The sequence below is a fragment of the Streptomyces sp. NPDC047974 genome, from assembly GCF_040653375.1.
Lineage (GTDB): Bacteria > Actinomycetota > Actinomycetes > Streptomycetales > Streptomycetaceae > Streptomyces.
The window spans coordinates 56,383-170,147 of record NZ_JBEZNU010000002.1 but is presented as its reverse complement, the minus strand read 5'-3'; the positions used below and the strand labels follow the sequence as shown (position 1 = coordinate 170,147).

The 113,765-nt window shown below is 74.0% G+C and carries 98 protein-coding genes and 4 pseudogenes (2 of these 102 only partly in view); 55 read left to right on the top strand and 47 right to left on the bottom strand.

What is annotated here, in order from left to right:
- Both AB0E19_RS03895 and AB0E19_RS03890 read left to right on the top strand, forming a co-directional pair.
- On the top strand, positions 1-703 hold the 3' portion of the coding sequence (locus AB0E19_RS03895; protein ID WP_362172784.1) for a SpoIIE family protein phosphatase. Its footprint begins 509 nt before the window's first position; the window shows 703 of its 1,212 coding nt (coding positions 510-1,212); its start codon lies off the left edge, out of view; its stop codon occupies positions 701-703.
- A 113-nt stretch (positions 704-816) separates the two neighbouring features.
- Positions 817-1,263 carry an ATP-binding protein gene (locus AB0E19_RS03890; protein ID WP_362172781.1) on the top strand — a complete coding sequence of 149 codons (447 nt, stop codon included), beginning with the start codon at positions 817-819 and terminating at the stop codon, positions 1,261-1,263.
- Between the two features lie 24 nt (positions 1,264-1,287).
- On the opposite strand, the gene AB0E19_RS03885 is transcribed toward AB0E19_RS03890, so the two are convergent.
- The gene (locus AB0E19_RS03885) at positions 1,288-1,545 is read right to left on the bottom strand and encodes a WhiB family transcriptional regulator (protein WP_362172779.1); all 258 of its coding nucleotides are present in this window, start codon (positions 1,543-1,545) and stop codon (positions 1,288-1,290) included.
- Positions 1,546-1,817: 272 nt separating this feature from the next.
- Here AB0E19_RS03885 and AB0E19_RS03880 point away from each other — a divergent pair, with 272 nt between their 5' ends.
- The 4 genes from AB0E19_RS03880 (at position 1,818) to AB0E19_RS03865 (ending at position 5,478) form a co-directional block, all read left to right on the top strand.
- Entirely contained in the window at positions 1,818-3,497 is a 1,680-nt protein-coding gene (locus AB0E19_RS03880; RefSeq protein WP_362172776.1) for a PP2C family protein-serine/threonine phosphatase, read from the top strand.
- A complete protein-coding gene (locus tag AB0E19_RS03875) occupies positions 3,494-4,600 on the top strand; it encodes a cobalamin B12-binding domain-containing protein (RefSeq protein WP_362172773.1) in 1,107 nt (368 codons plus the stop codon). The genes AB0E19_RS03880 and AB0E19_RS03875 overlap by 4 nt, the downstream gene beginning before the upstream one ends.
- Positions 4,597-4,986, top strand: a complete 390-nt coding sequence (locus AB0E19_RS03870) for an STAS domain-containing protein (protein ID WP_362172770.1) — start codon at positions 4,597-4,599, stop codon at positions 4,984-4,986. Before AB0E19_RS03875 ends, AB0E19_RS03870 begins: the two co-directional genes overlap by 4 nt.
- 66 nt (positions 4,987-5,052) lie before the next feature.
- The gene (locus tag AB0E19_RS03865; protein ID WP_362172767.1) at positions 5,053-5,478 is read left to right on the top strand and encodes an SsgA family sporulation/cell division regulator; all 426 of its coding nucleotides are present in this window, start codon (positions 5,053-5,055) and stop codon (positions 5,476-5,478) included.
- Positions 5,479-5,496: 18 nt separating this feature from the next.
- Here AB0E19_RS03865 and AB0E19_RS03860 read toward each other — a convergent pair whose 3' ends face one another.
- Positions 5,497-5,919 (bottom strand): ATP-binding protein, encoded by a 423-nt coding sequence (locus AB0E19_RS03860; RefSeq protein ID WP_362172764.1) that lies wholly within the window; start codon positions 5,917-5,919, stop codon positions 5,497-5,499.
- A gap of 184 nt (positions 5,920-6,103) precedes the next feature.
- On the opposite strand from AB0E19_RS03860, the gene AB0E19_RS03855 reads away from it, so the two are divergent.
- Together AB0E19_RS03855 and AB0E19_RS03850 are read left to right on the top strand one after the other, a co-directional pair.
- Positions 6,104-6,946 carry an RNA polymerase sigma factor SigF gene (locus tag AB0E19_RS03855; protein ID WP_362172761.1) on the top strand — a complete coding sequence of 281 codons (843 nt, stop codon included), beginning with the start codon at positions 6,104-6,106 and terminating at the stop codon, positions 6,944-6,946.
- A gap of 195 nt (positions 6,947-7,141) precedes the next feature.
- Positions 7,142-7,384 (top strand): annotated as a pseudogene (locus AB0E19_RS03850) (YhjD/YihY/BrkB family envelope integrity protein); the annotation flags it as partial.
- 124 nt (positions 7,385-7,508) lie between these two features.
- On the opposite strand, the gene AB0E19_RS03845 reads toward AB0E19_RS03850, so the two are convergent.
- The 3 genes from AB0E19_RS03845 to AB0E19_RS03835 all read right to left on the bottom strand — a co-directional run bounded on the left by AB0E19_RS03845 (position 7,509) and on the right by AB0E19_RS03835 (position 16,766).
- Positions 7,509-10,895: an AAA family ATPase gene (locus tag AB0E19_RS03845; protein WP_362172758.1), complete on the bottom strand. Its 3,387-nt coding sequence runs from the start codon at positions 10,893-10,895 to the stop codon at positions 7,509-7,511.
- A 328-nt stretch (positions 10,896-11,223) separates the two neighbouring features.
- A complete protein-coding gene (locus AB0E19_RS03840) occupies positions 11,224-14,190 on the bottom strand; it encodes a hypothetical protein (RefSeq protein WP_362172755.1) in 2,967 nt (988 codons plus the stop codon).
- Entirely contained in the window at positions 14,190-16,766 is a 2,577-nt protein-coding gene (locus tag AB0E19_RS03835; protein ID WP_362172752.1) for a S8 family serine peptidase, read from the bottom strand. Before AB0E19_RS03835 ends, AB0E19_RS03840 begins: the two co-directional genes overlap by 1 nt.
- 544 nt (positions 16,767-17,310) lie before the next feature.
- Between AB0E19_RS03835 and AB0E19_RS03830 the strand changes: the two genes are divergently transcribed.
- Positions 17,311-19,149, top strand: a complete 1,839-nt coding sequence (locus tag AB0E19_RS03830; RefSeq protein WP_362172749.1) for an APC family permease — start codon at positions 17,311-17,313, stop codon at positions 19,147-19,149.
- 96 nt (positions 19,150-19,245) lie between these two features.
- Here the strand turns inward: AB0E19_RS03830 and AB0E19_RS03825 are convergent, their stop codons facing one another.
- Positions 19,246-20,766 (bottom strand): alpha/beta fold hydrolase, encoded by a 1,521-nt coding sequence (locus tag AB0E19_RS03825; RefSeq protein ID WP_362172745.1) that lies wholly within the window; start codon positions 20,764-20,766, stop codon positions 19,246-19,248.
- Positions 20,767-20,782: 16 nt separating this feature from the next.
- Positions 20,783-21,481, bottom strand: coding sequence for a hypothetical protein (locus AB0E19_RS03820; protein WP_362172742.1), 699 nt, complete (start codon positions 21,479-21,481; stop codon positions 20,783-20,785).
- Positions 21,482-21,968: 487 nt separating this feature from the next.
- Here AB0E19_RS03820 and AB0E19_RS03815 point away from each other — a divergent pair, with 487 nt between their 5' ends.
- Positions 21,969-22,661 carry a bacterial transcriptional activator domain-containing protein gene (locus AB0E19_RS03815; protein ID WP_362172739.1) on the top strand — a complete coding sequence of 231 codons (693 nt, stop codon included), beginning with the start codon at positions 21,969-21,971 and terminating at the stop codon, positions 22,659-22,661.
- Positions 22,662-22,916: 255 nt separating this feature from the next.
- Positions 22,917-23,300 (top strand): hypothetical protein, encoded by a 384-nt coding sequence (locus tag AB0E19_RS03810; protein ID WP_362172736.1) that lies wholly within the window; start codon positions 22,917-22,919, stop codon positions 23,298-23,300.
- Between the two features lie 14 nt (positions 23,301-23,314).
- On the opposite strand, the gene AB0E19_RS03805 is transcribed toward AB0E19_RS03810, so the two are convergent.
- From AB0E19_RS03805 to AB0E19_RS03745, 13 genes are all read right to left on the bottom strand, one after another.
- Positions 23,315-24,679, bottom strand: a complete 1,365-nt coding sequence (locus tag AB0E19_RS03805) for a DUF6519 domain-containing protein (RefSeq protein WP_362172733.1) — start codon at positions 24,677-24,679, stop codon at positions 23,315-23,317.
- Between the two features lie 88 nt (positions 24,680-24,767).
- Entirely contained in the window at positions 24,768-26,909 is a 2,142-nt protein-coding gene (locus AB0E19_RS03800) for a hypothetical protein (RefSeq protein WP_362172730.1), read from the bottom strand.
- On the bottom strand, positions 26,906-30,124 hold the full coding sequence (locus AB0E19_RS03795; RefSeq protein WP_362172727.1) for a putative baseplate assembly protein: 3,219 nt from the start codon (positions 30,122-30,124) through the stop codon (positions 26,906-26,908). Before AB0E19_RS03795 ends, AB0E19_RS03800 begins: the two co-directional genes overlap by 4 nt.
- Positions 30,121-32,913: a putative baseplate assembly protein gene (locus tag AB0E19_RS03790; RefSeq protein WP_362172724.1), complete on the bottom strand. Its 2,793-nt coding sequence runs from the start codon at positions 32,911-32,913 to the stop codon at positions 30,121-30,123. Before AB0E19_RS03790 ends, AB0E19_RS03795 begins: the two co-directional genes overlap by 4 nt.
- Entirely contained in the window at positions 32,910-33,272 is a 363-nt protein-coding gene (locus AB0E19_RS03785) for a GPW/gp25 family protein (protein ID WP_362172722.1), read from the bottom strand. The genes AB0E19_RS03790 and AB0E19_RS03785 overlap by 4 nt, the downstream gene beginning before the upstream one ends.
- 5 nt (positions 33,273-33,277) lie before the next feature.
- The gene (locus tag AB0E19_RS03780) at positions 33,278-33,628 is read right to left on the bottom strand and encodes a hypothetical protein (protein ID WP_362172719.1); all 351 of its coding nucleotides are present in this window, start codon (positions 33,626-33,628) and stop codon (positions 33,278-33,280) included.
- A gap of 7 nt (positions 33,629-33,635) precedes the next feature.
- A complete protein-coding gene (locus AB0E19_RS03775; RefSeq protein ID WP_362172716.1) occupies positions 33,636-34,184 on the bottom strand; it encodes a phage baseplate assembly protein V in 549 nt (182 codons plus the stop codon).
- A complete protein-coding gene (locus AB0E19_RS03770; RefSeq protein ID WP_362172713.1) occupies positions 34,181-35,302 on the bottom strand; it encodes a hypothetical protein in 1,122 nt (373 codons plus the stop codon). The genes AB0E19_RS03775 and AB0E19_RS03770 overlap by 4 nt, the downstream gene beginning before the upstream one ends.
- Positions 35,299-35,625, bottom strand: coding sequence for a LysM domain-containing protein (locus AB0E19_RS03765; protein WP_362172710.1), 327 nt, complete (start codon positions 35,623-35,625; stop codon positions 35,299-35,301). Before AB0E19_RS03765 ends, AB0E19_RS03770 begins: the two co-directional genes overlap by 4 nt.
- 32 nt (positions 35,626-35,657) lie before the next feature.
- Positions 35,658-36,290: a hypothetical protein gene (locus AB0E19_RS03760; RefSeq protein ID WP_362172707.1), complete on the bottom strand. Its 633-nt coding sequence runs from the start codon at positions 36,288-36,290 to the stop codon at positions 35,658-35,660.
- Positions 36,287-36,562 (bottom strand): hypothetical protein, encoded by a 276-nt coding sequence (locus AB0E19_RS03755; RefSeq protein WP_362172704.1) that lies wholly within the window; start codon positions 36,560-36,562, stop codon positions 36,287-36,289. The genes AB0E19_RS03760 and AB0E19_RS03755 overlap by 4 nt, the downstream gene beginning before the upstream one ends.
- Positions 36,559-37,758 carry a DUF4255 domain-containing protein gene (locus AB0E19_RS03750; RefSeq protein ID WP_362172701.1) on the bottom strand — a complete coding sequence of 400 codons (1,200 nt, stop codon included), beginning with the start codon at positions 37,756-37,758 and terminating at the stop codon, positions 36,559-36,561. Before AB0E19_RS03750 ends, AB0E19_RS03755 begins: the two co-directional genes overlap by 4 nt.
- Complete coding sequence (locus AB0E19_RS03745) at positions 37,755-38,207, bottom strand: hypothetical protein (RefSeq protein WP_362172698.1); 453 nt, start codon at positions 38,205-38,207, stop codon at positions 37,755-37,757. The genes AB0E19_RS03750 and AB0E19_RS03745 overlap by 4 nt, the downstream gene beginning before the upstream one ends.
- A 1,378-nt stretch (positions 38,208-39,585) precedes the next feature.
- Between AB0E19_RS03745 and AB0E19_RS03740 the strand changes: the two genes are divergently transcribed.
- Complete coding sequence (locus AB0E19_RS03740) at positions 39,586-39,738, top strand: hypothetical protein (protein ID WP_362172695.1); 153 nt, start codon at positions 39,586-39,588, stop codon at positions 39,736-39,738.
- An 82-nt stretch (positions 39,739-39,820) separates the two neighbouring features.
- Here the strand turns inward: AB0E19_RS03740 and AB0E19_RS03735 are convergent, their stop codons facing one another.
- Genes AB0E19_RS03735 through AB0E19_RS03725 form a run of 3 tightly spaced genes read right to left on the bottom strand, consistent with a single transcriptional unit; the run spans position 39,821 to position 43,036 of the window.
- Positions 39,821-40,558 carry a hypothetical protein gene (locus AB0E19_RS03735; protein ID WP_362172692.1) on the bottom strand — a complete coding sequence of 246 codons (738 nt, stop codon included), beginning with the start codon at positions 40,556-40,558 and terminating at the stop codon, positions 39,821-39,823.
- A gap of 4 nt (positions 40,559-40,562) precedes the next feature.
- A complete protein-coding gene (locus AB0E19_RS03730; protein WP_362172689.1) occupies positions 40,563-41,084 on the bottom strand; it encodes a phage tail protein in 522 nt (173 codons plus the stop codon).
- An 11-nt stretch (positions 41,085-41,095) separates the two neighbouring features.
- The gene (locus tag AB0E19_RS03725) at positions 41,096-43,036 is read right to left on the bottom strand and encodes a phage tail sheath C-terminal domain-containing protein (protein WP_362172686.1); all 1,941 of its coding nucleotides are present in this window, start codon (positions 43,034-43,036) and stop codon (positions 41,096-41,098) included.
- A 674-nt stretch (positions 43,037-43,710) separates the two neighbouring features.
- Here AB0E19_RS03725 and AB0E19_RS03720 point away from each other — a divergent pair.
- Positions 43,711-44,109: a TOBE domain-containing protein gene (locus tag AB0E19_RS03720; RefSeq protein ID WP_362172683.1), complete on the top strand. Its 399-nt coding sequence runs from the start codon at positions 43,711-43,713 to the stop codon at positions 44,107-44,109.
- A gap of 13 nt (positions 44,110-44,122) precedes the next feature.
- Here AB0E19_RS03720 and AB0E19_RS03715 read toward each other — a convergent pair whose 3' ends face one another.
- Positions 44,123-45,646, bottom strand: a complete 1,524-nt coding sequence (locus AB0E19_RS03715) for a PucR family transcriptional regulator (protein ID WP_362172680.1) — start codon at positions 45,644-45,646, stop codon at positions 44,123-44,125.
- Positions 45,647-45,873: 227 nt separating this feature from the next.
- On the opposite strand from AB0E19_RS03715, the gene AB0E19_RS03710 reads away from it, so the two are divergent.
- The 6 genes from AB0E19_RS03710 (at position 45,874) to AB0E19_RS03685 (ending at position 52,726) form a co-directional block, all read left to right on the top strand.
- A complete protein-coding gene (locus tag AB0E19_RS03710; RefSeq protein WP_362172677.1) occupies positions 45,874-46,710 on the top strand; it encodes an FAD binding domain-containing protein in 837 nt (278 codons plus the stop codon).
- Positions 46,707-49,490, top strand: coding sequence for a molybdopterin-dependent oxidoreductase (locus tag AB0E19_RS03705; RefSeq protein ID WP_362172674.1), 2,784 nt, complete (start codon positions 46,707-46,709; stop codon positions 49,488-49,490). Before AB0E19_RS03710 ends, AB0E19_RS03705 begins: the two co-directional genes overlap by 4 nt.
- 148 nt (positions 49,491-49,638) lie before the next feature.
- On the top strand, positions 49,639-50,154 hold the full coding sequence (locus AB0E19_RS03700) for a molybdopterin-dependent oxidoreductase (protein ID WP_362172671.1): 516 nt from the start codon (positions 49,639-49,641) through the stop codon (positions 50,152-50,154).
- A gap of 109 nt (positions 50,155-50,263) precedes the next feature.
- Positions 50,264-50,653, top strand: coding sequence for a helix-turn-helix transcriptional regulator (locus AB0E19_RS03695; protein ID WP_362172668.1), 390 nt, complete (start codon positions 50,264-50,266; stop codon positions 50,651-50,653).
- A 96-nt stretch (positions 50,654-50,749) separates the two neighbouring features.
- Positions 50,750-51,559: a molybdate ABC transporter substrate-binding protein gene (modA, locus tag AB0E19_RS03690; protein WP_362172665.1), complete on the top strand. Its 810-nt coding sequence runs from the start codon at positions 50,750-50,752 to the stop codon at positions 51,557-51,559.
- 456 nt (positions 51,560-52,015) lie between these two features.
- On the top strand, positions 52,016-52,726 hold the full coding sequence (locus AB0E19_RS03685; RefSeq protein WP_362172662.1) for a methyltransferase domain-containing protein: 711 nt from the start codon (positions 52,016-52,018) through the stop codon (positions 52,724-52,726).
- 210 nt (positions 52,727-52,936) lie between these two features.
- Here the strand turns inward: AB0E19_RS03685 and AB0E19_RS03680 are convergent, their stop codons facing one another.
- A complete protein-coding gene (locus tag AB0E19_RS03680) occupies positions 52,937-54,892 on the bottom strand; it encodes an amino acid transporter (RefSeq protein ID WP_362172659.1) in 1,956 nt (651 codons plus the stop codon).
- Here AB0E19_RS03680 and AB0E19_RS03675 point away from each other — a divergent pair.
- From AB0E19_RS03675 to AB0E19_RS03640, 8 genes and pseudogenes are all read left to right on the top strand, one after another.
- Positions 54,773-55,699: a DUF4118 domain-containing protein gene (locus tag AB0E19_RS03675; protein WP_362172656.1), complete on the top strand. Its 927-nt coding sequence runs from the start codon at positions 54,773-54,775 to the stop codon at positions 55,697-55,699. The genes AB0E19_RS03680 and AB0E19_RS03675 overlap by 120 nt on opposite strands.
- 185 nt (positions 55,700-55,884) lie before the next feature.
- Positions 55,885-56,019, top strand: a complete 135-nt coding sequence (locus AB0E19_RS03670; RefSeq protein WP_362172653.1) for a hypothetical protein — start codon at positions 55,885-55,887, stop codon at positions 56,017-56,019.
- Positions 56,016-56,105: a K(+)-transporting ATPase subunit F gene (kdpF, locus tag AB0E19_RS03665; RefSeq protein WP_033204243.1), complete on the top strand. Its 90-nt coding sequence runs from the start codon at positions 56,016-56,018 to the stop codon at positions 56,103-56,105. Before AB0E19_RS03670 ends, kdpF begins: the two co-directional genes overlap by 4 nt.
- 8 nt (positions 56,106-56,113) lie before the next feature.
- Positions 56,114-57,778 (top strand): potassium-transporting ATPase subunit KdpA, encoded by a 1,665-nt coding sequence (gene kdpA, locus AB0E19_RS03660; protein WP_362172649.1) that lies wholly within the window; start codon positions 56,114-56,116, stop codon positions 57,776-57,778.
- Positions 57,775-59,886, top strand: a complete 2,112-nt coding sequence (gene kdpB / locus AB0E19_RS03655) for a potassium-transporting ATPase subunit KdpB (protein WP_362172646.1) — start codon at positions 57,775-57,777, stop codon at positions 59,884-59,886. The genes kdpA and kdpB overlap by 4 nt, the downstream gene beginning before the upstream one ends.
- Before the next feature lie 5 nt (positions 59,887-59,891).
- Positions 59,892-60,566, top strand: a complete 675-nt coding sequence (locus AB0E19_RS03650) for a potassium-transporting ATPase subunit C (RefSeq protein ID WP_362172643.1) — start codon at positions 59,892-59,894, stop codon at positions 60,564-60,566.
- A 103-nt stretch (positions 60,567-60,669) separates the two neighbouring features.
- On the top strand, positions 60,670-61,371 hold the full coding sequence (locus AB0E19_RS03645; RefSeq protein WP_362172640.1) for a response regulator: 702 nt from the start codon (positions 60,670-60,672) through the stop codon (positions 61,369-61,371).
- A gap of 66 nt (positions 61,372-61,437) precedes the next feature.
- Positions 61,438-62,106, top strand: a pseudogene (locus AB0E19_RS03640) (histidine kinase); the annotation flags it as partial.
- 111 nt (positions 62,107-62,217) lie between these two features.
- On the opposite strand, the gene AB0E19_RS03635 reads toward AB0E19_RS03640, so the two are convergent.
- Complete coding sequence (locus tag AB0E19_RS03635) at positions 62,218-63,189, bottom strand: bile acid:sodium symporter (protein WP_362172637.1); 972 nt, start codon at positions 63,187-63,189, stop codon at positions 62,218-62,220.
- 547 nt (positions 63,190-63,736) lie between these two features.
- A pseudogene (locus AB0E19_RS03630) lies at positions 63,737-63,922 on the bottom strand (MerR family DNA-binding protein); the annotation flags it as partial.
- Positions 63,923-64,142: 220 nt separating this feature from the next.
- On the opposite strand from AB0E19_RS03630, the gene panD reads away from it, so the two are divergent.
- From panD to AB0E19_RS03615, 3 genes are all read left to right on the top strand, one after another.
- Positions 64,143-64,568: an aspartate 1-decarboxylase gene (panD, locus tag AB0E19_RS03625; protein WP_362172634.1), complete on the top strand. Its 426-nt coding sequence runs from the start codon at positions 64,143-64,145 to the stop codon at positions 64,566-64,568.
- 18 nt (positions 64,569-64,586) lie between these two features.
- Positions 64,587-64,946 carry a GNAT family N-acetyltransferase gene (locus AB0E19_RS03620; RefSeq protein WP_362172631.1) on the top strand — a complete coding sequence of 120 codons (360 nt, stop codon included), beginning with the start codon at positions 64,587-64,589 and terminating at the stop codon, positions 64,944-64,946.
- Positions 64,947-65,326: 380 nt separating this feature from the next.
- Positions 65,327-66,766 carry a transglycosylase family protein gene (locus AB0E19_RS03615; RefSeq protein ID WP_362172628.1) on the top strand — a complete coding sequence of 480 codons (1,440 nt, stop codon included), beginning with the start codon at positions 65,327-65,329 and terminating at the stop codon, positions 66,764-66,766.
- Here the strand turns inward: AB0E19_RS03615 and AB0E19_RS03610 are convergent.
- A complete protein-coding gene (locus tag AB0E19_RS03610) occupies positions 66,647-67,615 on the bottom strand; it encodes a DMT family transporter (RefSeq protein WP_362172625.1) in 969 nt (322 codons plus the stop codon). The two genes, AB0E19_RS03615 and AB0E19_RS03610, sit on opposite strands and share 120 nt — an antisense overlap.
- A 314-nt stretch (positions 67,616-67,929) precedes the next feature.
- Between AB0E19_RS03610 and AB0E19_RS03605 the strand changes: the two genes are divergently transcribed.
- The 3 genes from AB0E19_RS03605 (at position 67,930) to AB0E19_RS03595 (ending at position 70,648) form a co-directional block, all read left to right on the top strand.
- Positions 67,930-68,655 carry an IucA/IucC family C-terminal-domain containing protein gene (locus tag AB0E19_RS03605; protein WP_362172622.1) on the top strand — a complete coding sequence of 242 codons (726 nt, stop codon included), beginning with the start codon at positions 67,930-67,932 and terminating at the stop codon, positions 68,653-68,655.
- A gap of 62 nt (positions 68,656-68,717) precedes the next feature.
- Positions 68,718-70,193: an SDR family NAD(P)-dependent oxidoreductase gene (locus tag AB0E19_RS03600; RefSeq protein WP_362172618.1), complete on the top strand. Its 1,476-nt coding sequence runs from the start codon at positions 68,718-68,720 to the stop codon at positions 70,191-70,193.
- A 284-nt stretch (positions 70,194-70,477) separates the two neighbouring features.
- Positions 70,478-70,648 (top strand): hypothetical protein, encoded by a 171-nt coding sequence (locus AB0E19_RS03595; RefSeq protein ID WP_360609701.1) that lies wholly within the window; start codon positions 70,478-70,480, stop codon positions 70,646-70,648.
- Positions 70,649-70,757: 109 nt separating this feature from the next.
- On the opposite strand, the gene AB0E19_RS03590 is transcribed toward AB0E19_RS03595, so the two are convergent.
- From AB0E19_RS03590 to AB0E19_RS03580, 3 genes are read right to left on the bottom strand one after another with little or no spacing between them, the layout of a single operon-like run.
- Complete coding sequence (locus AB0E19_RS03590) at positions 70,758-72,167, bottom strand: lipase maturation factor family protein (protein ID WP_362172614.1); 1,410 nt, start codon at positions 72,165-72,167, stop codon at positions 70,758-70,760.
- Positions 72,168-72,178: 11 nt separating this feature from the next.
- The gene (locus AB0E19_RS03585; protein WP_362172611.1) at positions 72,179-72,721 is read right to left on the bottom strand and encodes a DUF1990 domain-containing protein; all 543 of its coding nucleotides are present in this window, start codon (positions 72,719-72,721) and stop codon (positions 72,179-72,181) included.
- Complete coding sequence (locus AB0E19_RS03580; protein WP_362172608.1) at positions 72,718-73,626, bottom strand: YndJ family protein; 909 nt, start codon at positions 73,624-73,626, stop codon at positions 72,718-72,720. The genes AB0E19_RS03585 and AB0E19_RS03580 overlap by 4 nt, the downstream gene beginning before the upstream one ends.
- A gap of 163 nt (positions 73,627-73,789) precedes the next feature.
- Between AB0E19_RS03580 and AB0E19_RS03575 the strand changes: the two genes are divergently transcribed.
- The 7 genes from AB0E19_RS03575 (at position 73,790) to AB0E19_RS03545 (ending at position 82,649) form a co-directional block, all read left to right on the top strand.
- Positions 73,790-75,100, top strand: a complete 1,311-nt coding sequence (locus tag AB0E19_RS03575; RefSeq protein WP_362172605.1) for a DUF6777 domain-containing protein — start codon at positions 73,790-73,792, stop codon at positions 75,098-75,100.
- Between the two features lie 141 nt (positions 75,101-75,241).
- Entirely contained in the window at positions 75,242-77,218 is a 1,977-nt protein-coding gene (locus AB0E19_RS03570) for a SpoIIE family protein phosphatase (protein WP_362173763.1), read from the top strand.
- Between the two features lie 375 nt (positions 77,219-77,593).
- Entirely contained in the window at positions 77,594-78,466 is an 873-nt protein-coding gene (locus tag AB0E19_RS03565) for a DNA-formamidopyrimidine glycosylase family protein (protein WP_362172602.1), read from the top strand.
- Positions 78,467-78,476: 10 nt separating this feature from the next.
- Positions 78,477-79,229, top strand: a complete 753-nt coding sequence (locus AB0E19_RS03560) for a LytTR family DNA-binding domain-containing protein (RefSeq protein WP_362172599.1) — start codon at positions 78,477-78,479, stop codon at positions 79,227-79,229.
- 75 nt (positions 79,230-79,304) lie between these two features.
- Entirely contained in the window at positions 79,305-79,688 is a 384-nt protein-coding gene (locus tag AB0E19_RS03555; RefSeq protein WP_360609708.1) for a hypothetical protein, read from the top strand.
- Positions 79,689-79,707: 19 nt separating this feature from the next.
- Positions 79,708-81,441, top strand: a complete 1,734-nt coding sequence (locus AB0E19_RS03550; protein WP_362172596.1) for a cation acetate symporter — start codon at positions 79,708-79,710, stop codon at positions 81,439-81,441.
- The gene (locus AB0E19_RS03545; RefSeq protein ID WP_362172592.1) at positions 81,438-82,649 is read left to right on the top strand and encodes a histidine kinase; all 1,212 of its coding nucleotides are present in this window, start codon (positions 81,438-81,440) and stop codon (positions 82,647-82,649) included. The genes AB0E19_RS03550 and AB0E19_RS03545 overlap by 4 nt, the downstream gene beginning before the upstream one ends.
- Before the next feature lie 5 nt (positions 82,650-82,654).
- Here AB0E19_RS03545 and AB0E19_RS03540 read toward each other — a convergent pair whose 3' ends face one another.
- From AB0E19_RS03540 to AB0E19_RS03530, 3 genes are all read right to left on the bottom strand, one after another.
- Complete coding sequence (locus AB0E19_RS03540) at positions 82,655-83,128, bottom strand: hypothetical protein (protein ID WP_362172589.1); 474 nt, start codon at positions 83,126-83,128, stop codon at positions 82,655-82,657.
- 184 nt (positions 83,129-83,312) lie between these two features.
- A complete protein-coding gene (locus AB0E19_RS03535) occupies positions 83,313-83,762 on the bottom strand; it encodes a PaaI family thioesterase (RefSeq protein ID WP_362172586.1) in 450 nt (149 codons plus the stop codon).
- Positions 83,763-83,766: 4 nt separating this feature from the next.
- Entirely contained in the window at positions 83,767-84,348 is a 582-nt protein-coding gene (locus tag AB0E19_RS03530; protein ID WP_362172583.1) for a sigma-70 family RNA polymerase sigma factor, read from the bottom strand.
- A gap of 279 nt (positions 84,349-84,627) precedes the next feature.
- On the opposite strand from AB0E19_RS03530, the gene AB0E19_RS03525 reads away from it, so the two are divergent.
- Both AB0E19_RS03525 and AB0E19_RS03520 read left to right on the top strand, forming a co-directional pair.
- Positions 84,628-85,860 (top strand): CapA family protein, encoded by a 1,233-nt coding sequence (locus AB0E19_RS03525; protein WP_362172580.1) that lies wholly within the window; start codon positions 84,628-84,630, stop codon positions 85,858-85,860.
- A 150-nt stretch (positions 85,861-86,010) separates the two neighbouring features.
- Positions 86,011-86,874, top strand: coding sequence for a polysaccharide deacetylase family protein (locus AB0E19_RS03520; protein ID WP_362172577.1), 864 nt, complete (start codon positions 86,011-86,013; stop codon positions 86,872-86,874).
- A 63-nt stretch (positions 86,875-86,937) separates the two neighbouring features.
- On the opposite strand, the gene AB0E19_RS03515 is transcribed toward AB0E19_RS03520, so the two are convergent.
- The gene (locus tag AB0E19_RS03515; protein ID WP_362172574.1) at positions 86,938-87,600 is read right to left on the bottom strand and encodes a class F sortase; all 663 of its coding nucleotides are present in this window, start codon (positions 87,598-87,600) and stop codon (positions 86,938-86,940) included.
- A gap of 416 nt (positions 87,601-88,016) precedes the next feature.
- Between AB0E19_RS03515 and AB0E19_RS03510 the strand changes: the two genes are divergently transcribed.
- Positions 88,017-88,502 carry a hypothetical protein gene (locus AB0E19_RS03510; protein WP_362172571.1) on the top strand — a complete coding sequence of 162 codons (486 nt, stop codon included), beginning with the start codon at positions 88,017-88,019 and terminating at the stop codon, positions 88,500-88,502.
- Positions 88,503-88,621: 119 nt separating this feature from the next.
- Here AB0E19_RS03510 and AB0E19_RS03505 read toward each other — a convergent pair whose 3' ends face one another.
- The 3 genes from AB0E19_RS03505 to AB0E19_RS03495 form a co-directional block, all read right to left on the bottom strand.
- Positions 88,622-89,182, bottom strand: coding sequence for a hypothetical protein (locus AB0E19_RS03505; protein ID WP_362172568.1), 561 nt, complete (start codon positions 89,180-89,182; stop codon positions 88,622-88,624).
- Between the two features lie 164 nt (positions 89,183-89,346).
- Positions 89,347-90,111 (bottom strand): hypothetical protein, encoded by a 765-nt coding sequence (locus AB0E19_RS03500; RefSeq protein ID WP_362172565.1) that lies wholly within the window; start codon positions 90,109-90,111, stop codon positions 89,347-89,349.
- Between the two features lie 70 nt (positions 90,112-90,181).
- The gene (locus tag AB0E19_RS03495) at positions 90,182-90,829 is read right to left on the bottom strand and encodes a hypothetical protein (RefSeq protein WP_362172562.1); all 648 of its coding nucleotides are present in this window, start codon (positions 90,827-90,829) and stop codon (positions 90,182-90,184) included.
- A gap of 556 nt (positions 90,830-91,385) precedes the next feature.
- Between AB0E19_RS03495 and AB0E19_RS03490 the strand changes: the two genes are divergently transcribed.
- Positions 91,386-92,198 (top strand): SAM-dependent methyltransferase, encoded by an 813-nt coding sequence (locus AB0E19_RS03490; RefSeq protein ID WP_362172559.1) that lies wholly within the window; start codon positions 91,386-91,388, stop codon positions 92,196-92,198.
- Positions 92,195-94,372 carry an EAL domain-containing protein gene (locus AB0E19_RS03485; RefSeq protein WP_362172556.1) on the top strand — a complete coding sequence of 726 codons (2,178 nt, stop codon included), beginning with the start codon at positions 92,195-92,197 and terminating at the stop codon, positions 94,370-94,372. The genes AB0E19_RS03490 and AB0E19_RS03485 overlap by 4 nt, the downstream gene beginning before the upstream one ends.
- Positions 94,373-94,518: 146 nt before the next feature.
- Here AB0E19_RS03485 and AB0E19_RS03480 read toward each other — a convergent pair whose 3' ends face one another.
- From AB0E19_RS03480 to AB0E19_RS03460, 5 genes and pseudogenes are all read right to left on the bottom strand, one after another.
- The gene (locus AB0E19_RS03480; protein WP_362172553.1) at positions 94,519-96,696 is read right to left on the bottom strand and encodes a hypothetical protein; all 2,178 of its coding nucleotides are present in this window, start codon (positions 96,694-96,696) and stop codon (positions 94,519-94,521) included.
- A 62-nt stretch (positions 96,697-96,758) separates the two neighbouring features.
- Positions 96,759-97,007, bottom strand: a pseudogene (locus AB0E19_RS03475) (potassium transporter TrkA); the annotation flags it as partial.
- A complete protein-coding gene (locus AB0E19_RS03470) occupies positions 97,004-97,213 on the bottom strand; it encodes a hypothetical protein (protein WP_362173826.1) in 210 nt (69 codons plus the stop codon). The pseudogene AB0E19_RS03475 and the gene AB0E19_RS03470, both read right to left, overlap by 4 nt.
- A 191-nt stretch (positions 97,214-97,404) precedes the next feature.
- Positions 97,405-98,637: a cation:proton antiporter gene (locus tag AB0E19_RS03465; protein WP_362172550.1), complete on the bottom strand. Its 1,233-nt coding sequence runs from the start codon at positions 98,635-98,637 to the stop codon at positions 97,405-97,407.
- A gap of 3 nt (positions 98,638-98,640) precedes the next feature.
- Positions 98,641-99,111: a TrkA C-terminal domain-containing protein gene (locus AB0E19_RS03460; protein ID WP_360609818.1), complete on the bottom strand. Its 471-nt coding sequence runs from the start codon at positions 99,109-99,111 to the stop codon at positions 98,641-98,643.
- Between the two features lie 345 nt (positions 99,112-99,456).
- Here AB0E19_RS03460 and AB0E19_RS03455 point away from each other — a divergent pair, with 345 nt between their 5' ends.
- Together AB0E19_RS03455 and AB0E19_RS03450 are read left to right on the top strand one after the other, a co-directional pair.
- A complete protein-coding gene (locus tag AB0E19_RS03455; RefSeq protein ID WP_362172547.1) occupies positions 99,457-100,644 on the top strand; it encodes a HAMP domain-containing sensor histidine kinase in 1,188 nt (395 codons plus the stop codon).
- Positions 100,641-101,309 (top strand): response regulator transcription factor, encoded by a 669-nt coding sequence (locus tag AB0E19_RS03450; RefSeq protein ID WP_362172544.1) that lies wholly within the window; start codon positions 100,641-100,643, stop codon positions 101,307-101,309. The genes AB0E19_RS03455 and AB0E19_RS03450 overlap by 4 nt, the downstream gene beginning before the upstream one ends.
- A gap of 7 nt (positions 101,310-101,316) precedes the next feature.
- On the opposite strand, the gene AB0E19_RS03445 is transcribed toward AB0E19_RS03450, so the two are convergent.
- The gene (locus tag AB0E19_RS03445; protein ID WP_362172541.1) at positions 101,317-102,222 is read right to left on the bottom strand and encodes a LysR substrate-binding domain-containing protein; all 906 of its coding nucleotides are present in this window, start codon (positions 102,220-102,222) and stop codon (positions 101,317-101,319) included.
- 97 nt (positions 102,223-102,319) lie between these two features.
- On the opposite strand from AB0E19_RS03445, the gene AB0E19_RS03440 reads away from it, so the two are divergent.
- The 4 genes from AB0E19_RS03440 (at position 102,320) to AB0E19_RS03425 (ending at position 106,595) form a co-directional block, all read left to right on the top strand.
- On the top strand, positions 102,320-103,117 hold the full coding sequence (locus AB0E19_RS03440) for a succinate dehydrogenase (protein ID WP_362172538.1): 798 nt from the start codon (positions 102,320-102,322) through the stop codon (positions 103,115-103,117).
- A 2-nt stretch (positions 103,118-103,119) separates the two neighbouring features.
- On the top strand, positions 103,120-105,060 hold the full coding sequence (locus tag AB0E19_RS03435) for a fumarate reductase/succinate dehydrogenase flavoprotein subunit (protein WP_362172535.1): 1,941 nt from the start codon (positions 103,120-103,122) through the stop codon (positions 105,058-105,060).
- The gene (locus AB0E19_RS03430) at positions 105,057-105,800 is read left to right on the top strand and encodes a succinate dehydrogenase/fumarate reductase iron-sulfur subunit (protein ID WP_362172533.1); all 744 of its coding nucleotides are present in this window, start codon (positions 105,057-105,059) and stop codon (positions 105,798-105,800) included. Before AB0E19_RS03435 ends, AB0E19_RS03430 begins: the two co-directional genes overlap by 4 nt.
- Before the next feature lie 114 nt (positions 105,801-105,914).
- Positions 105,915-106,595 carry a DUF5701 family protein gene (locus AB0E19_RS03425; protein ID WP_362172530.1) on the top strand — a complete coding sequence of 227 codons (681 nt, stop codon included), beginning with the start codon at positions 105,915-105,917 and terminating at the stop codon, positions 106,593-106,595.
- On the opposite strand, the gene AB0E19_RS03420 is transcribed toward AB0E19_RS03425, so the two are convergent.
- Together AB0E19_RS03420 and AB0E19_RS03415 are read right to left on the bottom strand one after the other, a co-directional pair.
- Entirely contained in the window at positions 106,592-109,027 is a 2,436-nt protein-coding gene (locus AB0E19_RS03420) for an excinuclease ABC subunit UvrA (RefSeq protein ID WP_362172527.1), read from the bottom strand. The two genes, AB0E19_RS03425 and AB0E19_RS03420, sit on opposite strands and share 4 nt — an antisense overlap.
- Before the next feature lie 9 nt (positions 109,028-109,036).
- Positions 109,037-110,092 carry an LLM class flavin-dependent oxidoreductase gene (locus AB0E19_RS03415; RefSeq protein ID WP_362172524.1) on the bottom strand — a complete coding sequence of 352 codons (1,056 nt, stop codon included), beginning with the start codon at positions 110,090-110,092 and terminating at the stop codon, positions 109,037-109,039.
- Between the two features lie 90 nt (positions 110,093-110,182).
- Here AB0E19_RS03415 and AB0E19_RS03410 point away from each other — a divergent pair, with 90 nt between their 5' ends.
- Positions 110,183-110,671 (top strand): hypothetical protein, encoded by a 489-nt coding sequence (locus AB0E19_RS03410; RefSeq protein ID WP_362172521.1) that lies wholly within the window; start codon positions 110,183-110,185, stop codon positions 110,669-110,671.
- 30 nt (positions 110,672-110,701) lie between these two features.
- On the opposite strand, the gene AB0E19_RS03405 is transcribed toward AB0E19_RS03410, so the two are convergent.
- Positions 110,702-110,917: a dodecin gene (locus AB0E19_RS03405; RefSeq protein WP_362172518.1), complete on the bottom strand. Its 216-nt coding sequence runs from the start codon at positions 110,915-110,917 to the stop codon at positions 110,702-110,704.
- Between the two features lie 291 nt (positions 110,918-111,208).
- Here AB0E19_RS03405 and AB0E19_RS03400 point away from each other — a divergent pair, with 291 nt between their 5' ends.
- From AB0E19_RS03400 to AB0E19_RS03390, 3 genes are all read left to right on the top strand, one after another.
- A complete protein-coding gene (locus tag AB0E19_RS03400; protein ID WP_362172515.1) occupies positions 111,209-112,459 on the top strand; it encodes an extracellular solute-binding protein in 1,251 nt (416 codons plus the stop codon).
- A 398-nt stretch (positions 112,460-112,857) separates the two neighbouring features.
- Complete coding sequence (locus AB0E19_RS03395) at positions 112,858-113,709, top strand: GNAT family N-acyltransferase (protein WP_362172512.1); 852 nt, start codon at positions 112,858-112,860, stop codon at positions 113,707-113,709.
- Positions 113,706-113,765, top strand: partial view of a lysophospholipid acyltransferase family protein gene (locus tag AB0E19_RS03390; protein WP_362172509.1) — the start only. Its footprint extends 876 nt past the window's final position; 60 of the gene's 936 nt are visible here — the first part of the coding sequence; its start codon is at positions 113,706-113,708; the stop codon falls past the right edge of the window. Before AB0E19_RS03395 ends, AB0E19_RS03390 begins: the two co-directional genes overlap by 4 nt.

The window sequence follows — 113,765 nt, the reverse complement described above, 5'->3', positions numbered from 1 at the left end:
CCTCCACGCGCACTGGGAGCCCGCCTACACCTCCGGAGGGCACCTGATGGACTGGAGCGCCACCGAGCGGGACCTGGTGATCGTCGTCGCCGACGGCGTCGGCCCCGGCACCCCCGCCGCCCTGGCGAGCACCCTCGCCCTCACGGCGCTCCGCAACGCCCGGCGCGCGGGGCTCGACCTGGTGACCCAGGCCAGCCTCACCGACCAGGCGCTCTACGGCCAGTACGGCGGCGAGCAGCCCCTCTCCGCCCTGCTGCTCCGGCTCGACCTGACCACCGGAGAGGCCGAGGTGGTGGACGCCGGATCGCCGACGCTCTGGCGCGTCCGTCCCACCGCGACCGAACGCTTCGACCTCGACCGCCAACTGCCCCTGGGCATGTTCGAGGACACCGTCTACACGCCCCAGCGGCTGCGCCTCCTGCGCGGCGACCGGCTGGTCTTCGTCGCCCACGGCGCCGGCGGGCCGACGGCCCACCACGGACACGGTGCGCCGGACGGCGCCGTGGCGCGCGCCCTCGCCGGCGCGCGCCGCCGGAAGGGAGCGGACGTCCCCCGGGCCGTCGTACGGGCGCTGCGCGGAACATCCCGTGGCGCGCCGGAGAGCGTCCTCGTACTCTGTCTCGACTGGCGCGGCCACGAGGCCGGGACCCCGGGGGAAGGGCACCCCGGCGGGCCCGCGCCGACCGTGGCGGGGTCCCCGTGACGTCCCGCCGGCGGGTGGGGTCGGCGTCGCGGGCGGTGTGGGGCCCATGAAGAGGGGAAAGGCGGGTACGAGGAGCCCAGCCGAAGGCCCAGGAAGAGGGGAGTACCAGCGCCATGACGGACGCGATCACCGCGGAGCGCGCGGTCCCGGAACCCCTGCTGTCCGCGGGCGCGGTGTACGCCGACGGCGCCCGCGGCGGGGCGATCGCCTCCGCCCGGGCCTTCACCGCCGACTTCCTCGCGGCCGCCCCGGCGGTGCTTCCCGGACCGGTCGGTGAGGAACGCGTCGAGCTGGCGCAGCTGGTGGTCAGCGAACTCGTCACCAACGCGATCCGGCACACGGCAGGGCCCTGCCGCCTCCTCCTCGAACTGGGCCGCGACGTCCTGGAGATCTCGGTCTTCGACCAGGAGGACGCCGCCCCCGTGCCGCGCGGACACGACCCGCACCGCATCGGGCAGCACGGTGTCGAGATCGTCGTCGCCGTCTGCCGGAGCCTGACCGTGGAGCCCGCGCCGGAGGGGAAGCGGGTCCGCGCCCGCCTCTCCCTCCTGCCGGAGTAGGCCGGCACCGCGGGCCCGCGCCCGTCACCGGCGGTCGGCCGTCCGGCGCAGGGCCCGGTGCTCAGGCGAGCGCCGCTCGGCCTCGGTCAGCCCTCCCCACACGCCGGACGGCGGGTGAGGCTGCGCCAGGGCCGAACGCAGGCACGGTTCTCGTACCGGGCACCGGCGGCAGACCCGCTTGGCCTCCTCCGCCTGGGCGAGGGCGGAGGAGCCGGTCCCCACCGGGAAGAAGAGATCGGGATCGACCTCGTGGCAGGCCGCCTCGGCACGTCGGCCGTCCATGTGAGCCTCCGGTGTGTGCGTCAGGGAGGGGTGTTCGCTGTCCGCCTGACCGTTCGTCCGTCCGTGAAACCCCGGGCGGGACCGCCCCGGGGGGCGCGGCGCGCGTTCGGTGAAGGGTTCGTGCCGGAGGCGTGAGGACCGTGCGGGGAAGGGCGGGGCACGTACCGGAGGAGTGGCGTTCGCTTGATGTGCGGCCCCCCACTGCGCGAGGGTGGACGGACGAGCCGTCGTCGACTGGGAAGGTGGCGGGCCACGACGCGCGGGCCACGCTTATGACTGTTTTCGAGGACGAGTCCGGCCGCCCCCGGGAGGGCGCGGGAGCGGGAAGCACCTCCTGGATCGGTTCGCCGCATCCGGCGGTGGTGGCCGACCGCGAGGGCGGCGTCGTGGAGTTCAACGCCGCCGCGGCCGACCTCTTCCCGCGGATGGGGGTCGGCAAGGGACTGGACGAGGTCGTCCCGGGATGGCTCGCCGAGGCCCACCGGCGGCTCGCCCGCCCGGCCCGCACCCCCGCCGCCGCGCCGGCGCGGGCGGTACCCGCCCCGCTGCGCGGCAGCCACGACGGCCGGCTCCTGAGGGCCCACCCCACCGAGTCCGGCCACGGCGACGTGGCCTGGTGGCTGGTCGACGACTCCGAGCTGACGGCCGCGCAGGACGCCCTGCGCACCGAGCGGGAGCGCCACGCCATCCTGGCCGAGGCGTCCACCCAGCTGCTGGCCTCGCTCAACCCCGACCGCTGCCTGGAGAAGGCGGCCCTGCTCGCCGCGGACCACCTCGGCGACGCCGCCCTCGTGGTCTGCCCGCCCGTGCGGAACCGCTCCACCGTGGTCACCGCCACGGGCGGGGGGTTCCGGCGGACCCAGCTCACCCTGGATCCCGCCGGCGTCCCCGGCCTCGCCGAGGCGCTCCAGGGTTTCCCGCCCGTGCCCGCCCGCTGGATCGACCCGGGCGAACTGCCCTCCTGGGCCGTGCCCGAGGACTTCGGAGGGACCCCCGGGTCGGTCGCCATCACCCCCCTGCCCGGCCACGGAGTGCCCGCCGGCGCCCTGATCCTGCTGCGACGGGGCGGGCAGCGGGCCTTCGACGCCTCGGAGGAGCTCTTCGCCCGGCTGTTCGCCGCCCGCGCCGGCGCCGCCCTCTCGGCCGCGCGCCTCTACGCGGAACAGGCCCGCGTCACACGCGCGCTGATCGCCGAACTCCTCCCGCCCCAGCTCCACCACGTCGGCGGGGTCGACTTCGCCGGCGGCTACCGCACCTCCCAGGACACCGAGCGGATCGGCGGCGACTTCTACGACGTGCACCCCGGCACCGACGACGGCCAGGAGACGCTCGCCGTCCTCGGCGACGTGTGCGGCAAGGGGCTGGACGCCGCCGTGCTCACGGGTCGCATCCGCAGCACCGTGCACGCCCTGCTGCCCCTCGCCGGCGACCACCAGGACGTCCTGCGGCTGCTCAACGGCGCCCTGCTGACCGCCCGGCACACCCGCTTCGCCACCCTCGTCCTGGCCTCGGTGCGGCGCACGGGCGACCGGGTGCGGCTCCGCCTCACCAGCGCCGGCCACCCCCGCCCGCTGGTCCTGCGCACCACGGGAGAGGTGGAGGAGGCGGACACCGGCGGCACCCTGGTGGGTGCCCTCCCCGTCGTCACCGGCCGGTCCGCGACCGTGGTCCTGTCGCCCGGCGAGACCTGCCTGCTCTACACGGACGGCATCACCGAGGCCCGCGGCGGGCCGCTCGGCTCGGCCATGTTCGGGGAGGAGCGGCTGCGCTCCGTGCTCGCCGACTGCGTGGGACTCCCCGCCGAGGCCGTCGTCGAGCGCGTGCAGATGATCGCCGGGGACTGGGTGGGCCGGGGTCCTCACGACGACATGGCCGTCGTCGCCATCACCGCGCCGAACGCCCCCCGGCCGGCCGCGGTGGACGGCCGCACCCCGGACGGGTACCCCGCATGAGCACGCGGACCGGCACCCCGGACGCCACCCGGGCCGATGGCCTCGCCGCCACCCGCCGACAGCTGTGGGAGGCCCTGGAGGCGAGGGACGAACCGGCGGCCACCGCCGCCGTCCTCGACGCCCACGACGCGGGGATCCCGGCCGAGGACCTCCTCCTCGACGTGATCGGCCCCGTCCAGGCCAGGGTCGGCGCCGCATGGGCCGCCGGCCGCGTCGGGGTCGCCCAGGAGCACGCCGCCACAGCCATCCAGGAGCGTGCCGTCGCCGCCCTCGCGCACCGCACGGCGCACGGCGCCGGCCCCCGGCCGGAGACCGGCGGGGCGCCCCGGCGCGTCACGGTCGCCTGCGTCGACGGCGAGTGGCACGCCCTGCCCGCCCGCCTCCTCGCCGAGGTCCTGCGCGGCCGGGGCTTCCTCGTCGACTACCTCGGGGCCCACGTCCCCACCCCCCACCTCATCGCGCACCTGCACCAGACCGGCACGGACGTCGTCGCCCTCTCGGCCTCGCTGCCCGTCCGGCTGCCGACGGCCCACGCCGCCGTCACCGCCGTCCAGGCCATCGGGCTCCCCGTCCTCGTCGGCGGCGCCGCGTTCGGCCCGGACGGCCGCCACGCCCGCCTGCTGGGCGCCGACGGATGGGCGCCGGACGCCCGGGCCGCCGCCCGCCTCCTCGCCGCCGGCCTGCCGCGCCCGGACGAGGACCGGGCCGCCGCCGGAGGCCTGCCCCATCTCGCCGACCAGGAGTACACCCTGGTCACGCGCGCCAGGACCCAGCTGGTCCGCCAGGTCCTCCAGGGCCTCGGGGAAGCCGTCCCGGCGACGGCCTCGTACACCGAACGGCAGTGGGAGCGGACCGCCGAGGACCTCGCCCACATCGTCGACTTCCTCGGCGCTTCCCTCTACACCGACGACGCCGGGCTGTTCACCGGCTTCGTCACCTGGACCGCCGGGATCCTCCGCGCCCGCGGCGTCCCGGGCGACGCCCTGGCCGCCGCCCTCGACCTGCTCGCCGACGCCCAGCACGACTTCCCCCGCGCGCGGGCGCACCTCGCCGCCGGACGCCGCGCCCTCGTCCGCGTACCCGCCCCGGGACCCCGTTCGTGACCAGCCCCGACCACACCTTCGACGTCCGGGCCGTCGCGGCGCCCGACCGGATCCTGTACCTGACGCTCACCGGCGACCTGGCCTGGGACAGCGCCGACGAACTGCTGGACGCGGCCCGGGCCCACCTCGGCCCGGCGGCCGACCGGGCGGGCCTCCACGTCGACTGCGCCGGGCTCACCCTGTGCGACTCGATGGGACTCTCCGCCCTGCTGGCCCTCCACCGGCTCGCCGAGGCCGCGGGCGTCCCGCTGCGCCTCGACCACCGGCCGCCCTTCCTCGACCGGCTGCTCCGACTCACCGGCACGTACGAGCACCTGACGGGCCTTCACGACCTTCACCGCATCGCGACACCATCGGCGCATCCGCCACGGCGGCACGAGGTGTAACGGGGACGGGACGGGTCAAGCGGACACCGCACCCGTTCGCTGACAGCCCTTCAGCCGGAGGACCCCATGCCCCAGCACCCCGTCGCGCCGCTCCCCGCACCGCGCGTCCTCACCCGGTCCCTGTCCATGGAACTGGTCACCCCGGACGCGGAGATCCGGATCGACACCACCGTCGGCTACGACTCCCGCGACCCCCACGCCCTGAGCCTCGCCTTCCACCTCCTCGGCGAGGACCCGGTGGTGTGGCGCGTCGACCGCGAGATGGTCCTCACCGGTGCGCTCCGGCCCACCGGCGACGGAGAGGTCCGGCTCGGCCCCGCCCCCGACGGCGGACTCCTCCTGCGGCTCGGGCCGGTGGGACAGCGCGCCCTCGTCAGGTGCGACCAGGACGCCCTCGGCCGCTTCGTGCGCGACACCTTCGTCCTGGTGCCGCAGGGCACGGAGGAACGACACATCGACTGGGGGCCGCTGCTCGCCGCCCTGAGGCGCTGAAGCGCGGCGCGCGGCCCCTCAGCCCCGCGGGCCGGGGCGCGTCGGGCGGAAACAGGCGGTGACGTCCTTGCCGCGCGGGCAGGGGCGGGTCCGCACGTCGTCGGCGAGCGCGTCGACCAGGAACAGTCCGCGTCCGCCCAGGGCGTCGCCGTCAGGGCCGCGCTGCTCGGGAACCAGCGGCGAGGAGTCGTGCACGGTGACGTGCAGGCACTCCTCGTCCCAGGTGAGGATCAGCTGCGCGTCGCTGTGGGCGTGCACATGGGCGTTGGTGACGAGTTCGGAGACCGTCAGCACGACGGAGTCCGCCACCCCGGGGGCGGTACGGTCCCAGCCGATCGTGGCCAGGTGCCCGCGCGTCCAGTCCCTGGCCGTCCTGACGCTGCTGCCCAGCGGCAGCGTCCGCGCCCAGCCGACGGCCCTCATCGAGGGATCCCGTGTCATGACTCTCCTCCTGACGATGGGTCGGAGGTTCCGTCTGCCCGCCGAGTGGGGAAAGGGAACCGGCCGGGACGAGTCCGCATCCGATCCGTGTGGACGGGAGAAGTGCGGGTATGCGGGCAACCTCAGGGCCACGCATCCCGACGGGGATGACACGTGAGAGGGGAACGGTGTGACGGTCACCACGATGTCGACCACGGGAATCGAGTCCGCAGCGGGGGCACTGCCGCTGATCCCGGACACGTCGGCGGTCGCGCCCAAGGACGCGAGGACCCTGTCGAAGGTCTTCTTCCAGGAACTCGCGACGCTGGAGGAGGGCACGCACGAGTACCAGTACGCGCGCAACACCCTCATCGAGATGAACATGAGCCTGGTCCGCTACGCCGCCGGGCGGTTCCGCCACCGCGCCGACGAGATGGAGGACATCGTCCAGGTCGGCATGATCGGCCTGATCAAGGCGATCGACCGGTTCGAGCTGGCGCGCGAGGTCGAGTTCACCACCTTCGCGGTCCCTTACATCGTCGGCGAGATCAAGCGGTTCTTCCGGGACACCTCCTGGGCGGTGCACGTACCCCGCCGGCTCCAGGAGGCGCGGGTCGAGCTGGCCAAGGCGACCGAGGAGCTCGGCAGCCGCCTCGGCCGGATGCCGACGGTCAAGGAGCTGGCCGAGCTGATGAGCCTCACCGAGGAGGAGGTCACCGAGGCGCGGCTGGCCTCCAACGGCTACAACTCCTCCTCCCTGGACGCCGCCCTCGGCGGCGAGGACGAGGACGGCGACGCCTCGCTGGCCGACTTCATCGGCAGCGAGGACCCGGCCATGGCGCTGGTGGAGGACTTCCACTCGCTGGCCCCGCTCATCGCCGACCTCGACGAACGCGACCGCCGCATCATCCACCTGCGGTTCGTCGAGGAACTGACCCAGGCTCAGATCGGTGAGGAGCTGGGCTGCTCGCAGATGCACGTCTCGCGGCTGCTCGCGCGCACGGTGAAGCGCCTGCGCGAGGGCCTGCTCGGCTGCGGCGCCGGCTGATCCTGCCCTGGCGGGCATGGTGGCCTTCGCCGTGGTCCTGGCCCGGCTGACGCTGGAGGCCTCGCCGGACTCCGTGCCGCTCACGCACAGCAACCTGACGCCCGGGCGCTCGACCGAGGCGCACCTCGACAGGCCCGCGTTCGTGGACACCGCCAAGCAGCTCGGCGGCAACGTCCTCCTCGGCGTCCCCTTGCGTACCACCGGGTCTACGGCACCATGGCCGGCGTCGTCGTCTTCCTCGTCTGGCTGTGGATCAGCAACCTTGCGGTGCTGCTCGGCCTGGAGTTCGACGCCGAGCTGCTGCGCCGGCGCGCGGTGGCCGGTGGCATGCGGCCGGACCGGGAACCGTACGTCAGGCCCCGCTCCACGCGGGCGTGGAGCGACGAGGAACGGCGCGCGGCGGGCCTGCCGGAGAAGCCGCGCCGCCAGGACGGATGAGCGCGCCACGGGCGGGGGACGGCGGTTCGGCAGCTGCCGGCCGGACGCGCGCGGGTCGCGAGGCGTGTCGTGCCGGTCGTGCCGTCGAGCCAGAGGACGCGCCCGTCGCTGTCGGCGGCCGGGGTCAGCGGCCGGCCGACGCGCGGAACTCCTCGATCCTGCGCAGCGCCGCCGGGCAGGGGAGCAGCCCGGCCAGACGCGACGCCTCCGAGAACGCCTCGGCGGCCTCCCCGGCGCTGCCCCGTGCGGCGAGCGCCGCGGCGTGGACGGTGCGGGCCGCGACCTCCGCGATCCGTTCCCCCGTCAGGGCCGCGCGCTCGGCCTCCGCACGGGCCAGCGCGGCCGCCCGGTCCGGCCGGCCGGCCGCCAGGTGCGCCCACGCGGTGACGTGGGTGTGGCCCGTCACCCGGTCGAGCACGGCGAGCGCCTCGTCGGGGCGGCCGGAGCGGATCAGCCACTCGGCGTGCGCCGTGCGCGCCTCGTTCTGCGCCTGCCGGTCGGCGTTGTCCCGCGCCACGTCGAGGGCGGAGCGGAGCAGTGCCTCGGGGTCGCCCTCCCCGCCGCGCATCAGCACCCGGGCCAGGGCGAGCCGGGCGTACGGCGTCGACCAGCCGAGCGGAGCGTCCTCCGCCGCCCGGGCGAGGCCGGCGGCCTCGGCGGTCTCCTCCAGCAGGAGGTGCAGTTCGGCGAGGTTGGCCTGTTCGAAGGCGACGGCCGAGCGGTCGCCGGTCCGTTCGGAGAGGGCCAGCGCGCGCCGCCCGGTGGCGACGGCCTCGCGCAGCCGGCCCGACCGGCGGGCCTGTTCGCGCCGCACGGACAGGACCGTTCCCAGCAGCCAGGGTTCGCCGAACGCCTCGGCGTGCGGGAGCGCTTCCTCGGCGACGGGTCCCGCCTCGGCGAACCGTCCCGCCAGCGCGAGCGAGGTCGCCCGCAGGGACAGGCTGCGGGCCAGCAGGGCCCGGCGCTCGGAGCCCTCGACCCGCTGCGCGCACGCGGTCGCGGCCTCGGCGGCGTCGATCGCCTCCTCGTAGCGGCCCAGCACCAGACTGGTCAGGGCCCGGCTCCCGTGGTGCGCGGCGGCCGACTGGGGCCTGACGCCGGCGGTGGGCGGCAGCGCGTCGAGCAGGTCCAGGCCCTCCCGGGCGTTCCGCATGCCGACGAGCACTTCCGCGAGGCGCCCGGTGGCGAGGACCAGGCCGTCCTCGTCACCGCGCCGGCGCAGTTCGGCCAAGGCCTCGCGCAGCACGCCGGCCGCTTCCTCGTAGCGGCCCATCCGCCGCAGCACCGCCCCGCGGTCGATGCGCGCCCACGCGGCCTCGGCCGCCAGGGAGTCCAGGCGGTCGGTCAGCTCGGCGTAGTACCGGTCCGCGGTGTCGTTGGCGCAGAGCGCCGCGGCGCGTTCGGCGGCCTGCCGCAGATAGGCGGTGGCGCGCGGGTCGTCGGCCCGGGAGAGGTGCGCGGCGAGCGTGTCGACGGCGTCGGGACGGCGACTGCGCACGGCGTCCGCGTAGGCGGCGTGCAGCACCCGGCGGCGGGCGGCGGAGAGCCGCTCGTAGCAGGTCAGCCGGATGAGGGGGTGCCGGAAGGCGAGTCCGTCGACGGTACGGCCGTCGACAACGATGTCGCGCTCGGTGAGGACCGCCGCGGAGACCGCGGCCTCCGCCCCGTCGGCGGCCTCGACGGCGGTGAGCCCGACCCCGGAGGCCGGACCCCCGACGGAGGAAGCGGCAGGCGGGAGGGAGAGGGAGGGGACGGAGAGGGACGAGACCACGTCCAGGACCTCGGACAGCGCCGCGTGTCCTCCGGCGATGGCGACCGCCTCGACGACGCCGCGCGCGACGGGCGCGAGCCGGGACAGGCGACCCGCGACGAGCTCCCGCACGCCCCGGGGCGCCTCGCTCCCGCCGCCCTCCCGCAGCTCGCCGGCCAGCTCCAGCGCGAAGAGCGGGTTGCCCAGCGACAGGTCCCAGACCCGTTCCGGCACCGGTGAACCCGGCGGCAGACCGAGTGCGTCGGCCGCGAGGGCGAGGCAGTCCTCCCGTACGAGACGTTCGAGGCCGACGTGCCGGGCCAGCCCCGCGCGCCGCAGCGCGGCGAGCACGGCCCGGCGGGGATCGTCCTCGGGAAGCTCCTCCGGGCGGTAGGTCACCGCGAAGCGCCACGCGCCGGCCGAGCGGCGGGCCAGGTGGCCGAGCAGCTGGAAGGAGCCCGTGTCGGCGGCGTGCAGGTCGTCGAGGACGACGAGCACCGGCGCCGTCGCGGCGAGGTCGCGCAGCAGGGCGGCGGTGGCGGCGAAGAGACGGTCGCGCTCCTCCTCGGGGCTGCGGGCGGCGTCCGACCCGGTGCGGCCGAGGGACGGCAGGAGCGCGGCGAGCTCCGGGTAGTCGGTGCCGGCGCGGGCGCGTTCGGCGGCAGGCCGGTCCGCGAGCCAGCCGTCGAGCGCCTCGACGAACGCCCCGTACGGGGTGTGCCCCTCGGCGTCGTGGCCGGCGCCCCACAGCACCACGGCTCCGTCGTCGGCGGCGCGCCGCGCGGCCTCCGTGACCAGGCGGGTCTTGCCGAGGCCCGCCTCCCCGCCGAGGAGCTGCACGGGGCACGCCTCGGGGGCGAGCAGCTCCGCGAGCGCGTGGGCCCGCCCGTGCAGCGGATGGGGCGGGGGCGTGCGGAGCGCGGGGGGCAGGCAGACGCGGGACGGCCGGTGGGACGGCGCCCCGCCGCCCGGGCCGTCGAGCGCGAGGAGATGCAGGCGTTCGGTCGCCGGACCGGGCCGGACGCCCAGTTCCGCGTCGAGGACCTCCCGGCAGGCGTGGAACTGGGATATGGCCTGGCGCCGCAGGCCCTGGCGCAGGTAGGCGCTGATCAGCAGCTGGTGGGCGCGCTCCTCCGCGGGACTGGCGGCGAGGATCTCCCGGGCCGCGTCGGCCGCGTCCTCGGCGGCCCCCTCGTCCAGCAGCGCGTCCCCGTGCGCCAGGCGCAACCGGTCGCGGAGTTCACCGACCCGCTTCCGGTGCTCGCCGGCCCAGTCCGCGTACCGGTCCTCCGGCAGCAGTTCACCGGTGAACGCGGCCAGGGCCTCGGCGAGCGCGCGGACACCGCGCTGCTCCAGGGCTCCGGCGGCGAGCCGTTCGGCGTGGTCGACGTCGACCCAGACGGTGTCCGGCTCCAGCCGGAGCATGGCGCCCTCGCCGGTGAGGTACGAGGAGGCGGCGCGCGGCGCGAGCTCCGGCTCCAGCGCCCGCCGGGCGGCGTGCAGCGCCACCCGCAGGCTCCCCAGCGCCGCCTTCCGGTCCGCGCCGGGCCAGCACGCCTCCACCGCCTGGTCGCGGTGGAGCCGGTGCTCGGGCGCGACGGCCAGCAGCTTGACCAGGGCCTGCGCGCTGGGCCGGGGCCAGCGGTCGGCGAGCGGCGGGCCGCCGTCCCGCGTCACCCGGAACCCGCCGAGCAGGTGCAGGCGGAGCAGCGGGGGCGGGGCGGCCGGGCCGGTGGTACGAGGTGAGTGAGCCGTGCGCATGAGGCGACACAGACTAACCGGCGCTCCTGTGCGCGCCGACGCGGGCCCGCCGGGGGCCGGCGGCGCGCCTCGGGCACGGGCCCGTACGCGGCTCCCGCGGCGGAGCGACGTCCGTGACGGGGCGACGTCGGGGCGGCGCCGGCGTGGGGCGGCGGAGCGACGTCCGTGGCGGCGCCGGCGTGGGGCGCGCGGTGCGTGCGTCGCCCTTCCGCCGCGGCCGCCCGGAACGCCGGGGCGAAGGAGGAGCCCCCAGGGCGGGTCCGCGATCGAAGGCCGCCCCCGTCGCGCTCGCGCGACGGGGGCGGCCTTCGTCCGTGGGCCCGGGGGATCAGGCCTTGTCGATGGTCAGGGTGATCATCGAGCGGAGCGCGGTGTACGAGCCGCTCACCGAGTTGCCGACGAGCGCGGCGGTGCGGTCCGCGCCGTAGCCGTCCCAGTTCAGCAGGACGACCTCCTCGCGGCCGTCGCCGTCGAGGTCGGCGGCGAAGAACTCCCGGGCGCCGAGTGCGTTGTAGGAGGTCGTGGCCATCGGGTAGTTGACTCCCGAGGTGAGGATCGACGCGTCGTACAGCGACGCGAAGGTCTCGCCTCCGGCCACGATGAGACGCCGGCCGTCCGGCCCCGTCACCAGGGCGCTGCTGCGGATCTCGCCGAGCGTGTTGACCTGCCGGTAGGCCGTCGGGTCGCCCGTGTACGTCCGCAGGGCGACCAGGCTGCTGCCGATCAGGCCCTCGGGGGCCGTGTACCAGTGGGCGAGGGTGGCGTAGCCGCCCGCCTGGGACTCGTGCAGCAGCTCGCCGGTGCGGCTGTCGCGGATCTGGACCATGTTGGCCAGCTGGTTCGGCGGGAGCCGGCCGGCGTCCCCGCGGACCACGTAGGTGTAGACCACCGCGTGGCCGTCGGCGTACGGGATGCCGGGGCCCGCGAACGTGCCGGCGCGCAGCGGGATGCCGAGGACGGTGCCGGTGGTGCCGGTGGCGGGCGCCTTCTGGGTGAACGACCAGGCGGTGGAACCGTCCGTGCCCTTCAGCGCCGCGCCGCCGACCGGCACCCCGGCCGTGTTCCCGGGGTTGAGGCCGCGGGTCTGGTACTGGGCGTAGACCCGGCCCTCGGAGGCCGACAGGTCGGAGAAGGCGGGAGTGCCGATCTCCGCGGGGGCGGACCATTCCCACTTCAGGGCGCCGGTGCCCTCGTACGCCCGGACCTTGTCGGTGGCCACGGCCACCTCGGCGGCGCCGTCGCCGTCGAGGTCGGAGGCGACGACGTTGCGGACGTACTCGCCGCCGCCGTCGATGGTGGTGAGCACCTTGCCGGTGGCGGAGTCCACGATCGCGGCCGCCGTGTCGGCGGCGACGACCAGCTCGTCCCGGCCGTCGCCGGTGGTGTCGGCCTTGACGATCTGGTTGACCTGACCCGGCAGGGTCGCCGTCCACAGCGGCTTCGGCGCGCCCGCGGCCATCGACGGGCCGTCGTAGGCGAACAGGCCCCGGGAGACGCCGCCGACGACGACGTCCTGCTTCTCGTCACCGGTGATGTCGAGGGCCACGCCCGAGGAGACCGGGCCCTGGAGCGGGGTGAGCCGCTCCTCCTTGCCGCTGCCGAGGTTGTAGACGTGGATGTTCTGGTGGGTGTCGACGGTCCGCAGCCGCCAGCCGCCGTCCTTCACGTACGGCTGCGCGCCGATCTGCGAGCCGACGATCCCGCGCTTCTCCCACTTCACGGCGCCGTTGCTGCCGGCGAGGACGGCGAGGCGGGCGTGGTGGGCGCTGCCCAGGTTGGCGGCGACGGTGGAGTCGCGGTCGTCCAGGTAGGAGACGACGATCCTGCCGTCGACGGCCTCCAGGCTCCACGGGGTGCTCGCGTCCCCACCGCCGTTCTCGGACGGCTTGACCGTGCGGGCCCACAGCAGGGACGCGTCGTCGCCGTTCAGCGCGCGCACGCTGCTGGAGTTGAGGAAGGGGCCCGTGCCGGGGAGCGTGGCCTCGGCGACGGTGTACTCGGGCTTGGCGTCGCCCTGGATGTCGCCGATCTCCAGCGCCGTGGCCAGCGCGTTGACGCGGGTGCCGAGCGTGGTGCGGGTGCCGTCGGCGGGGGCGTACGAGGTGAGCTCGTACGCCATGCCCTCGTTGTAGTCCGACTGCTCCAGGGCCACGATCCGGCCGCGGGCGGGGTCGAGGCGGAGCTGGCGGACGTAGTTCCGGCCGGACTTCTCCCAGCGGAGGCTGCCGTCCTCGGTGTCGATGACCAGGGTGTGGCCGCTGGGGGTGCGGTCGGGGGAGTACCGCAGGGCCTGGTTCCAGGAGGCGGCGAGGAGTCCGTCGCCGATCGGCTCCAGGGAGCCCCAGGAGACGCCGGTGTACGTGCCCGCGTCGTACGTCCAGGTGTCGGACGGAGTGAGCCGGCCGTCGGCGTACGAGAAGCGGATGCCGTTGAGCGTGGTCTTCGAACCGGCCGGCGAGTTGAGGTTGTAGTACGCCGAGTCCGCGACGACGAGGGTCCTGCCGACCAGCTTGACGTTGTACGCCCCGGCGTAGAGCTTCGACCACAGGGTCTTGCCGGTGGTGCCGTCGAGCACCGTGACGAAGGTGCCGTTGGGCAGGGTCGAGCCCGGCGAGGTGAAGGGCCGGTAGGGCTGCACGCCGACCTTGGCGGTGAAGACGAGGTCGTCGACGCCGTCGCCGGTCAGGTCGCCGGTCGCGTAGCCGTCGTCGGAGGCCGCGCTGAAGGGGCTGACCGCGTTGAATCCCATGACGACGGCCGCCGGGTACGGCTCCTTCGCCGCCCGGGGCGTCGGGGTGACCTGCCAGTCGGTGTGCAGCGAGCCCGAGTCCCGCTTCCACAGCGGCTTGCCGTCGGCGCTCATCCGCTGGACGACGCCCAGCGCGTGGACGGTGAAGTAGTCGCCGGCCGTACCGCCGACCGCGATCGTCCGGGCGGCGCCCTGGACGCCCTCGACGGCCGAACGCCTCGTCATCGTGAGGCCGCCGGAGGCGGCGGTGCTCTGCGTACCGCTCTCCGCGCCGGTGGCCGCGTCGCTCTCCGCGCCGTCGGCCGTGGCGGCGCTCTCGGCGGCCTCCTGCGCGGCCCGGGCGGTGTCCAGCGCGTCGAGGCCGGTGGCCCCGTCTCCGTAGACGTCGGGCTGGAAGCGTCCGGCCAGCGTCTCGGCCTGGGCGTCGGTGAGGGCCAGGAGTCCGCTGTCGTCGGCCTGGGCGGCGACCGGGGCGGCGCTGAGGGCCAGTCCGGCGGCGACCAGGGCGGAGGCGAGGCGCAGGCCCCGTCGGTTGATGCTGCTCATCACGCGCCCTTCGGGGTGAAGCGGATTGCGGTGGCGTCGCCGAGGACGGCGGAGTCGAAGGAGTGGCCGAGGCCGTCCGTACCGGCCTGGTTCTCGATGCCGGTGGTGGCCGACGCGCCCTGCTGGAGCGGGTGCGAGCCGATGCCCTTGTACTGGAGGGTGATCGCGCCGGTCGCCTCGTCGAAGACGGCCTCGAAGGAGATCCGGACCGACGGGGCGGCGACGAAGGCCGCGTTGTTCCAGACGATCGCGAAGCGGCGGGCGCCGGGGGCGCCCGTGGTGGCGGTCTGGACGCCGGACTTCTTGTCCAGGACCAGGTCGTCCCAGAAGGCGGCGACGACACCGTTGGGCCGTGCGGCGGCCGGCAGCGCGGTGTTGGCGTAGTCACCCAGGTGCGGGGCCAGGAAGTTGACCAGGCCGTTGGTGGTGACCGAGGCGCTGGTGTAGGTGACGCCGTAGTGCTTCACCGGGAAGGGCAGCGCCACGGTGGTCGCGTCCTCGTCGCCGGTGAGGGAGACCTTGGTGCTGCCCGCGATCCAGGAGGAGGCGACCGGGGCGCAGCTGTACGTGCCGGCGGCGTCGGTGCGGTTCGGCAGGCGCACGGTGGCGGCCTCGTCGCCGTCGACGGTGAGGGGCTGGGCTGCGGAGCCGTTGCAGAGGACCGGGGCGGCGGGGGCGGTGGTGAGGGTGAAGGCGCCCTCGGCGACGTCCGGGACGGTGAAGCGGCCGGCGGCGTCGGTGGTGACGGCCGGGACCGGGGCGCCCGCGACCTGCACGGTGGCGCCGGGCAGCGGCCTGCCGGTGACGTCGAGGACGGTGCCGGAGACGGCGTGGTGCGGTACGGCGTCGAGCGCGAAGTCCTTCGTGGTGTCGCCGCCCGCGACGACCTCGTACCCGGACTCGCTCGCGCCGTTGTAGCCGTAGCCGCCGAGGGTCAGGGTGTAGGAGCCGGCGGGCAGGGTCAGCCGGTACGAACCGTCGGCGGCGGTGGTGACGGTACGGGAGACGGAGCCGCCCGCGGCCTTGACGCTGACGCCGCCGATGCCCGCGCCGGTGGCCCCGTCGGTGACGCGGCCGGTGACGACGGCCGCGGTGTGCGGGGCCGCGTCGACGGCGCCGAGGATGTCGAGCTTGCCCTCGCCCCAGACGTTGTTCCTTCCGGCGGTGCCGCCGCAGTGGGTGTCGTCCACGTCGCGCGCGGAGCCGTTCAGCAGCGCCCGGGTGGCATCGATGTCACCGATCAGCGAGGGGGCCTCGGACCACAGCAGGGCGACGGCGCCCGCCACGTGCGGCGTGGCCATCGACGTACCGCTGATCGCCTTGTACGCCGAGCCGGGCCAGGTGGAGCGGATGCCGACGCCCGGGGCGGAGATGTTCGGCTTCGCCGAGCCGTCGACGAGGGACGGGCCGAAGCCGGAGAAGGAGGCGATCTTCCCGGTGGAGTCGTAGGCGCCGACACCGTACGAGGGGGCCTGGGAGCCGGGGGCGTGGGAGGTGGAGCAGGTCACGCCGTCGCCGTCGTTGCCGGCGGCGAACGCCTCGAAGATGCCCGCGGAGTTCCAGGCCTCGACGATCTCCTGGTAGAAGGTGGTGTCGCCGCCACCCCAGGAGTTGTTGACGATGTCGGGGGCGAGGTCCGGGCGCGGGTTCCGGCCGTTGCGGTCGGTCGGCGCGAGGATCCACTGGCCGGCGGCGAGCAGCGAGGCGTCCGAACAGGAGGAGGACTCGCACCCCTTGGCCGCGATCCAGGTGGCGCCGGGCGCGACACCGACGCCGCCGGCACCCGCCATGGTGCCCATCACATGGGTGCCGTGGCCGTTGTTGTCGCACGGCGTGCCGCCGGTGCCGCACTGGCCGGTCGGGTCGTACCAGTTGTAGTCGTGGCTGAAGGAGCCGTCGCCCAGGTTGCCCCGGTAGGCGCCGACCAGCGCCGGGTGGTCGTACTGCACGCCCGAGTCGATGTCGGCGATGACGATGCCCTCGCCGCGGTCGCCGTACTGGTCCCACACCTGGTCGGCCTTGATGTCCGCGACGCCCCACTCCGGGGTGACGTCGGCCGCCGCGTCGGCGTCGGTGCCGGCTTCGGTGGGTGCGGCGGCCTGGGAGGCCGCCTCGACGCCGTCGAGGCGGTACGTCTGCTCCTCGACGATGCTCGCCACGTCCGCGCGGGCGGCGAGCTCCTCGACGAGGCTCTGGTCGGCGGTGGTCACCAGCAGCGTGTTGGCGATCCAGTAGGACTCGTATCCGACCTTCCTGCGGTCCAGGAACGCCCGGAGCGGCCGCTGGCTGTCCGCCGCCTCCGTCCTGAGCGCCTCGAAGGCGGCCTTCGTCCGGGCACCGTGCCCCTTCGCGCGCCGGGCGCCGGAGAGGTCGGCCCGGTCCTTCAGGACGACGAAGAACCGCGACTCCTCACCGGCCGCGACGGCGTCGAGGACGGCGGAGTCGACGCTCGCCTGGCGGGGGGAGGTGGCGGCGGCGGACTGGGGGAGCACGACGGCCGAACCGCCGAGTACGGCGGCGAGGGTGACCGCCGCCCACGCGCTGCCCCGGCGCCGGGGCGTGCGGGAGACATTCATCAGGGGAACTCGCTTCTCCGAGACGGGGGGATCGCCGGTCCGGCCAGGTGGTTCCCACCGGCACGGACCAGGCGGGTCCACACGCTAGGAGGGGCGCGTTACCCGGGCATTACCGGGATTCCCGCCCGCCCGGAGCCGGGGCGCGCGCCGGCCCGAACCGGCACAGGAGCGGCGCCGAGTCGTCGTCGGGGGCGGCACGGGTGTGCCGGCGGACGTCGGCCCGCCGTCGAGGGCGGAGACGGGACACGGGTCGGCGAGCAGGGCGGGGGCGTGGGCGCGCAGGGGGTGGAAGGCGCCGGAGGGGTCCCGGGCCTCCGACAGGCCGTCGGTGGAGAACAGCGGGCGGTCGCCCTCGGCGAGGGACGGGCCGAGGCAGGTGGCGTCCGCTGCCCAGGGGCTTTGGACCGGCTCCGTAGGGCGCGGCCGGCGTCAAGGAGTTGTCAGGGGACGGGCGGGCGGCGCCAAGAACGCGCCAGGAAGGGCAGACATGCTCCGGGCGGGAGGCCGACGCTGAGCGGAGCCCGATCCGAAGGAGTTCGTCCCCATGACCACCCTGACCACCGCGAAGGACGCCGTACCCGGTGCCGAGGAGCCCCCTGATACCGGTGCACGGCACAAGCTGACCGCCGTCACCGGCCTCGCCGCCCTCTCACTGGACGCGATGGCGTCGGTGGCGTACGGCCCCGAGGCCATCGTGCTGGTCCTGGCCGCCGCCGGCGGGTACGGGCTCGGGTTCACGCTCCCCGTCACGCTGGCCATCGCGGGCCTGCTGGCCGTCCTGGTCGCCTCGTACCGGCAGGTCATCGCCGCGTTCCCGGACGGCGGCGGCTCCTACGCCGTCGCCAAGGCGCGTCTCGGCCGTCGCACGAGCCTGGTCGCGGCGGGCTCGCTGGTCCTGGACTACGTGCTGAACGTCGCCGTCGCCGTCACCGCCGGCGTCGCCGCCCTGACGTCCGCCTTCCCGGGCCTTTATGCCGACCGGCTGGTGATCTGCCTCGGTGTCCTGCTGCTCGTCACGGCCGTGAACCTGCGGGGGATCGTCGATTCGGCACGGGCGTTCCTCGTCCCCACCGCCGTCTTCGTCGGCGCGATCCTCGTCATGATCGCCGTCGGCCTGTTCCGCGACGCCCCCGTCTCCACCGCCACCTCCGACGGCCACGCCTCCGTCCTCGCCGACGACGCCACCACCGTCGGCGCCCTGCTGCTCCTGAAGGCGTTCGCCTCCGGCTGCTCGGCGCTCACCGGCGTCGAGGCGATAGCGAACGCGGTGCCCGCCTTCCGCGCCCCGGCCGCCCGCCGGGCGATGCGCGCCGAGGTCGCGCTCGGCGCGCTGCTCGGCGTGATGCTGATCGGCCTGTCCGTACTGATCTCCCGCTTCGGCCTCCAGCCGGTGGAGGGCGTCACCGTCCTGGCCCAGCTCGCCGACGCCTCCCTCGGCCACAACGGCGCCTTCTACGTGGTCCAGTTCGCGACCATGGTGCTGCTGGCGCTGTCGGCGAACACCTCCTTCGGCGGGCTGCCCGTGCTGCTGAAGCTGCTCGCCCGCGACAACTACGTGCCGCACGTCTTCGGCCTGAAGGCGGACCGGCAGGTGCACCGGCACGGCGTCGTGTGGCTCGCCGTGGTGTCGGCCGCGCTGCTGGTCTTCTCCGGCGGCGACACGAACACCCTGGTGCCGCTCTTCGCCATCGGCGTCTTCGTCGGCTTCACGATCGCCCAGACCGGCATGGTCCTGCACTGGCGGGCCACCCGGCAGTGGGGCAGGGCCCTCCTCAACGGCCTCGGCGCCGTCCTGACCGGCGTCTCCGCGATCGTCGTCACCGCCACCAAGTTCCACGACGGGGCCTGGCTGATCGTGATCGCCCTGCCGCTGCTCGTCCTCGCCTTCGAGGCCGTCCATCGCGCCTACGGGCGGATCGGCGAGCGCCTCGGCGTCGGCCGCGTCCCCGAACCGCCGCACCGCGAGCGCTCCCTCGTCCTCGTGCCCGTCTCCTCCCTCACCCGGCTCACCAGCGAGGCCCTCACCGCCGCCGTCTCCCTCGGCGACGAGGTCCGCGCGGTCACCGTCTGCCACCCCGACGCCGAGGACCTGGCGGCCACCGAGGCCCTGGAGCGGGACTGGGCCCTGTGGAACCCGGGCGTCGCCCTCGTCCGGCTTCCCGCCGAGCGCCGCTCCCTCGGACGTCCCGTCAGCGCCTACGTCCGCGCGCTGCGCACCGCCGATCCGGGCACCCGCGTCACCGTCCTGATTCCCGAGGCCGAGCCGGAACACCTGTGGCAGCGGCTGCTGCAGAACCAGCGGGGCGCCGTCGTCGCCCACGCCGTCCGCCGGGACACCGACGCCGTGATCTGCCGGCTGAGGTTCCGCCTCGGCGCTCGCTAGCCCCTCCCTCCCCATCCCGGGACGGCGACCGCGAGCCGGTCGGTGCGCACGGTCCTGGTGACCCGCAGCCCCCTGGCCGTCAGCGGGCCCCGCGCGTCAGTTCCATGCGGTCACGGCGAGGCGGACCCGCGCGTCCTCGCCGAGGATCGCCGCGGTCGAGCGGGGCAGGGGGATGTGGCTGATCCATCTGCCGCTCACCGGATCCTCGTCGGCCAGCACCAGGCTGGTCGGTATGAAGTCGCTGATGGGACCGGCGATGTCGGAGTTCCAGGTGGCGCGCAGCGCCGGAACCCCGGCGTCGCTGCCGACGTCGACGATCAGGATGTCGTCGAAGTCGGCCGTCTGCTCGATGTGGTCACGGAAGTCCAGGAAACCGTTGTCCCGTTCGCGCAGGGAGAGGACGCGCAGGTGGAGCGCGTACCGCAGGGCGCCGGCGCCGTTCGGGCTGGCCAGGTTCTCGCACAGGAAGGTGCTCACCAGCGGCACCGCTCCGTCGCCGTCCACGTCGGGCTGCGCGTCGCCGCCGAGTTGGATCGGGCACCACTGGGCGGCGGTCCGCTCGTGCATCACGATCTTCAGGCCGCGGATGGACAAGCCGACCTCCGCCTGCCACGCCGTGTTCTTCTCCTCCGGCAGTCGGAAGCGGACGAGGGCGGACTCCACCTTCAGGCCGCCGAACAGGAACCGCCGCAGGTTCTGGTAGCCCTCCTCGGAGTTGACGAGGCCGTAGCGCCCGCTGTGACTGCGGTGGACGTAGGCGCTGAAGGCCCCCGGCACGTACGCGTTGTCGATCTGCACGAGGCCGTCGCTGCGGGCCCCGACCACCGCGGACGACAGGCCGTGCGCCACGTCGTAGTCGCCCGGGTTGGTGCCCACCAGGCAGAAGACCTGCCGGAGCGGGAAGGCGAAGGGCTCCCCGTCGGCGGGCATGGCCCGCGGGTCCCAGTGCTCGGGCGGCTCGTCGGCCGCGGTGGCGTGCGGGGTCAGGTACTGGTACATCCGCTCGCGCCCGAAGATGTCGGCGCCGTTGATCCCGATGGCGTCCCGCAGCCGCTCCAGCATCCCGAACCCGAAGTCGAAGGAGATGCCGCCGTGCGGCGTGCCATAGGTGAACAACTTGGCGACACGGGTGGTCGGTTCGATGCCGCGTTCCGGGAGGATCTTCTGGATCAGGCACCGGCAGATGAGGCCGCCCATGGAGTGGGCGACCAGATGGACCCGGTCGACGTGGGCCTTCGTCCTCAGCTCGTCGATGAGTTCGAGCAGGTCCTGCGCGGCGTCCTCGACGCGGAACTCCTTGGGCGTGCCGCCCCAGGTGCTCGCGGACGGGTCGTAGAAGCGGTGGATCCAGAGGCTGTCGGCGGGGATCTCCGCGTGGGTGTCCAGATACGTCTCCTGGCTGCCCTGGACGAGGAGTTGATAGCCCTCGTCCACCATCAGCCGCAGCAGGGGGCTTTCGAACTGGTAGAAGTTCGGCTTGTCGTCCGGTCCGATCCGGATGTGCGTGGAGCCGGCGTTGAACCCGAGGAACGGGTCCGCCACCGCGCTGTCGATGCCGGACTGACCGCCGGCGAAGCCCCGGACGTAGATGACGGGGATCTTCTGGGCCTGCGACATACGGGCCGCCTAGGTGTCAGCATTCACCGACGCCCGGGAGCCAGGCAGCCGGATCGTCGATGAAGATGTTGGAGAGGTATCCGCCGAGGGCGGGGACGAACGACCACGCGTCGTTGACGTGACCGGCGGCGCTGACCGTGTCGCCCCTGGCCTGACACGAGACCGTCACCCGCGTGGGCCCGGGCAGCACCGCCACGACGGCGGCGCCGAGGGAGGGTGCCGCCCGCACGTTGACGTCGGTCCCCCAGGTCGTGAAGGCGCCCGGTTCGACCGTGCCGCCCCCGCCGCCCCCGCCGTCCGGCACCTCGCCGAAGAGCGGGAGTCTCCAGTTCTGGGAGTCGTCGCAGAGGGGATCGGCCACCACGGACAGATGGAAGTGCGCCTCGTGCGGATTGGCACCCGAGTACGGCCCCCACTGCCAGCTGCGGTGGGAGGCGATCCGACGGTTGGCGATGACGTACTTGATGCGCGGATCGCGGCTGTCGAGCAGCTGGTCGGCGACCTGCTGGATGTCGAGGCCGTGCGCCGGATCGTGGGTGAAGTCGCGCGCGGTGACGATTCCCGGCCCGTACCACGGGTTGTGATCACTGTTGTCGCCCCGTGCCTGGTGGGCTGCGTCGCCGATGCCGCCGTCGGCCGCGAGGCTGCGTCCGGGGAAGCGTGCGTCGAGCTGATGCCGCAGGGTTTCCAGGCTGTTCGCGACCCTCCAGGTCATCACGGCCTCCCAGGGGATGTCCTTCGCTCGTCACGGTCTCCGAGAGGGACTCGGCCACCGTGACCGAAGCTACGGAACCGCCGTCAGCCCGGCGTCACACCGCCGTCATCACCGCCGCTTCCGAGGCGTGCCGACGGGCTGCGAGCACCCCGGTGACCAGCGGCCGGCCGTCCTCGGCGCGGTCGGGCACACCGAGTTGCAGAGGGGGAGGGAGCGGAAGAGACTGAGGGGGAGGCCTCGTCCGAGGTCGTGGACCCCGAAGCCGAGCCGGCGGATCTCAGCGGGCCCGGAGGCGGTGCCGACGAGACGGTACGGCTTCCGAGAGGCGCGCTCACGCGAGTTCCCCGTGCGCGAGGCGATCATGAACGTGACTCCCTCCGCTCAGCTGCGGTTGCTCGGCCGTTTCCGACTGGAATGCGGAAGGCAGAGCATCGAGCTGTGTCGCAATGGTCAACGGCTCCTGGCCTTCCTGAGCCTGCGCGAGAGCGTGCCCCGCACCGTCCTCGCCGGCACGCTGTGGCCCGAGGTCACCGAGGAGCACGCCAGGGGCAGCCTGCGGACCACGCTGTGGAAGCTTCCGCGGGGTGAACTCCCGCTCGTCCGCTGCTGCGGGGACGTCCTGATGGTCGCTCCGGCGCTGCGCGTGGACGTCCACGTCCTCACCCGCACGGCCCTCGGCGTCGTGGCGGGCGGTGCCCCGCCGCCGTACCGCCATCCCCCGCTCGGGCTCCTCACCGGAGAGGACCTCCTGCCGGGCTGGGACGAGGACTGGGTGCTGCTGGAGCGCGAGCGTCTGCGGCAACTGCGGCTGCACGCCCTCGACTCGCTGGCGCACACCCTGATCGAGCAGGGCAGGACCGCACTGGCGATGGAAGCGGCGTGGGCCGGCATCCGTGCCGAGCCACTGCGCGAGAGCGCGCACCGGGTCGTCGTGTCCGTGCATCTCGCGGAGGGCAACGTGGGCGAAGCGCTCGGTCACTACGCGATGTTCCGCACCCTGTTGAACGAGGAACTGGGTATCGAGCCCTCGCTTCGGTTCACCCGCCTGCTCGGCGAGCGGCTGCCGTACCCCACAGCCCCACAGCACCACGACAGGAGAAGCACCATGCCGGCCACCGTGCAGAACCTCTCCTCTTCCCTCGGGGGACCCGTCTCCCACGTCACCCACCGGGTCGACTAGATGGTGGAGGGCAGCTGGGCCTGCGAGATGTGCGGCACCGATGTGCCGCACGGCGCGCAGCGGTGCCCTGTGTGCCATGCCTACGTCCCGTTGTACGACGACGGCGAGGTGCGCGGACCGCGGCCGGCACGGCGGAGGATCCTCCGGCCGCAGCCACCCCCGGAGCCACCGCCCCGACCGGACCCACCACCCCCGGACCGACCGCCTCCGCTCCGGACCGATCCGCCACGCCGACCCTCCGTCCCGCCGCTCCCGGTGGGCACCCTCGCCGGCAGCGGCCTGGTCTACGGAGTGGCGCGGAACGTGCAGCTCCGCACCGAAGTGCTGGGCGACGACTCCGGCACCAGCTCGACCGTGGTCTGCAACTTCCGCGTGGAGGTGCATGACCGGCAGGGCCGTCCCCTGCGGCTCGTCCCCGTGGAGATGCGCGGCTACTCCTTCGAGGGCGCCGTCAACGAGGGCGACCGGATCCGTGCCCACGGCCAGGTGAAACGCGGCACGCTGCGGGTCAAGCGCCTGCAGAACCTGACGACGGGCGCGGAGGTCTCCGCCCGCACCACGCCCGTGGTCATGATCGTCGTGGCGGTCGTGCTCGTCGTAGCCTGGGCCGTCTTCCTGTTCGGGTTCGTGGTCCGCTGACCCCGCTGCGGAACCTACCGCCGCGGGGGGAACGGCACCCGCAGATCCACCAGCCGGAAGTCGTGGCCGTCCCGCGGCTCCAGGAGCGCGAGGGGGGCGTAGTGGTAGCGGACCCCGTGCGGGCGGCGCTTGAGGGGCTGCCCCTGGCGACCGCGGGCCCAGTCGACGTCACCGGTGAGCACCCTGGCGGCGAACTGCCAGTAGTCGCCCCGGCGGAAGACGCGCGGCCCGTCCCGGCCGGGCTCGAACCGGATCTCGACCCCGTCCTCCAGCGGCAGCCACTCTCCCTCGCGCAGGGGAATGCCCATCGCTTCCGTGACTCCGCCCTCCCACCCGCTCGTTCCGTGGTCCCAGCGGCGGAGCAGCGGATGACGCGTCGGCACCTCACCGACGGACCGGTGGAACGGGTCGTCCCCGACCTCGTCGTCCAGGGTGACCCGGTGATCGTCGTAGTCGACCCGCTGGACGGTGTAGAGCCGTCCGCAGCCCGCGTCGGGCCGGTCCGACGCGCCGCGGCAGACCACGGCGTCGTCGATGATCTCCACCACGTCACCGACGTCCACGCCGAGCTTGTCGTCCCGGCCCAGCGTCTCCAGCTCGACCACGGCTCCGGACACGCCCCGGACCGGCAGGACCACGGAGCCGTTCTCCCGCGACCACTTGAAGGTCGCCGTGCCCTCACTGCCGCCCCGGTGCACCTCCACCCGGTACAGCTGGTTCTCCGGGCCGCGGTAGCCGGACGCGGGGGCCGCCCCGTTCGCCGGGTCGGCCGCGTCCTCGGGGCGCCGGGTCCGCGCGGCGAGCACGCCGCGCGGCTCGAAGCGGCTGTCGATGCGCTCCCGCAGGAAGGACGTGGCATTGCGCATGTCGGGCGTGGCCGACCCCGGCTCCAACGGGAGCACGCACACCTGCCAGACGACCCGGGTGCGCGCCGTGGTGTCCGGGCCGTTCGGACCGAGGGCCTTCTCCCGGATCCACGGCGCTTCCAGGGCGGTGACGAACCGCTCCCACACCCGCAGGTACACCAGGAAGGGACCGGCGGGCAGTTGGTCGTGCTCGGGGTCCAGGTGCCCGTCGGGCTGGTCCCAGTAGTCGGTCCCGTCGCACTCGCACAGGACGCCGTCGACGTACATGCGCCCCGGGGACACGGTGAAGGTGTCCCCGTCGTAGCCGTCGATCCCGAACCCGCCGAGGCCGTCCGGATCGGGCGGGTACGCCGCGGGACCGAGGAGGTCGGAGGCCAGGGTGCGCATGTAGTGCAGGAGGATCGCCGTCTGCTCGTTGAGGTCGGCGTCGAGCTGGACCCGGCCCTGCTGGGACAGGACGGAGGAGAAGCGCCGAGCGGGATCGAAGATGACGCGGGAGAAGTCGCCGTGCATGCGTGTGCTTCCTGCCTGGGCCGAAGGCGGACGGTACGGGGTCGTCGGGGGGCGGTTCCGGATGGTTCCGGACGGTTCCGGTCGGGACTCAGGTGGCGAAGAAGAGCCCGGCGTCGCAGCCGGCGGGCGTGTACTCGGCGAGCCTGGTGCGCAGGTTCTCCTCCCGCTGCGGCTGGTAGAGGTGGTGCAGCGCGCCGGGCTCCGAGCCGTTGTCGCCGCCCCGGCGGATCTCCTGGGCGCAGGTGTCGGCGAGCCGCACGTAGTCGGGCGAGCCGTACCGGGTGTCGGCGAAACGCAGCACCACCCGCTGCGGATCGCCGGTGTGGTCGGGTTCGCAGTGGAAGCGGGGCGGCGTCACCGAGCCCGGCGGAAGCCAGCAGAACCGTACGGAGCCCTGGTCGCGCCGGTCGATCCGCACCTCGCCGTCCAGGAGGCAGTTCTCCAGCACGTCCACGGCCCGCGCGCGCACCGACCCGATGACGGTGGTGCGCCGGGCCGTGAGGACGACGTCCGCCGTGCCGCCGTCCGGGGAGCCGACCGCCGCCGCCTCGCGCAGCGTCGCGTCCAGCACGCTGTCGCACACGTCGACCCGGTTGGGTTCCCGCCCGTCGCGGCCCGACACCGTGACGGCGCCGAGGACGCTGTGCCGGATCTCGGTGCGGACCGGGCTCCTGGCGATGTCCAGGCTGGGCGCTCCGGGAGCCAACGGCCTGCCCTGATCCGGTTCCCAGCCCGGTACGAAGGTGCAGTGCCGGACCACGAGACGGTCCACGCCGCCTCGTACGCGCACGTAGCCGCCCGCCACCAGCAGCCCGTCGAGGACGATGCGCGCCGTGGCCTCGGACGGGAGCCCGTTCTCGGGACCGGTGATCGTCAGCGCGCGCGGACTGTCGTCGCCGCGCCGGCCGTGCAGCCGGATGACGGGACGGACCCCGTCGGCCGCGCGCAGGGTGAGCCGGTCTCCCGGGTCGAGGCGGATGTCGCCCGGCTCCGTCCAGACGTCGTTGGAGGTGAGCTCCACGATCGCCTCCGCCTTGTGCGGGTGCCCCCGCTTCGCCGCCTGCCAGTGGTCGAGCGCGTCGGCGATGCTGCGGTGGTGGTTCTCGCCGGTACCCACCAGGTAGCGCTCGACGCTGTCGGAGGGCACGGCCTCGGGGCGGGGGTACTCGCCGCCGCCGATGTCGCCCGAGAACGCGTGGTGGTAGGTCACCCGGACACCGTGGGCGGGAGCCGTGCCCGGCGGCAGCATCAGACGGCCGAGGACGGGGTCGACGGCGACCTGCCCGGCACGGGGCCGGTACCGCCAGTCGGACAGGTCGGCGGCGACGATCCGTCCGAGGGAAACGACGTCGTCCACGGCGTCGGGGCCGGTCCACACGCACAGGCTCTTGCCGGGCCCGTAGTAGTCGTAGAGCCGGTCGGCGAGTGCCCTGCGGCCGATGGGCTCCGGGACGTTCGTCCGGTCCGCGACGTGACAGCTCGACGGCTCCGGCACGGGGGCGGTGAACAGGGGCGTGTCGATGGCGAGCACGTTGAAGGTGTAGCAGGCCCGGTCGCGATCCAGGCAGTAGGCGGGGGCGCGTGTCACGGAGTAGGGGCGCAGCCGCCACAGGTGCAGCCCGACCGACTGGATGCCGTAGCGGCCGGGGCGGCGGGCGGAGCCGGCGCGCGGCACCTCCACGGTGCGGGCGAACGAGTCGAAGGCGCCTCCGAGTTCGTCCAGGTCGGCCGGGCGGCGCACGTCGACGAGTCCGCCGCGCGCCGGTCCGCGGCTCACGGACCCGGTCTCGGAGGTCCAGCGCCGTACGGGCTGCGTGACGCAGAGCAGACGACGGTGCTCGACGACGCGCGCGGGCCACCCCGCCACGGCCGACGCGAGGTCCTCGAGCAGCGCCAGGGTGCCCTTGCGGCGGCGGTTGACGACGGTGTCGGCGACATCGCGGCGGGGTACCGCGGCGGCCGGCAGACCGGTCCCCCGGGAGGTGTCGTCGGAGAGGGCGGAGACGATCCCGGGCAGCAGCTCGTACCCGACGAGGTCCCCGACGTAGGGCACCACCCAGTCGTCGCAGGTCTCGATGAACCAGTTGTCGTAGAGCCGTTCGATGTCGTCCTGGAGGACGGTGGCCTGCTCGGCGACGATCGTCAGCAGGGCGCGCAGCGGCCCGCCTTCCTCCGCGTCACGCCGGCGGTGCACCGCCGGCAGCAGCGCGTACAGCTCGTCGGGGGTCATGGCATCCTCCGCAGGATCAGCGTGCCGGGCACGGCCGGGTCGAGCAGGACCAGCTGGGCGGGGCGCATCCTCGTGCGCGGCGGCGCCCCGGCGGTCCGGCGGTCGGCCGGGGGTGCGGCAAGCGGCTGGTGCATCAGCACCGTCGGGGCCTGCGCGGCGTCGACGGCGGCGGCCGGATCCGGCGCGCCGCCCTGCCCGCCGCGGCCGGAGGGCACCGGGGGGAGGACCGGGCGCGGGCCGGCGGGCAGGGCGGGAACGCACGGGACGACGGAGGGGTGCGCCGCGAACCGCACGACGGAGGCCGCGTCCGCGCCCTCGGGTACGCCCCCGAAGGCGTCGACGTCCACGAAGTCGACGCCGGGAACCGCGTGCGCGGCGGCGACGACGGCGCTCAGGTACACGGGATGGCCCAGGTGCGCCCCCGCGAATCCCAGGCGCTCGGCCAGCGCCTCGCGCACCCGCCGCTCGACCTTCTCCGGGAGGTGATCGGGGGCCGTGCGCACGCCCATCACCACCACGAGGCGTACGCGCTCGCACGGTTCGACCCGGACCGGCAGGGCGGGGTCGCCGTACCGGCGCAGCGCCGTGCGCAGCGCGGCGAGCAGGGGGGAGGAGGTGTCCAGCGGGGCGTCGTCGGCGGCGGCCACGGTGACGTGCAGGAAGGGGCGGCCGTCGTCCACGCAGCGGCGTGCCACGGCCTTGCCGACGCCCGCGAACGCGCGGGCGAAGGACTGGAAGTCACGCACCGACACCAGCCGGTCCAGGGCGCCCTGCCGCAGGGGGATGGCCCGGCGCAGCTCCGCCGGGCCGTCGGCGTCGGCCCCTCCGGTCGCGGGCAGCGGATTGGTGACGCCGCTGACGCCGAGGGGCCTGCTCACGACCTGGTTGATCCGGCCGGCCGCGGCATTGCCGACGCGTCCGCCGCCGATGCGGTAGCGGGCGGTGACGTTCTCCGTGCCGGAGGGCAGCCGGGCGCCCTGCCGGCCGTCCCCGAACTCCACGGCGGCCCGCCCGCCGGGGCCTGCCCGCAGGCTGAACACCCGCGCCGTGGGACCCGCCTCGCTCAGGTCGGCGGTCCGCCGCCACGCCACGTCGTCGACGCGCACCGTCAGGGCCTCCTCGCCGCCGTCGGCGCTGGTCGACGGCAGCCAGACGAGCGGGCCCCGGCGCAGGGGCAGCACCTGCCCGGCCCGGGTGGCGTCACCGCTGCCGAGCACTTCGGTGACGGTCTCGCCCGCGGTCGCCGGGACGACGTTGCCGTGCACGACGACCGTGTCCCGGCGGTAGCGGTGCGCGAGCGGCGCCGTCAGCAGCAGCGTGGTGCGCACCCGGTCGTCGCAGGACGCGCCGTCGAAGGCATGACGCACACCGGCGAGGACGGCGAGTTCGGAGCCCGGAACGCCCGCACGGGGACCGGTGGCCGTACCGCCCTCCGGCACGACGTCCGTGCGCTCGCCCGAGACGACGAGCAGCCTCCCGGGGGCCAGCCCCTCGAAGACCCCGTCCAGCGGCACCGTCCCGCCCGCCAGATCGGTGGTGTCGGTCGAAGGAGCGAGGACCAGCGGCTCACCGGCCGCCCACACGGTGGTGGCCCGCCGGACCGGGATGTCCTCGCAGTCCTCGGTCCACGGCTCGGCCAGCCGCAGCCGCGTCACCCGCAGGGCGTCCTGGTCGTTGGCGACGGACAGCCGGCTCACCTCGACGACCCGGAGGACGCGGATGCGGACGCGGCCCGCCACCTGCACGGCGATCCAACTGCCCGGCTGGATCGCCTCGTGCACCGCGTCCAGCAGCAGGACGTCGTTGGCGAGCGGTCCGTCGTCCTCGGACCGGGACGGCGTCGCCGCGCGCAGCAGCCGCCTCACCCGGCCGTCGTCCGGGATCGAGGCGCCCAACGGGGCGGCGGTGACGCGGAAGTGCTGCACGCCCGGCGGTGCCGTGGCCGGAACGGAGACGGCGGACAGCGCCCGGTACAGGGACTCCGTGATCCCGGGCCGGTTGCCGGCGAGCAGCCGGGGCAGCGCGTCGGATCCGGGGCCCAGGGCATCGGCGACCGCGGGCGCCGGCCGGGGCGGCGGTGCGCCCGGCCCGAGCGCGTGCAGCAGCGGGTCCACCGCGTGCACGACCCGCCCGCCGGGGCTGCCGAGGTCCCGCAGCAGTGCCTCCCCGCCGGCCGGGGCCGCCGGTGCGGGCTCCTCGGTCAGGCGCCGGACCGCGTCCTGGACGGTCGCGAGCCGTACGGCGGCCCGCTCGGCCAGCGCGTCCGCGTCCACGCCGTCGCCGAGCTCGGAAAGACGCTCGCGCAGCCGGCGCAGCCCGCGGTCCAGCCGGGCCGCGAGCGTGTCCGGGTCGCGCAGTTCCTCGGCGCGCTGCCGCACGTCCCGCAGCATCTCCAGCAGATCCTCGAACGGCCCCCGGGACGGCGCGCGCTCCGCGGCCTCCTCCACGTCCTCCCGCAGCGCCTCCACCGCGTTGTCCAGCTGCCGCGGGGGGTCGGGGACCCGCAGCCGTACCGTGGTCCGCCCCAGCGCGGGGTCCGGTTCGACGCCCGTCACGAGCCGTGTGAGGTTCAGGCGCGCGTCGGGATAGGTGAACAGCAGGCGGTCACCGGGGCGCAGGGCGTGCTGCACCCCGTCCACGTCGACGGAGGCGATGCCGGTGACGACGTCGGGCGTGAGCGTGGTCGGGAGCGTGGTGCGCACGGGCAGCGCGCTCCACTCCGCCCGGGCGGCGAGGTCGCTCGTGGTCTCGAACACCGCGGGCAGCCCGCCGGGTTCGGGCTCGCTCTTGACCTGCGAGCCGGCCGGGACGACGCAGGACGTTCCGGCGTCCAGGGTGTAGGCGAGATGGGCGGTGGCCGCGAGTGCCGGGCGCGGCCGGTGACCGACCAGCCGGCCGAGCCGGGTCAGGGACTCCTGCTCGGTGGCCGTGCGCAGGAACCCCTCGTTCGCGATGCGCTCCTGATAGAACGTCAGCACGTCGGCGACGACGGCCCAGGCGTCGAGCAGGGCGACCGAGGGATCGTCGGGTTCCCGGGTGGTCAGCGCGGCCAGCGGCGTCCGGCCGCCGGCCGGGGACAGCCGCGCCAGCATCGCGTCGAGGAACTCCCGGTGGGTGCCCACGCGGTAGGACAGCTCGGGCAGTCCGGGCCGGTTCCACACCCGGGCCGGGTCGCGACCGCCGGTGCCCTGCCCGCCGGAGGGAGTGCCGGTCATCGTCCGCCTCTCATACGCAGGGTCAGACGCCCGTTCTCCGGGCGGGTGACGTCACCGTCCAGCCGCGGGATCTCCAGGGGCCGCATGCGCAGCTCCCCGGAGGCCGGTACGTCCGGCCCCGCGGCCTCCGCTCCGGCGAACCGGAACCTGCGCAGTAGCGTCACCTCGGCGTGCCGGACCCCGGGCACGCCCATGCAGAGCGCCACCAGGGCACTGGCCCGCACCGGCGTGCCGAAGGTCAGCGCCGACGGGTCGAAGAGCCCGAGCGTGCCGTCGGGCCGGTGCCCCGGGAGGAAGGCCCGCTGCAGCGCCTCGCGCACATGGGCGGTGACGTAGTGCGGGTCGACGAGGACGTACAGCGCGACGTCGAGCGGGACCAGCAGGGCGGGGCGGGTGACGACGTCGTGACCGATGCGCCGGTAGGGGTGCAGGGCGGCGCGCACGTCCGCCAGCAGCGACGGCGACGGCACGGCGGTGCCGGCCGGGTCGAGGGCGACGTCGGCCTCGTACCAGCTGCCGGTCCAGCGCAGGGTGGCGGCGGCGCGCTGCACCTCGGGATGGGCCGCCGCGAGCGTGGCGTAGTCCTCGGCGGTGACGGCGCGCAGCAGCGTGCGGAAGGCGGAGCGGGGGGCGGCGAGCCGTGCCTCGGCCACCGGCTCGGGATCGGTGCCGCCGGTCACCGGCACCGGGTTGCGCACCCGCGTGACGGACGGCAGCGCGCTCTCGCGGTGGGTGATCCGGTTGACGACCTCACTGCCCGCGTTGCCCGACCGGCCGTTGCCCACCCGGTAGGTGAGGCGCAGCCGGGTTCCCGGGCGGGGCGCCCGGCCGCACCGGCCGTCTCCGAAGCGGAGGGTGAGCACACCCTCGTCGTCGGTCTCGCCCACGAAGTGGCGGTCGAGGGGGCCGCTCCCCAGGAGGTCCCGGCGGGGGGTCCACACGGCCCCGGCACCGTCCGCCCCGTCGGTCTCCGTCACGTGCAGGACCGGCAGCGCCTCACGGGGATCGGGCCGCAGCGCGGTGCGGGCCGGGCCGTGGAGGGCGGGGTTGTCGCGGTGCAGCGCGTCCGCGGCCGCGTGCCCCCAGGTCTTCCGGAGTTCCCAGTCCGAGTCCGCGGGATCGAGGACGTAACCGGACCGGGCCCGGCGCACGAGTGTGTCCAGGCGGCGCAGCTTGGGTTCGAGCAGCTCGTGGAAGCGGGACAGCAGCCGGGCGAAGGTGTCGTGGCGGACGGTGGCGTCGGAGAGGTCGCCGACCAGGGACGCGCCGAACCACGTCCGCAGGAAGTCGCGCTCGTCCTCGTCGAGGCCCGCCGCCTCGTGGTGCAGGTCGCGCAGCCGGTCGCGCGCCCCGCCGGGGAGGGCGAGCAGCCGGCGGGCCTGCGCGGCGGCGACGTCGGCCGGTCGCGGGTACGGCGGCGACCAGGTGACGGGCGCGCCGCGCACCGTCGCGGTGAAGGGCCGCGTGGGCGCGGCGCCGTCCGGTGCCTCCGGCACCTTGACGGTCTCCTCGGCGTCCTCGCCCGGCAGCCAGGTGTGGTCCAGGCCGTGTTCGACGAGGAGGGCGTTGCCGCACGCCACGACGGACGCGCCGGGCCGTCCGTCGGGCCCGGGCGGGTTGCGCACCGCCAGGGGGAAGGCGAGGGCGTCCTCGTCCGCCCAGGCGATCTTCACGACCGGGGTGCCGGAACGGGCGTCGACGTCGCACGTGGCGCGGGTGAGGCGGACGGCCTGCCGGTGGCCGGGGTCGGGTGCGCCGCCTCCGGGACCGTGCCTCTCCTCCAGGACGAGAAGGTCACCGGCCTTCAGACGGAGCGCGCGCTGTCCGTCGTGCCCGTCGAGGAGGGCGGCCCGCGTGGTGCCCTCGGGCAGCAGGAAGGTGTCCTGCCCCCACGCCCACAGCGGTACGGCGTTGTGCTCGGGGCGCAGTTCCACCGTGCGCCGCTCCAGCGGCTGGTACACCGGATGCGGGCCGGCGGTGAGTGCCTCCCGGGACATCGTCGGGCCGCCCGGCCCGGCGCTCGCGTCCTCCGGCAGCGCGGTGAACGCCAGGTCCTCGGTCTCCACGGTCCGCTTCGCGGACGTCTCGACACACACGACGGTGCGGGCCGCGCAGCCGTCGTGCAGGGAGTAGCCGACGAGGCGGGCGTGCCGCCGCACCGAGGTGCGCAGCCGGGCGGTGTCCAGGTAGGCCTCGGTGGCCACGGCGTCCTGCTGGTAGCTGAGCCCGTCGCCGACGTGGGCCAGGAGCTCGACCAGGGTGACCCAGAGGTCGGGCACGTGCCGCTCGCTCCACCGCGGCAGGGTGAGCGACAGCCGTTCCAGGAGCAGGCGCCGGAAGCTGGCGTAGTCCTTGGCCAGATAGTCGATCACCGGCGCCGGACCGACGGGGGGCCCGCCCGCGGTGACGGTGTGCGGCGTGCCGCGCGGGGGGCGGCGCACGCCGGGATCGAAGGTGAAGTCCGCCTGGTCGTGGGCGCCGTGGAAGCCCCGCCCGAGCAGCCGCAGCCGGTACGTCGAGTCGTCGCCGGGCCGGTCCAGGTCCAGCCGGAGCCGGATCACGCCGTCGCCGTCCGGTTCCGGCCCGGCCTCGTGGGTGACCCGTACGACGCGGACACCGCCGACGCGCCGTCCGCCCTCGATCAGGAAGCTGTTGCGGTTCAGGCGCTGCGGAAGGGCCCCGAAGAAGGCGACGGTCAGCGTGCGCCGGTCCGGGTGCGCCCGTACCTCGGCGATACCGGCCGGCCCCCGCGCGCGCAGGTCGTCGTCCGGGCCGTCGAGCACGGTCATGGGAGGGTCCCTCCGCTCACAGTGACGGTGCGGTGCTCCCCGGTCGCGGTGAGGACGTACGCGACGTGGACGTGCAGCGTCGCCTCCTCCGAGGTCACGGTGAGGGACTCCACGGTGAGCAGGTCGCCGAGCCAGCGCTGCAGCGCCGCCTGCGCGGCCACCTCCAGGGTCGCGGCCAGCTCGGGGCTGTTGCCGACGAAGACCAGGTCGAGGTGGTTGCACCCGAAGTCCGGCCGGTTGACGCGCTCTCCCGGAGTCGTGAACAGGACCAGCTCGACCATGTCCCGCACGTGGTCGGCGTGGCCGGCCGTCGCCGTGCGCCCGCGGGCGTCGAACCGGTAGGGGAACTCGACGTCCATGCCGGTCACATCCCCCGGACCCTGGGCTGCATGGCCAGCACCATCGGCGGGTTGGGCGGCGGTGTGCCCACGCCGACGGCCGGGGCGACGCCGACCGGGGACGGCTGGAGCAGGACCGGCAGGCCGTTCACGAACACCCGGGTCGAGGTGTGCAGCCAGACGACGCTCGTGCAGGGCGGCGCGCCGAGCGTGGCGGCCGGGAAGCTGCACCCGGCCACGAGGAACGTGTCGGCGGCGGTCGCGACCGGTTGGGAGCCCACCAGGACGCGCTGCTGGACCGGTGCGGGGCTCGTCACGAGGCCGGGCGGGTGGGCGCACATCATCAGAGCGCCGTAGTGGAGCAGCAGTCCGGGCATGGATTCCTCACAGCACCGTCAACGCGCCGTTGTTCACATTGACCTGGGGACCGGCCAGTTGCAGGGTGGCCCCTCCGGGCCCGCACGAGAGCTCGATCCCCATCTCGGTGATCTTGATGAACGGACCGTTCTCTCCGCGCAGCTGGAGCTTGATCCCCCCGCCGGGGCCCGGCATGTCGCTGATCACCAGGGCGCTCCCGGAGGGCGTGGCCAGGACGATCTGCGGGACGCCCGGCGGCGCGGACTTGGCGGCCGGCGGGACGTCCCCGGACCCGCCGCGCCGGAATCCGACGCACACCGCCCGCTCCGGGTCACCGTCCAGGAACCGCACCCACACCCCGGAGTCCGGTGGCGGCACCACGTACATGCCGCAGTCCGGGCCGGCCAGCGGGGGCATCGGCGCGGCCCACACGGCCGCCTCGGTGCCCAGCACCTCGGGGACGCGCACCAGGAGCCGGCCGACCCCGGTCGGGTCCACGGCCGACTCGACGACACCCTCGTACATCCCCGGCCACTGCCCCGTCCGGGCCGTCGTCCCTGTTGCCGCCGTTGTCATGGGGTCACCGTCCGGGTGTCGGCGCCGAGTCCGTCGCGGACCAGCGTGAAGTGCTGCCTGAAGGTATCGCGGGTGAGGTCGTGGGTGACGCCCGCCACGAAATAGCGCCCGTCATACGCCCGTCCGGCTCCGCGCACGCCCACCAGACCGTGGGCGGTCAGGACGTGGCCGTAGCGCAGCACGTCGAGCGTGCCGTGGCCGGTGACGGCGTCGGTGGCGAGCCGGCGGCCGAGTCCGGCCAGCAGCGCCCTGGTCGCGGAGCGGCCGGTCTGGCCGTCGAGCGTTCCGGTGCGCAGGACCTGTACGGGGCTCTCGGCGAGGCTCCGGCGCAGCAGCCCGGGTTCGGGCGCGGTGAGCTCGGAGGCGGTCGTGGACGGCGGTTCGAGGCGGTGGGTCCGCAGGCCGGACTCGGCGAGGGCGTCGAGGGCGAAGGTCAGGTCCTCCACGTTGTCGGCGGCGCCGCAGCCGGTGGTGAGGGCCGGCTGCAGGGCCCCGTCGCGGTTCTGCGGGCCCCAGTAGGCGGTGCTGACGCCCGGCGAGGGGCCGGGTTCGAGGTGGAAGACGTGCCCGACCTCCGCGGCCATCGACCGCAGATAGGCGAGATCGGTCGACGACTGGACCGGAATGTCGATCAGCGGGTTCGGCTGGTCGGCCAGCACCGGAGCCACGGTCCGCGGCGTGATGCCGTACTGCGCGTACGCGGCGCAGACCGCGGCCGCCCGCAGGTGCGGCGGCAGCCCGGGATACGCGCGCCGGACGTGTTCCAGGTCCATGAGGGTCGACAGGTCCTCGCCGGTGACGACGAGGAACGACCGGCCCGGCTCCCGCGCGGCGTGCATCTCCTGATGGGTGATCACCCCGTCCACGAGGACGTGGCACCGGCCCGCCAGGACCACGGCGACCACGACGCGCTTCTTCGGGTGCAGCGCCCCGCCCGGCATGACGGCCTGCGCCGGCACGGACCCGGCACTGACGGCGAAGGTCAGCTGGAAGCCGCCGGTACGGCCGCTGGCGCAGGTGATCCGCGCCCCGTGCAGGGCGTCGACGAGCGCCGCCGGGGCCGGGGCGGGCACGGCGTCCCCGACGAGCAGCATGAGGTGCAGGGCGTGGGCCGTCACGGTGCCGTCCCGTTGCCGGCGCCCGGCGCGGAGGCCTCGGCGGGCAGGGTGATCCGCAGCCGCCGACCGGGCACGGCGGTCAGCTCGTCCGGACGCGTCGCCCTGTTCGCGTCGGCGATCCGCCACGACTGCTCGGGATCGCCGTACCTCCGGGCCGCGATCCGGTCCAGCCGGTCCCCGGCGACGACGACGTGCTCACCCACGGCCGTGAGTTCCTCCGGCCGGGGCAGGAAGCGGCGGCGCAGGTGGGCGACGGTCCCGCCGCCCGGCAAGGTGTAGGTGGTGGTGGGCACCGCGTGGTACCTGCTGTTGGGCTCGATCACGCCCGACCTCCTCCGGCCTGGTGGTGCACGGTTCAGCCCCCCGCGTAGCCGACGGATCCGGGGCCGTATCCGACGAGTCCCGCGAAGCGTTCCCTGCTCTGCTGGTACTGCAGGTGGAGACCGCCCGCCCGGTGGCTGAAGCCGACGTCGTCGACGGTGAGGATCCGCACCGTCAGCGTCACCCGCGCCCGGATCGGGTTCAGGTCCCCGTCGTACGCCTCCTCCGTCACGTCGATGTCCAGCATCCGGACGGGCAGCACCCGCCGCGGGCCGAGCACCAGCACCGGCAGCGGGGCCTGCACGGGGGCGATCTCCAGGATTCCCCTGGCGGCCAGATCGTTCTGCCGGGTCAGCTGCTCGGCCGTGGGACTGACGGCCGTCTCCAGCGCGGACAGCATCCCGAACAGCCCGGATTCCGCGGGACCGCCCGCCGCCGCCGGCTGGTCGGTGGCGTCGAGCTCCGCGTCGATGCGGAAGGTCTCGCGGGGCGGTCCCTGCAGCCGCAGCGCCTCCAGCCGGTCCCCCGCGTCCGCGCCGATGCCCCGCGGGCGGAGCGTACGGGTGATGCTGTCGGGGTTGTACTGGAACGGCACGACGCGCAGCACGCGTCCCTGCTCGGGATCGAGGAAGACGATGCCGCCCCTCCGGGGCGCGGGTGAGCTCATGGCCTGCGCTCACCTGCCCGCGGCCCCGGCCGCACCGGCTCGCGGGCGCCCAGCTCCCGCAGCACGGCCAGGGCGACCTGCCGGCCGAGGGCGGCGATCGCGGCATCCGCCGGTGCGGCGCCGCGGCCGCCCCCGCCCCGGTCGGCGGGGGCGAGGCCGAGCCGCGCCGCGAGTTCCGCCTCCACGGCAGCGCACAGCGCGGCCCGGGACGGCGCGGCGGGCGCATCGAGCTCCAGCCGGCGGATGCGCAGTTCGACACGGCCGGCCGTCATGTGATCACCACCGCCGCGTCGGCGTCGAACATCCCGTTGTCCCCGTCGACCAGCGGGCTGTCCACGCCGTCCACGCGAAGGCGCAGCGGATACCGCCCCGGCGCGCCCGAGGCCAGCCGGAACCGCAGGGTGCCGGTGGCCCGCGTGAAGGGTTCGGCCGCCACCGGCAGGCTGTCCACGAGCAGTTCCACCCGCTGTCCCGGGTGAACGGCGGGTGCGCACGTCACCTCCAGCACCGCGGCTCCGTCCGGGTCCCGTACGACGGTCAGCGGCAGGGGGCTCGTGACACGCGGCGCGACGCGCAGTGTCCGGGGCCGGGTGGTCCGTTCGGCGCCGTCGGCGTCGGTGAGCACGACGACCACCGACCAGCAGCCCGCGCCGAGGTCCTCGCCCAGCGTGGCGCGCACCGCGTCGGCCGTGTCGGCGCGGGCCGGCAGCACGACCGGCGGCCCACCGAGCAGCATGTGCGTCAGGCGCACGCTCGATGCTCCCGCGGCCAGCCCGGTGCCGCTGAGCACGACGTCCGATCCCGGTGCGGCGACCGAGGGCCTGACGGCCTCCAGCACCGGCCACGGCGCCACCGCCGTCGGCGCCGCCGCCGGACCGGCCCCGGCCTCCCCGCGACGCAGCACCGGCAGCGGCGTGCGCCCGGGAGCGGAGCTGTCGATGAGCACGACGCGGGCCTCGTAGGCCACCGACAGCCGGTAGCCGCCGCCCAGGGACGACCACAGGTGGCACATCTCGTCGGCCGTCAGCGCCGACGGCGTGAGCTTCACCGGCTCCTGTTGCAGGTGCAGGTCGCTGAAGTCCGCGGCGGCCCTGAGGTCGTCCGCGCGCAGCTCCGGGCGGTCGTGCAGCGCGGACATCGCCGCTCCGATCAGCCGCTCCGGAAGGGTGGAGTCGTCACCCGGCGACCCGTACGCGGAGAACAAGTAGTGCAGGGCGAGCGCGAGCGCCGGGCGGCGGGTCTCACCGGGGTGCGTGCCGACGGGATCGGTGTTCCGCCAGGCGGCGTCGACGTCGGTTCTGTACAGGAAGACGTTCAGCGCCGGTCCGGCCTGCGCGGCGTCGGCGTCGCCCGCGCCGTAGGGGTGACGGACCGTCACCCGTGCGCCCGGCACCGCACGCTGGACGGCGTCGCCCAGTACGGCCCGCAGGGTCTCCGTCACCGCGGCGATGGCGAGCGCGTCGCTCACGGCCGCCTCCCGAGGTACTCGTCGAGGCTCAGCCGCGACAGCCGCTGCGGAGCCGGGGCGTCGACGACGGCTTCGGCGGGTGCGGCGCGCACGACCAGACGGTCGATGGTGACGCGGACGACCGTCTCCGTGGACTCCGCCGCCGGGGAGTCGGAGGGCGCCCGGCGCGTCTCGGAGGCGGAACGGCGGGTCACGGGCGTCGCGGTACGGGCGGGCGCGGAAGGCGGACCCGGAGGTGAGGACGTCCGGGGCTCGTCGACGACGGGGTGGGCGGCGGACGCCTGCGGGGACGGCGCGCTTCCGGTGACGGGGGGTGCGGCGGGGTGGTCGGGTGACACCGCGGTGCCTGCGGCGGCCTCACCGATCTCAGTGGGCTCGGTGACCGCGGCGGGCTTGGTGACCGCGGCGGTGTCGGTGACCGCGGCGGTGTCGGCGGACGCCGGTGCCACGGGCGGCTTGGGGGAGGTCGACGTGGGGTGTGACGGCGCGGGGTGTGCCGGCACGAGGTGTGAGGGCGCGGAGGGGGGCCCGGCGGCGCCACCGACGTGGGCACGGCGCACCGAGGGGCCGGGCTCACGTCGCACGGCGGATCCTTGTCCCGGAGCGGGCGAGACCTCGGGAGCCCCGCCGGGCTGTGGCTGAGGCTGCGGCTGTGCTTGTGGCTGCGGACGCGGTTCCGGTTCCCGCGCCGCCTCGGGGCCGGGCGTCGGTTCCTGCGAGGACGCGACCGGGTAGGCGCGGATCCCATGTGAGCGCAGGCGCGGCGGGGGAGAGGCCGACACGGAATGCGCTGCCCGTGGCGGCGGGGACGGCGATGTGTGCGGTTCGCCGGCGGATGGCGTGGTGGTGGGACCCGTGGGCTCGGTCGGGTCGTTCCGGTCGTGTCGGGTGGGTGTTTCGGCGGCGGATGGAGGCGCGTCGGTGGGCGGTGGGGAGGCGAACGGGGGGTGTCCCGGAGCGAGGGAACGCGTTGCCCGTGGCGGCGCGGTCGGCGATGTGTGCGGGTCGCCGGCGGACGGCGTGGTGGTGGGACCCGTGGGCTCGGTCGGGTCGTTCCGGTCGTGTCGGGTGGGTGTTTCGGCGGCGGATGGAGGCGCGTCGGTGGGCGGTGGGGAGGCGAACGGGGGGTGTCCCGGAGCGAGGGAACGCGTTGCCCGTGGCGGCGCGGTCGGCGATGTGTGCGGGTCGCCGGCGGACGGCGTGGTGGTGGGACCCGTGGGCTCGGTCGGGTCGTTCCGGTCGTGTCGGGTGGGCGTTTCGACGGCGGACGGAGGCGCGTCGGCCGACGGCGAGGACGCGAACGAGGGATGCCCCGGACCGAGGGTGAGCCCCTGCTGAGGGGCGCGGCGGTCGGGGCGGTCGGGGTGCGTGGGCCGGTCGGGGAACGCGGGGTGCGCGGGGTGCGCCGGGCGGTCGGGGCGTGCGGGACTGCGTCCGGGTTCCCGGTCGGCGGCGCGGGGGCGGTCGGGGTGTGCGGGACGGTGCCGCAGCTGCCCGTCGGCGGCGCGGGTGCGGTCCTCGTCCGTCGGTGGGGGAGCGGACGGCGTCGTGCGGTCACCGGTCACGGCTCCGGTACGGGAAGGCTGCGGGTTGCCGGCGTACGAGGGCGCGGACGCGCGCCGCTCACCGGGAGCCATCCCCGGGTCCGTGTCGTGAGCGTCGCCATCGCCATCGCCATCGCCGTCGCCCTCGTCGCTGTCACCGGCTTCGGCGGTGGCAACGGGCCGGGACGGCGGCTCCGGCGAGGTGGGCGCAGCCGAACCGACCGCGTCAGCCGCCGTACCGGGCGCCGTGCCAACGGCCGTTCCTGACGCTACGTCAGCCGTCGTGCGGGGCGCCGTGCCGACCGTCGTACGGGGCACCGCGTCGGCCGTCCTGTCGGGCGCCGTGTCCACCGCCGTCGCCGCCCTCGCCGCCGCCGGCTCCTCGACCTCCTCCACGAGGTCTGCGTCCGCCCGGTCCGCGCCGCCCGGCAGGTAGGGCGCCCGTCGGCCGGAGGCGTGGGGTGCCAGGGGGCGGAGGCGAGGGCCCGGTGCGCCGAGCAGACGGTCCACGAAGTCGGTCATCCGGAACTCACCTCCAGATAGAACTGCCGCCGCGCCGGGCTGACCGACAGCACGTCGGCCTCCGACCAGCCGTAGGCCCGCGCCAGGGCGTGGACGTCGTGCAGGATCCCGCGCGCGTAACCGGACACGTCGCTCCACACGTGGTCGGCGATGTCGAGGGCGGCCTCCCAACGGTGCTCGCACTGGGGGCAGTCCAGCGTGAGCACGGTGTCGGCCCCCGGGTCGAGCTCCGCCAACCGCGGGGCCAGGGCGTCGAGTACGTCGTCGGGCAGGTCGTCGACGGGCGGGCTGACGCTCAGTACGCATCGGCGCACCAGAGTCCGGCGTGCCCCGGGTGCCGTGGGGTCGACGGACCGGAGGTCCCTGCCGGTGAGGGCGCGGTAGGAGAGCGTGAAGCCACCGGTCGTCAACGTGGCCGTGGCCGGCGCGGCGACCGCCTCTCCGGTCCGGCCGCCCGTCGCGGCCGGCCGCAGTTCGTCCGCCGCCACGGTGACGTCGAGGCTGTCGCCGCACGCCGGGCAGTCGGTCGTGCAGGGAAACGCGTCGCCGAACGCGCCGCACCGCAGTTCCAGGAGGAGGGAGTTCACGGCGCTCAACGGCAGGTCGGCGACGTCCTGTCCGCCGGGGGAGGGCATCGCCTTCGAGGCGATCAGGAGGGCCCGGGCCGCCGGCGCGCTGTCGCATCCGCCCTCCCAGACGTCCAGGACGTTCGCTTCGGTCAGTCGACGCGGCACGCGGTCACCCGGCGGTGTCGGTGAACTGCGACTCCTGCGGCTGCTCGGTGTGTTCCCGTACCCAGCCGTGGTGTTCGACCTTGATCCGCTCGAAGGCGACGCCGCTGGATCCGGCGTCGAGTTCGTGCAGACCGTGGTACTCGGAGACCCAGCAGTCGTGGACGGAGTAGGAGATCACCTGCTGGCCGCCCTCGTCGAAGACGTCGATGATGAGGTCGCGCCGGAAGTCCTTGAGGGAGGTCTCCAGACCGCCCGCCGAGTTCTTCAGGCTCCAGACCCTGTTGGCCCATTCCTCGAAGGCCGTGTCGATGGTGCATCCCCGTTCCAGGGTGATGGCCTCGTACTCGGTCCGGCCGGGGAGCTTGCGGCTGGTTCCGGGGTCTCCGCCGTCGCGGTGCCGGATGACCTCGGTCGTCCGTCTGAGCCCGCTGACCTTGCTGATTCCGGCGATGTAGGCCGTCTCCCCGCTGAACTTCACCCGGAACCGGAAGTTCTTGTAGGGATCGCGACGTGTGACTTCCGGCATCGGTCGTCCTCCTAGACCTGGATCTGACCGGCGAGTTGCTGGATGTGGACGATCACGAACTCCGCGGGTTTCAGTGGGGCGAAGCCCACGTGGATGTTCACGATTCCGCGATCGATGTCGTTCTGTGGGGTGGTGTCCTTGTCGCACTTGACCAGGTAGGCCTCCTGGGGAGTCCGCCCCTGGAAGGCGCCGGCGCGGAACAGGGAGTTCATGAAGGCGCCGACGTTGAGCCGGACGGACGCCCACAGCGGTTCGTCGTTCGGCTCGAACACGACCCACTGCGTGCCCCGGAACAGGCTCTCCTCGATGAAGAGGGCCAGGCGGCGGACCGGCAGGTACTTCCATTCGTCGGCGAGCCGGTCGGAGCCGCGCAGGGTGCGGGCTCCCCAGGCGACCGGACCGGCCGCCGGCAGTCGTCGCAGGCAGTTGATGCCGACCGGGTTGAGGCGCCCCATCTCCAGGTCGGTCAGCGGCACTTCGAGGTCGCTGACACCGCTCAGCGAGGCGTCCGTACCGGCCGGGGCCTTCCACACCCCCCGCTGGACGTCGGTGCGGGCCAGGACGCCGGCCATCACCCCGCAGGGCGGGAAGGCCCGGACCGCGCCGCCGAGCAGCGGGTCGGGCGCGAGGACACGGGGATAGTAGACCGCGGCGTTCTTGCCGTCGTCGCCCGCTTCGACGTCCTTGGCGTTCTCCAGGACGGCGGCCACGACACCGGCGTTGGAATCTGCGCTCGGTGCCGGGCTCGTCCACGACTTGGGCGGGTCGACGATGAGGACGGCCCGTCGTAGCATGCACAGTCGCAGCGCCTCGGTCCGCAGGGACTTGGCCGCGCCGTTCTCGCGCTCGTCGAGACCGTGGGAGTCCGGCAGGCAGAGGATGTTGAAGATGTCCGTCTTCAACAGCTGGTGCAGGCCTGTCTTCTTGGACGCGTTGCCCAGGTAGGCCTCCAGGGGCGGGAGCGGGTCCTCGTCGGCGCCGCTCGCGTCGGCGTCGGCCGGCGCGTAGTAGTACGGCGGCTTCCCCGCGGGTGCCTCCGGCGTCTTGGCCGCGAAGGGGTCTGTCCCGTCCTCCGGATCGGAGTTGGCCGGTGGCACCGTGGTGAGGGAGGCGCCGGGGGCGAGGCGGACGAGCTGGGAGGACTCCAGGAGCTGGGCGAGGCCGCGCGGGCTGCCCGGCTTGACACTGACGTTGAGGTACCGCTCCTCGACGCCGGTCGCCATGTCGCGCACCGTCAGGTTGAACAGCTCGTGCGGCGGGTTGGGGCGGTCCTTCAGCGCGGAGGGTTCGAGCTCGGAGGTGTCGTAGTCGACACGGGCGCGCAGCTTCCGCGCCCACCGTCCCGGCGCGGCGGCGACGAGGCCCGGCGTCCGGGCCGTGTCCCCGCCCGTCCCGGCGGGTTCCCCGCCCGAACGATCCGAGGCATGCTTGCCCGAGCCGCCCGAGCCGCCCGAGCCGCCCGAGCCGCCCGAGCCGCCCGAGCCGCCCGAGCCGCCCGAGCCGCCCGAGCCGCCCGAGCCGCCCGAGCCGCCCCGTCCTCGGTTCTGCTCGCCTGAGGCCGCGTCGTCCCCTGTGGCGGGGGAGGGTTCCGCCGCGTCGTCGTGCTCCGCGGGCGGGGACGGCGGCCGGGCGGGCCGCCGCGTGGGCGGGGGAGGCGGTGGCCCCAGAGGCAGGTGGACGATCTCCTCGCCCTCCTTCACCACCCTGACGATCTCGGCCTCGCTCCCGCCGTTCAGGTAGAACTGGTACACCGCGTAGCTCAGCGGGCAGTTGGCCTGGAGACCACCGAAGTTGGCCTCGTAGTCGGCCCAGCCGGTGAGGTGCACCGGCCGGTCCACCGGACCGCGGGGGGCGTGACCGACGAACGCGGCGACCGAGGTCGGAACGCCCGTGATGGTCCTGACGGAACTCTTGACCTCGTCGATGTAGACGCCCGGGTAAGTGACGTTCACCGGCATGCCAGCACCTTCTCTCCGTCCGGTACGCGCCCGGCCCGGTGTCCGCGGGAGGGATGCGAGGGACGTGGGTCCGCCGGACGTCGGCCCGGCACGGACTCTGATCGTGATCTGCGAGCACCATATACAGACAAATCGGGCCACGGCGCTCTGTGTGCCGACAGGCTCCGTCGATCAGGTGACGACCTGCCCACTGGTCGGCGGCACGCCGTCCGGCAGGGATCGCATGGTGGTGCCGGCGCAAGGCCGAGGCCGCCCTTGACCTGGACGAAGCAGGCGGGCAGCCGTCCTGCAGGAGTCCGAAGGGGGGAGATCCGCGTCACGAAGGACGGCTGCCCGCTGCTCGGTCCGGGGCATGGCGACCCCCCTGCCCGGCAGTGCCTTCGACTCGCTCCTCCTCGACGCGGTGCTCGACCGGCAGGCGTTGCGTCAGGTCGACGAACTCCCCACGGAAAAGGCCGTGCGGAAGCCTCCTGCGCAGCGGAGCCTGGAAGCCGGGGCGGTGGCTGCCGCAGGAAGCCCGGCCGGCCTCGGCCGAGGGCACGCCGGCCCAGCTGCGGATACCGGAGCCGACGATCGCCGACAGCGAGCGGGCGGAGGCGGATTCCCTGGACACTGCCGACCCCGATGATCCGTTTGTGCCGGTGCTTGGTGGTCCCTAGAGTGCGGAGGTGGCGTCGTACAGCATGGGGCAGGCCGCGCGGCTGCTCGGGGTGAGTTCGGAGACCGTTCGCCGGTGGGCGGACGGGGGCAAGCTGGCCATGGTGCGCGACGGGGCCGGCCGGAGGGTGATCGAGGGGGTGGCCCTGGCCGCCTTCGCGCAGGAGCGAGGGGCCGGGCTGCACGCCGTGCCCGAGGACGACGTGCCGACGTCGGTGCGCAACTCCTTCGTCGGGATCGTCACCGGCGTGCGCGTCGACGACGTGGCCGCGCAGGTGGAGGTGCAGTCGGGGCCGCACCGGCTGGTGTCCCTGGTGACCCGCGAGGCCGTCGAGGAGCTGGCGCTCGACGTCGGCGTCACGGTGACGGCCCGGGTCAAATCGACCAGCGTGCACATCGACCTGCCCTGAGCCGCTTCTGGCGTCAGCGGCTCAGGAGCGCGGCGCGCAGGTCCACCCGGTCGTCGAGGCGGGACAGGTCGCGGCCGGTGAGGGTCTCGATGCGTTCGACGCGGTAGTGGACCGTGTTGACGTGGACGTGGAGGGCCTCGGCGGTCCGCGTCCAGGAGCCGTCGTGTGCCAGGAACACCTCCAGGGTCTCCAGGAGCATGGCGCCCGACCCCCGTCCGGCTCTCGTGAGGGGGCCCAGGACGGTCTCGCGGTAGACCTCGCGCACGGGCCCGGGGACGCCGGCGAGGAGCATCTCCAGTCCGTCGAGATCACGCAGGCGTGCGACCTGCGGTGACGACGGCGCCGCGGTGCGGGTCCCGGCGAGGGCGTAACGGGCTTGTGTGAGGGCCGTGTTCAGGGCGGTCGCGGCGACGGGTTCGCTCAGGCCCACACGCCAGGTGCTCGCCGGCCGGCAGGACTGGATCAGATGGGCGATCTCGCGCAGTCGTTCCGTCGTCGCGCGCGTCGTGTCGTCGCCGTTCGCGAGGACGGCCGTCGCCGCGTCGTCGTCGCCCGGGGCGACGACGAACAGGGGGGACGGCAGGTGCCGGAGCGCCTCGGTGAGCGCGGCGACGGCGTCGGCGTTCCCCTCCGGTTCCAGCGCGGCGGAGACGACCGTGTAGGAGGGCCGGTCGGCCAGCCCGCAGGAGGCCAGCGCGCGCTGGAGGCGGCCGGGGTCGACGCGTGAAGTGCCGATGACGTCCAGCAGCCGGGCGGCGGCGGGGCCGCGCTCGGCCCGGCTCCTGTCCTCGCGACGCCGGTGGCGGCCCAGGAGTTCGGCTATCTCCTGGAGGACTCTCGGCGGGACCTGTCCCTCCTCGGGCAGGTGCAGGTACCAGGTGTCGAAGTCGGTGCCTTCGGCGTCGATCCGCAGCGTGGTGCCCCGTGCGCCGCCGAGGGCCCGTATGGCCTCCCGGGCGGGGAGACCCGTGGTGTCGCCGGTGCGGGCGACGGTTCGGCCCGCGGCGGTGAGGAGGTGGCAGGCGGGCGTGCCGAGGTGGGCGAAGGCGCGGTCGAGGAGTTGGCCGGCCGTCGCGCGGTGTTCCAGGGCCCGGTCGAGGTCGAGGCGGACGTTCTCCGGCAGGGCGTGGTGGTCGGCCGGGTGACGGTTGAGTTCGCCCCACTGGCGCAGGTAGACGGCTTCGGTGATGGCCCGGAAGCTGGTGTGCGGGGGAACGGCGATGAGCGGGACGCGGTGCCTGCGGCAGGCGGCGACGAGTTCACCGGGGACGTGTCCGTGGGTCTCCTCCCCGGCCAGCAGCGCGACGGTTCCCGTCTGCCGCAGGGCCGACACGAAGCGGTCGGTCTTCGCCGCCGAGCCGCTCGGGGTCCACCACACCAGTCCGCTCAGCACGACCTCGCCCGGCTGCAGGAAGCGCGTCGGGTCCTCCAGATCCGTGGCCGTCACGCCGGAGATCTCCTGGCCGAGGAGCGCCCCGTCGCCCCAGACGAGGGAGAGGTCCAGGCGGTCGAGTCGGAGGAGGTGGTCGACGTGCATACGAGACTCCTTGCGCAGTCGCGGACCGATGCCCGCACTCACATTCACGAGGTCGATGAGAGTCGTTGCATGGTAGATGCACAAGCTCGGGCGGAAAATGCCTCTTGGTTGATCATCCAGGGTGGATGGCTGTCCGATGGACGTTTTCCGGGTTCCCGTCCAGTCGTGCCGGGGGGCCGTGTCGGGCTTCACTGGCCTGAAGGCATCGGTCGGGAGGCAGGGGCGGCATGGATCTGAACACGATCGGGGACGTGAGGGACGCGCGGCTGCGCGAGCCCTGGCGGCCCGGGGACGCGTGGCTGGGCGGCGGGACGTACCTGTTCTCCGAGCCCCAGCCGCACCTCCGGCGGCTGGTCGACCTGAGCCGGATGGACTGGGAGCCGCTCACGCGGCACCCGGACGGCTCGCTGGAGATCGCCGCGACCTGCACGATCACCCGACTGTCCCGCTACGGCAGGCGCCTCCTGGACGCCGCCGCGGCCCCGCTGTTCGAGCAGTGCTGCCGGGCCTTCCTCGCCTCGTTCAAGATCTGGAACATGGCCACCGTCGGCGGGAACCTGTGCAACGGCCTGCCGGCCGGGCCGATGATCTCGCTCACCGCCGCCCTGGACGGCACCTGCCTCCTCCTGGCCCAGGACGGTTCCACGCGCGAGGTGAAGGTGGCCGACTTCGTCCGGGGCGCGGGCGTCAAGGACCTCGCCGAGGGCGAGCTGCTGCGCTCGGTGACGCTGCCCGGGCGGGCGCTGGAATGCCGTACGGCCTTCCGGCAGGCGTCGCTGTACGGGCTCGGCCGGTCCGGCGCCCTGGTGATCGGGGCGCTCGACCCGGTGGACGGTTCCTTCGCGGTGACGGTGACGGCGGCGACCACCCGCCCGTTCCGCTTCTGGTTCCCGCTGCCGCCGACCGCCGGACAGCTCCGTGCGGCCGTCGACTCCGCGGTGACGGCCGGCGAATGGTTCGACGACATCCACGGACTGCCCGAGTGGCGCAGGCACATGGCCCTGCGCCTCGCCGAGGAGGTCCGCCGCGAGCTGACCCACACCGCTGGGGAAGGTGCCCGATGAGCTTCGACATCCAGGTCAACGGCCGCCCGTTCGACACCGAACCGCGCGCGGGCCAGTGCCTGCGCACCTATCTGCGCGAGCGCGGCTGGTTCGGCGTGAAGAAGGGGTGCGACGCCGGTGACTGCGGGGCGTGCACGGTGCACGTCGACGGCGAGCCCGTGCACAGCTGCCTCTACCCGGCCGTGCGGGCCGAGGGGCGTGAGGTGACGACCGTGGAGGGACTCGCCTCCCCGGACGGTGAACTCCACCCCGTCCAGCAGAAGTTCCTCGACGCCCAGGGCTACCAGTGTGGCATGTGCACGGCCGGCTTCCTGATGACGACGGCCGCCCTGGAGGCCGAGCGCGGCACCCCGCACGACGACGGCAAGCTGGACGACCTGCCCCGGGCGTTCAAGGGCAACATCTGCCGCTGCACCGGCTACCGGGCGATCGAGGACGCCGTCCGGGGCGTGAAGCACGTCGAACGGCCCCGCGCCGGGCAGGCCGTGGGCCGGAACGTCGGCGCGCCGGCCGGCCCGCAGGTCGTGACCGGCACCGCCCGCTACACCTTCGACGTCGAGGTGCCGGGGCTGCTGCACATGAAGCTGCTGCGCTCGCCGCACCCGCACGCCCGGATCCTCGCGATCGACACCTCGGCCGCCCTGCGCGTACCGGGCGTGGTCGCCGTCCTCACCCACGAGGACGCACCGGCGACCCTGTACTCCTCCGCCCGTCACGAGCATCCGACCGAGGACCCCGACGACACCCGCGTCCTGGACGACATCGTCCGGTACGTCGGGCAGCGGGTCGCCGCCGTCGTCGCCGACAGCGAGCAGGCCGCCGAGGAGGGCTGCCGCAGGATCGACGTGACGTACGAGGAACTGCCGTACGTCATCGACCCGGAGGAGGCCATGCGCCCCGGCGCGCCGGTCATCCACGCCGGCAAGGGGCCCGAGGCGCGCATCGCCCGGGCCGAGAACAACGTCGCGGGCGAGGTCCACGGCGAGACCGGCTCCGTCGAGGACGGCTTCGCCGAGGCGGACGTCGTGTACGAGGAGACCTTCCGCACCCAGCGCGTGCAGCACGCGAGCCTGGAGACGCACGGCTGCGTCGCGTACTTCGAGCCCAAGGAGGACGGCACGGGCGAACGCCTCACCGTCCGCTCCTCCACCCAGACGCCGTTCCTGACCCGCCGTGCGCTGTGTGCGCTGTACGGCCTGCCGGAGGACGAGGTGCGCGTCGTCGCGGGCCGCGTCGGCGGCGGCTTCGGCGGCAAGCAGGAGATGCTCACCGAGGACGTCGTCACGCTCGCCGCGCTGAAGCTGCGCCGGCCGGTGAAACTGGAGTACACCCGGGCTGAACAGTTCTACGGGGCCACGACCCGGCACCCGTTCACCATCGGCATCAAGGCGGGGGCGCGGAAGGACGGGACGCTGACCGCCGTGCAGATGCGGGTGGTGTCCGACACCGGCGCGTACGGCAACCACGGCCCGGCGGTGATGTTCCACAGCGTGGGGGAGTCCTTCGCCGTCTACCGCGCCCCGCACAAGAAGGTCGACGCCTACTCCGTGTACACCAACGTCGTCCCGGCCGGCGCCTTCCGGGGCTACGGCCTCGGGCAGGTCACCTTCGCCGTCGAGTCGGTCATGGACGAGCTGGCCCGCCGGCTCGGCATGGACCCCCTCGTCCTCCGGGAGAAGAACATCATCGGCCCCGGGGACGCCCTGCACAGCCCGATCGGCGAGGAGGAGGACCTGTACATCGCCTCCTACGGGCTCGACCAGTGCCTCTCCGTCGTACGGAAGGCGATCGCCGAGGACCGCAGTGCCGACGACGCGCCGGAGGGCTGGCTGGTCGGGCAGGGCACCGGCATGGCGATGATCGCGACCGGCCCGCCCGGCGGCCACTACGCGGACGCCCGCGTGTCACTGCTGGAGGACGGGACGTACGACATCGCCGTCGGCACCGCCGAGTTCGGCAACGGCACCACCACCGTCCACGAGCAGATCACGGCGGGCGCTCTGCACACCACCGAGGACCGGCTCACCGTCCGCCAGTCCGACACCGACGTCGTCCGCCACGACACCGGCGCCTTCGGCTCGGCCGGAACCGTCGTCGCCGGCAAGGCCGTCCTCCTCGCCGCGACCTCCCTGGCGGAACGGCTCCGCACGCTCGCCGCCCGGCACACCGGCGTCGCCCGGCACCTGTGCGTGCTCGGCGCCGAGTCCGTCGACTGCGCCGGGCGGCTCGTCACCCTCAAGGAGCTGTACGAGGCGGGGCACGCCCTCGGGGCGGCGGAGGAGCTGGCGGCCGACGGGCGCTGGGGAGGCTCGCCGCGCTCGGTGGCCTTCAACGCCCAGTGGTTCCGCCTCGCCGTGGACCCCGCCTCGGGCGAGATCCGCATCCTGCGCAGCGTCCACTCGGCCGACGCCGGCAAGGTCATGAACCCGATGCAGTGCCGGGGCCAGGTCGAGGGCGGGGTCGCGCAGGCGCTCGGCGCCACGCTCTTCGAGACCGTCCGGATCGACGAACGGGGCGAGGTGACGACCGCCGCGTTCCGGCGCTACCGACTTCCCCAGTACGCGGACGTGCCCCGTACCGAGGTCCACTTCACCGAGACGTCCGACGCGATCGGCCCGCTCGGCGCCAAGTCGATGAGCGAGAGCCCCTTCAACCCGGTCGCCCCCGCCTTCGCCAACGCCCTGCGCGACGCCACCGGCATCCGCTTCACCGAACTGCCGGTGACCCGCGACAGGGTCTGGCTCGCCCTCGAACAGCACGCGAGGAGCTTCGAGCGATAGACCTAGCGATGGTGAGGACGTGACGGGGAGGAAGGTCACAGATGCCAGAAGAAACCTGGATTTCCCATGGCAGTCGAGGTTCCCCGCCCCGGTGGTCGGGTATCACTGCGCGCAGCAAGCGCACCCGACCGCCGCGAGGGGACCCCCGATGAGCCGCCAGGACACCGCACCCCACGTACTGCCCGAATCCGCCGCCACGACTGCCGGAGGATCCTTCACGGTGTGGGGGGATGTGGCCCACCCCGCCACGCTCACCGTCGCCGACCTGCGCCAGGGCTGGGAGCAGCACCGGGCCGAGGTCGTCTTCGACTGCGCCACGGCCGGACCGCAGCACCACACCTTCGGGGGCCCCCTCCTGCGCGAGGTCGTGGCCGCGGTGCGCCCCCGCTTCGACCCCGCGCGCCGCAAGGAGCGCTCCCGCTTCCTGCTCGCCGTGAGCGGCGGCGACGGACACCACGCGGTCCTGTCGTGGGCGGAGATCGACGCCGATTTCGGGAACGCGCCGGTCCTGCTGGCGACCCGCATGGACGACCGGGACCTCGACGAGGCCGGCACCCAGCTCGTCGTCCCGTCCGACCGCTGCGGCGCCCGGTACGTCAGCGCCGTGACCGGGATCTGGATCGGTGCGCACCAGCTCACCGGGACCGTTCCGTCCGAGGCGTGAGACCACCGGACGGCGTTCTCGTGGATTCCTACGAGCAATCTCTCATCCGCCATGGAGAGTCGCATGACTTTGTTGTAAATAAGAGCGACTGCGGCCTACGGTGTCGCATATGCAGTCCTACACCATCGGACGGGCAGCCCGTCTGCTGGGCGTCAGCCCGGACACGGCGCGGCGCTGGGCGGACGCGGGACGGGTCGCCACCCACCGCGACGAGAGCGGCCGGCGCGTCATCGACGGGAAGTCGCTCGCGGCGTTCTCCGTGGAGCTCGTGCAGGGAGATGGCGACGACGCCTCGTACACCTCGGCGCGGAACTCGTTCCCGGGCATCGTCACCGGGATCAAGCTCGGCGACATCGCGGCCCGGGTCACCATCCAGGCCGGTCCGCACCGCCTGGTCTCCCTCCTCACCCGGGAGGCCGTGGAGGAGCCGGGACTGGAAGTCGGCATGCAGGCCACCGCCCGCGTGAAGTCGACCAGCGTGCACATCGACCGCACCTGACACCCCTCACGCAGAACGCACCACCTACCCCGGTCGTCGGCCCGGCCGGCCTGTTCCCCCCTCACCCTCAGTCCCTCTGCAAGGAGTTCCGACCTCATGTCCCTCGGCTTCACCAGACGTCGTGCCGCCGCCGTGCTGACCGCTGCCCTGCTCGTCCCGCTCGCCGCCTGCTCGTCGGGCGACGACACCGAGAAGGGCACCACCGGCTCCACCCCCTCCGGCTCCGCGAGCGGCGCGCCGCAGGCGAACCTGACGGTCCTCGCCGCCGCCTCCCTCACCGACGTCTTCAAGACGGCCGGCGCCGCGTACGAGAAGTCCCACCCGGGTACGAAGATCACCTTCTCCTTCGCCGGTTCGCAGGAGCTCGTCGCCCAGGTCTCGCAGGGCTCGCCCGCCGACGTCCTGGTCACCGCCGACACCAAGAGCATGGACAAGGTGAAGGCCGACACCGGCACCCCCGCGATCATCGCGAAGAACCGGCTGGTCATCGCCACCGGCGAGGGCAACCCGTTCAAGGTCGACGAGCTGAAGGACCTCGCCGACCCCAAGCTGAAGGTCGTCCTCGCCGCGCCCGAGGTGCCGGCAGGCAAGTACAGCCGGCAGATCCTCGACAAGCAGGGCGTCGCGGTGAAGCCGGTCTCCCAGGAGCCCAACGTCCGCGCCGTGCTCAGCAAGGTCGAGCTCGGCGAGGCCGACGCGGGCCTGGTCTACAAGACCGACGCCGCGAGCGCCGCCGACAAGGTCGACGCCGTCGAGATCCCCGACGACCGGAACGCGATCGCGCAGTACCCGGCCGCCACGATCAAGGACTCGAAGAACGCCGAGGCCGCCGCCGCGTTCGTCGCCTGGCTGTCCTCGCCCGAGGGGCAGAAGATCCTCCAGGACGCCGGCTTCCAGAAGCCGTGACCGTCCGGGACGGCGGCCTGCGAAGCCGTAGCCGTCCGGGACCATCCGGATCGTGAGGGGCTGTCCGCATCGGGGGATCGGACAGCCCCTCCGCTCCCCGTCCTCACCTCTTCGGGATCTTCGGCGAGACGAGCGGGCGTACGAACCTCGGGTGCGCGCCCGCCCCTTGCCCTGGAAGAGCGCTTCGCCTCCACGCCATGCCGCCTCGGCCTCCGGCCCGGGCCAGGCTGTCGGCATGACACGTGCCGCACGACCCACCTGTCCACACCTCCAAACCACGGATACGCATCCACACGGCTATTGATCCAGGTATTCATGAGGATGTTGTGCGCTTCTCCTCGCAGATGCAGGATGGAGGCGCGGGGGCGCGGCGGACGTACCCGCATGCCCCGTTCCGGGGCCGGCCCACCCACCCTCCGCCTCCGCTGCTCCTGCTCACGAGGCGAGGCCAGACAGATGACGACACGTACCCACGGCGGCAGCGCCGCCGACGTCGACTACGGCACCATCGGCTCCGGCTACTCCGCTTACCGCCGCCCGGACGGTCGCATCGCCCGCTTCATCGCCAGGGCCCTGGGAGACGGCCGGACCGTCCTCAACGTCGGTGCCGGCGCGGGCTCGTACGAGAGCATCGGCGGAACGGCGACCGCCGTCGCCGAGCACCTTCCCTTCGCCGACGGCTCCTTCGACGCCGCGATGACCCTGTTCGGCGTCCACCACTGGAGCGACGTCACGGCCGGTCTGCGCGAGATGCGCCGCGTGACACGCGGCCCCGTCGTCATCCTCACCTGCGACCCCACCCTCGTACGCGACTTCTGGCTGTACGCGTACGCGCCCGCCGTCCTCGACACGGAGGCCCGCCGCTACCCGCCCGTCGACGAGATCGCGGCAGCACTGGGCGGCACGGTCTCCATCGAAGCCGTGCCGATCCCACTCGACTGCACCGACGGCTTCAACGAGGCTTACTACGGCCGCCCCGAAATGCTCCTCGACCCTGCCGTCAGGCAGTCGTGCTCCGCCTGGAGCTTCGTCGACGACGACACCCGCGAGCACTTCGACCGCACCCTCCGCGACGACCTCGCCTCGGGAGCATGGGACGAACGCTTCGGACACTTGCGCAACCAACCGGCCTACGAGGGTTCGCTCGTCGTCATCCACGCGACCTAGCGGCCCCCGGCGGCAGGCCGTGTAGCGGGCGGGCCAGGGACGGTGGACCAGTTCCACCTCCCGCGGATCGGCCGCCGGCCCGGGAAGTCTTCACGTGTCCCTGACGCCCACCCGGTCGGGTCCGTCGAGGAGGCGTCGGGGGCGGGGCGCGCGGTGCCCGGAACGCGCCAGGAGGGCCGGCGCGGCTTTCTCGGCCGGGCGGCCGCCTCGCTAGCCGACGTGGACGCGGGGGCGGCGGTCCCGGTCGGGTTCCGCTTCGCGCAGCACTTCGCGGGTGGTGGGGGCGACCTCGCCGCGGCCGAGGAGGAAGAAGCGGAAGAAGTTGGCGAAGGGGTTGCCCTCGGTCCACTCGAAGTAGATGTGGGGGCGGGTGCCGGTGAGGTCCCGGGAGTGCAGGAGGAGCGCGGCCAGCGCGTTGGGGACGGAGGAGGACTCGACGGTGAGGACGCGGTAGCGGTCGTGGAGGACCTCGCCGCGGACGGTGAGCCCGGCCTCGAACTCGGAGGGGTCGGTGACGGTGACCTCGACGAAGACGAAGTCCTCCGTCGTCGGCAGGTCGTTGTCCGCCCGGATCTGGTCGATCTTGTCGCGGTACTCGGCGACGTCCCGTGCGTCCGGCTCGTTGGCGATGAAGCGGGGGGTGCGGTGGGAGATGTCGCGGATGAAGCGCTCCGCCATGCCGTCGAGCTCGACGTGGGTGACGCGGAGCTCGAAGGCGCGGCCGAGGCGGGAGAGGAGGGAGATGAGGATGATGCCGGCGATGAAGCAGGCGCCGATCTTCACGCCGTCCGGGCGCTCGATGACGTTGACGACCGTGGTGTAGAGGAAGACGACGGAGATGATCCCGAAGCCGATCGTCCAGCCCTTCTGCCCCGCCTTGCGCGCGGCGATGGTCACGGCGATGGCGGCCGAGCAGATGAGGACGAGGACGCCGGTGGCGTACGCGCCGCCCTGGGCGTCGACGTCGGCGTCGAAGATCCACGTCACCAGGAACGCGACCAGGGTGAAGACGATGACCATGGGGCGGACGGCCCGCGCCCAGTGCGGGGCCATGCCGTACTTGGGGAGGTAGCGGGGCATCAGGTTGAGCAGGCCCGCCATGGCGGAGGCGCCGGCGAACCAGAGGATGAGGATGGTGGAGACGTCGTAGACGGTGCCGAAGGTGTTGCCGAGGTACTCGTGGGCGAGGTAGGCCAGGGCGCGGCCGTTGGCCTTGCCGCCGGACTCGAACTCCTCGTGCGGGATCAGCACGGTGGTGATGAAGCTGGTGCAGATCAGGAAGACGCTCATGATCAGCGCGGCGGTGGTGAGGAGCTTCTTCGTGTCGCGGATCCGCCCGGCGGGCTTCGCCTCGGTGTCGCCCTCGTCGCCCTTGACGTGCGGCATGACGGCGACGCCGGTCTCGAAGCCGGAGAGGCCGAGCGCGAGCTTGGGGAAGACGATCAGGGCGACGCCGATCATGACGAAGACGTTGCCGTGTTCCTGGGTGAGGGCGGCGGTCCAGTCGGTGACCACGTGGCCCTCGGTGATCACCTGCCACAGACCGGTCACGACGACGACGGCGTTGAGGGCGAGGTAGACGCCGACGAGGGCGACGGCGACGCCGATCGCCTCCAGGAAGCCCTTGAGGAAGACCGCGCCGAGCAGGGCGATCAGCACCATCGTGATGATCACCTGCTTGTCGTGCAGGGCCGATTCCAGGTGGGGGTTCTCCACCAGGTGGGTGGAGGCGTCGGCCGCCGACAGCGTGATGGTGATGAGGAAGTCGGTGGCGGCGAAGCCCAGCAGCGTCAGGACGAAGAGCTTGCCCTTCCAGAAGGACAGGAGCCGCGACAGCATCGCGATCGAGCCCTCGCCGTGCGGGGACTCCTCGGCCACCCGCCGGTAGACCGGCAGCGCGCCCGCCAGCGTCACGACCACGAGCACGATCGTCGCGACGGGGGAGAGGAGGCCGGCCGCGAGGGCGGCGATGCCGGGCTGGTAGCCGAGGGTGGAGAAGTAGTCGACGCCGGTCAGGCACATCACCCGGTACCAGGGCTGTCCCCGGTGCCCGGCGTCCGGAGCGGTCTCCTTCGGGCGGGAGGGTTTGCCCTTGCCCATGTCGGACAGGCCCTCCAGCATCCACGCGCGCAGCCTGCTCGTGCGCGTCTCGTCCGTGGTGGCCATGGGGGTGCTCCTGAGGGTCTGCTCGATGATCGGTTCTCGGCCACTGGTCCACGCGGCCGAGTCAGCGTAAGCAGCAGCTGCGGAGGCACACCCGGCGAGCGCGTCAGGGAAGCGTCAAGATCGGTCGGTAGGGCGTCGGCTTCCTCACACGGGACGCAGCCTGGAGGCGTACCGGGTGTGTGGGGGGTCACCGTGGTGGTCGTCGCTGTCGCGGCGCTGGGGAACCGCTGGGCCGGTGCGCTCGCCGCGTCGTCGGCGGTGGCCTGGTTCGACTTCTTCCACACGGAGCCGTACCAGAGCTTCGACATCCGGGACCGGGCCGACGTCGAGACGGCGGTCCTGCTGCTCCTCGTCGGCCTGGCCGTGTCCCAGCTCGCCGCCCGGGCCCGCGTGACGCGGTCGGCCGCGGGCACGGACGCGGAGCTCCTGGAACGCCTGCACCGTGCGATGCGCATGCCGGCATCGGGCGGCCACACGCCACAGGAACTGATCGACCGGGTCCGACACGACCTCGTGGACGTGCAGGGTCCGGGGCCGGTTCCTGTTGACGCCCGCGCCCGGAGCCGTACCGCCGCCGCTGGAGGCCCGGCTCGTCGCCGTCGACCTGGCGGTGCCCACCGCGCTCGTACGCGCAACCCCGGAAGGGGCGGAGGTCGTCTCGTCGACCGGCCGATCAGCCGACGGGACGGCTTCGTCCGGTCGGTGACCACCGGTGCCCTGCGGGACCGGATCGCACCGCGGCGCGCGGACACGCGGACACCTTCCGCCCCACCGTCGTCTTCCCGACGCCGGCGCGCCCTCCGATGAGCAGTACCCCTGCTTCGTCGACGACCTGTACGGAGCCCTGACGCCGGACGGCCGGGGGCGGCCCGACGCCCTCCCGCAAGGCCCGGGAGGCGGACTCGACGCGCCGGCGTAGGGGACGCGTCAAGAGGGGCGTCAAGGGCGTTAGAGCGGCGTCAACGGCGACGGCAGGTGGCTGAAAGGGCTGTTTGCTCATCTCGTCAGAGAATCCGCTCTTCCTTCTTCTCCGGGAGTTCACGATGGCCGACGTGGCCTTCGTCGTCACCACGATCGCGGTCTTCGCGCTGGTGGCCTTCATCGCCAAGGGGGTGGCCAAGCTGTGAGTGCCGAGAACATCGTGGGTCTGCTGGTGGCCGCCGCCCTGCTGGGTTATCTCGTCCTCGCCCTCGTCAAGCCGGAGAGGTTCTGAGTACGGATATGAGTCCTGTTCTTGCCGGAGTCCTCCAGCTTCTGGCGTTGATCGTCGCTCTGGGTCTGTCGTACCGGCCGCTGGGTGACCACATGGCGAAGGTGTACTCCTCGGAGAAGCACCTGAAGCCGGAGAAGTGGATCTACAAGGCGATCGGCGCGAACCCGTCGGCGGAGATGCGCTGGCCGGCGTATCTGCGCGGGGTCCTCGCGTTCTCCGCGGTGAGCGTCCTCTTCCTCTACCTGCTGCAGCGCCTCCAGGGGGCGCTGCCGGGCTCGCTCGGCTTCGTCTCCATCGACCCGGACCAGGCGTTCAACACCGCCGCCTCGTTCGTGGCGAACACCAACTGGCAGTCGTACTACGGCGAGCAGGCCATGGGCCACGTCGTGCAGACCGGCGGCCTGGCGGTGCAGAACTTCGTGTCGGCCGCGGTCGGCATGGCGGTCGCGGTCGCGCTCGTCCGCGGCTTCGCCCGGTCCCGTACGGGGGAGCTGGGCAACTTCTGGGCCGACCTGGTCCGCGGTGTCGTACGGATCCTGCTGCCGATCTCCGTCGTGGGCGCCCTGGTGCTCGTGGCGTGCGGTGCGATCCAGAACTTCTCCGGGATCCACGAGGTGGGCCAGTTCACCGGCGGCACGCAGCAGTGGAACGGCGGCGCGGTGGCCTCGCAGGAGGTCATCAAGGAGCTGGGCACGAACGGCGGCGGTTACTTCAACGCCAACTCCGCGCACCCCTTCGAGAACCCCAACGGGCTCTCCAACCTCTTCGAGGTCTTCCTGATCCTCGTCATCCCGTTCGCGCTGACGCGGACGTTCGGCCGGATGGTCGGCTCGTTGAGGCAGGGATACGCGATCCTCGGCACGATGGCCACCATCTGGGTCGGCTTCACCGCGCTGATGCTCTGGACCGAGTTCGCGGGCCACGGCCCGGCGTTCGAGATCGCCGGCGGCGCCCTGGAGGGCAAGGAGACCCGGTTCGGCATCAGCGCCTCCGCGATCTTCTCGGTCGCCACCACGCTGACCTCGACCGGCGCGGTCAACTCCTTCCACTCCTCGAACACCGGCTTCGGCGGCGGCATCAACCTGCTGGGCATGCAGCTCGGCGAGATCGCGCCCGGCGGCGTCGGCTCCGGCCTCTACGGCATGCTGATCATGGCGATCATCGCCGTGTTCATCGCCGGTCTCATGGTCGGCCGGACGCCGGAGTACCTGGGCAAGAAGATCGGCACCCGCGAGATCACGTTCGCGGCCTGCTACATCCTCGTCACCCCGGCGCTCGTCCTCGGCTTCACCGCCGCCTCGTTCGTGCTGGACACCCCGGCGAACTCGATGACGAACTCCGGCGCGCACGGCTTCTCCGAGATTCTGTACGCCTTCACCTCCGGCGCCAACAACAACGGCTCGGCCTTCGCGGGTCTGAACGCCGACACCCAGTGGTTCAACTCGACGATCGGCATCGCGATGCTGCTCGGCCGGTTCCTGCCGATGGTGTTCGTCCTGGCGCTCGCCGGCTCGCTCGCCGAACAGACGCCCGTCCCCGAGACGGCGGGCACGCTGCGGACCGAGAAGCCGCTGTTCACGGGCCTGCTGGTCGGCACGATCATGATCATCACGGGTCTCACCTACTTCCCGGCGCTCGCGCTGGGACCGCTCGCCGAAGGGCTCGCAGCATGAGCACCATCACTCCCACCCGGCCCCCGCAGTCCGGGGCGCCCGGCGGCCGGCCGGCCGAGACCGGACGCGTCGGCGGCGGACTGTTCGACCCCAAGCAGCTGGTCGCGTCCTTCCCCGACGCGATCAAGAAGCTCGACCCGCGCGTGATGATCAAGTCGCCGGTCATGTTCGTGGTCCTCGTCGGCTCGGTGGTCACCACGGTGCTGGCGTTCGAGAACCCGGGCGACTGGTTCGGCTGGGCGATCACCGCCTGGCTGTGGCTGACCACGATCTTCGCCAATCTCGCCGAGGCGGTCGCCGAGGGGCGCGGCAAGGCGCAGGCCGACACCCTGCGCAAGGCCAAGACCGACACCGTCGCCCGCCGCCTCACCCAGGACGGCGGGAGCGAGGAGAAGGTCCCCGGCACCGAACTCGGGATCGGCGACCTGGTGGTGTGCGAGGCCGGCGACGTCATCCCCGGCGACGGCGATGTCGTCGAGGGCGTCGCCAGCGTCGACGAGTCCGCCATCACGGGCGAGTCGGCCCCCGTCATCCGCGAATCGGGCGGCGACCGCTGCGCGGTCACCGGCGGCACCAAGGTCCTCTCCGACCGGATCGTCGTCAAGATCACGACGAAGCCCGGCGAGACCTTCATCGACCGCATGATCAACCTGGTCGAGGGCGCCGCCCGGCAGAAGACCCCGAACGAGATCGCCCTCAACATCCTGCTGGCGTCCCTCACCATCGTCTTCCTGCTCGCGGTCGTCACGCTGAAGCCGTTCGCGATCTACGCCGGGGCCGACGACCAGACCTCGCTCATCGTCCTCGCGGCCCTCCTCGTGTGCCTGATCCCGACCACCATCGGCGCGCTGCTCTCCGCGATCGGCATCGCGGGCATGGACCGGCTGGTGCAGCGCAACGTCCTGGCGATGTCCGGCCGGGCGGTCGAGGCCGCCGGCGACGTGTCGACGCTGCTGCTCGACAAGACGGGCACGATCACGCTGGGCAACCGGCAGGCGGCCGAGTTCGTGCCCGTCCGGGGCACGACCGAGGCCGAGCTCGCGGACGCCGCCCAGCTGTCCTCGCTCGCCGACGAGACCCCCGAGGGCCGCTCGGTCGTGGTCCTCGCCAAGGAGAAGTACGGGCTGCGCGAGCGCCACCAGGGCGAGCTCGCACACGCCACCTGGATCGAGTTCACCGCCCAGACCCGCATGTCCGGCGTCGACGTCGACGGCAAGCAGACACGCAAGGGCGCGACCGGTTCGGTCGTGGCGTGGGTGAAGGAGAACGGTGGCGAGGTGGCGCGGGACGCCCAGGACCTCACCGACGCCATCTCCCAGGCCGGCGGCACTCCGCTCCTCGTGGCGGTCAAGGACGACAAGGGCGCGCGTGTCCTCGGCGTGATCCACCTGAAGGACGTCGTCAAGGAGGGCATGCGGGAGCGGTTCGACGAGCTGCGCCGCATGGGCATCAAGACCGTCATGATCACGGGCGACAACCCGCTGACCGCGAAGGCGATCGCCGAGGAGGCGGGCGTCGACGACTTCCTCGCCGAGGCCACCCCCGAGGACAAGATGGCCCTCATCAAGCGCGAGCAGGCCGGCGGCAAGCTGGTCGCGATGACGGGTGACGGCACGAACGACGCGCCCGCGCTGGCGCAGGCGGACGTGGGCGTGGCGATGAACACGGGCACGTCGGCCGCGAAGGAGGCCGGCAACATGGTCGACCTCGACTCCAACCCGACCAAGCTCATCGAGATCGTCGAGATCGGCAAGCAACTCCTCATCACCCGGGGTGCGTTGACGACCTTCTCGATCGCCAACGACGTGGCGAAGTACTTCGCGATCATCCCCGCGATGTTCGCCGTCGCCTACCCGTCGCTCGACAAGCTCAACATCATGGGCCTGGCCTCGCCCGAGTCCGCGATCCTCTCCGCCGTCATCTTCAACGCGCTGATCATCGTGGCCCTGGTCCCGCTGGCCCTCAAGGGCGTCCGCTACCGCCCCTCCAGCGCCGACTCGATGCTCCGCCGCAACCTCGCGGTCTACGGCCTCGGCGGCCTGATCGCCCCGTTCATCGGCATCAAGCTCATCGACATGCTCCTCACCCTCGTCCCCGGAATCGGCTGACCACGATGAACAACTCCGTAGGAAACACCGGACGCGTGCTCTGGGCGGGCCTGCGCGCCCTCCTCGTCCTCACCCTCGTCTGCGGCGTCCTCTACCCGCTCGCCGTCACCGGGATCGCCCAACTCGCCTTCCCCGGCAAGGCGAACGGCTCCGAGATCGAGGACGCGAGCGGGAAGGTCGTCGGCTCCGAACTCATCGGCCAGACCTACAACGTCCCCCTGAAGGAGGGAGAGGAGACCGCGGCCCCGGACCTGCGCTGGTTCCAGCCGCGCCCGTCCAACGGCCTCGGCGCCAACTCCGTGAACACCCGGTACTCGATCATCCTCTCCGGCGCGACCAACCGGTCGGGCGACAACGAGGACCTGATCACGTGGGTCACGGACGCCAAGGCGGCCGTCGTCAAGGACAACTCCACCGCCGGACACCCGGTGAAGCCCTCCGACGTGCCCGCCGACGCCGTCACCTCCTCCGGCTCCGGCCTCGACCCGCACATCTCCCCGGAGTACGCGAAGCTCCAGGTCCACCGCGTCGCGGAGAAGAACCACCTGACCGTCGAGCAGGTCGACAAGCTGGTCGCCGACCACACCGACGACCGCATCCTCGGCTTCATCGGCGAACCCCGCGTCCATGTCCTCCGGCTCAACATCGCGCTGAAGGACATCGTGGCGGCCAAGGGCTGATGGCCTTACGCCCGGCACCCGGGAGCCGGCAGTCCGGGAAGCCCCGGCCGCCGGCTCCCGACGCACATCCGACGCCATGCTCAAGACGAAAGGCAGGAGGCCGATGACCCGGGTCCTGGTCGTCGAGGACGACGCGCAGCTCGCGCGTGCTTTGATGATCAATCTCAAAGCGCGCACGTACGACGTGGACGCGGCCCACGACGGCGTCTCCGCGCTCCGCCTCGCGGCCACCGTGCAACCGGACGTGATCCTCCTGGATCTCGGGCTGCCGGACATGGACGGCGTCGACGTCATCCGGGCGGTGCGCGGCTGGAACCGGGCTCCCGTGCTCGTGCTGTCCGCCCGCAGCGGCTCCGAGGACAAGATCCGCGCGCTCGACGCGGGCGCCGACGACTACATGACCAAGCCGTTCAGCATGGACGAACTCCTCGCGCGGCTGAGGGCGGCCACCCGCCGGACCGAGGAGTCGCCCGCGCACGCGCGGCCGAGTACCGGAGCGGCCGCCGCCGTGGTCAGGACCGACGATTTCACGGTCGATCTCGCGGGGAAGAAGGTCCGGCGCGGTGACCGTCACGTCCGGCTGACCCCGACCGAGTGGCACCTTCTGGAGATCCTCGTCTGCAACCCCGGCGTCCTCGTCAGCCAGCAGCGTCTCCTCAAGGAGGTGTGGGGACCGAGTCATCACACCAAGACCAACTACCTGAGGGTCTACATGGCGCAGCTGCGGCGCAAACTGGAGGCGGACCCGTCGCACCCCCGCTATCTGATCACCGAGCCCGGCATGGGGTACCGCTTCGAGGCGTGACCCCGCCCGCGCACCCACCGGCTCTGCCGGCCACGCCCTGCCCGACAACGACGAGAAACGACATCAATGGGACGCGGAAAGCTTCGTATCTACCTCGGCGCGGCACCGGGCGTCGGCAAGACGTACTCGATGCTCTCGGAGGCCCACCGGCGGGTGGAGCGCGGCACCGACTGCGTCGTCGCCTTCGTCGAGCACCACCACCGCCCGCGTACGGAGGTGATGCTGCACGGGCTGGAGACCGTGCCGCGCGCGGAGATCGAGTACCGGGGCACCGTGTTCACCGAGATGGACGTCGACGCGGTGCTGGCCCGGAAGCCCGCCGTCGTGCTCGTCGACGAACTGGCCCACAGCAACATCCCCGGCTCCCGCAACTCCAAGCGCTGGCAGGACGTGGAGGAGCTGCTCGCCGCCGGCATCGACGTCGTCTCGACCGTGAACATCCAGCACCTGGAGTCGCTCGGTGACGTCGTCGAGTCCATCACGGGCATCCGGCAGCGGGAGACCGTCCCCGACGAGGTCGTCCGCCGGGCCGACCAGATCGAACTGGTCGACATGTCGCCCCAGGCGCTGCGCCGCCGCATGGCCCACGGCAACATCTACAAGCCGGACAAGGTCGACGCGGCCCTCTCCAACTACTTCCGCCCCGGCAACCTCACCGCCCTGCGCGAGCTGGCCCTCCTCTGGACCGCGGACCGGGTCGACGAGTACCTCCAGGAGTACCGGACCGAGCACCGGGCCCTTGCGCACCGAGGCGCCGACGGAGGGAGTCCTGAGCGCCGTGATCGTCGGCCTTCCGCCGTGGCTGCCGCACGGGGTGCGCGTGCGCCTGCTGCCGACCCGCGCGGATCAGCGCTCGGCGGGCTCCGCCGTGGAGGGCTGTCCGGCCGGAAGAAGGCGGGGTACCAGTCGTACGTACGCGACCATTCCGAGGACCTCGACGAGCGTCTGCGTGACCACCACCACGGCCGCGACGGCGAGGGCGTCGGGCAGAGCGAGGGCCAGCGGCAGGACGACGAGCGAGTTGCGGGTGGCGCCCGTGAAGACGACCGCCCGGCCCGCGCCGGTCCCGAGGCGGAAGAGGCGGGCGACCCCCTTCCCGGCGAAGGCCATGATCACGAGGAACCCCGCGTAGAAGGGGACGACGGCGACGACGTCGGTGACGCTGTCCCCGAGTTTCGGGGTCTGCGAGGCGACGACCGTGAGGAGGGTCGCGGCCATCAGCGGGACCATCGTCGAGGTCGCCGCCGCCGAGACCTTCTCGCCTGCCGGGCGTCGGGCCGTCCACGCCTGGAGTGCCCAGGCGAGGCCGAGCGGGACGACGATCAGGACGAGGAAGGCCTCCAGGAACGGGCCGGCCTCCACGACGTCGGCGAGGCCGGAACCGAGGAAGAGGTAGAGGAAGCCCGGGAGCAGCAGCATCTGCGCCACCAGCAGGAGCGGGGTGGCGGCGAGCAGTCGCCGGCTGGAGCCGCCTGCCAGGCCCGAGAAGACGATCACGTAGTCCACGCACGGGCAGAGCAGCACCAGGAGCACACCCAGGCGGACGGCCTGATCGGCCGGCAGGAACGCGAACATGGCCGCGACCACCAGAGGGACGACGACGAAGTCGACCACCAGCGCCGCGGCCAGGAAGCGGCCGTCACGGAGCGAACGGAACAGCTCCGCGGCCGGGACCTGGAGGAACGTCACGAACAGGAGGGCACCCAGGACCGGGTTGATGGCGTGCTCCAGGCCGGGCCCGGCGGCCGGGGCGAGCCACCCCAGCAGCCCGCCGGCGGCCATCGCCCCGAGATAGATCGCGACCTGGTGGTCTTCCATCCGCTCGACCAGGCCCCTGGTCCCGTGCTGCTCCACGTCGCTCCGCACTTCTCGTCGTCCGGGGCCGCCCCGGCGGCGTCCCGGCTCCATCCTCACAGGCGCCTGCGTGAGCACGGCCAGGAGCGGATCGGCGCAGCACCCCGCGCACGCGGCGACCGCCGCCGCTCCGGCACCGAACAGGCCTCACGGCTTCGAAGGGCGAGGGGACGCGGCGGTGGTCATCCCGCCCGGCGAGCTCCGGGCGCGGCGGGAAGGACAGCCGCAGGCCCTCGTCGACCGTCTCCCGCCCGTCGTCCCGGCCGACGAGCTCACGCCACTGCCCGATGCGCTCCCCCAGCGCGACGCCGTCCAGGGTGCAGGCGATCGCGGCATCCCGCCAGGCCTCCGGTCCCGCCGCCCGTGCGCTCCGCGTCGGGGAGAGCGCCACCGGTACCGGGCCCGCTGGTGCCGCACGGCCTGCCGCGTTCTTCGCCGTACAGCCGCAGTCCGGGCCGCACGCCCCCTCCGGGGCGGGTCCGGACAGGGCCGTGCGGACCGCGGCCAGACGATCGGCGAAGGCCCGCAGTTCGGCGACCCGGCCGTCCGTGTCCCGGATCCGGTCCGCGACCAGCGGCAGCATCCGTGCCCGCACGGAGGCGCAGACGCCCTCCTCACGTACGTCGAGCAGCTCGCGGATCTCCTCCAGAGCCGGCCCCGGCAGCCTCGCGGACGAGATGAACGCCAGCCGGTCCACCGCCTCCTCGCCGTACACGCGGTACCCGGACGCGGTCCGCTCGCATTTCCGAGGCCGCCTGCACAGGCGGCGGGTGGCGGCGCGAAAGCCCAGGTGGGAAGCCGTCTCGCCCGACCGGAGCGATGTTCCTCACAATGATCGGGCGAGGGTGTCGGTGTAGGGTCGAGGCCGCCCTTGACCTGCACAAAGCAGGCAGGGAGCCGTCTCAGAGGAGTCCGAAGTGCTGCGTACTCTGTTCAAGTCCAAGATCCACCGCGCCACCGTCACCCAGGCCGACCTGCACTACGTGGGTTCCGTCACCGTGGACGCCGATCTGCTCGACGCCGCCGATCTGCTGCCCGGCGAGCTCGTGCACATCGTGGACATCACCAACGGTGCCCGGCTCGAGACCTACGTCATCGAGGGCGAGCGGGGGTCCGGTGTCATCGGGATCAACGGCGCGGCCGCCCATCTGGTCCACCCCGGGGACCTGGTGATCCTCATCAGCTACGCCCAGATGGACGACGCCGAGGCCCGGGCGTTCGTGCCGCGCGTCGTGCACGTCGACGGTGCGAACCGCATCGTGGAGCTGGGTGCCGACGCCTCGGCGCCCGTGCCCGGCAGCGACACGGTGCGTCCGCCGCACGCGGTGCCGGCGTCCGTCTGACCCGAGGGAGCGCGGCGCGTGGCCGAGCGGCAGCAGGTGGAACCGGAGATCCGTGACGTCCGGGAGCGGGGCCGCCTGGAGGCGTACGCCGACGGCGTCTTCGCCGGGGTGATCGTCTACTTCGCCCTCGACGAGGAGCCGCACGCCCTCGTCGCCGTCCACACGGTCGTCGAGGCCGACCACGAGGGGCGGGGGATCGCCGGCGCGCTCGTCCGCGAGCTCTACGCCATGGCCGCCCGCGAGGGCGTCCCCGTCGTGCCGCTCTGCCCCTACGCCGCCACGTGGGCCCGGAGGCACCCCGAGGAGGCCCCGCCGGTCTCCGCCGGGGTGACCCGTGCCGCCGAGCGGCAGCTGGCCGCCACGCCCGGTCTGTGGTGAAGCGGCTCCCCGCGGTGTCACCCTGGTAGAGAGGGGGAGACCGCGGGGGGCCGTCGACCGGGAGGTCCGTCATGACCCATCCGTATCCCGACCCGCTGCCGCCCTCGCCGATCCCGCCGCCGCAGCCCGGGCCTCCGCCGGTGCCGCCGCCGAACCCCGTCCCCGTGCCGCCCGAGCCGGCCCCGCCCGGCCCGCCGCAGCCCGGCGGGCCCGTACCGCCGCCCGAGCCGCAGCCCCAGCCGGGCCCCGCCGGACGGGGCGGGTCGCCAACGGACCGGTGACGCAAGGGAGTCGACCCCGGCGGACTTCCGCGACCGGCTTGTCACACAGCGTGCGACCCCCGTAACTTGGATCGCTGTCGCTGTGTTCTAGGGGGGCCCATGGCCGTACGCGGACGTCACCGCCGCCACCAGCCGAGCCGGATCAACCGCGCCTCGCTCACCGTCACCGCCGGAGGGGCCGGCATCGCCCTGCCCCTCGTCGGCGCGGGCGCCGCGCAGGCCGCCTCGCTCGACGTCTGGGAGAAGGTCGCCAGGTGCGAATCCTCCTCCAACTGGCGCATCAACACCGGGAACGGCTACTTCGGCGGCCTCCAGTTCAGCCAGTCCACCTGGGTCGCCTACGGCGGCCGCGAGTTCGCCCCCCGCGCCGACCTCGCCTCCAAGGACCAGCAGATCGCCGTCGCCGAGCGGGTCCTCAAGGGCCAGGGCCCCGGCGCCTGGCCCGCCTGCGGGCCCGACGCCGGACTCCGGAGCGGTGGCCCCGCGCCGGACGCCTCCGGCGGCGGCAACGACGTACGGACCACCTCGCTGCCCGCGCAGCGCGCGTTACCGCGGGAAGCCGCCGCGAAGCCCGGCCCGACGACCGTCCCCACCGTCCGCGAGATGTACACCGTCACGCCCGGCGACTCCCTCTCCGAGATCGCCCGCGACGAGCGGGTGCGCGGCGGCTGGCAGCGGCTGTACGAGATCAACCGCAAGGTCGTCGGCGACGACCCCGACCTGATCCTGCCCGGCCAGCGCCTCACCCTGCGGATCGCCGCCCCGCCCCGCCCCGCGCCCGCCCCGGCGGCCCCCGCCACGCCGAGCGCCCGTCCGAGCTCCCCGCAGGCGCCGCCCACGCTCAAGCCGCCCGCGCCCCCGAAGTCCCCCGCCGCCCAGGCGCCCGCCGCCAAGCCCCCGGCCGTCGCCCCCGCCGGCCACCGGCCCACCGCGCGGCCCACCGCCGAGGCGCAGACCAAGCCCCAGCAGAAGCCGCAGTCCAAGCCCCAGCAGAAGCCCCAGTCCAAGCCCGCGCCGAAGCCCCAGCAGCAGGCCAAGCCCGCGCCGAAGCCGCAGCAGCAGGCCAAGCCCCAGGCGAAGCCGAAGCCCAAGCCGACGCAGCAGAGCAGGCCCGCGCCCGCCGCCCCCCGCGAGGACCGCTACTCCGCCCCCGTCTCCGCCGACGTCGGCACCCGCTACGGGAAGCCCGGCTCGTCCTGGTCCAGCGGCTACCACACCGGCGTCGACTTCCCGGTGCCCACGGGCACCACCGTCAAGGCCGTCTCCGACGGGAGGATCGTCTCCGCCGGATGGGCCGGCGCGTACGGCTACCAGATCGTCGTCCGCCACGACGACGGCCGCTACAGCCAGTACGCCCACCTCTCCGCCGTCTCCGTCCGCGAGGGGCAGCGGGTCACCGGCGGTCAGCGCATCGGGCGCTCAGGATCGACCGGCAACAGCTCGGGACCGCACCTCCACTTCGAGGTGCGGACGGGTCCCGGGTACGGCTCCGACATCGACCCCCTCGCCTACCTCAGGGCGCGCGGCGTCTCCATCTGACGCCGAGGGCCCGTCCCCGCCGGGGCGGGCCAGCCGGTCGAGGGTCAGCTCGACGAGCCCCCCCGCCGCGACCGCGCCGCAGACCAGCGCGGCGACGGCGCCGGCGGCCCCGTACCGGAAGCCCTCGCCGAAGAGGGTGAGGCCGACGGTGGCCGCCACCACGGGGTTGACGACCGTGACCGTGGCGAGCGGGGCGGCGAGCCCGGCGCCCCGGTACGAGGCCTGCGACAGCAGCAGACCGGTGACCGCGAGCGCCGACAGCACCAGCGCGGAGCCCCACTCGGCGAGCGGCGCGTCCGGCGACCACTCCTCGGCGACCGCCTTGGTGAAGACCGACGCCACCCCGAAGGCCACGCCGGCCGCGGCCGCCAGCGCGACCCCGCGCAGCGCCGAGCGGCCCACGAGCCGCGCCAGGACGAAGAGCGCCGCGACCGCCGCGAAGGTGGCCACGGCGAGCAGCCGGCTCTCGCCGCCGTCGGGGGTGCGGCCCTCGCCGCCGTCCACCACGCTGAGCAGCCCCGCCAGGCCCGCCGTCGCCATCAGTGCCCCGTGCCAGGCCCGCCGCCCCGCCGGGCGACAGACGAACAGGGCGGCCATCGGCAGCGCGAAGACGATGGTGAGGGCGCCCAGCGGCTGCACCACGCTGAGCGGCCCGTAGGCGAGGGCGACCACGTGCAGGGCCGCGCCCAGGCCGTTGAGCAGGACGGCGCCCCACCAGACCGGATTGCGCAGCGGCGCGTAGGTCGGCCCGGAGGCGGCCGCGGCGACCCGCTCCTGCACGATCGCCGCGCCCGCGTACGCCACCGCGGAGACCAGTGACAGGACGACGGACAGCACGAGGGGACTCATACCCTCCACGATCGCTCTCCCGGACGTTCCCGTCGTCAGACCAGGGAACGCCTTCACCGGTACCGCCGACGCAGTACGCGACCGTTCCGTACAACCGGAGTCGTACGCCACCGCAGGTCAGATGGGCTGTAAACGGGATGAAGGGAGCGCGGTAAGCGGTACCGGTGCGGCCCGCCCGCTCGCACGGGAGCCACATCCCGAGCCAGTCGCCGCCCCGGCCGGTCCACTTTGGCCCGTAAGATCCCCGGGCCGCCGTTGGATACGGTGGCCCCGCACCGCCGGACCCCGCCGGCGGCGGAATCCGAGGGGGAGCGGTGGATCCCGAGACGAGTGGCACGTTGCTCGGTGGCTTCTTCGCCCTGCGGACGGTCCCGCCGCCCACCGGCGGCGACCACCGCCCGCTGGCGCGCCTCTACGACGGCGACGGGCTCGGTGACGGCCCCCTGCACGCGCGCGTGGACCGGGTCGCTGCCCGGCTCGGGGCGCCCGAGCGGCGGGTCGCCGCGTCCATCGCGCACCTCGGGCTCGCCGCCCGCCTCTGGTCGACCGCGCTCGGCCCCGCCGCCCTCAGCGGCCGCTTCCCGGTCCTCGACCCCGCCGAACTGCGCTGGGACCCGGCGCTCACCGCACCCGACGACCTGTGGTGGGCCGGCGCCGGCACCCGCCCCGCCACCGTCGACGCGCTCCGCGAGGCCGTCCAGGAGGCGCACCTCGTCCCGCTGCACGCCGCCCTCGCCCGCGACGGGCGGATCTCGCCGCGGCTGCTGTGGGGCAACGCGGGCTCCGCGCTCGCCGGCGCCCTGCGCGAAGTGGTCCGCTGGTCCCGCGCCCACGACCGGCCCGAGGCCGCCTCCAGGGCGGCCGAGCTCGTCCAGGGGCTCCTCGACCACCCGGACCTCGCCGGCACCCTGCGCGGCCCCGCCCTGCGCCGCACCACCTGCTGCCTCTACTACCGCGCCACCCCCGGAGGCCTCTGCGGCGACTGTGTGTTCGACCACGCCCCGCGAACGGGTTTGGAGCGGCGGCCCCCGGCTCCGTAAAGTTGCCTCTTCACACCCCCGGCGGCATCCCGCCCGCGAGCGATCGAGGAACGACGAAGGCCATGACGGTGACTGAAGAAACCCAGGAGTACGGGCCGGGCATCGACCCCGAGCGCCTGGCCGTCTGCCTGAGCGTGCTCGACGAGCTGGAGAAGATCGACGTCGACCACCCCGACGCGATCGCCGTCCGCCGCGCCACCGCCGGCATCTACCGCTCGGTCAAGCAGCGCCGCCGCCAGGAGCGCCGGGCCGCCAAGACCGCCCACGACCGGGCCGTCACCGAGGCGACCGCGACCGGCTCCGCCCAGCGCATCGACGACGAGACCGAGGGCATCCTGCCCTCCTCCGTCACCGAGGCCGGCCGGATCGCGGGCATACTCCAGCGCCCCCGGTCCTGCTACACCTGCAAGACCCGGTACGTCGAGGTCGACTACTTCTACCACCAGCTCTGCCAGGACTGCGCGGCCCTGAACCGCTCCAAGCGGGACATCCGCGCCGACCTCACCGGCAAGCGCGCCCTGCTCACCGGCGGCCGCGCCAAGATCGGCATGTACATCGCGCTGCGGCTGCTCCGCGACGGCGCGCACACCACGATCACCACCCGCTTCCCCAAGGACGCCATCCGCCGCTTCAAGGCGATGGAGGACTCGGCGGAGTGGATCCACCGCCTGGAGGTCGTCGGCATCGACCTGCGCGACCCGGGCCAGGCCGTGGCCCTCGCCGAGCAGGTCGCCGCGGCGGGCCCGCTGGACATCCTGATCAACAACGCCACGCAGACCGTGCGCCGGCTGCCGTCCGCGTACGCCGCGCTGGTCGACGGCGAGACCGCGCCGCTCCCGGCCGGCGAGCTGCCCGCCCACCACGTCATCGGCGCCTTCAACTCCGGCGCGGTCGACGGCCTCGCCGCGCTCCCCGTGGGCACCAGTGGTCTGGACGCCCAGAAGGTCGCCGACCTCGCGCTCGTCGCGGGCAACGCCAGTCTGGAGCAGTACCAGGCGGGCACCGCGATCGACGCCGGCGGCCTGCTGCCGGACGTGGTGGAGTCCAACACCTGGGTGCAGACCATCGACCAGATCTCCCCGGTGGAGCTCCTGGAGACCCAGCTCTGCAACTACACCTCGCCGTTCATCCTGATCAGCGCGCTGCGCCCGTCGATGGCGAAGGCCGCGGCGCAGGCCGCGAGCGGTCGCGCGTACGTCGTGAACGTCTCCGCCATGGAGGGCGTCTTCTCCCGCGGCTACAAGGGCGCCGGCCACCCGAACACCAACGCCGCGAAGGCCGCCATGAACATGGTGACCCGGACCAGCGCCCAGGAGATGTTCGAGGCCGACAAGATCCTGATGACCTCGGTCGACACCGGCTGGATCACCGACGAGCGCCCGCACTTCGAGAAGCTGCGCCTCGCCGAGGCGGGCTTCCACGCCCCGCTCGACCTGGTCGACGGCGCCGCCCGCGTCTACGACCCGGTGGTCCGCGGCGAGGCGGGCGAGGACCTGTACGGCGTGTTCATGAAGGACTACGCCCCCGGCAAGTGGTAGTCCCCACCACCTGACGACCGCCGTTTCAAGAGCGCCCTTCCCGCCGGGAGGGGCGCTCTTTCGGTCTCTGTCACCCGATTGCGTCACACTTTGGAGCCCGGTAGAGCGCATGCCCGCTCATTTGGTTACTCTGATGCCCACCGACGGCTACCGGAGCGACACACCGCTCCACGGCCGTCCAGGGGACTGGCCACCCACCTCGGCCGCGGCCCCGCCCCAGACCGGCGCCACCGCGACCGAACGGTCCTCCGTCCCCGACCTGACGCGACACAAAGGAGTGCGCGGTGACACCCGAAACGACGAAGCAGGAACCCCGGCCGTCGGAGCCTTCCGAACGGCAGCGGCGCAACGGCGAGCTGGGCAGCCTCGAAGTGTGGGCCCGCTCGGCCCCGATCCGCCTCGCGGGCTACGAGGACGACCTCGCCGAGCCCCACATCCTGCCGGGCATCGACTGATCGAAGCCCCGGCGTCGACGTACGGCGTCGTCCCCCGGGCCGTACCGCCACGGCCCGTGCGACTCCGGTGCCCCCGGCCCTCCCGGCCGGGGGCACCGCCGCGTCCGGCTCACCCCCGCAGCCGGACCGGCGGCAGGTACTCCCGCAGCAGCCGCCGCTGCCACCAGTCGCCGCTCGCCCGCAGCTCGCTCCAGGTGGAGAAGCGGTACCGGTAGAGCAGCGCGCGGACGTGCACCGGCGGGGCGTCCGGGAAGGGGTTGTGCGCGAGCAGCCGCAGCGTGTCCCGGTCCCCGGCGAGCAGCCGCTCCACGAAGGGCCCGAACCATGCGCGGGCGTATCCGGGCGAGAGCGCCGCGAACCACATCAGCCAGTCGAGCCGCAGGTGGTACGGGGCGAACTGGCGCGGCCACCGGCCGGGATCGCCCGGCTTCCCCTTGAAGCCGTAGGCGCGCCACTCGGTGTCCGGTCCGGGGACCTCGTCGCTCGTGCCCTCCACCACGATCTCGTCGCGGACGCGGCCCACCGTGCCGAAGGCGCCGTAGGTGTTGACCAGGTGGAAGGGATCGTACGAGCGGTTCATGGCCTGGTCGTGGGAGAGGAGGTTGCGGACCGGGCGGTAGCTGCGGACCAGGACCATGGCGGTCAGGGCGAGGACCAGGGCCACGTACCAGAGCGGCGGGTCGGGGCGGGGGTGGTCGCCGGTGAGCGCGGAGAGGTCCAGGGCGGAGGCGGCGAGGACGATCGTCAGCCAGTTGAGCCAGGCGAAGTTGCCGGAGAGGACCAGCCACAGCTGGGTGGCGATCATCAGACCGGCCGCGACCGAGGCCACCGGCTGCGGGGTGAAGAGCAGGAACGGCACGCCCAGCTGGACGACGTGGTTGGCGGCGACCTCGACGCGGTGCAGGGGGCGGGGGAGCCGGTGGAAGAACCAGCTCAGCGGGCCGGGCATCGGCTGGGTCTCGTGGTGGTGGTAGAGGCAGGTGAGGTTCCGCCAGCAGGCGTCGCCGCGGATCTTGATGAGCCCGGCGCCGAACTCGACGCGGAAGAGCAGCCAGCGCAGCAGCAGGAGGACGAGGAGGGGCGGGGCGACGTCGTCGTTGCCGAGGAAGACCGCGAGGAAGCCGGCCTCCAGGAGCAGCGACTCCCAGCCGAAGGAGTACCAGGTCTGGCCGACGTTCACGATCGACAGGTACAGGCCCCAGAGCACCAGCCACAGCGGCATCGCGACGGCCAGCGGCACCGCGTCCCCCGCCCCGGCGGCCATCGCCGCCGCGAGCCCGGCCCCCGACCACGCGACCGTGGCGAAGAGCCGGTCCGAGTAGCGCCAGTGGAAGAGCGAGGGGGCGCGGAGCGGGGTGGTGCGGCGCAGGAACGCCGGTACGGGGAGCATGCCGCGCTCCCCGATGAGCGCCCGGAACTGGAGCGCGGCCGACAGGAAGGCCACGCAGTACAGCACCGCCAGGCCGCGCTGGAAGACGGTCCGGCCCATCCACAGCTCGGGCGCGGTGAACCACTCCATCGCCTCCAGTATCAGCCCGCGGCGACGAGCCGGCGGAGGACGCGGCCGAGCCGGCGGGCGTAGGCGCGCTGGAGGCGCGGGACGACCGGGCCGGCGAGCCGCGTGTACCAGGCGGCGGGCCGGCTGAAGGCGGTCACCGTGAAGCGGACCGTGCCGTCGGGTTCGAGCTCGACGAGGAAGGCCTCCTCGCCGCTCTCCGGATGGCCGGTGAGGGTGCCGTACGCGAACCCCGCCCGGTGCACCTCCGTGGGGAGCCAGACGACCTCGCAGGGGACCGCGTAGGCGAGCGGGCCCAGGCCGAGGGCGACCTCCACGGTGGTGCCGGGGGCGGCGCGGCCGGCCGTGGAGCGGACGCGGGCGCCGGTGGCGCGGTGCATCCGCCAGGTGGTGACGGCCTCGGCGGCGGCCCGGAAGTCGTCGGGGCCGTGGCCGACGGCCGCGCTGTGGCGCAGGTGGTGGTAGCCGGCCGGGAGGGCGTCGGGGGTGCGGGTGGCGCCGACCTCGGCGTAGCTGAGGACGCGGCGGGGGGTGAGATCGCCGAGGATGCGGCTCATGCCGGGAGCTCCGTTCGCGGGAGAGGGGCGGGGTGGAGCTGGCCGGCGGCGCGGAGCCGGCGGTGGGCGAGCAGCGCGCAGACGGCGAAGCCGAGCGCGTTGCCCAGGCCGTGGGTGGCGGCCATCCAGGTCAGGGTGGGGTGCGGAAGGCCGGTCGCCTCGCCCAGCGCCCACCAGAGCGCGAGCGCCATGGTGGCGGCCAGGACGAGGGCCGAGACGCCGAGCAGGATCCGGGTGACGCGGTCGGCTCCGGGCCCGCGCCGCTCCCGCAGGGTCAGCACGGAGACGGCGGCCATGCCGACGGTGAGGACGACCGCGCCGGCCAGCTCGGCCCAGTCGTCGACGAAGTAGCCGATCAGGACGAGCAGGGTGCCGGCGGGCACGCTGAGCGCGGCGGTCGTGGCCAGGGCCCCGCCGCCGGACGTACGGCGGAGCAGCCCGGCGACGAGGGCGGCGGCGAAGCCCGCGAAGTGGAAGTGCGGCACGGTCAGCGCGAGGAGGTCGAGCTCGAAGCCGAAGAGCGGGTACGAGGCCCGCTCGGCGACGAGCGCGAGGCCGGCGACGGACGGCGAGACGAGGGCCGTGAGCACCGCGAGCTCGGCGGGCCACGCGGGGCCGCCGGCGCGTCCGGCCGCGGTGCGGCGGAGGACGAGCGCGAGGCGGGCGGGGGCCTGGAGCGCCAGCGCCAGGGTGGCCAGGGCGTAGCAGGCCGCGAGCGCGGTCGCCGGGCCCGAGCGGGGGAGCCAGAGCGAGACGGCGCCGGGCAGGGCGAGGAGCGGCCAGGTCCGGCGCAGCGGCTCCCAGCCGGGCGGCCGGGGCCCCTCGACGAGGCCGAGCCCGGTCGGTACGACCCAGAGCATCCCGACCGTCACGACCGGGACCACGAAGGCCGACAACGCGGTCATGGCACCCACCCCCCGACTTGAACGTGTTCAACGGTGTCGGGACCGAGCGTAGAACTTCTCTTGAACGTGTTCAAGTCCAGAACGGGGGCCTTCCGGGCGCCCGGTCGGACGCGCTCCGCTTGCCCCCCGTCACCGACTGCGACAGAACGGGAGGAACCCAACCGTGACGACCGGGAGAAGCAACGTGCGCCCCACGCAGCGCCGGACGCGGAGCCACCCCGCCGTCCGCCCCGCCCCCGGAGCCGCCCGCAGCCAGGGCCGCACCGCCCTCGCCGCGACGCTCGGCGCCGCCGCCCTGTTCCTCGCCGGGTGCTCCGCCGACGAACCCGGAGGCACCGCCGGCCGCACCGGCCTCGGTGCCGCCCACGAGGTGCACCTCCAGCCGGTCGCCGCCCAGGGCCCGGACCCCTTCACCGCCTCCACCGCGCGCGGTGCCGGACTGCGCGCCCTCCAGGAGGACGCCGACCCCGGGGCCCAGCCCGTCAGCGCCCCCGGCATCCGCGAGGTCACCGGCTCCGCGCCGGGCCTCTACGGCGGCACCCGCGCCGAGTCCAGCTGCGACGTCGAGCAGCAGGTCGCCTACCTCGCCGCCGAACCCGCCAAGCTCCGGGCCTTCGCCGAGGCCGCCGGCGTCCCCGAGGGCGGCGTCGCCGACTGGCTCCGCGAGCTCACCCCCGTCCTGCTGCGCGCCGACACCCGCGTGACCAACCACGGCTTCCGCGACGGCCGCGCCGCCGCCTTCCAGTCCGTCCTCCAGGCCGGCACCGCCGTCCTCGTCGACCCCTACGGGGCCCCACGCGTCCGCTGCGCCTGCGGCAACCCGCTCCGCTCGCCCGTCAGCGTCTCCGGGGCCGTCCACCACGGCGACCCCTGGTCCGGCTTCGACCCCGACCGCGTGATCATCGTCAAACCCACCACGGCCGTCGTCACCAGCCTCGTCATCGTCAACGTCTCCGACGACAGCTGGATCGAGCGGAAGGCGGGCAGCGACGGCGACCAGGACCGCAAGCCCGACACCGTCCCCGACTGCGACCCCGACACCTGCGCCCTGAGCGACCCCGTCACCCCGGACACCGACCCCGGGACCGGCGACCCCGACGCGCCCGCCGCCCCGAAGACCCCCACCGAGCGCCCCGCCGCCCCGCAGACGCCCGAGGCCCCCGTCGTACCGGAGACGCCGAGCGCCCCCGACACCCCCGCCGCGCCCGACACCCCCGCCGTACCGGACACGCCCGCGGCGCCCGACCCGACGGTCCCGGACGCGCCCTCGGAGCCGTACCCCGACCCGTACGCCCCGGCCGACCCGTACGAGGAGCCGCCGACGGACCCGTACACGGATCCCTCGCCGGACCCGTACCAGGACCCCTACCACGACCCGTACACCGACCCGTACGCGGACCCCTACGCCGACCCGGACACCGCCCCCGACGGCCAGGTCCCCGCCGAGCCCGAGCCCACCACCTTCGACGGCTGAAAGATCTTCGTGGTGCGCGAGGAACCCGCGGGCCCTAGCGTGGCCCCCATGAGTGTGGGCAGCGGGGGAGCGGACACGGAACAGGACACGGCGCCGGACGCGGCGGCGCCGATCCTCAGCGCGTTCGGAGCCGCCTTCCGCATGGGCGGCTTCGACTGGGACCTGGCCACCGGCACCATGGTGATGGACGAGGCCGCCCTCGACGTCTTCGACTTCGACCCCGACGAGTACGACGGCCGCCCCGAGACCCTCGGCAGCCGCGTCCTGCCCGACGAGGGCCGCCAGCTCGACACCCTCGTCGCCCAGGCACTCAAGGACGGCAGCGACCAGTACGGGGCGTACTTCCGCATCCGCCGCCGCGACGGCTCCCACCAGTGGACCCACACCCAGGGACTCGTCCACCGGGACCCCGACGGCCGCCCCGTACGCATCGTCGGCGTCATCAGGGACGCCACCCACGAGCTCACCGAGTCCGCCGCCCGCCTCGGCCTCGACGAGGGCCGCAGACGGCGCGCCGGGGTCGTCGAGGGCACCACCGCCGCCCTCGCCTACGCCCGCACCGTCCAGGACGTCATCGACCTCCTCAACGACTCGCACGCCCTGGAGCACTTCGGTGCCGCCAGCCTCGTCGTGGGCCTCCTGGAGGCCGGCCGCATCCACCTCGTCGCCGAGGGGCCCGACGGCGCGTTCGTCCCCGGCACCCGCTTCACCCGGGTGGACGAGCCCTACCCCATGAGCGAGGTGATCCGCACCCTGCGGCCCCGCTTCATCGACACCGCCGAGGACTTCGCCGCCTCCTTCCCGGTCCTCTGGCCGCACATCAGCGGCCTCGGCATCACCGCCGCCGCCTACCTCCCGCTGATCGCCCAGGCCCGCCCCATCGGCGCCCTCGGCCTGCTCTACAGCGACCGCACCGGCTTCAGCGAGGACGAGCGGACCCTCCTCGTCGCCCTCGGCAGCAGCATCGCCCAGAGCCTCCAGCGGGCCATGCTGTACGAACAGGAGCACGACCTCGCCGAAGGGCTCCAGCAGGCGATGCTGCCCCGCCGGATCCCCGACGTGCCCGGCGCCCAGATAGCCGTCCGCTACCGCTCCGCCCGCCTCGGCCGGGACATCGGCGGCGACTGGTACGACGTCATCCCGCTCCCCGGCGGCCGGGTCGGCGCCGTCATCGGCGACGTCCAGGGCCACGACACCCACGCCGCCGCCGTCATGGGCCAGCTGCGGATCGTGCTGCGCGCCTACGCCGCCGAGGGCCACACCCCCGCCACCGTCATGGCCCGGGCCTCCGTCTTCCTCCACGAGCTCGACACCGAACGCTTCGCCACCTGCACCTACGCCGAGACCGACCTGGTCACCGGCGTCGTCCAGGTCGTCCGCGCCGGGCACGTCGACCCGCTGGTCCGCGAGCCCGACGGCTCCTCCCGCCGGATCCCCGTCGAGGGCGGGCTCCCGCTCGGCCTCTCCGCCGAGTTCGGGCGGCTCGACTACCCCGTCACCACCCTGGAACTCGACCCCGGCCAGACCCTGATGCTCTACACCGACGGGCTCGTCGAGAAGCCCGGCGCCGACCTCGACGAGGGCCTCGAATGGCTCTCCTCCCTCGTCCGGCACGGCCCCTCCGACCTCCAGCAGCTCGCCGACCTCCTCTGCGACGTCGTCGCCGAGCGCGGCGGCGAGGACGACGTCGCCATCCTGCTGCTGCGCCGCCTCGGCGCGTACGCGCCCAGCGGCGGCCGCTTCCGCCAGCACGTCGCCCAGAGCGACCCCGAGGCGCTCAGCGCCGCCCGCCACATGATCCGGGCCGCCGTCCGGGCCTGGGGCGCCGGCTCCCGCGCCGACGAGATCGAACTCGTCGCCGACGAGCTGATGACCAACGCGCTGATGCACACCGACGGCGGCGCCATCATCACCCTGCGGATCCTGCCCGGCGCCGAACGGCGGCTGCGCGTCGAGGTCGAGGACCGCTCCAGCGCCCTGCCCCGCCGCCGCGAGGCCGGCGAGGCAGGGGTCTCCGGCCGCGGCCTCCTCCTCGTCGACCAGCTCTCCGACAGCTGGGGCGTGGAGTCCCGAGGCGGCGGCAAGTGCGTCTGGTGCGAGTTCGCGGTGACGGACTGACCCGGCTCGGTCCGGCTCGGTCCGGCTCGGTCCGGCTCGGCTCGGCCCGGTCCGGCTCGGCTCGGTCCGGTCCGGCTCGGTCCGGTCCGGCTCGGTCCGGCTCGGTCCGGTCCGGCTCGGTCCGGCTCGGCTCGGTCCGGCTCGGTCCGGCCCGGCTCGGTCCGGTCCGGCTCGGTCCGGCTCGGTCCGGCTCGGTCCGGTCCGGCTCGGCCCGGCTCGGTCCGGCTCGGCCCGGCTCGGCTCGGTCCGGCTCGGTCCGGCCCGGCCCGGCTCGGCTCGGCCCGGCCCGGCCCGGCCCGGCCCGGCCCGGTCCGGCCCGACACGGCACGGTCCGGCCGCCGCGCGTCGCGCGTGCCCGTGCGGCAGGGTGGTGGCATGCCCGAACTGCCCGAGGTGGAAGCGCTCCGCGAGTTCCTCGGCGAGCACCTGGTCGGCAAGGAGTTCGCCCGCGTGCTGCCCGTCGCGATCAGCGTCCTCAAGACGTACGATCCGCCGCTCGGCGCGCTCGACGGCGCCGAGGTCACCGGCGTCGGCCGGCACGGCAAGTGGCTCGACATCACCGCCGCCACCGGCCCGGGCCCGCTCCACCTCGTCGTCCACCTCGCCCGGGCCGGCTGGCTGCGCTGGCAGGACCCGCTGCCCTCGGGGCCGCCGAAGCCCGGCAAGGGGCCGCTCGCCCTGCGGGCCGCGCTCACCGGCGGCGACGGCTTCGACCTCACCGAGGCCGGCACCACCAAACGCCTCGCCGTCCACCTCGTCCACGACCCGCACGAGGTGCCCGGCGTCGCCCGCCTCGGGCCCGACCCCCTCGCCGACGACTTCGGGCCCGAGGACCTCGCCGCGCTCCTCACCGGCGAACGCCGACAGATCAAGGGCGCCCTGCGCGACCAGAGCCTGATCGCCGGCATCGGCAACGCCTACAGCGACGAGATCCTCCATGCCGCGCGGATGTCGCCGTTCAAGCCCACCGCCACCCTCACCGCCGACGACGTCACCACCCTCTACGACGCCCTGCGGACCACCCTCCGCGACGCCGTCGCCCGCTCCCACGGCCTCGCCGCCGGCAGGCTGAAGGCCGAGAAGAAGAGCGGCCTGCGCGTCCACGGCCGCACCGGCGAACCCTGCCCCGTCTGCGGCGACACCATCCGCGAGGTCAGCTTCGCCGACTCCTCCCTGCAGTACTGCCCCACCTGCCAGACCGGCGGGAAGGTCCTCGCCGACCGCCGCATGTCCCGGCTGCTCAAGTAGGCTCCCGCGCATGCTGCGCGTACTGGCCGTCGACGACGAGGAACCCGCCCTGGGGGAGCTGCTGTACCTGCTGCGCGCCGACCCCCGGGTCAGGACCGCCGAGGGGGCCGGCGACGCCACCGCGGCGCTGCGCCGGATCGGGCGCGCGCTCGACTCCGGGCCGGACGGCGAGGAGACCGTCGACGTCGTCTTCCTCGACATCCACATGCCGGGCCTCACCGGGCTCGACGTGGCCCGGCTGCTCGCCGGCTTCGCCCGGCCGCCGCTCGTCGTCTTCGTCACCGCCCACGAGGGCTTCGCGCTCCAGGCCTTCGACCTCAAGGCCGTCGACTACGTGCTCAAGCCGGTCCGGCGCGAGCGGCTCGCGGAAGCCGTCCGGCGGGTCCACGAACTGGTCCACGCCGGCGCCGCGCCCGCCCCGGCCCCCGCGCCCGAGCAGATCCCGGTCGAACTCGGCGGCGTCACCCGCTTCGTCTCCGTCGACGACATCGCCTACGTCGAGGCCCACGGCGACTACGCCCGCCTCCACACCGACCAGGGCAGCCACCTCGTCCGCATCCCGCTCTCCACCCTGGAGGAGCGCTGGGCCGACCGCGGCTTCGTCCGCATCCACCGCAGCCACCTCGTCGCCCTCGGCCGCGTCGACGAGCTCCGCCTCGACGGCGGCTCCACCTCCGTCCGGGTCGGCTCCACCGACCTCGCCGTCAGCCGACGGCACGCCCGCCACCTCCGTGACCTGCTGATGCGCCGGGCCGGCGGCTGACCGGAAACCCCTACCGGCGCCCGGCCCCGTCTGCCTACACTCCACGGGCCCACCCGCCGTCAGAGAGCGAAGCCGATGCCGGAGCACCCCCAGCCGCGCCGGCCGCGGCGCGAGACCGTCACCCACGCCTCCGCCCTCGGCGACCGGCCCGCGCCCCGGCTGCGGCCCCGGGCGCCGCACCCGCCCGCCCGCTCCGAGATCGACGAGCAGACCACCCTCGGCCACACCTATGTGCGCTCCCTGATGCGCAGCCAGCTCCGCGCCGCGCTCACCGCGCTCGGCGCGCTCGCCCTGCTCGTCGGCACCCTCCCGCTGCTGCTCGCGCTGCCCGCCCCCGAGGCCCTGGTGTGGGCGGCGCTCGGCGTCGGCGTCTACCCGGTCGTCTGGGCGGTCGCCCACTGGTACGTCCGCAGGGCCGAGCGCAACGAGCGCGACTTCACCGGCCTCGTCGAGCGCTGAGGCCGGTGGACCGTCCCGCATGAACCAGACCTACGCGGTCGCCGCCGTCACCGCCGTCGTCCTCGCCACCGTGCTCATCGGCGCCCTCGGCCTGCGCGTCTCCCGCACCACCTCCGACTTCTACGTCGCCTCCCGCACCGCCGGGCCCCGGCTCAACGCGGCGGCCATCAGCGGCGAGTACCTCTCCGCCGCCTCCTTCCTCGGCATCGCCGGACTCGTCCTCGTCCAGGGCCCGGCCATGCTCTGGTACCCGGTCGGCTACACCGCCGGCTATCTGGTGCTCCTCGTCCTCGTCGCCGCCCCGCTGCGCCGCTCCGGGGCGTACACGCTCTCCGACTTCGCCGAGGCCCGGCTGGAGTCCCCGCAGGTCAGACGGCTCGCCAGCCTCTTCGTCGTGGGTATCGGCTGGCTGTACCTGCTGCCGCAGCTCCAGGGCGCCGGGCTCACCCTGGAGATCCTCACCGGTGCCCCCGACTGGTTCGGCGGCCTCCTCGTCGCCCTCGTCGTCACCTGCACGGTCGCCGCGGGCGGCATGCGCAGCATCACCTTCGTCCAGGCCTTCCAGTACTGGCTGAAACTGACCGCCCTGCTGGTCCCGGCCTTCTTCCTGGTCGCCGCCTGGTTCGGGGACGGGGCGCCCCGGGCCCGCTTCGACGCGCCGGCCGTGCTCCGCGAGCACACCGTCGTCCGGGTCGCCGACACCGTGCGCATCGGGCTCGACGCCCCGCTGACCCTCACCGTCACCGGCACGGTGGACTCCGTCCGGTACGAGGAGCGGGCCGTCACCCTCGCGCCGGGCACCCACCACGTCGACGGCGGCACGGTCCTCGCCCTCGCGCCCGGCAGCGGCCTCCCCGAACGCCGGGCCGAGGGCGCCGACCCCCTCGGCTGGTCCCAGCCGCTGGCCGGCGGCCACGACGGGCACCAGCTGTACGCCACGTACGGTCTGATCCTCGCCACCTTCCTCGGCACCATGGGCCTGCCGCACGTCGCCGTCCGCTTCTACACCAGCCCGAACGGACGGGCCGCCCGCCGCACCACCCTCGTCGTCCTCGTCCTCATCGGCGGCTTCTACCTGCTGCCCGCGCTCTACGGGGCGCTCGGCCGGATCTACGCCCCCGAGCTCGCGCTCACCGGCTCCGCCGACGCCGCCGTGCTCGTCCTGCCCGACCGGATACTCGGCGGCGCGCTCGGTGACGTCCTCGGGGCCTTCCTCGCCGGCGGGGCCTTCGCCGCCTTCCTGTCCACCGCGTCGGGACTCACCATGTCCGTCGCCGGCGTCCTCGCCCAGGACGTGCTGCCCTCCCGCGCGGTCCGGCACTTCCGGCTGGCGACGCCGCTCGCCACCGCCGTGCCGCTCGCCGTCGGCGTCGCCGCCTCCAAGGTGCCGGTCGCCGACGCCGTCGGGCTCGCCTTCGCCGTCTCCGCCTCCTCCTTCTGCCCGCTCCTCGTCCTCGGCATCTGGTGGCGGCGGCTCACCCCGCCCGGCGCCGCCGCCGGGCTCGTCCTCGGCGGCGGCTCCGCGCTCGCCGCGGTGATGGCGACCCGCGCCGGACTCGCCCCGGAGGGCTGGCCGCACACCCTGATGGCCTGGCCCGCCGTCTGGTCCGTCCCCCTCGGCTTCCTCACCATGGTCCTCGTCTCGCTCGCCACCCCGCGCAGCGTCCCGCCCGGCACCGCCGCCACCCTCGCCCGGCTCCACCTCCCCGAGAGCTTCACCGCCCCCGTGCCCGCCCAGGAGGCACGCCGGTGAGCGGCATCGCGTGGGCCGCGGCGAGCGCCGCCGGAGCCGTCCTCCTCGCCGCCGGTGTCGTCCTCGGCCGGCTCACCGCCCGGCGCGGCGCCCGCGCCGCCGACCCCGACCTCGGCACCCCCGTCGAACGGGCCACCTTCCACACCCTGCACACCGCCTCGCTCGCCGCGCCGCCGCTGCGCGCCGGACTCACCGAGGAGACCGCGCACCGGGCGGCCCGCCCGCTGCGCTCGCTCCTCGGCACCGAGGCCCTCTGCCTCACGGACGGCACGGCCGTCCTCGCCTGGGACGGGCCCGGCGAGGAGCACCACCACGCGGGCGTGCCCGACCTGGCCGCCGCGACCCTGGAGACCGGCCGCAGCCGCTCCGCGCCCACCGGCTGCGCCGAGCCCGGCTGCGAGCTGCGCTGGGCGGTGACCGCCCCGCTGACCGGCGAGGAGGGCGTCCTCGGCGCGCTCGTCGCCTACGGCTCCCGGGAGTCGGCGGTGCTCGTCCGGGCCGCGACGGAGGTGGCCCGCTGGGTCTCGGTCCAGCTGGAGCTCGCCGAGCTGGACCGCTCCCGCACCCGGATGGTGGAGGCCGAGATCCGCGCGCTGCGCGCCCAGATCTCCCCGCACTTCATCTTCAACTCCCTCGCCGCCATCGCCTCGTTCGTCCGCACCGACCCCGAGCGGGCGCGCGATCTCCTCCTGGAGTTCGCCGACTTCACCCGCTACTCCTTCCGCCGGCACGGCGACTTCGCCCAGCTCGCCGACGAACTGCGCGCGATCGAGCAGTACTTGGCGCTCGCCGGTGCCCGCTTCGGCGACCGGCTCAAGGTGACGCTCCAGATCGCCCCCGAGGTGCTGCCGGTCGCCCTGCCCTTCCTCTGCCTCCAGCCGCTGGTGGAGAACGCGGTCAAGCACGGCCTGACGGACCGGGAGCGGGGCTGCCGGGTCACCATCGCCGCGCGGGACGCCGGCGCCGAGGCGGTGGTGACCGTCGAGGACGACGGGGTCGGGATGGACCCCGAGCGGCTGCGGGCGGTGCTGCGCGGCGAGCATCCCGGCGGCTCCGGCATCGGCCTGTGCAACGTCGACGAGCGGCTGCGCCAGGTGTACGGGGCGGAGTACGGCCTCGTCATCGAGACCGGAGTCGGCGCCGGCATGAAGGTGACGGCGCGCTTCCCGAAGTACCGCTCCGGCGTGCATCCTTCGCCGCCGGGCTGACCGGATCAGGCGAGCCAGAGGGCGAGATGGGCGAGCGGCAGGCCCAACTGCCAGGCGGGCAGCCAGGTCCGGGCCGTCTCGTCGACCAGCAGGGCGGGTCCCGGTCCGGGCGCGCCGTCCAGGTCGGCGGCGTGCACCCAGGTCTCCCGCAGCGCCGTCCAGGCGCCGCGGGCGAGCGCCAGGTCCGGTCCGTCGGGGTCCTCGTCCGCCTCGGCGGCGAGCCGTTCCTCCACCCACTCCGGCCAGCCGGCCTCGTGGGTGGTGTGCCGGAGCCACGCGTCGGCCGCGGGCTCCCCGGACAGATGGACCGTCAGGGCCAGCGCCCGCAGCGCGGCCCGGTGCTCCAGCGAGCCGGGATCGGCGAGGCCGGCGGCGGTCAGGTACTGGTCGGCCAGGTACTCGGCGCACAGCCAGGCCATCGGGACGGCGAGGCTCCCGCCGTTCCTGTGGCCGGCGCCGTTCGTGCTCTCGGGCGGCAACGCTCCCACCTTCTCCCGGACGTCGGGGACCCGCGGTTTCCGGGACCCCGAGCAGAGCTTCCTCCGCCCGGGGCGTCCGCGTGGACCGCTTTGCTCAACTCGCCGGTGTGGTTTCGGATACGTTCCCGGGCCGGATCGGTGCCACGGAGGCCGGTGGTGCGGGAGGGACGTCCGGGGCTCGTGCTCAGCCCAGCAGGGCGTAGACCGCCGTCGCGTGGGCGGCCGGTTCGGCGGTGCCCTCGGCGGTCATCGTGATGTCGGCGAAGGCCATCCGCTTCCCCAGCTTGGTGAGGCGGGCGCGGACCAGGACGTCGGCGCCGAGGACCGCCCGCTGGAAGCTGGTGGACTGCTGGACGGTCGTCATCGGGACGAAGCCGCCGCGGGCCGCCGAGACGGCGATCACGGTGGCCGTGTCGGCCGCCGCCATCAGGGCCTGGCCGGAGATCCCGCCGCCCTCGCGCGCCAGCCGGTCGGACCAGGGCAGCCGCAGGACGGCCTCGTGGCCGTCGACGGAGTCGACCCGGAGGCCCAGGTCCAGGACCCAGGGGGCGAAGTTGTCGGCGAGGATCTTCTCGGCCCCGGCGGGCGTCAGCGGCGGGGTGCCGGGCAGGGTCACGGCGTCGGTGTGCGTCACGGCGTCATTGTGCGGCCGCGGCCCGGGGCCGGGCAACGGAGCCGTGGCGCGGCCGGTAGCCGGGCAGCGAGCGGCCCAGCTGCCGCAGGGCGTAGTGCGAGCGGGACTTGACCGTGCCGGCCGGGATCCCGAGGGAGGCGGCGGCCTCGTTGACGGTGAGCCCGTCGAAGTAGAGCCGGACGAGGACCGCCCGGTGCTCCGGGCTCAGGCCGCGTACCGCCGCCCGGACGTCGAGCGCCGCGTCGGCGGACTCGGTGGCGTCCGAGGGGTCGGGGGTGACCGCGAGCACCCCGTCGCCGATCTCGGCGGGGCGGGCGAGCCGGGAGCGGCGGGCGTCGATGGCGAGGCGGCGGGCCACGGTGAAGAGCCAGGGCCGCATCGAGGCGTAGGCGCCGCTGAACGCCTCGGGGTGGAGCCAGGCCCGGACCAGCGTCTCCTGGACGAGGTCCTCGGCGCGCTGGCGGTCCCCGTAGGTGAGCCCCAGGAGGAAGGAGAGCAGGGCGGGCCCGTGCTCCCGCTGGAGCTCCTGGAGCGTCCGCTCGTCGGTCGTCGCGGTCGCTGTCGCCGCCGCCATCGCCGTCGTCATGAGTGCCACCCTTCCCCGCCCGCTCAGCGGTTCGTCGTCCGCGCCGTATACGAACGCATCCGGGCGGAAGGGGACAGGGAGCGGACAGCGGTCTGCGGCGAACGGTCGGAACGAGCGGCGAATGGCACGCCGAGCGGTCGAGCGGGGGCCGGGTGAGGGACGTACGTCCGATTCGGTGGGGTTCGTTCTCCATCCCGGCCGCGTCCCTTGACGGAGGACCGCCCGAAGGGTGAATTCGGCAGAACACATGTTCTTCCTATGATCGGGGTGGCAGTCGTCATGACCGCAGGCACCAGACCCGCAGGCGCCCGACCCGGACGCGCCCGACTCGTCCGGGCCGGCTCCGCCGTCCTCGCCGGCTCCCTGCTCGCCGTCGTCGCCGCGTGCAGCCAGAACGGCGCCGACGGCGGCACTCCGCCGCCGGGCGGCTCACCCGGCGGCTCCGCCGCCCCCCGCCCGGCCGCCCCGGCCCCGAAGCCGGCCGGCTTCACCCTGGTGGCCTCCGGCGACGTCCTTCCGCACGACTCGATCATCCGCCGGGCCGCCGCGGACGCGGGCGACGGCGGCTACGACTTCCGCCCCATGCTCGCCGGCGCGAAACCGGTCGTCTCCCGCGCCGACCTGGCCATCTGTCACATGGAGACCGTGTACGGGAAGGCCGGCGGGCCCTACACCGGCTACCCCGCCTTCAAGTCCCCGCCCGAGATCGCCGCCGCCCTCAGGGCCACCGGCTACGACTCCTGCTCCACGGCCTCCAACCACACCCTCGACGACGGCGCCGCCGGTCTCGGCCGCACCCTCGACGCCCTCGACGCGGCCGGCGTCAAGCACGCGGGCTCGGCCCGCACCGCCGCCGAGGCCGCCCGCCCCACCCTCCTCAAGGCCGGCGGCGCCACCGTCGCCCAGCTCGCCTACACCTACGACACCAACGGCTACCCGCTTCCCGAGGGGAAGCCCTGGGCGGTGAACCTGCTCGACGAGTCCAGGGTGATCGCCGACGCCCGCGCGGCCCGCGCCGCCGGCGCCGACGTCGTCGTGGTCAGCGTCCACTGGGGCACCGAGTGGCAGACCGAGCCCGACGAGCGCCAGCTCTCCCTCGCCCGCGCGCTCACCGCCTCCGCCACCGGGGGCCGCCCCGACATCGACCTGATCCTCGGCACGCACGCGCACGTGCCGCAGGCGTACGAGAAGGTCAACGGCACCTGGGTGATCTACGGCATGGGCGACCAGATCGCCGGCGACATGATCAACCACCAGGGCGCCTTCGACCCGCGCGGCAACCAGAGCAGCATCGGCCGCTTCACCTTCGCCCCGCCGAAGAAGCCCGGCGCCCGCTGGGAGGTCACCAAGGCCGAGTTCCTGCCCCACTGGTTCGACACCGGCCGCGGCCGGGTCGTGAACCTCGGCGCCGCCGACGGCTCCGACCCCCGCCACCCCGGCATCCGCGAGACGATCCGCCAGGTCGTCCTCGGCCGGGGCGCCGACAAGGACGGCCTCACCCTGGGCAGGTGACCCCGTCGGCCGGTCAGGGCACCACCGTGACCGGCCGGCGTCCCACCGGTGTCCGCTCACCCTGCGACGGTATCGGCCCATCGGGTGCATTCGACGGACGGCCCGGTGTCGGTGAGGGGCCCGGGACCCTCCCCGGACGGACCATTGGTCATGAAAAACGATCAGCTGCCCACCGGTCGGAGGTCGGTACTGCGCCTGGCGGCCGCCCTCGGCGTCACCGTCACCGCCGGGGCGTTCGCCGTCGACCGGCTCGGAGCCCTCGACGACACCGCGGCCCCGTCCCCGGGCGGACCCGCCGCCGCGCGTCCCCCCGCCGCCGGTCCGCCGGCCGCCGCGCCCCGGCTGCGCCCCTCCGCGTACCGGCTCCAGCCCATGACCGCGTACGCCCCCGCCGTCCGGCCCCCCGCGCTGCCGCCGGTCCGCAGACGGCCCTTCCTCTCGCTGAGCGACGTCGGCCGCTCCATGGTCCTCACCTTCGACGACGGCCCCGACCCCCGCTACACCCCGGCCATCCTGGAGACCCTGCGCCGCTACGGCTGCCGGGCGATGTTCTTCGTCTGCGGCGAGATGGCGGTGGAGAACCAGGACCTGCTGCGCGAGATGGCCGACGACGGGCACGTGGTCGGCAACCACTCCTGGTCGCACCCGCTGGTGCCGAAGCTCCGGCCCTCCCGCATCAGGGACGAACTCGGCTCCACCAGCGAGGTGGTGGAGCGCGCCCTCGGCGCCGCGCCGGTCTGGTACCGGGCCCCGTACGGCGCCTGGAACCGGCACTCCTTCGAGATCGGCGCCGAGCTGGGCATGGAGCCGCTCGCCTGGACCGTGGACACCCTCGACTGGAAGGAGCCCGGCAGCGACACCATCGTCCACCGGGTCCTCGACGGCGCCGGACCCGGCGTCATCGTCCTCTCGCACGACGCCGGCGGGAACCGCTCCCAGAGCGTCACGGCACTGCGCCGCTATCTGCCCGAGCTCCTCGACGCGGGGTACACCCTCACCGTGCCCCGGCGCTGACCGGGCGTCACGCACCGCGGGGCCCCGGGGACTTCCCCGGGGCCCCGCGCACGCGCGCGTGCGTCAGCGGGAGCCGACCATCCGCGCGTAGACGACCACGTTCCCGTCGTATCCGTTGGCGCGGGTGTAGCCGCCGCCGCAGGTGATCACCCGGAGTTCCGGGTGGCCGGTGTCCCCGTAGACCTGGGGGCCGGGGAAGTCCTGCTTGGAGTAGACCTCGACGCCGTAGATCTCGAAGACCGCCACCCGTCCGTCGTACCGCTCGACCTCGACGTGCTGCCCCTTCTCCAGGGAGCCGAGGCCGTAGAAGACCGCCGGGCCGCTGTTGTTGTCGACGTGCCCGACGATCACGGCGGTGCCGCGCTGGCCGGGCGCGATGCCGTTCTGGTACCAGCCGGCGAGGTTGGCGTCCTGCGGGGGAGGGGCCGCCACCCAGCCCTCCGCGTCGAGCCCCACGTCCATCACCGGGGCCGCGACGTCGATCGCCGGGATGCGGACCCGGGAGGCGGGCGCGAAGGGCAGCGCCTGGACGCCCGCCGAGGCCTCGGCGGGCGGGGCGACGACCGGGCGCGCCACCGGACGGGCCGCGGCGGCCGGCTGCGGGGGGCCGCCGGCGACGTCCACGCCGTTGCGCATCATCGCGATCCCGGACAGCATGGCGAGGGCCAGGACGCCCCAGGGGTGTCGTCTCCTGCGCTCAGGGACGCGGAAGTCCTTCGGGGGCATGGTTCTCCCTTCGTGGCGACGTGTGAACGGTAAGGGCGACCGGACACCCCCGCGCGCCGGGCGGCCCGAACGGGTCGCCCCCGCCGCCGTACGGGTGGCGACGCGCCGGCGGAAGGCGCGCGCACCGGCCGACCCCCCGTCAGAAACCCTGCGGGCGACGGTCCTCGGGCCCCACTGGTCGGCTCGGGTGACGGGCCGCTGACCCATCCGAGTACTCGTCGGACAATCGTTTCGCGCGCCCCTGACCTGCGGTTGTGCCCTTCAGGGCAACTCGATCGGCGGCATCGGCGCTCACCGGACCGGCCCAGTGCCGAGGTGCAGGGCGGTGCCCGAGTTGTGATGGTTCGTCATGGAAGGCGTACTCGTCGAATCTCCCGGAGCACCGCTTCGGGGCGTCTTCCACTGGAGGTTCAACCATGCGTGCTGCACGCACTCTGGCGGTGACCGCCACCGCGTTCGCGGCGGTCGGCCTGGCCGCGCCCCTCGCCGCCGCCACCAACGGTCCCAGCAATGTCCAGGTCAGCCCCTACGACGTCCACGCGGGGTCGACGATCACGATCACCGCCAAGGGGTGCGGCCACGGTGGCACCGTCACGTCCAACGCCTTCCCGGAGACCAACCTCTCGGTCAACTCCAACGGCCTGTCCAGCGCCATCGCCCGCGTCTACAACAACGCCACGCCCGGCAACTACAACCTCGCCGTCAAGTGCAGCGACAACTCCCGTGTCGTCACGCACCCGTTCCGCGTCCTCGCGGGCCGCGGCGCCCAGGGCGGTCTCGGCGGTTCGCTGGCGCCCAGCTCCACCGAGATGGCCATCGGCGGCAGCCTGGTCGCCGCTGCCGCGCTCGGCGGCGGTGTCTTCGTCCTCCGCCGTCGCCGCATGACCGGCACGAGCGCCTGACCGGCCGAACCTCCCGGTCGGCCGACCGTGCCCGCCGCCCCCGCGTTCCGGAAGGGACCCGGGGGCGGCGGGCTGTCCGGCGCCGGCCCCGGGGAGGATCCCGGGGCCGGGGCCCCGGCTCAGTGCTTGCGCCCGCTCGTGCGGCGCCGGATCGCGTACGCCGAGCCGGCCGCCGCGACCAGCACCAGGGCCGTACCGGCCGCCAGCGTGCCCGGTCCGACGGCGCTCTGCGAGCCGCCGAGGCCGCCCTGCACCCCGCGCGGGGTGAGCAGCACCGTCGAGCGGGCGGTGGGCGAGAGCGTGGCGAGACCGCTGATGGTCAGGTCCACGGTGTCCTGCACTCCGCCCGAGCAGTTGAACGCCACCGTGTACACGGCGCCGCGCTTGGCGTCCGCGTCCACGGTGGCGGTCACCGACGACCCGGGGGCGATCTGGACGGTGTCGAAGATGCCCGCGGTCGCCGTCGCGGTGCTGGAGCAGCCGGGGGCGCTGAGCGTCACCTGGCCGCCGGGGGCGACGAGCGACGGGGAGACGACGAAATCGCCCGGGGCCTTCGCGCCCCGCACCCGCGGGTTCGGCGCGGGCGCACCGTCGGCCGCGAAGGCGACGGTGACGGGGGCGGCCAGGGCGAGGGCGGCCGCCCCAAGGAGGGCGGTGGACGCGGCACGTATCGCGCGCATGGTGATTCCTCCGGGTACCGAGGGCCGGCCGCGGCGGATTGGCCGCATGGAGCCTGCGTGCACCTCGTTGCCCGAAACGCTAGGAGCGCACTACCACAGCCGCGATCCCAGACGTGCGAATGGGGCACGGTTGTCCCCCGGGCGGCCCAGCCCCACCCCCTCGGTCAGCCGGTGACCTGCGGGAACAGATCGGTGAACGGCGCGGCGGAGTCGGCCAGGCCGCGGCCGTACGGCGCGTCGAAGTCCCAGATGAGGAAGAGCAGGAAGGCGATCAGCGCGCTGTAGAGGCCCGCGAGCAGCAGCTCGCGCCCGGTGCGCCGGATCTGGAGGGTGAAGATCAGCCCCACCGAGACCAGGGCGCCGATGATGAGGCCGAACCAGACGACCCCCGGCATGGTGTCCCCGGCGCTCTGGCCGCGGGCGCCGCGGGCGTCGTCGGCGACCATCACCTGGTCGACCAGCGGCTGGTAGGCCTGCCCCTCGAAGTCGCCGGCCGGTTCGTAGTCGGTGACGCTCCGGCGGACCTTCTGGAGCAGGGCGTCGCCCTCCGGTGTCGTACTGCCCTGCGCGGCCTGCTGCTCGAACTCCTCGTCGACGACGTAGGTCACGTACGCGTCGACGTCGGCGCGGATCTGCGTGCGGACCATCACCGGGTAGACCTCGACGCGTTCGGAGATCTCGTGCATGGCCTGCGCCTCCTGGCGCGCCACCTCCTGGGCGGCGCCGCGCGCCTCCCACACGCCGGCGATGGCGAGGCCGAGGACGATCGCGTAGATCACGCCGATCATCATCGTCATGTACTCGATGACGTCGGGGGTCTCGCTGGGGTCGTCGTCCGCGGGGATCCGCCGGTGGTTGATGACGACGATGGCCAGGACGACGGCGCAGGCCGCTGCCATCGCCAGGGTCAGGACGAGCCATTCGGACATGGGTGTTCGGTCTTCCTCTACGGGAGTCGGGTTCGGGGTCGTGGTGCGGGGGTGCCGCGGCCGGGCCGGATCAGCGGGAGGAGCGCGGGCGCAGGATCGCGGTGGCGAGGACGGCGGGCGCGGTGATGAGGAGCATCGTGGTGACGGGTGACGCGGTGCTCTTGGGCTGGGGCCTGCTGGTCCGCTGGTAGTGCGGCAGCGCGGCGGGCGGTGCGGCGGCCGGGCGCGGCGCCGCCGTGCGGGCGGGCGGCGGGGCCGGGGGCGCGGGGGCCGGCGGAGCCTCGGGCGCCGGGGTGGCGGGCGCGGGGGAGGGCGACGGCGGGTCGGGGGCGGGGCGCGGTGCCGGGGTGGTGGCCGGCGGCCGTACGGGGGACGGAGGAGGCGGGAGCAGCGGCGCGGGCACCGGCTCGACGGACGGCGGCTTCGGAGCGGGCCGTACGGGCGGCACGGGCGGCACCGAGTACTGCGGCGGCTCGGGAGGGGTGGGCGGCTTCGGCTCGGGCGGCTTCGTCGGCTTGGGCGGCTTGGTCGGCTTGGGCGGCTTCGGTGGTGGCGAGCACGCGTCCGGGCCGACGACCGCCACCGAGGTGTGCGAGCCGTTCGGCCCGACGGTGGCGTAGGCGCAGGAGTCGGCGGCCGCCGGCGCGGGAGCGGCGAGCAGCCACACCAGGCCGGCGGCCGCCAGCGACCGCGTGAGAGGTGATCCGTACAGAGACACGCCGACGAGCTTGAACACACGTAGGGCGAACCGGGGGCCGAATCCGCTCTGATTCCCCGGATGGTGGGGATCTTGGGATGCACCGGTTTGACGTTTTGCCGCGGACTGCCCGATCCGGAGCAAGGACAGGGCCGTCGGAGCAGGTGTGGAGGGGGCGTGCGCCGGGGCATGAAATGGCCGACGGAAGCCGTCGACGGCCCCCGTGGGAAGAACTGTCCGGTTGTCGCCCTGCCCTTGATCCGGTTCCGGCGGTAAGGCGGTCGGCGGCGGCCGGGTGCCGGGAAGCCGACCGCCGAGGTGCGGAGGGGTGCGGGGGTGCGCAACGGGCCCCCGACGGCGGGCCGGAGAGCCGTCGCACGACCATATGCACGTGAATTTGCACGACCTGAAGGCGTGAACTCTTCGTTCCGCACACATGTGCCAAAGGCGTGTGACCAAGAACGGACCGCGAATTTCCGTTTCTACTCGCTCTCTCGGCGGGCGATCAGTAGCCTCACCTCGAACACGGCCGCGAACACGGGGCCGCATCCCCCATGGCGACTTGTTGGAGACATTGATGGAGCGTCCCGCCTGGGCTCCGCCGGGTATCGACATTTCGGTACCGAGCGTGTCCCGTATGTACGACTTCTATCTGGGCGGCTCGCACAATTTCGAAGTCGACCGGGAAGCGGCCCGCAAGGCCATGGAGTTCCTGCCGGGCCTCCCCAAGATCATGCAGGCGAACCGGGCGTTCATGCGCCGCGCCGTCCGCTTCGCCGTGGCGGGCGGCGTCACCCAGTTCCTCGACATCGGCTCCGGGATACCGACCTTCGGCAACGTGCACGAGGTCGCGCAGGCCGCCGACCCCGCCGCCCGGATCGTCTACGTCGACCACGACCCCGTCGCCGTCGCGCACAGCCGGGCCGTCCTGGAGGGAGTCGACGGCGCCGTCGTCGTCCCCGCCGACCTCCGCAAGCCGGCCGACATCCTCCACAGCCCCGAGCTCACCGGCCTCCTCGACCTCGACCGGCCGGTGGCCCTGCTCCTCGTCGCCGTCCTGCACTTCCTGGAGGACGCCGACCGGCCGTACGAGGCCGTCGCCGAACTCCTCGACGCGCTCGCCCCCGGCAGCCTCCTGGTCGTCACCCACGCCTCGTACGAGGGCATCCCCGTCGACGAGGAACGGGCCAGCGGAACCGTCGACGTCTACCGCAGCACCCGCAGCCCGCTGGTGATGCGCTCCCGGGAGGAGATCGCCCGCTTCTTCGACGGCACCGAGACCGTCGAACCCGGCGTGGTCTCCATGCCGCTGTGGCGGCCGGACAGCCCGGCCGAGGAGGAGGATCCGTACGCCTTCTCCGGCTTCGCAGGTGTGGGGCGCAAGGCGTGAAGGTGCCGTCGCAGCCGTCCGGATCCGCCGCGGAAGCCGACGGCCCGGAGGACAGACTCAGGCGGTTCGTCACCATCTGGAGCCGGGCCATCTTCCCGGTGACCGCCACCTCCCTCACCCGCGCCGAGTTCGAGGTCCATCTCCTCCCGCTCGCCCGCCTGCTGTGCGAGGCGCTGCTCGCGCGGCCCTTCGACACCGCCCCCGCCCAGCGGGCCGGTGCCGGCCTGGTCGACGCCCACTGCACCGACCCGGACGCCCTCGGCCGCAGCCTCGGCGTCGTCGACTCGTACCTCGTCCTCTACTGCGGGACGGACCCCGAACTCGCCGCCGAGGAACTGCGGGCCCGCTGCGCCCGCCTCCAGCACGCCATGGCGACCGGCTACGCCCAGGCCCTGCGCGAGCGCACCCGACTGGAGCAGGAGGCCATCGCCCGCTCCGCGCTCGCCGCCCGCAGCGCCGCCGAGATCGCCCTGCACGCCACCGAGAGCCGCTTCCGGGCCGTCTTCGACGGCGCCGCCATCGGCATCGGCATCGCCGACCTCGACGGCCGGATCGTCGAGATCAACGACACGATGACCCGCATGTTCGGCGGGGTCGAGGCGCACGTCCGCAGCCGCAACGTCAGCGAGTGGGTCCACCCCGAGGACGGCCCGCACGTCTGGCGGCTCTACGAGGAGCTGGTGCGCGGCGAACGCGAGCAGTACCGGGTGGAGAAGCCGTACTACCGCGGCGACGGCACCGTGCTGTGGACCAACCTCACCGTCTCCCTGCTCCGCGACGCCGAGGGCCGCCCCCAGTACCAGCTCGCCCTCATGGAGGACATCACCGAACGGCGCCTGCTCCACCTGCGCCTGCGGTACGAGGCCACCCACGACGCCCTCACCGGACTTCCCAACCGGACGCTCTTCTTCGAGCGCCTGGAGAAGGCCGTCGCCCCCGCCACGGGCGGCGACGACGCCCGCTTCGCCCTCTGCTACCTCGACCTCGACGGCTTCAAGGCCATCAACGACAGCCTCGGCCACTCCGTCGGCGACCGGCTCCTCGTCGAGGTCGCCGACCGGCTCCAGGCCTGCGCCACCGGCCCCGGCGAGATGGTCGCCCGGCTCGGCGGCGACGAGTTCGTCGCCCTCACCACCGGCACCGGAGGCGAAGGGGACGCGGTCGCCCTCGCCGACCGCATCCTCGCCGCCCTCTCCACCCCCGTCGGCGTCGACGGACGCGAACTGACCGTGCGCGGCAGCCTCGGCGTCGTCGAGGGACCGGCCGGCGAGCGCACCGCCGCCGAAGTGCTGCGCAGCGCCGACATCACCATGTACCGGGCCAAGTCCGCGGGCGGCAACCGCTTCGAGCGCGCCGACCCCGAGGCCGACGCCCGCGCCATCACCCGGCACGGCCTCACGACCGCCCTGCCGACCGCCCTGGAGCGCGGCGAGTTCTTCATCGAGTACCAGCCGCTCGTCCACCTCGACGACGGCAGCGTCCACGGCGCCGAGGCCCTCGTCCGCTGGAGCCACCCGCAGCACGGCGTCCTCGGCCCCGACCGTTTCATCCCGCTCGCCGAGGACACCGGACTGATCGTCCCGCTCGGCCGCTGGGTCCTCCAGGAGGCCGTCCGGCAGGCGCGCTCCTGGCAGCTCGACACCCCCACGTCCGGCAACCAGCTCCGCATCAACGTCAACCTGTCGCCGACGCAGCTGCACCACCCCCGGCTCGTCGCCGACACCGTCGACGTCCTCGAGCGCGCCGGGCTCGCACCGGGCGCGCTGTGCCTGGAGGTCACCGAGTCCGCCCTGATCGGCGCCGACGAGGACCTCCTGAAGCCGCTGCGCCAACTCGCCGAGATGGGCGTCGACATCGCCCTCGACGACTTCGGCACCGGCTACTCCAACCTCGCCAACCTGCGCCGCCTCCCGGTGAGCGTCCTCAAGCTCGACCGCTCCTTCACCCGCGGCATGCAGCAGCACCCGGTGGACCCCGTCGACGTGAAGATCGTCGAAGGCATCGTCTCCCTCGCCCACAGCCTCGAACTCGCCGTCACCGTCGAGGGGGTGGAGACCGCCGCACAGGCCGAACGCCTCCGGGAGATCGGCTGCGACACCGCCCAGGGCTGGTACTACGCCCGCCCCGGCGCCCCGGACCGCATCCACTCCCTGGTCCTCGCCGACGCGGTGTGAGCACACGCGCGTGTGGGCCCGGAACTCCTGAGGACCGGGCCCACACGGGTGAAGCGCGAAGGGGGCGAGGAAAGCGAAGGGGCTATGTCATCAGGAGTATGAGAAGGAAGCCCCTTCATGGCCTCGCCCCGAACCGACCGTAGCACTCAGGCGGGGACCAGGTCGCGCAGATTTTCCGGCGTGACGACCCGGGACCCCGGCGCGAGACCCTCCGGCCGGGCCGGCCCGAGGTACGTCACCGGCTCCGCCGGCACCGCGCCCCCGGACCACTCCGAGACCTCCGCACCCGACTGCCGGGCCAGCTCGACCAGGTGACGCACCGTCACCGGCGTCCGCTCGACCGCCCCACGCAGCAGGAGCGCCAGCGAGACCCGGTGGTCCTCCACCCGGTTGTCCGACGGCGTGCCCCGCAGGCACAGGTGGAGCCAGTGCGCGTGCCACCGCCCCTCCTCGTCCCGCCGGAAGGCCACCGGCAGCGCCACCCGCCCCGGCCCGCGCAGCTCGGACTTCATCCGGACCGTGCGCGGCTCGAAGGGGCGGCCGCCCTGCTCGCCCTCGCGGAGCATGTACCCGAAGAAGGACTCGGCCGTCTCCTCGAAGGTCTCGCCCGCGTACACGTGCACGTGCGGGACCACGAAGGTGCCGCGCACCGCGCCGAGCCGCAGCTCGATGAACTCCGAAGCGCCGGCAGGGGCTTCGGTGACGTCCCCGGAGTGCCGGCCCTCCACCGTGCTCAGCTCCGTGTACGACAGCCAGGAGATCGTCGCGTACCGCTCGTCGAGGAGCAGAGCCGACAGGTCCAGGTCCGTCCTGCGCCGCGCCTCCTTCCAGTACATGAAGAACCGCAGCAGCTCGCCGTCGACCGGCGAGACGGAGCCGCGCGGCAGCACCCCGAACCCTCCCGTCGAGGCCCGGCCGCTCAGCGGCAGCGCCACGTCCAGGATCGCGGGGTCGACCAGCAGGCGTCCGGTCACGGGGAGCCGTCGCCGGGTCTCCCCGTCGAGCAGCGCGAGCAGCCGCCGCTGGACGTCCCGCGGCAGGTCGCGGCGGGTGTCCGCGGTCACCCACGCGGTGCCGTTCCGGTTCACGAACAGGCGCCGGGGCGCGCCGGACGCGTCGTGCCGGTTCTGCAGGTGCTCCCGCACCGACAGCACCACCCGGCCCGCCACGTGCGGCGCGACGCGCTCCGTCGCGGCCAGCACCGCCTCCCGGCCGGCGTCGTCCGCCGCGGTGCGCAGCAGCCGGTCCAGGGCCCGGAAGAGCCGCCCGGGCGCGGCCGCCGCCAGCAGCTCCGCCGCCCCCGGCACGTCCTCGTCGGCGAGCAGCGCCTCGAGGCGGGCGTCCAGGGACGGCGCCCGCAGCTCGCCGCGCGCCACCGCGAACACCCGGGCCGCGTGCGGCCACGCCGGGTGCTCGTGCGGGTGCAGCCGCTCGCCGAGCCGCTTCCACGCCTCCCGGTGCCGCCCCACGTCGGCCAGCTTCTCCGGGGCCGCCGCCACCACCGCGTCCAGGCCCGCGAGCAGGAGCCGGCGCAGCGGCCGGGACAGGCCGCGGAAGCGGGTCCGCTCCCGCAGCGTCACGTCCCCGTCCGACAGCGCGCAGGCCAGCCGCAGCACGTCCGTGACGGTGTCGAGCAGCGGGGCGGCGCCGGCCCGCAGCCGGGCGGCGTTGACCACGGCCCGGTTCTCCCGGACCGGGATCTCCGCCGGCTGCGGCCCGTCCGCGCAGTGCGCGGCCAGCACGGCCAGATCGGCCAGGTGCTCCTCGCCCAGCGGCGTCACGGAACCGGCCAGCGACACGTACAGCGCGCCGATCTCCTCCCCGACGGCACCGCCGAGGTGCAGCACGGTCAGCCGGTCCCCGCCCGACGGGGTCAACTCCTCGTGAGCGGCGAGCAGTTCCTCGTACGAGTGCTGGTACCGGCCGTAGCCGGGCAGCGTCAGCAGGTTCAGGACCCCGGCGCTCAGCTGCGCCTCGACGGCCGCCCGGGCCTCGGGGTCGTCGAGCGCCTTCAGGACGCACGACAGCCAGAACTCCTGGGTGTCGGGGACGTTGTGGGGGAAGTCGATGAAGTACGCGTTGTGCCGGACGTGGTCGCCGACCCGCTCACGGACCGCCTCCAGCGCCCGGCGGGCCAGCTCGACGACGGTCTCGGCGGACCGCCCGGACAACTCCCGCAGCAGCGGGTTCGCCAGGGCGAAGCCCGCCGTCCGCAGCGCGGCGTCGAACCGCAGGGCGGCGGCGGAGCCGTCCCCGGCGGGACCGGCGGGCAGGGGCAGCCGCAAGGTGTGCCGGACGAGCAGGCGTTCGAGAGCGTGGTCCATTCCGCGATGCTCGCAGCCCGCCCGACCGCCACGCACGCGGATTTCGGGCGGCCCCCGGCCGGTCAGCCGGGCCGCCCGGACCCCTGCGGCGGCACGGAAGCGGGAGCCGCCGGCCCCGCCAGGAGCTCCGGCAGGCCCGAGCGGGTGGCCGCCACCACCACGCGGTCGCCGGGGCGGAGCGCGTACCCCGGATGGAGTTCCCACGACAGTGCGGGCGGCTCCTCGTCCGCGTCGGCGCCGGTGTTCGTGTCCGGCGCCAGGACGCGCCACGAGCCGGGCCGGAAGGCCTCCGCCGCCGTGCGGCCCTTCAGGTGCGCATCCGGCGCCCGAGCTTGCGGTTGTACGTCCGCAGCACCAGCCGGACGCCCAGCACCAGCCGGACGCCCGGCGCCAGGCGGCGCGCCAGGAACGCCGCCCGCATGGTGACCTCGTCGTCCTCGTACAGCGGCGCCGGCGCCTCCGCGCCCCGTAACCCGGCCCGCAGCAGAGTCCGTTCGTCGGGCGCGGCCCCCTCCACGTACCGGATCCCGGGCGCGTTCCCCCACCCGGGGGCCGGGGCCGGGGGCGACGAGGACGACCTCCCTCCGGGACACCCCGGCCGGCTCGGCGGCGAGCCGGTGCGCCAGAGCGTCGTCCCCGAGGACGAGCAGGGCCGGCTCCGGCGCGGTGATCCGCTGTTCCTCCCCCGTGGCGGGTCTCCGCTTCCGCTCAGTGCTCGTGACGGACGGGCTCGGGCAGCGGCAGCCGCTCCTCCGCGGGCCCCGGATCCACCGGCGCCCGCCGGCGCCGGTCCGTCACCCAGGTGGCGACCGGCTCCGTGTACCGCGCCGTCAGCGGGCCGACGACGACCAGGATGAGGACGTACGCGGTGGCCAGCGGGCCCAGCGAAGGCTCGATCCCGGCCGTGACCGCGAGCCCCGCGATGACGATGGAGAACTCCCCGCGCGCCACCAGCGTCCCGCCGGCCCGCCACGCGCCCTTCGGGGAGATCCCGTTGCGCCGCGCCGCCCAGTACCCGGTGGCGATCTTCGTGGCCGCGGTGACGACGGCGAGGGCCAGCGCGGGCAGCAGAACCGGCGGGATGCTCGCCGGATCCGTGTGCAGCCCGAAGAAGACGAAGAACACGGCGGCGAACAGGTCCCGCAGCGGGCTCAGCAGATGGTGCGCGCCCTCCGCGACCTCACCCGACAGCGCGATGCCGACGAGGAACGCGCCGACGGCCGCCGAGACCTGGAGCTGCTGCGCGATCCCCGCGACCAGCAGCGTCAGCCCGAGCACCACCAGGAGCAGCTTCTCCGGGTCGTCGCTCGACACGAAGCGCGAGATCACCCGCCCGTACCGCACCGCGACGAACAGCACGAGCCCGGCCACGCCCAGCGCGATCGCGAGCGTCGCGCTCCCCGCCGCGAGCCCGGCCCCGGCCAGCAGCGCGGTCACGATGGGCAGGTACACCGCCATCGCCAGGTCCTCCAGGACCAGGATGCTCAGCACCACCGGCGTCTCGCGGTTGCCGAGCCGCCCCAGGTCCCCGAGGACCTTCGCGATGACCCCGGACGACGAGATCCACGTGACTCCGGCCAGCACCACCGCCGCCACCGGCCCCCACCCCAGCAGCAGCGCCATGGCCGCACCCGGCAGCGCGTTGAGCGCCCCGTCGAGGAGCCCGGCCGGGTACTGCGTCTTCAGATTGGAGACCAGATCGGTCGCCGTGTACTCCAGACCGAGCATGAGGAGCAGCAGGATCACCCCGATCTCGGCACCGATGGCGACGAACTCCTCGCTCGCCCCCAACGGCAGCAGCCCGCCCTCACCGAACGCGAGCCCGGCCAGCAGATACAGGGGTATGGGCGAGAACCTCAGCCGCCCGGCCATTCGGCCCAGCAGGCCGAGACCGAGGATGATCGCTCCGAACTCGATGAGGAAGACGGCGGACGAGTGCACCGATCACTCCCTTCCCAGGATGGTGGCGGCGGCGTCCACGCCCTCGTGGGTGCCGATGACGATGAGGGTGTCCCCGCCGGCGAGGCGGAAGCCCGGGCCGGGGGAGGGGACGGCGTCGGCGCGGCGCAGGACGGCGACGATGGACACGCCGGTCTCCGTGCGCATGCGGGTCTCGCCGAGGGTGCGGCCGTTCCAGTGGGAGGCCGAGGACAGCTCGATGCGCTCGGCCACCAGGCCCAGCTCGGTGGTGTGGAGCAGGTTCGGGCTGTGGTGGGCGGGCAGCAGCGCGTCGACGAACGCGGCGGACTCCCCGGCGGTCAGGTGCAGCGACTGCAGACAGGCGTCGGGGTCGTCGGACCGGTACACGTTGACCGTGCGGGTGCCGTCGCGGTGGGCGATCACCGACAGGTGCCGGTGTTCCCGGGTGGTGAGGTCGTACTGGACGCCGATGCCGGGAAGCGGCGTCGAGCTCATCCGTGAAGTGGGCACGGCCCGGACTCCTCGTGTCGTCGAATGGCGTGGGCGCGCGCGGCGAGGAGGCCGGTGCCCCTGTGCAGAGGCGGGAGTTCCGGGGCCGCGGCCGGAACATGCTGCCATGCCGGACGCCCTTCGCACATGGGTGCCGGCACGGATGGACAGTGGACCCGGACGGCGGTGACGATGGGGCGGGGACGTAGGCTTCTTCCCAGGTCAGAACGGTCGGCGCGGTCGGCGGATGACCGGCGCCGCCGGGGGCCGACAGGGGCTGACCCGGACCGACCGGGGCCGACCGGGGCCGACCAGAGCCGTCGGCGTCAGGGAGAGGGAGAGAGCAGAACGGTGTCACTGTACGGACGGATCTTCCTCCTCAACGCGGCCGTCCTCGTCCTCGCCGCGGGACTCCTCCTGGGACCCGTCACCGTCTCCACCCCGGTCCTCCTCGGCGAGGCGGTCGTGGTGGTCGGCGGTCTCGTCCTGATGCTCGTCCTCAACGCGGTGCTGCTGCGCGTGGGCCTCGCCCCGCTCGGCCGGCTCGGCCGCGCCATGGCCGCGGCCGACCTCCTCAAGCCGGGCACCAGGGCCGAGGTCACCGGACGCGGTGAGATCGCCGACCTGACCGCCGCCTTCAACGCCATGCTGGACCGGCTGGAGACCGAGCGGGCCACCAGCAGCGCCCGGGTCCTCACCGCGCAGGAGGCGGAGCGCCAGCGGATCGCCCGCGAGCTCCACGACGAGGTGGGCCAGACCCTCACCGCCGTCCTCCTCCAGCTCAAGCACACCGCCGACCACGCCCCGGCGGACCTCCGCGAGGACCTGCGGCAGGCACAGGAGACCACCCGCGCCGGACTGGAGGAGATCCGCCGGATCGCCCGCCGGCTGCGGCCCGGGGTCCTGGAGGAACTGGGCCTGCACAGCGCGCTCCGCTCCCTCGCCGGCGAACTCTCCACCCCGGGCCTCCGGGTGACCACCCAGCTCGCGCCCGCCCCGGTGCCCCTCGACCCGGCGACGGAACTCGTCGTCTACCGGGTCGCCCAGGAGAGCCTCACCAACGCGGCCCGCCACGCCTCCGCCGGCCTCGTCGAACTGAGCCTCGGCCCGTCACCGGGCGGCGGGACCCGCCTCCTCGTCCGCGACGACGGCCGGGGCACGGCCGACGCCGAGGAGGGCGCGGGGATCGGTGGCATGCGCGAGCGCGCGCTGCTCGTCGGCGCCGAGCTGAGGGTGGGACCGGGGGCGGAGGGCGGTACGGAGGTACGCCTCGACCTGCCGGAGCGGCGGACGGCGGGACCGGCCGCGGTACCGGGAGCGGAACCGGTCCCGGCGGCGGCAGGCGCGCGTGCGGAGGCGGCGGGGCCCGGAGCGGCGCCCGGTCCGGTACCTGGACCTGTGCCGATGGCAGGTCCTGCGTCGGCGTCGGCGTCTGCGCCCGGGTCCGGCGGTGAGCCCGTACCCCGTACCGGTTCCGTACGGACGCCCGGAACCGACCCCGTACCCCTGCCGGCCCCGACCCCTGGACACGAGCGATGACCTCCCCCGTACGCCCGCCCGCCCGGATCCTCCTCGTGGACGACCACGCGCTGGTACGGCGCGGGGTGCGGCTCATCCTCGACGCGGAGCCGGACCTGGAGGTCGTCGCGGAGGCGGGGGACGGGGCGGAGGCGGTCGCCGCCGCACGCGGGGACGCCCGGCTGGACCTCGCCGTCCTGGACATCGCGATGCCCCGGACGACCGGGCTCCAGGCGGCGCGCGAACTCGCCCGGCTGCGGCCCGGGCTGCGGATCCTGATGCTGACCATGTACGACAACGAGGAGTACTTCTTCGAGGCGCTGAGGGCCGGCGCCAACGGGTACGTGCCGAAGTCCGTCGCCGACCGGGACCTCGTCGAGGCCTGCCGGTCGGCACTGCGCGACGAACCGTTCATCTACCCGGGCGCGGAGACCGCGCTGATCCGCAGCTACCTCGACCGGGTGCGCTCCGGCGCGGGGCTGCCCGAGCGGCCGGTCACCGAGCGGGAGGAGGAGATCCTGAAGCTGGTGGCCGAGGGGCACACCTCGAAGGAGATCGGCGATCTGCTCTTCATCAGCCCGAAGACGGTGGAGCGGCACCGCGCCAACATCCTCCACAAGCTGGGGCTGCGCGACCGCCTCGAACTGACCCGGTACGCGATCCGGGCCGGGCTCATCGAACCCTGAGCCCTCGCTACGCGGTGTCCGGGCCCGTCTTGCCGCGCCGCGAGGCCATCAGCAGCTTCTGGAGCTCGCGGGCGGCGCGCGGCGGGGCGACGTCGCTGCGGTGGGCGAGGGCGATCGTGCGGCGCAGACCGGGCCGGGCGAGCGCGGTGACGCGCAGGTCGCGGCCGGCCCGGGAGGCGACCATGGCGGGGACGACGGCGAGCCCGAGCCCGGCCCGTACGAAGCCGAGGACCGCGTCCAGCTCGCCGCCCTCGACGGTGAACGTCGGCTCGAAGCCGGCCGCCCGGCACGCCCCGACGGTCAGCTCCCGCAGGTCGTAGCCGTGCCGGAACATGACCAGCGGCTGGTCCCGCAGGTCGGTGATCCGGACCGGCCGGCGCGGCGGTGGCGCGGAGGCCGACGAGACCACCACGAGGTCCTCGCGCAGCAGCTCCACCGTGGTCAGCGCCGGCGACGGCGAGGGCAGCGGCAGCACGACGAGCGCCAGGTCGAGGGAGCCGCGCGCCAGCTCCCGCACGAGGTCGTGCGAGCCGCCCTCCTCGATGAGCAGCTCGATTCCCGGGTGCAGGTCGTGGAAGGCGCGCAGGACGTCGGGGAGGAGGCCGGTGCAGAGGCTGGGGGTGGCGCCGAGGCGCACCCGTCCGCGCTTGAGCTGGGCGAGTTCCTGGACCTCGCGGCGGGCGGTCTCGGTGTCGGCGAGGATCCGGCGGGCCAGCGGGAGGAGGGCCTCTCCGGCGTCGGTGAGGGCGATGTTGCCGCGGGCCCGGCTGAACAGCTCCGCGCCCAGTTCCTGCTCCAGCGCCTTGATCTGCTGGGAGAGCGAGGGCTGCGAGACGTGGACGCGTTCGGCGGCCCGGGTGAAGTGGCGGGTCTCGGCGACGGCCACGAAGTAGAGGAGCTGCTGGAACTGCATGAAGCCCAGCCTAGGGCACACGCATAGCTACAGCCTATGGATATCAGCCAGACCATGTCTTGGACCTCTTGGGCCCTTCGGCCCTAGCGTCGAAGGCATGGCTCTGGCACCCAGCAAGGACACGGCGAACCCGAAGGACACGGGGCCCGCGAAGGGTTCGGCGTCGGTGAAGGGCCCGGCGTCCGCCCGCGAGGCGGCGCCGGCCCGACCGCCGTCCCGCACCCCCACCCGCGGCTTCTGGTCGTCGACCATCGGCAAGAAGACCGTGATGGCCGCGAGCGGCCTCATCATGCTCGCCTACCTGGTCGCGCACGTGGCCGGAAACCTCAAGGTCTTCTTCGGCCCCGAGGAGTTCAACGGCTACGCCCACTGGCTGCGGGTGATGGGCGCCCCGATCCTGCACCACGAGTGGGGACTGTGGCTCGCCCGGATCGTGCTCCTCGCGGCCGTCGGCGCGCACGCCGTCTCCGCGTACCAGCTCAGCCGCCGCGACATCAAGGCGCGTCCCACCCGGTACGCCCACCGGCGCAAGGGCTCCTCGTACGCCACCCGCACCATGCGCTGGGGCGGGATCATCCTCGCCCTCTTCATCGTCTGGCACGTCCTCGACCTCACCACCGGGACCGTCCATCCCGGCGGCTTCGAGGAGGGCAGGCCCTACCAGAACGTCATCGACACCTTCTCCACCTGGTACGGCAACACGATCTACCTCGTCGCCATGCTCGCCGTCGGGCTCCACGTCCGGCACGGCTTCTGGAGCGCCGCCCAGACCCTCGGCGTCGGCAACGCCCGGCGCGAACGCGCCCTGCGCCTCACGGCGAACCTCCTCGCGCTCGTCCTGACCGCGGGCTTCATCGCCGTCCCCGTCGGCGTCATGACCGGAGTGGTGAACTGACCATGAGCTACCTCGACTTCCGCACCGGCGAACCGATCGCCGACACGAAGGCGCCGGCCGGACCCATCGCCGAGCGGTGGGACACCCGCCGCTTCGAGGCGAAGCTGGTCAACCCCGCCAACCGGCGCAAGCACCGGATCATCGTCGTCGGCACCGGCCTCGCCGGCGGCTCCGCCGGCGCCACCCTCGCCGAACAGGGCTACCACGTCGTCCAGTTCTGCTTCCAGGACTCGCCCCGCCGCGCCCACTCGATCGCCGCCCAGGGCGGCATCAACGCCGCGAAGAACTACCGCAACGACGGCGACTCCGTCCACCGCCTCTTCTACGACACCGTCAAGGGCGGCGACTTCCGCGCCCGCGAGTCCAACGTCCACCGGCTCGCGCAGATCTCCGTCGAGATCATCGACCAGTGCGTCGCCCAGGGCGTCCCCTTCGCCCGCGAGTACGGCGGACTCCTCGACACCCGCTCCTTCGGCGGAGTCCAGGTCTCCCGCACCTTCTACGCCCGCGGCCAGACCGGCCAGCAGCTCCTCCTCGGCGCCTACCAGGCGCTGTCCCGGCAGATCGCCGCCGGGAACGTCGAGATGCACGCCCGTACCGAGATGCTCGACCTGGTCGTCGTCGACGGTCGCGCCCGCGGCATCGTCGCCCGCGACCTGATCACGGGCGAGATCTCCACCCACTACGCCGACGCCGTCGTCCTCGCCAGCGGCGGCTACGGCAACGTCTTCTACCTGTCGACGAACGCGATGAACTCCAACGCCACCGCCGTCTGGCGGGCCCACCGGCGCGGCGCGTACTTCGCCAACCCCTGCTTCACCCAGATCCACCCCACCTGCATCCCGCGCACCGGCGACCACCAGTCGAAGCTGACCCTGATGAGCGAGTCGCTCCGCAACGACGGCCGCATCTGGGTGCCGAAGGCCAAGGGCGACACCCGCCCCGCCGCCGAGATCCCCGAGGACGAGCGCGACTACTACCTGGAGCGGATCTACCCCTCCTTCGGCAACCTCGTCCCCCGCGACATCGCCTCCCGCGCCGCGAAGAACGTCTGCGACGAGGGCAGGGGAGTGGGCCCCGGCGGCCAGGGCGTCTACCTCGACTTCGCCGACGCCATCGCCCGGATGGGCCGCAAGGCCGTCGAGGCCAAGTACGGCAACCTCTTCGACATGTACGAACGGATCACGGCGGAGAACCCGTACGAGGTCCCCATGCGGATCTACCCGGCCGTCCACTACACGATGGGCGGACTGTGGGTCGACTACGACCTCCAGACCACCGTCCCCGGCCTCTTCGCCGTCGGCGAGGCCAACTTCTCCGACCACGGCGCCAACCGGCTCGGTGCCTCCGCCCTCATGCAGGGCCTCGCCGACGGCTACTTCGTCCTGCCGGCCACCATCAACGACTACCTCGCACGCCACCCGCAGTCCGAGCCCGTCACGGACGAACACCCCGCCGTCCGCGAGGTACTGGCCGAGACCGAGGACCGGCTCGCCCTCCTCCTCTCCGTCGACGGCGACCGCACCCCCGACTCCTTCCACCGTGAACTCGGCGAGGTCATGTGGGAGTTCTGCGGCATGGCGCGCACCGAGGAGGGACTGCGCACCGCGCTCCGCCGGATCCCCGAGATCCGCGAGGAGTTCTGGCGCCGCATCAAGGTCCCCGGCACCGGCGCGGAACTCAACCAGTCGCTGGAGAAGGCCAACCGGATCGTCGACTACCTCGAACTCGCCGAGCTGATGTGCCTCGACGCCCTGAACCGCGCCGAGTCCTGCGGCGGCCACTTCCGCGAGGAGTCCCAGACCCCGGACGGCGAAGCCGCCCGCCGCGACGAGGAGTTCGCCTACGCCGCCGCCTGGGAGTTCACCGGCGGCGCCCCCGTCCTCCACAAGGAGGACCTCGCCTTCGAGTACGTCCACCCCACCCAGCGGAGCTACGCATGAAGCTCAACCTGCGCGTCTGGCGCCAGAAGAACCCCGGCGCCGAGGGCGCCATGGTCACCTACGAGGTGGACGGCGTCTCCCCCGACATGTCGTTCCTGGAGATGCTCGACACCCTCAACGAGGACCTCATCCTGCGCGGCGAGGACCCCGTCGCCTTCGACCACGACTGCCGCGAGGGCATCTGTGGCGCGTGCAGCCTCGTCATCGACGGAGACGCCCACGGCCCCGAGCGCACCACCACCTGCCAGCTCCACATGCGGTCCTTCCACGACGGCGACACCATCGACGTCGAACCCTGGCGGGCCTCCGCCTTCCCGGTCGTCAAGGACCTCGTCGTCGACCGCACCGCCTTCGACCGGATCATCCAGGCCGGCGGCTACGTCACCGCCCCCACCGGCTCCGCGCCCGAGGCCCACGCGACCGCCGTGCCCAAGGCGGACGCCGACTTCGCCTTCGAGCACGCCGAGTGCATCGGCTGCGGCGCCTGCGTCGCCGCCTGCCCGAACGGCTCGGCGATGCTCTTCACCTCCGCCAAGATCAACCACCTGAACGTGCTGCCGCAGGGCGCCCCGGAGCGCGAGACCCGGGTCCTCGACATGGTCGCCCAGATGGACGCCGAGGGCTTCGGCGGCTGCACCCTCACCGGCGAGTGCGCCACCGCCTGCCCCAAGGGCATCCCGCTGCCCTCGATCGCCGCCATGAACAAGGAGTGGCTGCGCGCCCGGCGCAAGGTGAAGTGAGAGGACCTCGTCCTGCCGGACACGGACGAGAGGAGAGAACCTCTCCCCGTCGGGAACAAAGCGTCGGCCCGGGCCGTTCTTCCCGGGCCGACGCCATCCCGACCGAGGAGAACCTTGCCCGACGCGCACAGCACCACCCCGTCCGCCGACGCTTCCACCAGCCCCTTCCCGCTGCCCCCGCTCGCCGCCCAGGCGGAGCGGCTCATCGAGCTCGGGGTGCCCGCCCGCACCGGCGTCGACGCCGGCGAGCTGCGGGCCTACGCCGAGAAGGCCGCCGCCGACGCCCCGGCCGGCTCCCTGCTGGCCGTCCACCCGGACGCCGCGCCCGCCTCGGCCCTCGCCCCGCTGCTCGGCCTCGCGGACAAGCCCGGCTTCGTCGTGGTCGACATGGAGGACGTGGACGCCTTCGCCCCGCAGGGCGTGACGCTCCCCGACGGCCCCTTCTACCTGGTCCACGACCTGGACCGGGGCGACCACATGGGCAACTGGTCCCCCGAGGAGGCCCTTCCGGCCCTCACCGGCGCAGGGCGCACCCCGCTGCTCCTCACCGAGGGCATCCACTGGCTGCTCCAGCGGCCCGAGGTCCTGGAGCGCAACAAGTGCTTCATGACCATCGGTTCGCGCCTGCGCAAGCCCAACGGCTCCTTCGACGCCCGCACTCCGGCCATCTGGATCAGCAACGGCACCGGACGCGACGGCAAGGAACGCAAGGGCGCGCCCAAGGTCGGCTGGTGCTGGTGGAACAACCGCCACACCTGGCTCGGCTTCGGCTCCACCACCGGCCGGAACGGCTAGACCGCTCCGCCGGGGATCCCCAGGGCCCGGGCCAGATAGGGCGCGGTGCGGCTGTCCGCCGCGCGCGCCACCCGGGCCGGGGGTCCCTCGGCGACGATCCGGCCGCCCGCGTCGCCGCCGCCCGGTCCGAGGTCGATCACCCAGTCCGCTCCGGCGGCCACGTCCATGTCGTGCTCGACGACCACCACCGTGTGGCCGCCGTCCACGAGCCCCCGCAACTGGCGTACCAGGACCTCGACATCGGCCGGGTGCAGCCCGGTGGTCGGCTCGTCGAGGACGTACAGGGTGTGGGTGCGGCGCAGGCGCTGGAGCTCGGCGGCGAGCTTGATGCGCTGCGCCTCGCCACCGGAGAGTTCGGTGGCGGGCTGGCCGAGCCGCAGATAGCCGAGGCCGACGTCGAGGAGGGTGGTCAGGCTCCGGGCCGCCGCCGGCACCTCCGCGAAGAAGGCGGCCGCCGACTCCACGGTCAGGTCCAGGACTTCGGCGATCGTCAGGCCGCGCAGCCGCACCTGGAGGGTCTCCGGGTCGTACCGGGCGCCGTGGCAGTCGGGGCAGGGGGCGTACGTGCTCGGCAGGAACAGCAGCTCCACCGAGACGAACCCCTCGCCCTGGCAGGTCTCGCAGCGGCCGCCCCGCACGTTGAACGAGAAGCGTCCGACCTTGTAGCCGCGGGCCCTGGCCTCCTCGGTCTCCGCGAACAGCTTGCGCACCACGTCGAAGAGGCCGGTGTACGTGGCCAGGTTGGAGCGCGGGGTGCGGCCGATCGGCCGCTGGTCGACCGTCACCGTCCGTCCGCCGCCCTCGGTCTCCTCGGCGAGCGCCGCGACGAGGGTGGACTTCCCGGAGCCCGAGACGCCGGTCACGGCGGTGAGGGCGCCCCGGGGGAAGGCGGCGTCCACCGCGCGCAGGTTGTGCCGGGTGACGGGGCCGGTGCGCAGCCACCGCTCGGGGGCGAGCGCGGGCCGCTCGGGCACGGGGGACCGGTCGAAGAGGAAGCGGCGGGTGGCCGACTCCTCGACGTGCGCGAGGAGTTCGGGCGGACCGCTGTGCAGGACCCGGCCGCCGTGCTCCCCGGCGCGCGGGCCGACGTCGACGAGCCAGTCGGCGTGCCGGACCACGTCCAGGTGGTGTTCGACGACGAAGACCGTGTTGCCGGCCGCCTTCAGCCGGTCGAGGACCACGAGGAGCGCCTCGGTGTCGGCCGGGTGCAGGCCGGCGGACGGTTCGTCGAGCACGTACACGACGCCGAAGAGCCCGGCGCGGAGCTGGGTGGCGAGCCGCAGCCGCTGGAGCTCCCCGCTGGAGAGGGTGGGGGTGGTGCGGTCCAGGGAGAGGTAGCCGAGGCCGAGTTCGGTGACGGTGGCGATTCGGGCGAGCAGGTCCTCGGCGAGGACACGGGCGGTCTCCGGGCCGCCGGGCGTGGTGGTGGGGCCGGTGGGCGCGGCGGTGGGGCCGGTGGCTGTGGTGGCCCGCGAGGCCGGCGCGGCGACCGGGGTCAGTACCTCGGCCAGGGCGGTGAGCGGCAGCGCCGCCAGCTCGGCGATGGTCCGGCCCGCGAAGGTGACGGCCAGTGCCTCGGGGCGGAGCCGGCTCCCGCCGCACACCGGGCACGGCGCGCTGGTGAGGAAGCGTTCCGCCTTGGCCCGCAGCGCCGGGCTCTTCGACTCGGAGTAGGTGCGCAGGACGAGCCGGCGGGCGCCGGTGTACGTGCCCTGGTACGGGCGCTGGATCCGGCCCGCCTCACGGACCGGGTGGACCGTGACGACCGGCTGCTCGTCGGTGAAGAGGATCCACTCCCGGTCCTTCGGGTCCAGCTCGCGCCAGGGCCGGTCGACGTCGTACCCGAGGGCGTCGAGGACGTCGCGCAGGTTCTTCCCCTGCCAGGCGCCGGGCCACGACGCGACGGCTCCCTCCCGGATCGACAGGCCCGGGTCGGGGACCAGGAGTTCCTCGCCGGTCTCGTGGATCCGGCCGAGGCCGTGGCAGGACGGGCAGGCACCGGCGGCCGTGTTGGGGGAGAAGGCGTCGGAGTCGAGCCGCGGCGCCCCCGCCGGGTAGTCGCCGGCGCGGGAGTAGAGCATCCGCAGCGAGTTCGACAGGGTGGTGACCGTGCCGACGGAGGAGCGGGCGCTCGGTGCGGCGCGCCGCTGTTCCAGGGAGACCGCCGGGGGCAGGCCGGTGATCTCCCCGACCTTCGGTGCGCCCACCTGGTGGATGAGCCGGCGGGCGTACGGCGCCACGGACTCGAAGTAGCGGCGCTGCGCCTCCGCGTAGACGGTTCCGAAGGCGAGCGAGGACTTCCCGGAGCCGGAGACGCCGGTGAAGACGGTGAGGGTGTCGCGGGGGATGTCGACGTCCACGGCCTGGAGATTGTGTTCGCGGGCGCCGCGGACACGGACGTAGGGGTCGTGGGCGGAGGCTGGATCCAGCATTCGGAGATTTTATCCAATATCCGTTTCTCGGCCGGTATCCGTCCCTCGCCCGCTCCGGGGTGTCAGCCCCGCCGCCCGGGCCAGCCCCCGGTACGAGGCGAGCAGAGCGTCCCGGTCGTACGTGCTCGTCGTCACCAGGATCTCGTCCGCCCCGGTCTCCCGCACGGCGTCCGCGAGCCTCTCGGCCACCTGCGGCTCGGTGCCGTACAGATGGCCGGCGAGCCCCTCCTCGTACAGGCCGCGCTGGCGGTCCGTCATCGCCAGCCGCTCGATCCGCTCCGGCGGCGCGAGCGGCGGGAAGTCGCCCCGGGTGCGGGAGTACGCCACGCCCCAGGCCTCCGGGACGAGCAGCCGGCGCGCCTCCGCCTCGGTCGGGGCGACGGCGATCGTGCCGGAGACGACGACATACGGCTCCGAGGCCCACGCCGAGGGCCGGAAGGCGGCCCGGTACGCGTCCACGGCGGCCAGCAGGCGGGAGCGGTGGCGCAGGTCCCCGACGACCAGCGGCAGCCCCGCCTCCGCGGCGATCCGGGCGCCCGCGCCGGTCGCGAGCACGAACGGCGGGACCCGCAGCCCCTCCGCCGGGCGGGCGTGGACGCCGGGATGGGCCGTCTGGGTGCCGGTGAACCAGCCCAGCAGCTCCTCGACGCGCTCCGGGAAGGACTCCGCCTCGTCCTTCTCGTGGCCGAGGGCGCGCCGGACGCCGTCGGTGAAGCCCAGCGAGCGGCCGAGGCCCATGTCGATCCGGTCCGGGAAGAGCGAGGCCAGGACGCCGAACTGTTCGGCCACCACCATGGGCCGGTGATTGGGCAGCATCACTCCTCCGGTGCCCACCCGGATGGCCGTGGTGGCGGCGGCGACGGCCGCGGCGAGCACGGTCGGCGCGGAACCGGCGACACCGGGCACGCCGTGGTGCTCGGAGACCCAGAAACGGTGGTAGCCGAGCGCCTCCACCTCGCGGGCGAGCCGCACGGTGTCGCGCAGGGCCTGGGACGGCGACTCGCCCTCCCGTGTGCGGGAGCGGTCGAGGACCGAGAGGCGGAGGCCCGGGGGCAGAGTGCTCATGAGGGTTCCAACACGCGCGTGCCGCCGGTGTTCCCGGCGGCCGCCCCCCGTCGCGCGGCGGTTGTCGGTCCCGGCTCCTAGGCTGGACGCGTGACAGGAGACTCCCGGCCGCTGGCCGTCTTCGACCTCGACGGCACCCTGGCCGACACGGCCCACCGGCAGCACTTCCTGGAGCGCAGGCCGCGGGACTGGGACGCCTTCTTCGGGGCGGCTCCGGACGACCCGCCGCTGGTGGAGGGCGTGGTGCTGTGCCGGTCGGCGGCCGGGGAGTGCCAGGTGGTGTACCTGACCGGGCGTCCGGAGCGCTGCCGGCGGGACACCCTGGAGTGGCTGGCCGCGCAGGGACTGCCCGAGGGGCCGCTGCACATGCGGCGGCACCGCGACTTCCGGCCGGCGCGGGTCACCAAGGTGGAGATCCTGCGGCGGCTCGCCGCCGGCCGGGAGGTGCGGATGCTCGTCGACGACGACGGGCTCGTCTGCGACGCCGCGGAGGAGGCCGGCTTCCCGGTCGTCCGCGCCCGCTGGGCGACCCCCTCCGAGGCGCTGAGGGAGGCCCAGGAGCGCGAGGGCAGGACCTGACCCCGGACGGGGCCCGCGGCCCGACCCGCGTCAGGCGCCGTCGTCCAGCCGGAAGCCGACCTTCAGACCGACCTGGTAGTGCTCGATCCGCCCGTCGACCAGGTGCCCGCGGACCTGCGTGACCTCGAACCAGTCGAGGCCGCGGAGCGTCTGCGAGGCGCGGTCGATGCCGTTGCGGATGGCCTGGTCGACGCCCTCGGTGGAGGTGCCGACGATCTCGGTGACGCGGTAGGTGTGGTTCGACATGGGGGGCGGATCCTCTCAGTGCCCGCGAGTGGGTCCACTCCACCGTGCCCCAGCGCGCGGCACCCCGCGACACGACGCGGAGGCGGTCACGCCCCCTTCGCCCGTACCCGTGGGTAACCGTTCCGTATGCCCGCCCGATCCGGGAACGAGATGGTCAAGGACTTGACCACCTCGGTTGGTCCAGACCAGAATCCTGGCCACATACCCGCGCGAACATCCCGTTCGGTCCCCCCACACGTCGGGTCAGCCGCCCATGTCGCACCACCGTGTGCTGAACCGAAGGTGACCTCCGTGAAGAACCGCTTTCTCGCATGCCCGCTGGCTGCCGCCACCGCACTCGCCCTCGCGGGCTGCGGGCTGTTGCCGGGCTCCGGGGGCGAGACCCGCACGGTCGACATATGGCTCATGCGGGACAGCGTCAGCGAGGACTTCCTGAACCGCTTCACCGAGGCGTACGAGGACGAGCACGACGACGTCGAACTCAACGTCACCATCCAGGACTGGACCGGCATCGGCAAGAAGGTCACCGAGGCCATCAAGGGCGGCGGCGGACCGGACCTCATCGAGGTCGGCAACACCCAGGTCGCCCAGTACGCCGACACCGACCGCCTCTTCGACCTCACCCTGGAGTCCGTCCGCGACCTCGGCAGCGAGGACTGGCTGCCCGGCCTCGCCGAACCCGGCAGCGTCGGCGGCTCCCAGTACGGCATCCCCTGGTACGCCGCCAACCGCATCGTGATCTACAACAAGGACCTCTTCGCCCAGGCCGGCGTCGCGGAACCGCCCGCCACGCGCGCGCAGTGGCTCGACGCCACCGAGAAGCTGAACCGCCAGGGCTCCCAGGGCATCTACCTGGCCGGCCAGGACTGGTACACCCTCGCCGGCTTCATCTGGGACGAGGGCGGCGAGCTGGCCGTCGACGAGGGCGGCGTCTGGAGCGGCACCCTCGACAGCCCCGAGGCCCTGCGCGGCATGGAGTTCTACAAGGACCTCCAGTCCCTCGGCGCGGGCCCGAAGAACGCCGACGAGCAGAACCCGCCGCAGGCCGAGGTCTTCGCCCGCGGCGACGTCGCCCAGATCGTCGCCGTGCCCAGCGCCGTCTCCGCCATCCTCAAGGCCAACCCCGGCCTCAAGGACAAGCTCGGCTACTTCCCCGTCCCCGGCAAGAAGGCCGGCACCCCCGGCGCCGTCTTCACCGGAGGCTCCGACCTGATCATCCCGGAGAACGCCCCCGACCGCTCCGCCGCCCTCGACGTCGTCAAGGCGCTGGCCGGGGAGAAGTGGCAGACCGAACTCGCCCGCGCCATGGGCTACGTGCCCAACAAGAAGGGCCTCGCCTCCGTCGTCTCCGGGCAGGAGGCCACGGCGGCCATGGCCGCCGGCGCCGCCAACGGACGCGCCACCCCCAACTCCCCGCAGTGGGCCAGCGTCGAGGGCGACAACCCCATCAAGCCCTTCATGACCGCCGTCCTGGAGGGCGAGGACGCCAGGAAGGCGGCCCGCAAGGCCTCGGAGGCCATCACGGAGACCCTGGCCGAGTAGGGCCGGACGGGCCGGACGGGCCGGACGGGCTGGCAGGGCCGGACGGGCCGGTAGGGCCACGTCGGGAGAGCGGGTCGGGTGGCCGAGCGGGTCGGGAACGGTGGCGACGGGACCGTCGGCCAGGGGAGGCGGCCGGCCGCTCCGGCCGGGCGGCGAGCCGCCTGCCCCGGCCTGGAGGCCCGGCGGCCGGGCCGGGTGGCCGGGCCGGGTGGCCGGGCCGGGCGGCCGGGCGCGGAGCCCCCGGGTACGGGCGCCGCGGAGCATTCAGCCTTCCCACACCCGCGATCCCCCGGGCGGTCATGTCGAATCCAGCCTGCGGCGGAAGAAACGAGGGGCCGGTACGCACCGCTCGCGGACCGGTGCCGACCTTCACCTTCCGTATGCCGGAGGAGACCGCCATGACCGCCCTCTCGCACCTGCTCGCCGACGCGACCGCCCCCGCCGTCCCCGTGCCCGCGGGCATCCAGCCCGCCGTGACGCTGCCCGCGCAGCCCGGACGGGCCGGCGGCCCCGAACCCGAACCGCGCTACCTGGTGGGACTCGCCCGCGACCAGGAGGACGTCCGCGCCGCCCAGCGCCTGCGCCACCTGGTCTTCGCCGGCGAGATGGGCGCCCGCCTCGACGGACCCGAGCCGGGCCTCGACACCGACGCCTTCGACGCCTACTGCGACCACCTCCTGGTCCGCGAGGAGTCCACCGGCGAGGTCGTCGGCACCTACCGGATCCTGCCGCCCGAGCGGGCCGCCGTCGCCGGCCGGCTCTACTCCGAGTCCGAGTTCGACCTCGCCCGGCTCGCGCCGATCCGCCACGACCTCGTCGAGGTCGGCCGCTCCTGCGTCCACCCCGCCCACCGCAACGGCGCCGTCATCGCCCTCATCTGGGCCGGCCTCGCCCGCTACATGACCAGCACCGGCCACGAGTGGCTCGCCGGCTGCTGCTCGATCCCGCTCGCCGACGGCGGCGCGCTCGCCGCGGCGACCTGGGACACCGTCAAGGCGAAGCACCTCGCCCCCGAGGAGTACTGGGTCACCCCGCACAAGCTGTGGAACGCCGACGGCGTCCGCCGCCCCGAGGGCCGCACCGAACTGCCCCCGCTGCTGCGCGGCTACATCCGGCTGGGCGCCTGGGTCTGCGGGGTCCCGGCCCACGACCCCGACTTCGGCGTCGCCGACCTGTACGTGCTGCTCTCGCTGCGCCGGACCAACCCGCGCTACCTGCGCCACTTCCTCTCGCTCGTCCCGGCCTCGTGAACGACGCGGTCCCGGTCCCCTCGCCGTGGCTCCCCACGGCGCCCTGCACCCCGGGC

Bases quoted from the DNA above. Each gene is read 5' to 3' on its own strand.
- AB0E19_RS03820 (WP_362172742.1), bottom strand. From the start codon at position 21,481: ATGACCTGGAGGGTCGCGAACAGCCTGGAAACCCTGCGGCATCAGCTC.
- AB0E19_RS03680 (WP_362172659.1), bottom strand. From the start codon at position 54,892: ATGGCCACCACGGACGAGACGCGCACGAGCAGGCTGCGCGCGTGGATG.
- AB0E19_RS03700 (WP_362172671.1), top strand. From the start codon at position 49,639: ATGAGCCGCCAGGACACCGCACCCCACGTACTGCCCGAATCCGCCGCC.
- AB0E19_RS03450 (WP_362172544.1), top strand. From the start codon at position 100,641: ATGACCTCCCCCGTACGCCCGCCCGCCCGGATCCTCCTCGTGGACGAC.
- AB0E19_RS03420 (WP_362172527.1), bottom strand. From the start codon at position 109,027: ATGCTGGATCCAGCCTCCGCCCACGACCCCTACGTCCGTGTCCGCGGC.
- AB0E19_RS03430 (WP_362172533.1), top strand. From the start codon at position 105,057: ATGAAGCTCAACCTGCGCGTCTGGCGCCAGAAGAACCCCGGCGCCGAG.
- AB0E19_RS03525 (WP_362172580.1), top strand. From the start codon at position 84,628: ATGACCGCAGGCACCAGACCCGCAGGCGCCCGACCCGGACGCGCCCGA.
- AB0E19_RS03785 (WP_362172722.1), bottom strand. From the start codon at position 33,272: ATGGACGTCGAGTTCCCCTACCGGTTCGACGCCCGCGGGCGCACGGCG.
- AB0E19_RS03705 (WP_362172674.1), top strand. From the start codon at position 46,707: ATGAGCTTCGACATCCAGGTCAACGGCCGCCCGTTCGACACCGAACCG.
- AB0E19_RS03885 (WP_362172779.1), bottom strand. From the start codon at position 1,545: ATGGACGGCCGACGTGCCGAGGCGGCCTGCCACGAGGTCGATCCCGAT.
- AB0E19_RS03445 (WP_362172541.1), bottom strand. From the start codon at position 102,222: ATGCAGTTCCAGCAGCTCCTCTACTTCGTGGCCGTCGCCGAGACCCGC.
- AB0E19_RS03715 (WP_362172680.1), bottom strand. From the start codon at position 45,646: ATGCACGTCGACCACCTCCTCCGACTCGACCGCCTGGACCTCTCCCTC.
- AB0E19_RS03795 (WP_362172727.1), bottom strand. From the start codon at position 30,124: ATGACCGGCACTCCCTCCGGCGGGCAGGGCACCGGCGGTCGCGACCCG.
- AB0E19_RS03830 (WP_362172749.1), top strand. From the start codon at position 17,311: ATGACCACCCTGACCACCGCGAAGGACGCCGTACCCGGTGCCGAGGAG.
- AB0E19_RS03790 (WP_362172724.1), bottom strand. From the start codon at position 32,913: ATGACCGTGCTCGACGGCCCGGACGACGACCTGCGCGCGCGGGGGCCG.
- AB0E19_RS03500 (WP_362172565.1), bottom strand. From the start codon at position 90,111: ATGTCCGAATGGCTCGTCCTGACCCTGGCGATGGCAGCGGCCTGCGCC.
- AB0E19_RS03635 (WP_362172637.1), bottom strand. From the start codon at position 63,189: ATGGAAGACCACCAGGTCGCGATCTATCTCGGGGCGATGGCCGCCGGC.
- AB0E19_RS03560 (WP_362172599.1), top strand. From the start codon at position 78,477: ATGCTGCGCGTACTGGCCGTCGACGACGAGGAACCCGCCCTGGGGGAG.
- AB0E19_RS03490 (WP_362172559.1), top strand. From the start codon at position 91,386: ATGGAGCGTCCCGCCTGGGCTCCGCCGGGTATCGACATTTCGGTACCG.
- AB0E19_RS03710 (WP_362172677.1), top strand. From the start codon at position 45,874: ATGGATCTGAACACGATCGGGGACGTGAGGGACGCGCGGCTGCGCGAG.
- AB0E19_RS03800 (WP_362172730.1), bottom strand. From the start codon at position 26,909: ATGACCCCCGACGAGCTGTACGCGCTGCTGCCGGCGGTGCACCGCCGG.
- AB0E19_RS03600 (WP_362172618.1), top strand. From the start codon at position 68,718: ATGACGGTGACTGAAGAAACCCAGGAGTACGGGCCGGGCATCGACCCC.
- AB0E19_RS03880 (WP_362172776.1), top strand. From the start codon at position 1,818: ATGACTGTTTTCGAGGACGAGTCCGGCCGCCCCCGGGAGGGCGCGGGA.
- AB0E19_RS03415 (WP_362172524.1), bottom strand. From the start codon at position 110,092: ATGAGCACTCTGCCCCCGGGCCTCCGCCTCTCGGTCCTCGACCGCTCC.
- AB0E19_RS03530 (WP_362172583.1), bottom strand. From the start codon at position 84,348: ATGACGACGGCGATGGCGGCGGCGACAGCGACCGCGACGACCGACGAG.
- AB0E19_RS03845 (WP_362172758.1), bottom strand. From the start codon at position 10,895: ATGCGCACGGCTCACTCACCTCGTACCACCGGCCCGGCCGCCCCGCCC.
- AB0E19_RS03615 (WP_362172628.1), top strand. From the start codon at position 65,327: ATGGCCGTACGCGGACGTCACCGCCGCCACCAGCCGAGCCGGATCAAC.
- AB0E19_RS03775 (WP_362172716.1), bottom strand. From the start codon at position 34,184: ATGACAACGGCGGCAACAGGGACGACGGCCCGGACGGGGCAGTGGCCG.
- AB0E19_RS03510 (WP_362172571.1), top strand. From the start codon at position 88,017: ATGCGTGCTGCACGCACTCTGGCGGTGACCGCCACCGCGTTCGCGGCG.
- AB0E19_RS03730 (WP_362172689.1), bottom strand. From the start codon at position 41,084: ATGCCGGAAGTCACACGTCGCGATCCCTACAAGAACTTCCGGTTCCGG.
- AB0E19_RS03805 (WP_362172733.1), bottom strand. From the start codon at position 24,679: ATGCACGGCGACTTCTCCCGCGTCATCTTCGATCCCGCTCGGCGCTTC.
- AB0E19_RS03780 (WP_362172719.1), bottom strand. From the start codon at position 33,628: ATGCCCGGACTGCTGCTCCACTACGGCGCTCTGATGATGTGCGCCCAC.
- AB0E19_RS03825 (WP_362172745.1), bottom strand. From the start codon at position 20,766: ATGTCGCAGGCCCAGAAGATCCCCGTCATCTACGTCCGGGGCTTCGCC.
- modA (WP_362172665.1), top strand. From the start codon at position 50,750: ATGTCCCTCGGCTTCACCAGACGTCGTGCCGCCGCCGTGCTGACCGCT.
- AB0E19_RS03610 (WP_362172625.1), bottom strand. From the start codon at position 67,615: ATGAGTCCCCTCGTGCTGTCCGTCGTCCTGTCACTGGTCTCCGCGGTG.
- AB0E19_RS03480 (WP_362172553.1), bottom strand. From the start codon at position 96,696: ATGGACCACGCTCTCGAACGCCTGCTCGTCCGGCACACCTTGCGGCTG.
- AB0E19_RS03835 (WP_362172752.1), bottom strand. From the start codon at position 16,766: ATGAATGTCTCCCGCACGCCCCGGCGCCGGGGCAGCGCGTGGGCGGCG.
- AB0E19_RS03650 (WP_362172643.1), top strand. From the start codon at position 59,892: ATGAACAACTCCGTAGGAAACACCGGACGCGTGCTCTGGGCGGGCCTG.
- AB0E19_RS03755 (WP_362172704.1), bottom strand. From the start codon at position 36,562: ATGACGGCCGGCCGTGTCGAACTGCGCATCCGCCGGCTGGAGCTCGAT.
- AB0E19_RS03520 (WP_362172577.1), top strand. From the start codon at position 86,011: ATGAAAAACGATCAGCTGCCCACCGGTCGGAGGTCGGTACTGCGCCTG.
- AB0E19_RS03760 (WP_362172707.1), bottom strand. From the start codon at position 36,290: ATGAGCTCACCCGCGCCCCGGAGGGGCGGCATCGTCTTCCTCGATCCC.
- AB0E19_RS03565 (WP_362172602.1), top strand. From the start codon at position 77,594: ATGCCCGAACTGCCCGAGGTGGAAGCGCTCCGCGAGTTCCTCGGCGAG.
- AB0E19_RS03515 (WP_362172574.1), bottom strand. From the start codon at position 87,600: ATGCCCCCGAAGGACTTCCGCGTCCCTGAGCGCAGGAGACGACACCCC.
- AB0E19_RS03585 (WP_362172611.1), bottom strand. From the start codon at position 72,721: ATGAGCCGCATCCTCGGCGATCTCACCCCCCGCCGCGTCCTCAGCTAC.
- AB0E19_RS03840 (WP_362172755.1), bottom strand. From the start codon at position 14,190: ATGAGCAGCATCAACCGACGGGGCCTGCGCCTCGCCTCCGCCCTGGTC.
- kdpB (WP_362172646.1), top strand. From the start codon at position 57,775: ATGAGCACCATCACTCCCACCCGGCCCCCGCAGTCCGGGGCGCCCGGC.
- AB0E19_RS03860 (WP_362172764.1), bottom strand. From the start codon at position 5,919: ATGACACGGGATCCCTCGATGAGGGCCGTCGGCTGGGCGCGGACGCTG.
- kdpA (WP_362172649.1), top strand. From the start codon at position 56,114: ATGAGTCCTGTTCTTGCCGGAGTCCTCCAGCTTCTGGCGTTGATCGTC.
- AB0E19_RS03435 (WP_362172535.1), top strand. From the start codon at position 103,120: ATGAGCTACCTCGACTTCCGCACCGGCGAACCGATCGCCGACACGAAG.
- AB0E19_RS03395 (WP_362172512.1), top strand. From the start codon at position 112,858: ATGACCGCCCTCTCGCACCTGCTCGCCGACGCGACCGCCCCCGCCGTC.
- AB0E19_RS03505 (WP_362172568.1), bottom strand. From the start codon at position 89,182: ATGCGCGCGATACGTGCCGCGTCCACCGCCCTCCTTGGGGCGGCCGCC.
- AB0E19_RS03890 (WP_362172781.1), top strand. From the start codon at position 817: ATGACGGACGCGATCACCGCGGAGCGCGCGGTCCCGGAACCCCTGCTG.
- AB0E19_RS03645 (WP_362172640.1), top strand. From the start codon at position 60,670: ATGACCCGGGTCCTGGTCGTCGAGGACGACGCGCAGCTCGCGCGTGCT.
- AB0E19_RS03460 (WP_360609818.1), bottom strand. From the start codon at position 99,111: ATGAGCTCGACGCCGCTTCCCGGCATCGGCGTCCAGTACGACCTCACC.
- AB0E19_RS03695 (WP_362172668.1), top strand. From the start codon at position 50,264: ATGCAGTCCTACACCATCGGACGGGCAGCCCGTCTGCTGGGCGTCAGC.
- AB0E19_RS03555 (WP_360609708.1), top strand. From the start codon at position 79,305: ATGCCGGAGCACCCCCAGCCGCGCCGGCCGCGGCGCGAGACCGTCACC.
- AB0E19_RS03580 (WP_362172608.1), bottom strand. From the start codon at position 73,626: ATGACCGCGTTGTCGGCCTTCGTGGTCCCGGTCGTGACGGTCGGGATG.
- AB0E19_RS03405 (WP_362172518.1), bottom strand. From the start codon at position 110,917: ATGTCGAACCACACCTACCGCGTCACCGAGATCGTCGGCACCTCCACC.
- AB0E19_RS03875 (WP_362172773.1), top strand. From the start codon at position 3,494: ATGAGCACGCGGACCGGCACCCCGGACGCCACCCGGGCCGATGGCCTC.
- AB0E19_RS03590 (WP_362172614.1), bottom strand. From the start codon at position 72,167: ATGGAGTGGTTCACCGCGCCCGAGCTGTGGATGGGCCGGACCGTCTTC.
- AB0E19_RS03550 (WP_362172596.1), top strand. From the start codon at position 79,708: ATGAACCAGACCTACGCGGTCGCCGCCGTCACCGCCGTCGTCCTCGCC.
- AB0E19_RS03440 (WP_362172538.1), top strand. From the start codon at position 102,320: ATGGCTCTGGCACCCAGCAAGGACACGGCGAACCCGAAGGACACGGGG.
- AB0E19_RS03855 (WP_362172761.1), top strand. From the start codon at position 6,104: ATGTCGACCACGGGAATCGAGTCCGCAGCGGGGGCACTGCCGCTGATC.
- AB0E19_RS03570 (WP_362173763.1), top strand. From the start codon at position 75,242: ATGGGCGGCTTCGACTGGGACCTGGCCACCGGCACCATGGTGATGGAC.
- AB0E19_RS03685 (WP_362172662.1), top strand. From the start codon at position 52,016: ATGACGACACGTACCCACGGCGGCAGCGCCGCCGACGTCGACTACGGC.
- AB0E19_RS03865 (WP_362172767.1), top strand. From the start codon at position 5,053: ATGCCCCAGCACCCCGTCGCGCCGCTCCCCGCACCGCGCGTCCTCACC.